105 protein-coding genes and 1 riboswitch (2 of these 106 only partly in view) are annotated in these 113794 nt (G+C 70.9%); of the genes, 27 read left to right on the top strand and 78 right to left on the bottom strand.

The features are described 5' to 3' along the window. The 4 genes from ACH4YL_RS18230 to ACH4YL_RS18215 form a co-directional block, all read right to left on the bottom strand. On the bottom strand, nt 1-627 hold the 5' portion of the coding sequence (locus ACH4YL_RS18230; RefSeq protein ID WP_398508343.1) for a hypothetical protein. It extends 4164 nt beyond the left edge of the window; only the first 627 of its 4791 coding nucleotides appear in the window; the start codon lies at nt 625-627; the stop codon falls past the left edge of the window. A 75-nt stretch (nt 628-702) separates the two neighbouring features. Beyond that, nucleotides 703-1623 carry a hypothetical protein gene (locus ACH4YL_RS18225; RefSeq protein ID WP_398508342.1) on the bottom strand — a complete coding sequence of 307 codons (921 nt, stop codon included), beginning with the start codon at nt 1621-1623 and terminating at the stop codon, nt 703-705. Between the two features lie 67 nt (nt 1624-1690). Then, nucleotides 1691-3217, bottom strand: a complete 1527-nt coding sequence (locus ACH4YL_RS18220; RefSeq protein WP_398508341.1) for a hypothetical protein — start codon at nt 3215-3217, stop codon at nt 1691-1693. 141 nt (nt 3218-3358) lie between these two features. Next, entirely contained in the window at nt 3359-4081 is a 723-nt protein-coding gene (locus ACH4YL_RS18215; RefSeq protein WP_398508340.1) for a GntR family transcriptional regulator, read from the bottom strand. A 162-nt stretch (nt 4082-4243) separates the two neighbouring features. Here ACH4YL_RS18215 and ACH4YL_RS18210 point away from each other — a divergent pair, with 162 nt between their 5' ends. From ACH4YL_RS18210 to ACH4YL_RS18195, 4 genes are read left to right on the top strand one after another with little or no spacing between them, the layout of a single operon-like run. After that, nucleotides 4244-5521 (top strand): MFS transporter, encoded by a 1278-nt coding sequence (locus ACH4YL_RS18210; RefSeq protein WP_398508339.1) that lies wholly within the window; start codon nt 4244-4246, stop codon nt 5519-5521. A gap of 29 nt (nt 5522-5550) precedes the next feature. After that, the gene (locus tag ACH4YL_RS18205) at nt 5551-6315 is read left to right on the top strand and encodes a LamB/YcsF family protein (RefSeq protein WP_398508338.1); all 765 of its coding nucleotides are present in this window, start codon (nt 5551-5553) and stop codon (nt 6313-6315) included. After that, a complete protein-coding gene (gene pxpB, locus ACH4YL_RS18200) occupies nt 6312-6929 on the top strand; it encodes a 5-oxoprolinase subunit PxpB (protein WP_398508336.1) in 618 nt (205 codons plus the stop codon). The genes ACH4YL_RS18205 and pxpB overlap by 4 nt, the downstream gene beginning before the upstream one ends. Further along, entirely contained in the window at nt 6926-7792 is an 867-nt protein-coding gene (locus ACH4YL_RS18195; RefSeq protein WP_398508335.1) for a biotin-dependent carboxyltransferase family protein, read from the top strand. The genes pxpB and ACH4YL_RS18195 overlap by 4 nt, the downstream gene beginning before the upstream one ends. Nucleotides 7793-7801: 9 nt before the next feature. Here the strand turns inward: ACH4YL_RS18195 and ACH4YL_RS18190 are convergent, their stop codons facing one another. Genes ACH4YL_RS18190 through ACH4YL_RS18175 form a run of 4 tightly spaced genes read right to left on the bottom strand, consistent with a single transcriptional unit; the run spans nt 7802 to nt 15070 of the window. Further along, nucleotides 7802-11398: a hydantoinase B/oxoprolinase family protein gene (locus tag ACH4YL_RS18190; RefSeq protein ID WP_398508333.1), complete on the bottom strand. Its 3597-nt coding sequence runs from the start codon at nt 11396-11398 to the stop codon at nt 7802-7804. Beyond that, nucleotides 11395-12792: a GDSL-type esterase/lipase family protein gene (locus ACH4YL_RS18185; RefSeq protein WP_398508332.1), complete on the bottom strand. Its 1398-nt coding sequence runs from the start codon at nt 12790-12792 to the stop codon at nt 11395-11397. The genes ACH4YL_RS18190 and ACH4YL_RS18185 overlap by 4 nt, the downstream gene beginning before the upstream one ends. After that, entirely contained in the window at nt 12789-13949 is a 1161-nt protein-coding gene (locus ACH4YL_RS18180; RefSeq protein ID WP_398508330.1) for a glycosyltransferase, read from the bottom strand. Before ACH4YL_RS18180 ends, ACH4YL_RS18185 begins: the two co-directional genes overlap by 4 nt. Further along, complete coding sequence (locus ACH4YL_RS18175) at nt 13946-15070, bottom strand: glycosyltransferase family 4 protein (protein WP_398508329.1); 1125 nt, start codon at nt 15068-15070, stop codon at nt 13946-13948. Before ACH4YL_RS18175 ends, ACH4YL_RS18180 begins: the two co-directional genes overlap by 4 nt. On the opposite strand from ACH4YL_RS18175, the gene ACH4YL_RS18170 reads away from it, so the two are divergent. Continuing rightward, complete coding sequence (locus ACH4YL_RS18170; RefSeq protein ID WP_398508387.1) at nt 14972-15190, top strand: hypothetical protein; 219 nt, start codon at nt 14972-14974, stop codon at nt 15188-15190. The two genes, ACH4YL_RS18175 and ACH4YL_RS18170, sit on opposite strands and share 99 nt — an antisense overlap. Here ACH4YL_RS18170 and ACH4YL_RS18165 read toward each other — a convergent pair. Both ACH4YL_RS18165 and ACH4YL_RS18160 read right to left on the bottom strand, forming a co-directional pair. Further along, on the bottom strand, nt 15165-16583 hold the full coding sequence (locus tag ACH4YL_RS18165) for a HEAT repeat domain-containing protein (protein ID WP_398508328.1): 1419 nt from the start codon (nt 16581-16583) through the stop codon (nt 15165-15167). The two genes, ACH4YL_RS18170 and ACH4YL_RS18165, sit on opposite strands and share 26 nt — an antisense overlap. A gap of 245 nt (nt 16584-16828) precedes the next feature. After that, nucleotides 16829-17221, bottom strand: coding sequence for an ankyrin repeat domain-containing protein (locus ACH4YL_RS18160; protein ID WP_398508326.1), 393 nt, complete (start codon nt 17219-17221; stop codon nt 16829-16831). Between the two features lie 320 nt (nt 17222-17541). Here ACH4YL_RS18160 and ACH4YL_RS18155 point away from each other — a divergent pair, with 320 nt between their 5' ends. Continuing rightward, nucleotides 17542-17736, top strand: coding sequence for a hypothetical protein (locus ACH4YL_RS18155; protein ID WP_398508325.1), 195 nt, complete (start codon nt 17542-17544; stop codon nt 17734-17736). A gap of 52 nt (nt 17737-17788) precedes the next feature. After that, nucleotides 17789-19342 carry a hypothetical protein gene (locus ACH4YL_RS18150; RefSeq protein ID WP_398508324.1) on the top strand — a complete coding sequence of 518 codons (1554 nt, stop codon included), beginning with the start codon at nt 17789-17791 and terminating at the stop codon, nt 19340-19342. Between the two features lie 24 nt (nt 19343-19366). Here the strand turns inward: ACH4YL_RS18150 and ACH4YL_RS18145 are convergent, their stop codons facing one another. Continuing rightward, nucleotides 19367-20866, bottom strand: a complete 1500-nt coding sequence (locus ACH4YL_RS18145) for a PLP-dependent aminotransferase family protein (protein ID WP_398508323.1) — start codon at nt 20864-20866, stop codon at nt 19367-19369. Nucleotides 20867-20930: 64 nt separating this feature from the next. Here ACH4YL_RS18145 and ACH4YL_RS18140 point away from each other — a divergent pair, with 64 nt between their 5' ends. The 4 genes from ACH4YL_RS18140 to ACH4YL_RS18125 all read left to right on the top strand — a co-directional run bounded on the left by ACH4YL_RS18140 (nt 20931) and on the right by ACH4YL_RS18125 (nt 24410). Continuing rightward, nucleotides 20931-21623, top strand: a complete 693-nt coding sequence (locus ACH4YL_RS18140) for a YitT family protein (RefSeq protein ID WP_398508322.1) — start codon at nt 20931-20933, stop codon at nt 21621-21623. Beyond that, the gene (locus ACH4YL_RS18135) at nt 21620-22384 is read left to right on the top strand and encodes a glycerophosphodiester phosphodiesterase (protein WP_398508321.1); all 765 of its coding nucleotides are present in this window, start codon (nt 21620-21622) and stop codon (nt 22382-22384) included. Before ACH4YL_RS18140 ends, ACH4YL_RS18135 begins: the two co-directional genes overlap by 4 nt. Before the next feature lie 38 nt (nt 22385-22422). Then, complete coding sequence (locus ACH4YL_RS18130) at nt 22423-23769, top strand: MFS transporter (protein ID WP_398508320.1); 1347 nt, start codon at nt 22423-22425, stop codon at nt 23767-23769. A gap of 266 nt (nt 23770-24035) precedes the next feature. Further along, nucleotides 24036-24410, top strand: coding sequence for an RNA polymerase-binding protein RbpA (locus ACH4YL_RS18125; RefSeq protein WP_003959706.1), 375 nt, complete (start codon nt 24036-24038; stop codon nt 24408-24410). A 181-nt stretch (nt 24411-24591) separates the two neighbouring features. Here the strand turns inward: ACH4YL_RS18125 and fxsA are convergent, their stop codons facing one another. From fxsA to ACH4YL_RS18105, 4 genes are all read right to left on the bottom strand, one after another. Then, nucleotides 24592-25170, bottom strand: a complete 579-nt coding sequence (gene fxsA, locus ACH4YL_RS18120) for an FxsA family membrane protein (protein ID WP_398508319.1) — start codon at nt 25168-25170, stop codon at nt 24592-24594. 84 nt (nt 25171-25254) lie between these two features. Beyond that, nucleotides 25255-26046 carry a polyprenol monophosphomannose synthase gene (locus ACH4YL_RS18115; protein WP_398508318.1) on the bottom strand — a complete coding sequence of 264 codons (792 nt, stop codon included), beginning with the start codon at nt 26044-26046 and terminating at the stop codon, nt 25255-25257. A gap of 532 nt (nt 26047-26578) precedes the next feature. Then, the gene (locus ACH4YL_RS18110; protein WP_398508316.1) at nt 26579-28219 is read right to left on the bottom strand and encodes an amidohydrolase; all 1641 of its coding nucleotides are present in this window, start codon (nt 28217-28219) and stop codon (nt 26579-26581) included. A gap of 10 nt (nt 28220-28229) precedes the next feature. Next, the gene (locus ACH4YL_RS18105) at nt 28230-28670 is read right to left on the bottom strand and encodes an Lrp/AsnC family transcriptional regulator (protein WP_398508315.1); all 441 of its coding nucleotides are present in this window, start codon (nt 28668-28670) and stop codon (nt 28230-28232) included. Nucleotides 28671-28874: 204 nt separating this feature from the next. On the opposite strand from ACH4YL_RS18105, the gene ACH4YL_RS18100 reads away from it, so the two are divergent. Continuing rightward, nucleotides 28875-29282, top strand: coding sequence for a hypothetical protein (locus ACH4YL_RS18100; RefSeq protein WP_398508314.1), 408 nt, complete (start codon nt 28875-28877; stop codon nt 29280-29282). On the opposite strand, the gene ACH4YL_RS18095 is transcribed toward ACH4YL_RS18100, so the two are convergent. The 3 genes from ACH4YL_RS18095 to ACH4YL_RS18085 form a co-directional block, all read right to left on the bottom strand. After that, the gene (locus ACH4YL_RS18095) at nt 29279-30385 is read right to left on the bottom strand and encodes a phosphotransferase family protein (RefSeq protein ID WP_398508312.1); all 1107 of its coding nucleotides are present in this window, start codon (nt 30383-30385) and stop codon (nt 29279-29281) included. The two genes, ACH4YL_RS18100 and ACH4YL_RS18095, sit on opposite strands and share 4 nt — an antisense overlap. A 32-nt stretch (nt 30386-30417) precedes the next feature. Then, nucleotides 30418-31542 carry a hypothetical protein gene (locus ACH4YL_RS18090; protein WP_398508311.1) on the bottom strand — a complete coding sequence of 375 codons (1125 nt, stop codon included), beginning with the start codon at nt 31540-31542 and terminating at the stop codon, nt 30418-30420. A 1055-nt stretch (nt 31543-32597) separates the two neighbouring features. Further along, a complete protein-coding gene (locus ACH4YL_RS18085; RefSeq protein ID WP_398508310.1) occupies nt 32598-33770 on the bottom strand; it encodes an acyl-CoA dehydrogenase family protein in 1173 nt (390 codons plus the stop codon). A 369-nt stretch (nt 33771-34139) separates the two neighbouring features. On the opposite strand from ACH4YL_RS18085, the gene ACH4YL_RS18080 reads away from it, so the two are divergent. Further along, nucleotides 34140-35411, top strand: a complete 1272-nt coding sequence (locus tag ACH4YL_RS18080; protein WP_398508308.1) for a glycoside hydrolase family 18 protein — start codon at nt 34140-34142, stop codon at nt 35409-35411. A gap of 66 nt (nt 35412-35477) precedes the next feature. On the opposite strand, the gene ACH4YL_RS18075 is transcribed toward ACH4YL_RS18080, so the two are convergent. Further along, on the bottom strand, nt 35478-36146 hold the full coding sequence (locus ACH4YL_RS18075; protein WP_398508307.1) for a TetR/AcrR family transcriptional regulator: 669 nt from the start codon (nt 36144-36146) through the stop codon (nt 35478-35480). A gap of 69 nt (nt 36147-36215) precedes the next feature. Between ACH4YL_RS18075 and ACH4YL_RS18070 the strand changes: the two genes are divergently transcribed. Then, complete coding sequence (locus ACH4YL_RS18070) at nt 36216-37097, top strand: GNAT family N-acetyltransferase (protein ID WP_398508306.1); 882 nt, start codon at nt 36216-36218, stop codon at nt 37095-37097. 13 nt (nt 37098-37110) lie between these two features. On the opposite strand, the gene ACH4YL_RS18065 is transcribed toward ACH4YL_RS18070, so the two are convergent. Together ACH4YL_RS18065 and ACH4YL_RS18060 are read right to left on the bottom strand one after the other, a co-directional pair. Then, nucleotides 37111-37260: an SCO1431 family membrane protein gene (locus tag ACH4YL_RS18065; protein WP_398508305.1), complete on the bottom strand. Its 150-nt coding sequence runs from the start codon at nt 37258-37260 to the stop codon at nt 37111-37113. Between the two features lie 93 nt (nt 37261-37353). Beyond that, nucleotides 37354-38733 (bottom strand): peptidase C39 family protein, encoded by a 1380-nt coding sequence (locus ACH4YL_RS18060; RefSeq protein ID WP_398508304.1) that lies wholly within the window; start codon nt 38731-38733, stop codon nt 37354-37356. A gap of 159 nt (nt 38734-38892) precedes the next feature. Between ACH4YL_RS18060 and ACH4YL_RS18055 the strand changes: the two genes are divergently transcribed. Further along, nucleotides 38893-39525, top strand: coding sequence for a uridine kinase (locus tag ACH4YL_RS18055; protein ID WP_398508303.1), 633 nt, complete (start codon nt 38893-38895; stop codon nt 39523-39525). 320 nt (nt 39526-39845) lie between these two features. Beyond that, the gene (locus tag ACH4YL_RS18050) at nt 39846-41747 is read left to right on the top strand and encodes an AAA family ATPase (protein ID WP_398508385.1); all 1902 of its coding nucleotides are present in this window, start codon (nt 39846-39848) and stop codon (nt 41745-41747) included. Between the two features lie 10 nt (nt 41748-41757). Here ACH4YL_RS18050 and ACH4YL_RS18045 read toward each other — a convergent pair whose 3' ends face one another. From ACH4YL_RS18045 to ribD, 10 genes are all read right to left on the bottom strand, one after another. After that, complete coding sequence (locus ACH4YL_RS18045) at nt 41758-42840, bottom strand: hemolysin family protein (protein ID WP_398508302.1); 1083 nt, start codon at nt 42838-42840, stop codon at nt 41758-41760. Then, a complete protein-coding gene (locus tag ACH4YL_RS18040; RefSeq protein WP_398508301.1) occupies nt 42840-44177 on the bottom strand; it encodes a hemolysin family protein in 1338 nt (445 codons plus the stop codon). Before ACH4YL_RS18040 ends, ACH4YL_RS18045 begins: the two co-directional genes overlap by 1 nt. A 198-nt stretch (nt 44178-44375) precedes the next feature. After that, a complete protein-coding gene (locus ACH4YL_RS18035) occupies nt 44376-44855 on the bottom strand; it encodes a PH domain-containing protein (RefSeq protein WP_398508300.1) in 480 nt (159 codons plus the stop codon). A gap of 3 nt (nt 44856-44858) precedes the next feature. Continuing rightward, the gene (gene hisG, locus ACH4YL_RS18030) at nt 44859-45707 is read right to left on the bottom strand and encodes an ATP phosphoribosyltransferase (RefSeq protein WP_398508299.1); all 849 of its coding nucleotides are present in this window, start codon (nt 45705-45707) and stop codon (nt 44859-44861) included. 42 nt (nt 45708-45749) lie between these two features. Next, complete coding sequence (locus tag ACH4YL_RS18025; RefSeq protein WP_030951748.1) at nt 45750-46022, bottom strand: phosphoribosyl-ATP diphosphatase; 273 nt, start codon at nt 46020-46022, stop codon at nt 45750-45752. 33 nt (nt 46023-46055) lie between these two features. Beyond that, complete coding sequence (ribH, locus tag ACH4YL_RS18020; protein ID WP_398508298.1) at nt 46056-46541, bottom strand: 6,7-dimethyl-8-ribityllumazine synthase; 486 nt, start codon at nt 46539-46541, stop codon at nt 46056-46058. A gap of 51 nt (nt 46542-46592) precedes the next feature. Beyond that, nucleotides 46593-47882, bottom strand: coding sequence for a bifunctional 3,4-dihydroxy-2-butanone-4-phosphate synthase/GTP cyclohydrolase II (locus tag ACH4YL_RS18015; protein ID WP_398508297.1), 1290 nt, complete (start codon nt 47880-47882; stop codon nt 46593-46595). After that, complete coding sequence (locus ACH4YL_RS18010) at nt 47879-48523, bottom strand: nicotinamide riboside transporter PnuC (RefSeq protein ID WP_398508296.1); 645 nt, start codon at nt 48521-48523, stop codon at nt 47879-47881. The genes ACH4YL_RS18015 and ACH4YL_RS18010 overlap by 4 nt, the downstream gene beginning before the upstream one ends. Next, complete coding sequence (locus ACH4YL_RS18005) at nt 48520-49128, bottom strand: riboflavin synthase (protein WP_398508295.1); 609 nt, start codon at nt 49126-49128, stop codon at nt 48520-48522. The genes ACH4YL_RS18010 and ACH4YL_RS18005 overlap by 4 nt, the downstream gene beginning before the upstream one ends. Before the next feature lie 2 nt (nt 49129-49130). Next, nucleotides 49131-50234 (bottom strand): bifunctional diaminohydroxyphosphoribosylaminopyrimidine deaminase/5-amino-6-(5-phosphoribosylamino)uracil reductase RibD, encoded by a 1104-nt coding sequence (gene ribD / locus ACH4YL_RS18000; protein WP_398508294.1) that lies wholly within the window; start codon nt 50232-50234, stop codon nt 49131-49133. A gap of 164 nt (nt 50235-50398) precedes the next feature. Next, nucleotides 50399-50529: riboswitch (FMN riboswitch) on the bottom strand. Nucleotides 50530-50789: 260 nt separating this feature from the next. Between ribD and ACH4YL_RS17995 the strand changes: the two genes are divergently transcribed. Continuing rightward, entirely contained in the window at nt 50790-51548 is a 759-nt protein-coding gene (locus tag ACH4YL_RS17995; RefSeq protein ID WP_398508293.1) for an SDR family oxidoreductase, read from the top strand. Here ACH4YL_RS17995 and ACH4YL_RS17990 read toward each other — a convergent pair. Further along, nucleotides 51511-52737 (bottom strand): ROK family transcriptional regulator, encoded by a 1227-nt coding sequence (locus ACH4YL_RS17990; protein ID WP_398508291.1) that lies wholly within the window; start codon nt 52735-52737, stop codon nt 51511-51513. The two genes, ACH4YL_RS17995 and ACH4YL_RS17990, sit on opposite strands and share 38 nt — an antisense overlap. Nucleotides 52738-52836: 99 nt before the next feature. Between ACH4YL_RS17990 and ACH4YL_RS17985 the strand changes: the two genes are divergently transcribed. Further along, nucleotides 52837-54048, top strand: a complete 1212-nt coding sequence (locus tag ACH4YL_RS17985) for an MFS transporter (protein WP_398508290.1) — start codon at nt 52837-52839, stop codon at nt 54046-54048. A gap of 67 nt (nt 54049-54115) precedes the next feature. Here ACH4YL_RS17985 and ACH4YL_RS17980 read toward each other — a convergent pair whose 3' ends face one another. Beyond that, entirely contained in the window at nt 54116-55399 is a 1284-nt protein-coding gene (locus ACH4YL_RS17980) for an alginate lyase family protein (protein WP_398508288.1), read from the bottom strand. A 225-nt stretch (nt 55400-55624) separates the two neighbouring features. Here ACH4YL_RS17980 and ACH4YL_RS17975 point away from each other — a divergent pair, with 225 nt between their 5' ends. Further along, nucleotides 55625-56302, top strand: a complete 678-nt coding sequence (locus tag ACH4YL_RS17975; RefSeq protein ID WP_398508287.1) for a DUF5995 family protein — start codon at nt 55625-55627, stop codon at nt 56300-56302. Nucleotides 56303-56367: 65 nt separating this feature from the next. Here ACH4YL_RS17975 and ACH4YL_RS17970 read toward each other — a convergent pair whose 3' ends face one another. Beyond that, entirely contained in the window at nt 56368-58065 is a 1698-nt protein-coding gene (locus ACH4YL_RS17970) for a flavin monoamine oxidase family protein (RefSeq protein ID WP_398508285.1), read from the bottom strand. 59 nt (nt 58066-58124) lie between these two features. Then, a complete protein-coding gene (locus tag ACH4YL_RS17965; RefSeq protein ID WP_398508284.1) occupies nt 58125-58913 on the bottom strand; it encodes a carbon-nitrogen hydrolase family protein in 789 nt (262 codons plus the stop codon). Between the two features lie 332 nt (nt 58914-59245). Between ACH4YL_RS17965 and ACH4YL_RS17960 the strand changes: the two genes are divergently transcribed. Beyond that, nucleotides 59246-59821 (top strand): Repetin, encoded by a 576-nt coding sequence (locus ACH4YL_RS17960; RefSeq protein WP_398508283.1) that lies wholly within the window; start codon nt 59246-59248, stop codon nt 59819-59821. A 111-nt stretch (nt 59822-59932) separates the two neighbouring features. On the opposite strand, the gene ACH4YL_RS17955 is transcribed toward ACH4YL_RS17960, so the two are convergent. From ACH4YL_RS17955 to ACH4YL_RS17935, 5 genes are all read right to left on the bottom strand, one after another. Next, a complete protein-coding gene (locus ACH4YL_RS17955) occupies nt 59933-60388 on the bottom strand; it encodes an Lrp/AsnC family transcriptional regulator (protein WP_398508282.1) in 456 nt (151 codons plus the stop codon). 10 nt (nt 60389-60398) lie between these two features. Further along, on the bottom strand, nt 60399-61790 hold the full coding sequence (locus tag ACH4YL_RS17950) for an amino acid permease (protein WP_398508384.1): 1392 nt from the start codon (nt 61788-61790) through the stop codon (nt 60399-60401). A gap of 345 nt (nt 61791-62135) precedes the next feature. Beyond that, a complete protein-coding gene (locus tag ACH4YL_RS17945; protein ID WP_398508281.1) occupies nt 62136-62504 on the bottom strand; it encodes a DUF742 domain-containing protein in 369 nt (122 codons plus the stop codon). Between the two features lie 4 nt (nt 62505-62508). Beyond that, nucleotides 62509-62934, bottom strand: coding sequence for a roadblock/LC7 domain-containing protein (locus ACH4YL_RS17940; RefSeq protein ID WP_398508279.1), 426 nt, complete (start codon nt 62932-62934; stop codon nt 62509-62511). After that, on the bottom strand, nt 62927-65266 hold the full coding sequence (locus ACH4YL_RS17935) for a nitrate- and nitrite sensing domain-containing protein (protein WP_398508278.1): 2340 nt from the start codon (nt 65264-65266) through the stop codon (nt 62927-62929). Before ACH4YL_RS17935 ends, ACH4YL_RS17940 begins: the two co-directional genes overlap by 8 nt. 230 nt (nt 65267-65496) lie before the next feature. Between ACH4YL_RS17935 and ACH4YL_RS17930 the strand changes: the two genes are divergently transcribed. Beyond that, complete coding sequence (locus ACH4YL_RS17930; protein ID WP_398508277.1) at nt 65497-65886, top strand: ATP-binding protein; 390 nt, start codon at nt 65497-65499, stop codon at nt 65884-65886. 59 nt (nt 65887-65945) lie between these two features. Here ACH4YL_RS17930 and ACH4YL_RS17925 read toward each other — a convergent pair whose 3' ends face one another. The 4 genes from ACH4YL_RS17925 to rpe form a co-directional block, all read right to left on the bottom strand. Further along, nucleotides 65946-66800: an RNA polymerase sigma factor SigF gene (locus ACH4YL_RS17925; RefSeq protein ID WP_398508383.1), complete on the bottom strand. Its 855-nt coding sequence runs from the start codon at nt 66798-66800 to the stop codon at nt 65946-65948. A 166-nt stretch (nt 66801-66966) separates the two neighbouring features. Next, nucleotides 66967-68409, bottom strand: a complete 1443-nt coding sequence (locus ACH4YL_RS17920) for a GuaB1 family IMP dehydrogenase-related protein (protein WP_398508276.1) — start codon at nt 68407-68409, stop codon at nt 66967-66969. 247 nt (nt 68410-68656) lie between these two features. Then, nucleotides 68657-69691, bottom strand: a complete 1035-nt coding sequence (locus ACH4YL_RS17915) for a sugar-binding transcriptional regulator (RefSeq protein WP_398508275.1) — start codon at nt 69689-69691, stop codon at nt 68657-68659. A gap of 74 nt (nt 69692-69765) precedes the next feature. Next, nucleotides 69766-70452, bottom strand: a complete 687-nt coding sequence (rpe, locus tag ACH4YL_RS17910; RefSeq protein WP_398508274.1) for a ribulose-phosphate 3-epimerase — start codon at nt 70450-70452, stop codon at nt 69766-69768. A gap of 255 nt (nt 70453-70707) precedes the next feature. On the opposite strand from rpe, the gene ACH4YL_RS17905 reads away from it, so the two are divergent. Next, nucleotides 70708-72795 (top strand): MMPL family transporter, encoded by a 2088-nt coding sequence (locus ACH4YL_RS17905; protein ID WP_398508273.1) that lies wholly within the window; start codon nt 70708-70710, stop codon nt 72793-72795. Nucleotides 72796-72826: 31 nt separating this feature from the next. Beyond that, a complete protein-coding gene (locus ACH4YL_RS17900; protein WP_398508272.1) occupies nt 72827-73729 on the top strand; it encodes a hypothetical protein in 903 nt (300 codons plus the stop codon). A gap of 111 nt (nt 73730-73840) precedes the next feature. Here ACH4YL_RS17900 and ACH4YL_RS17895 read toward each other — a convergent pair whose 3' ends face one another. Both ACH4YL_RS17895 and fmt read right to left on the bottom strand, forming a co-directional pair. Next, nucleotides 73841-75274, bottom strand: a complete 1434-nt coding sequence (locus tag ACH4YL_RS17895) for an RsmB/NOP family class I SAM-dependent RNA methyltransferase (RefSeq protein WP_398508271.1) — start codon at nt 75272-75274, stop codon at nt 73841-73843. 71 nt (nt 75275-75345) lie between these two features. Further along, on the bottom strand, nt 75346-76290 hold the full coding sequence (gene fmt, locus ACH4YL_RS17890; protein ID WP_398508270.1) for a methionyl-tRNA formyltransferase: 945 nt from the start codon (nt 76288-76290) through the stop codon (nt 75346-75348). Between the two features lie 225 nt (nt 76291-76515). Here fmt and ACH4YL_RS17885 point away from each other — a divergent pair, with 225 nt between their 5' ends. After that, nucleotides 76516-77049: a hypothetical protein gene (locus ACH4YL_RS17885; protein WP_398508269.1), complete on the top strand. Its 534-nt coding sequence runs from the start codon at nt 76516-76518 to the stop codon at nt 77047-77049. 174 nt (nt 77050-77223) lie between these two features. On the opposite strand, the gene ACH4YL_RS17880 is transcribed toward ACH4YL_RS17885, so the two are convergent. The 14 genes from ACH4YL_RS17880 to pyrR all read right to left on the bottom strand — a co-directional run bounded on the left by ACH4YL_RS17880 (nt 77224) and on the right by pyrR (nt 93808). After that, the gene (locus ACH4YL_RS17880; protein ID WP_398508268.1) at nt 77224-79371 is read right to left on the bottom strand and encodes a primosomal protein N'; all 2148 of its coding nucleotides are present in this window, start codon (nt 79369-79371) and stop codon (nt 77224-77226) included. A gap of 132 nt (nt 79372-79503) precedes the next feature. Then, nucleotides 79504-80712, bottom strand: coding sequence for a methionine adenosyltransferase (gene metK / locus ACH4YL_RS17875; protein ID WP_398508267.1), 1209 nt, complete (start codon nt 80710-80712; stop codon nt 79504-79506). 252 nt (nt 80713-80964) lie between these two features. Continuing rightward, nucleotides 80965-82167, bottom strand: coding sequence for a bifunctional phosphopantothenoylcysteine decarboxylase/phosphopantothenate--cysteine ligase CoaBC (coaBC, locus tag ACH4YL_RS17870; protein ID WP_398508266.1), 1203 nt, complete (start codon nt 82165-82167; stop codon nt 80965-80967). Nucleotides 82168-82270: 103 nt separating this feature from the next. Next, nucleotides 82271-82543 (bottom strand): DNA-directed RNA polymerase subunit omega, encoded by a 273-nt coding sequence (rpoZ, locus tag ACH4YL_RS17865; RefSeq protein WP_005319902.1) that lies wholly within the window; start codon nt 82541-82543, stop codon nt 82271-82273. Between the two features lie 40 nt (nt 82544-82583). Continuing rightward, the gene (gmk, locus tag ACH4YL_RS17860; RefSeq protein ID WP_398508265.1) at nt 82584-83147 is read right to left on the bottom strand and encodes a guanylate kinase; all 564 of its coding nucleotides are present in this window, start codon (nt 83145-83147) and stop codon (nt 82584-82586) included. Between the two features lie 38 nt (nt 83148-83185). Next, on the bottom strand, nt 83186-83509 hold the full coding sequence (locus ACH4YL_RS17855; RefSeq protein WP_005319887.1) for an integration host factor: 324 nt from the start codon (nt 83507-83509) through the stop codon (nt 83186-83188). A 281-nt stretch (nt 83510-83790) separates the two neighbouring features. Beyond that, on the bottom strand, nt 83791-84636 hold the full coding sequence (pyrF, locus tag ACH4YL_RS17850) for an orotidine-5'-phosphate decarboxylase (protein ID WP_398508264.1): 846 nt from the start codon (nt 84634-84636) through the stop codon (nt 83791-83793). 26 nt (nt 84637-84662) lie between these two features. Beyond that, entirely contained in the window at nt 84663-85775 is a 1113-nt protein-coding gene (locus ACH4YL_RS17845; protein WP_398508263.1) for a quinone-dependent dihydroorotate dehydrogenase, read from the bottom strand. A gap of 52 nt (nt 85776-85827) precedes the next feature. Next, nucleotides 85828-89136, bottom strand: coding sequence for a carbamoyl-phosphate synthase large subunit (carB, locus tag ACH4YL_RS17840; protein ID WP_398508262.1), 3309 nt, complete (start codon nt 89134-89136; stop codon nt 85828-85830). After that, on the bottom strand, nt 89129-90265 hold the full coding sequence (gene carA / locus ACH4YL_RS17835) for a glutamine-hydrolyzing carbamoyl-phosphate synthase small subunit (protein ID WP_398508261.1): 1137 nt from the start codon (nt 90263-90265) through the stop codon (nt 89129-89131). The genes carB and carA overlap by 8 nt, the downstream gene beginning before the upstream one ends. Further along, a complete protein-coding gene (locus tag ACH4YL_RS17830; protein ID WP_398508260.1) occupies nt 90262-90822 on the bottom strand; it encodes a hypothetical protein in 561 nt (186 codons plus the stop codon). The genes carA and ACH4YL_RS17830 overlap by 4 nt, the downstream gene beginning before the upstream one ends. Beyond that, nucleotides 90819-92105: a dihydroorotase gene (locus ACH4YL_RS17825; RefSeq protein ID WP_398508259.1), complete on the bottom strand. Its 1287-nt coding sequence runs from the start codon at nt 92103-92105 to the stop codon at nt 90819-90821. The genes ACH4YL_RS17830 and ACH4YL_RS17825 overlap by 4 nt, the downstream gene beginning before the upstream one ends. 2 nt (nt 92106-92107) lie before the next feature. Next, nucleotides 92108-93136, bottom strand: a complete 1029-nt coding sequence (locus tag ACH4YL_RS17820) for an aspartate carbamoyltransferase catalytic subunit (protein ID WP_398508258.1) — start codon at nt 93134-93136, stop codon at nt 92108-92110. A gap of 87 nt (nt 93137-93223) precedes the next feature. Then, nucleotides 93224-93808 carry a bifunctional pyr operon transcriptional regulator/uracil phosphoribosyltransferase PyrR gene (pyrR, locus tag ACH4YL_RS17815; RefSeq protein WP_398508257.1) on the bottom strand — a complete coding sequence of 195 codons (585 nt, stop codon included), beginning with the start codon at nt 93806-93808 and terminating at the stop codon, nt 93224-93226. A 222-nt stretch (nt 93809-94030) separates the two neighbouring features. On the opposite strand from pyrR, the gene bldD reads away from it, so the two are divergent. Then, nucleotides 94031-94531: a transcriptional regulator BldD gene (bldD, locus tag ACH4YL_RS17810; protein WP_266489365.1), complete on the top strand. Its 501-nt coding sequence runs from the start codon at nt 94031-94033 to the stop codon at nt 94529-94531. 183 nt (nt 94532-94714) lie between these two features. Here the strand turns inward: bldD and nusB are convergent, their stop codons facing one another. The 15 genes from nusB to ACH4YL_RS17735 form a co-directional block, all read right to left on the bottom strand. Further along, nucleotides 94715-95143: a transcription antitermination factor NusB gene (nusB, locus tag ACH4YL_RS17805; RefSeq protein ID WP_398508256.1), complete on the bottom strand. Its 429-nt coding sequence runs from the start codon at nt 95141-95143 to the stop codon at nt 94715-94717. A gap of 2 nt (nt 95144-95145) precedes the next feature. Next, nucleotides 95146-95712 (bottom strand): elongation factor P, encoded by a 567-nt coding sequence (efp, locus tag ACH4YL_RS17800; RefSeq protein WP_398508255.1) that lies wholly within the window; start codon nt 95710-95712, stop codon nt 95146-95148. A 60-nt stretch (nt 95713-95772) separates the two neighbouring features. Beyond that, entirely contained in the window at nt 95773-96879 is a 1107-nt protein-coding gene (locus ACH4YL_RS17795; RefSeq protein ID WP_398508254.1) for an aminopeptidase P family protein, read from the bottom strand. A 77-nt stretch (nt 96880-96956) separates the two neighbouring features. After that, on the bottom strand, nt 96957-97940 hold the full coding sequence (locus ACH4YL_RS17790; RefSeq protein ID WP_398508253.1) for an AAA family ATPase: 984 nt from the start codon (nt 97938-97940) through the stop codon (nt 96957-96959). A 159-nt stretch (nt 97941-98099) separates the two neighbouring features. After that, entirely contained in the window at nt 98100-98543 is a 444-nt protein-coding gene (aroQ, locus tag ACH4YL_RS17785; RefSeq protein WP_398508252.1) for a type II 3-dehydroquinate dehydratase, read from the bottom strand. Then, nucleotides 98540-99631 (bottom strand): 3-dehydroquinate synthase, encoded by a 1092-nt coding sequence (gene aroB, locus ACH4YL_RS17780; RefSeq protein WP_398508251.1) that lies wholly within the window; start codon nt 99629-99631, stop codon nt 98540-98542. Before aroB ends, aroQ begins: the two co-directional genes overlap by 4 nt. Further along, nucleotides 99628-100143, bottom strand: coding sequence for a shikimate kinase (locus ACH4YL_RS17775; protein WP_398508250.1), 516 nt, complete (start codon nt 100141-100143; stop codon nt 99628-99630). The genes aroB and ACH4YL_RS17775 overlap by 4 nt, the downstream gene beginning before the upstream one ends. Next, nucleotides 100140-101324, bottom strand: a complete 1185-nt coding sequence (aroC, locus tag ACH4YL_RS17770) for a chorismate synthase (protein WP_398508249.1) — start codon at nt 101322-101324, stop codon at nt 100140-100142. The genes ACH4YL_RS17775 and aroC overlap by 4 nt, the downstream gene beginning before the upstream one ends. Before the next feature lie 130 nt (nt 101325-101454). Continuing rightward, a complete protein-coding gene (locus ACH4YL_RS17765) occupies nt 101455-101727 on the bottom strand; it encodes a hypothetical protein (protein ID WP_398508248.1) in 273 nt (90 codons plus the stop codon). A gap of 43 nt (nt 101728-101770) precedes the next feature. Continuing rightward, nucleotides 101771-102601, bottom strand: a complete 831-nt coding sequence (locus tag ACH4YL_RS17760) for a shikimate dehydrogenase (RefSeq protein WP_398508247.1) — start codon at nt 102599-102601, stop codon at nt 101771-101773. Then, nucleotides 102598-104334, bottom strand: a complete 1737-nt coding sequence (mltG, locus tag ACH4YL_RS17755; protein WP_398508246.1) for an endolytic transglycosylase MltG — start codon at nt 104332-104334, stop codon at nt 102598-102600. The genes ACH4YL_RS17760 and mltG overlap by 4 nt, the downstream gene beginning before the upstream one ends. Nucleotides 104335-104438: 104 nt before the next feature. Further along, nucleotides 104439-104903, bottom strand: coding sequence for a Holliday junction resolvase RuvX (gene ruvX, locus ACH4YL_RS17750; RefSeq protein ID WP_398508382.1), 465 nt, complete (start codon nt 104901-104903; stop codon nt 104439-104441). 8 nt (nt 104904-104911) lie between these two features. After that, nucleotides 104912-107581 carry an alanine--tRNA ligase gene (alaS, locus tag ACH4YL_RS17745; RefSeq protein WP_398508245.1) on the bottom strand — a complete coding sequence of 890 codons (2670 nt, stop codon included), beginning with the start codon at nt 107579-107581 and terminating at the stop codon, nt 104912-104914. After that, on the bottom strand, nt 107581-107940 hold the full coding sequence (locus ACH4YL_RS17740; protein ID WP_398508244.1) for a DUF6167 family protein: 360 nt from the start codon (nt 107938-107940) through the stop codon (nt 107581-107583). The genes alaS and ACH4YL_RS17740 overlap by 1 nt, the downstream gene beginning before the upstream one ends. Nucleotides 107941-107945: 5 nt before the next feature. After that, nucleotides 107946-108386, bottom strand: coding sequence for a DUF948 domain-containing protein (locus ACH4YL_RS17735; RefSeq protein ID WP_398508243.1), 441 nt, complete (start codon nt 108384-108386; stop codon nt 107946-107948). A gap of 157 nt (nt 108387-108543) precedes the next feature. Here ACH4YL_RS17735 and ACH4YL_RS17730 point away from each other — a divergent pair, with 157 nt between their 5' ends. Then, entirely contained in the window at nt 108544-110754 is a 2211-nt protein-coding gene (locus tag ACH4YL_RS17730; RefSeq protein ID WP_398508242.1) for an ATP-binding protein, read from the top strand. A gap of 19 nt (nt 110755-110773) precedes the next feature. Here ACH4YL_RS17730 and rpsD read toward each other — a convergent pair whose 3' ends face one another. Next, nucleotides 110774-111388, bottom strand: a complete 615-nt coding sequence (rpsD, locus tag ACH4YL_RS17725; RefSeq protein ID WP_398508241.1) for a 30S ribosomal protein S4 — start codon at nt 111386-111388, stop codon at nt 110774-110776. Between the two features lie 188 nt (nt 111389-111576). Here rpsD and ACH4YL_RS17720 point away from each other — a divergent pair, with 188 nt between their 5' ends. Beyond that, nucleotides 111577-112269, top strand: coding sequence for a DUF2470 domain-containing protein (locus tag ACH4YL_RS17720; protein ID WP_398508240.1), 693 nt, complete (start codon nt 111577-111579; stop codon nt 112267-112269). Between the two features lie 18 nt (nt 112270-112287). Here ACH4YL_RS17720 and ACH4YL_RS17715 read toward each other — a convergent pair whose 3' ends face one another. Both ACH4YL_RS17715 and ACH4YL_RS17710 read right to left on the bottom strand, forming a co-directional pair. Beyond that, a complete protein-coding gene (locus ACH4YL_RS17715) occupies nt 112288-113652 on the bottom strand; it encodes a replication-associated recombination protein A (RefSeq protein WP_398508239.1) in 1365 nt (454 codons plus the stop codon). Nucleotides 113653-113696: 44 nt separating this feature from the next. Beyond that, nucleotides 113697-113794: the final stretch of a vitamin K epoxide reductase family protein gene (locus ACH4YL_RS17710; RefSeq protein ID WP_398508238.1), read on the bottom strand. The gene runs 538 nt beyond the window's last position; 98 of the gene's 636 nt are visible here — the last part of the coding sequence; its start codon lies beyond the right edge, outside the window; its stop codon occupies nt 113697-113699.

The raw sequence follows: 113794 nt of genomic DNA, 5'->3' as shown, positions 1-113794 counted from the left end.
GTGGATCTCCTCCCAGACGACGTCGAGATGCGGATACGCCTTGCCGGCCTCGGTGATCGCGTCGCGGAAGCCCTTCATGGTGCGGCGGCGGCCCTTCGCGCCGGACGCGCCGTCGACCGGCGGGCGTACGGCGGTGGACTCGGCGACCGGAAGCGAGTCCAGGCTGAGCCCCGGACCGGGCCGGAAGGAGTACCACGCCTCCGCGAACTTCCGAGGGTCGTTGGAGACCTGACGCCCCCGCCACTCACTCACCTTGCCGACCACGATCAGCTCGCCGGTGAGCGTGTGCTGCCACTCCAGAGCGACATGCCCGCAGTCGTCGGCGAGCAGGAACTTGCGCAGCACACCGGAGCTCGCGCCGCCGAGTGTGTTGCGGTGGCCCGGCAGCATGACGGAGAAGATCAGCTTGAGCAGTACGGACTTGCCGCCGCCGTTCTCCAGGAAGAGCACACCCGCGGGTGCGGGGCGGCGCGGCGGGCCGACCGGCTCCTCCTCGAAGAACTCCGCCTGAGTGGGGGCGGGATGCGGCACGGGCTCGCCGACTCCGCGCAGGTCCAGCACGGTGTCGGCGTAGCGCGCACCGGCCGGCCCAATGGAGTAGAGGCGGACCCGGGACAGCTCGTACATGGCGGCGGACTCTCAGTCTTCGTCAGGCAGTCAGGCAGTCAAGTGCGTCAGGCAGTCGGTCAGTCGGTCAGTCAGTTACCCGTGGAAGGGCAGGCCGGCGTCGGCGGCCACCTCCAGGTCGTCGCCGTCGGGCGGCGGCAGGAGGCTGGCGGAGCCGTCGCTCACCGGTACGACGCCGAGCTCCAGCAGCTCGGCCATGGCGGCGCTGCCCGCCATGTCGCGCACCTGCAACTGATAGCGGGCGGTGGTGCGGTACGCGCCTCCGGCGTCGTCGCCGGTCCGCTGCAGGAAGCCGGAGTCGGTGAGGAAGGCGACGGCCTTGCCGACGATGCCGGTGGTGGATCCGGCAAGTCTGCGGGCGTCCTTGGTGGCGCCGGTGGCGCTGCGCCGGGCATAGATCCGCCAGGCGGCCTCCAGGCCGGGTGCCTCGGTGGCGGGGTCGGTGTTCTCGCCCTGCTCGTCGGCGCGCTCCTCGAGGCGGCGGCAGGCCTGGCGTACGAAGGCGTCGACGCCGTTGACGGTGATGCGACCGATGTATCCGTCGTCGGCGAGGTCCTCGGGGCGCGGGAACGCCATGGCGGCGACGGCGAGATGGGCGAGGCCGTGCAGGAAGCGGTCCGCGGAGTCGGCGGATGCGCGGCGGGCGTAGTCGCCCATGCGGACGGCGAAGACGGAGTCCTCACCGGCGGCCAGGGCCATTCCGGCGCGCGTCGACACTTCGAGCACGACGAGGCCGAGGCCGGTGGCGACGGCGTCGGCGAGCCGGGCGAAGGGGGTGTCTTCGCGATAGCGGCGCAGGAGTTCGGCGTATTCGGCGTCGCGGGCCGGGAGGAGCTTGGGCTGGAGGCCGAAGGAGACGAGGCGGGAGGCGTCGGCGGCGTCGGCGGGCGTGACGGTGCTGGCGCTGGTGGTGGTGGCGGTGGTGACTGCGGGGGCCGACGCCTCAGGGACGTCGGCCTCACGCCACGCGTGCTGTTCGCCCTGGTGGTCGGTCACTGGTGCTCCTGCGGAGGTTCATGGGTGCTGGGTTGGGCGCCGGGTCGGCGCGGGACGTCGGTGGTGGTCACGCCGCCTCCGTGCGGGCCGCCGTCATACCTGCCGCGTCCAGGAGCGCCGTGCCGACGATCAGGTCCGCGCCGCCGAATTCCGGATCGTCCAGTTCCGTGCCGTCGTCGACGGCGAACAGCAGGCGCTCCTCGCCCTGGCGGTAGGCCGTGCCGACCGGTGGGCTCGCTGCGTGGACGGCCAGCAGGGCCACCAAATAGGGCAGTTCGGGGTCGCGGCGGCGGGCCTCGGCGAGCAGGCCGGAGAGACGGCGCGGGGCGTCGTGTTCCAGGTCGAGCAGCTCCATGGCGCTCGCGAGCTGTTCCTCGCTGAAGCGGCTGTCGTCGGGAGTGGCGATCAGGTCCGGCTCGGGCATCTCGGCGCCGAGGTGCTCGCGCTCCGTCGGCGGCGTCAGCAGCATGTCGACCAGGTCGCCGACCCGTACGGACGAGGGTGTGCGCAGCCCGGTGCCGCGGGCGAAGAACGCGTCCGTGACGCGGATCGCCGCCTGCAGCGGGAGCGGCAGCACGGGCGCGACCAGCTGGCCGTACAGGTCGAGTCCGGTGCGCGCGGTCGGCTGGGCGAAGGCCTGACGGTCCTGCTCGGCGCGGAACAGCGGGCCCGCCTCGAGGAGTCGGGACTGGAGCTGGGTGTGGCGGCGGATGCAGTCCTTGACGATGTCGACGAGCTCGGCGGCGCGCCGCTTGTGCTCCGGGTCCTCTGCCTCGTCCCGCGCCTTGCGGATATTCGTCAGGATCGCGTTCTCGTGGCGGTAGCGGTCGGCGACATGGTCGAGCGCCTCGGCGATCATGTCCGGCACGGCGTTGAGCCAGTCGACGGCCCGGACATTGCGCCGGGTCGCCTCCAGGGTCCTGCGCAGCGTCTCGGCGTACTGCACGGTGCGGTAGCGCGCCTGCTCGGCGGCGAGCTGTGCGTCGGCGAGCCTGCCCCGGCTGATCAGGACCTCCAGCTTCACCTCGGCCGCGATCTGCGCGCTGGTGACGTCGGTGTCGAGCGCGCCGACCAGGACGTTGACGGCTTCGTCGGTCGTACGGAGATAGACGCTGCCGCCGTAGCCCGGCACTTCCTCGATGAGCTTGAAGTCGTAGTCCCGGCGCACATACGCACCGTCCGGGCCGAAAGTGCCGTACACCGCGCGGAAGCCGCGGTCCACGCTGCCCACGTTGATCAGGTTCTCCAGCACCCAGCGAGCGACGCGCTCATGCTCGGCGACCGGGCGGCGCGGGGCCTGCGCGGCGATGCGGGGCAGCAGTCTCGCCACTATCTGGTCGTGGTCGGCGCCGGTGTCGAAGTCCATGTTCAGTGTGACGAGGTCGATGGCGGCAAGGGCCACCTCCGCCATCGCGTACACCGTGTACTCGCCCGCAAGATTGGCCTTACGGGCGTCGAGGTCGTGCAGCGGTGCGGTGCAGGCGAGCGCGCGCAGCCGCCGCGCGAGCCCTTCGTCGGCGGCCGGGCCCTGCGCGGGCCGCGGCCCCGCGCTGAGCTGGGGCGGAACGAAGTCCGTCGAGGCAGGCGAAGTCACGGTGCACAGATTAGGTCCTCGCACTGACAACGGTCGAAACGGCGCAGAAACGCCCGTCCCACCGCGCCCGTCCCACCGCGCTCGGGTCCGGGCCTCGCGTCGAGCGCCCGGTCCGAGCCCTCGCGTCCGAGCCCGCGTGTCCTAGTCCTCGTCCTCGTCCTCGTCGACGAGATGCGCGTACCTCTCCACCATCTGCGTCCGCGAGTCGTCGAGGTAGTCGGTCAGCAGCCGCTCCGCGCCCGTCCGGTCGCCTGCCCGCAGCGCCTCCAGGATCGCCCGGTTCCGTACGAGATAGGGCTGGTGCAGCCGGCGCGGGTCGTCCACCACATGGAAGGCGAGCCGAAGCTCCGCCAGGACGCTGCGCATCAGTTCGTCGGTGCGCGCGCTGCCGGCCAGCGCGACCAGTTCGCGGTGGAAGTGGATGTTCGCGGTGGAGACGCCCTTCCAGTCGCGCTCGCGCTCGGACCGCTCGCCGCCGGCCACGGCCAGGTCGAGCCGTTCGAGCGCGTACGGCGGTTCGCCGAGGCCGTGCACGACGGCGCATTCGACGAGCAGCCTGGTCCGGTAGATGTCGACGACGTCCTGGACCGCGAGCTTCCGAACGAAGACTCCGCGGTTGAGCTCGTGAACGAGCAGCCGTTCATGGGTGAGCAGCCGGAACGCCTCGCGCAGGGTGTTCCGCGAAACGCCCAGCGCCTTGCCGATGGCGTCCTCGGAAAGCCGCTCCCCCGGCGGGAAGTAGCCCTCCGCGATACGGGTGCGCAGGATGTCCGCGACCCGTTCCGCCGTGCTGGTGCGACCCAACAGCGGGCGGTCGTCCGCCAGTCCGCCGACTCCGCCGAACTCGGACTCCGTGGTGCCCACAACGCCCTCTCTCCCTCGCACCGGGCGTCCCGCCGGTGCGCGCACTCCATCGTAGAAGGAAGAACGACCCCACATGACTCTTGTCGGATCGTTCAACAATCCCCTACGGTGACGTAACCGCACAGTCGTCAGCACCCTCCCCTCCCCCTCTGCGAGGTGCAGATGAGTACGACCCAGGCACAGCCGAAGCAGGGCGAACTCCCCGAGGACACCGGCGCGTTCGCCTGGCTGCGGGCCCTCGGGCCGCGCGGCCGACGCGCCTTCGGCGGCGCGTTCGGCGGGTACGCCCTCGACTCCTACGACTACTTCACGCTGCCGCTGAGCATGGTGGCGATCTCCGCGTACTTCAGCCTCGACAACGGACAGACCGGACTTCTCACCACCGTCACGCTCGTCGTCTCCGCGGTGGGCGGCGCGCTCGCCGGCATCCTGGCCGACCGGATCGGCCGGGTGAAGGCACTGATGATCACGGTGATCACCTATGCGGTGTTCACCGTGGCCTGCGGCTTCGCCCCCAACTACGAGACGCTGCTGGTCTTCCGGGCCCTGCAGGGCCTCGGCTTCGGCGGCGAGTGGGCGGTCGGCGCGATCCTGGTCGCGGAGTACGCGAGCGCCAAACACCGCGGCCGCACCCTCGGCGCCGTACAGAGCGCATGGGCGGCCGGCTGGGCGCTGGCGGTCATCGTCTACACGCTGGTCTTCGAGTTCCTCGACCACGACACCGCCTGGCGCGTGATGTTCTGGACCGGTGCTCTTCCGGCCCTGTTGGTGATCTATGTGCGGCGCAATGTCAGCGACGCGCCCGAGGCGGCCGCTCGGCGCAGCGCCAGCACCGAGCGCGGCTCCTTCTCCACGATCTTCAAGAAGGACCTGCTGCGCACCACGTTCTTCGCGACGCTGCTCTCCACCGGCGTGCAGGGCGGGTACTACACGCTCGCCACCTGGGTGCCGACCTATCTCAAGACCGAGCGAGGGCTGACGGTTGTCGGCACCGGCGGCTATCTCGCCTTCCTGATATCCGGCGCGTTCGCCGGCTATCTCACCGGCGGATATCTCACCGACCGAATAGGCCGGAAGAAGAACATCACGCTCTTCGCCGTGCTCTCGGCCGCCGGGATCGTCGCCTATACGAACATCCCGTCGGGTGCGAACGGGCTGCTGCTGGTCCTCGGCTTCCCGCTCGGCTTCTGCATGTCGGCGATCTTCAGCGGCTTCGGTTCGTTCCTCAGCGAGCTCTATCCGACCGCCGTACGCGGCACCGGCCAGGGCTTCACGTACAACAGCGGCCGCGCGGTCGGCGCGTTCCTGCCCACCCTGGTGGGCTTCCTGTCCGACAGCTGGGGCGTGGGCGGCGCGCTCGTCCTCGGCGCCGCAGGCTACGGCCTCGCGGCGGTGGCATTGCTCGGGCTGCCCGAGACACGCGGCCGCGAACTGCTCTGACCCGGCGGGACCCAACGGGAGGTACTGCGATGACCTGGGCGTCCATCGATCTCAACGCCGACCTCGGCGAGGGCTTCGGCCGCTGGCGGCTGACCGACGACGAACAGCTGCTGTCCGTCGTCACCAGCGCCAATGTCGCCTGCGGCTTCCACGCCGGTGACGCGTCCACCATGCGCAAGGTCTGCGATCTCGCGGCCGAGCGCTCGGTGCGGATCGGCGCCCAGGTCTCCTACCGTGATCTGGCCGGCTTCGGCCGGCGCTCCATGGACGTACCGCCCGATGAGCTGGCCGCCGAAGTGGCCTACCAGATAGGCGCATTGGAGATCTTCGCGCGCGCGGCCGGATCCCGGGTCTCGTACGTGAAACCGCACGGTGCGCTCTACAACCGCGTCGTGCACGACGAGGAGCAGGCGGCCGCCGTCGTCGACGGGGTGCTGCTGTCGGGCGAGCGGCTGCCGCTGCTCGGCCTGCCCGGCTCGAAGCTGCACACCATGGCGGAGAAGGCCGGACTGCCCGCCGTCACCGAGGCGTTCGCGGACCGCGCGTACACCGCGGAGGGCACGCTGGTGCCGCGCGGTGAGGACGGCGCGGTGCTCAGCGACCCGGTCACCGTGGTCGAACGGTCCGTCAGCATGGCCAGGTTCGGCGTGGTCACCGCGCGCTGCGGACGGTCCGTTCCGGTGCGCGCCCGTTCGCTGTGTCTGCACGGCGACACCGATGGGGCCGTGTCGCTGGCCCGCCGGGTGCGCGGCGAACTGGAGCGGGCGGGCGTCCGCGTGGAGGCCTTCGTATGAGGACGCTGCCGGTCGGCGACCGGGCCCTGCTCGTCGAGCTGGCGGACGGCGACGAGGCCGGTGCGCTCCATGCCGAACTGCTGCGCCGCCGTGCCACGGGCGCGCTCCCGGCGGTGCGGGAGATAGTGCCCGCCGCACGGACGGTGCTGCTGGACGGGATCGACGATCCGGGCCGGTTCGCCCGGGAGCTGGCGGACTGGACGATTCCGGCGCTTCCGGCGCGCGTGGAGGACGCGATCGAGATTCCGGTCCGCTACGACGGGCCGGATCTGGCGGATGTCGCCGCACTGTGGCAGGTGTCGGTGGAGGAGGTCGTGGCGATCCATGCGGCGGCCGAATTCCGGGTGGCCTTCTGCGGGTTCGCGCCCGGCTTCGGCTATCTGACCGGACTGCCGGGGCAGTACGCCGTGCCGCGCCGGGCCACTCCGCGCACCTCGGTCCCGGCCGGTTCGCTCGCCCTGGCGGGCCCTTACACCGGCGTGTATCCGCGCTCCTCACCCGGCGGCTGGCAGCTCATCGGCACCACCGGTACGGAGCTGTGGGATCCGGCGCGCGAGCCCGCGGCGCTGCTCTCACCCGGGACCCGTGTGCGGTTCGTGCCGGAGCGCCGATGACCGACCGGGCCTTTTCGGTCGTACGGGCCGGGGCGCTGACCACCGTGCAGGATCTGGGACGGCCCGGTCACGCCCATCTCGGCGTGCCGCGCTCCGGCGCGCTGGACCAGCACTCCGCGGCGCTCGTCAACCGTCTGGTGGGCAACGCGGAGAGCGCGGCGGTGCTGGAGACCACGCTCAACGGCTGTGCCGTACGGCCGCGTTGTGCCGTGACGGTCGCCGTCGGCGGCGCTCCGTGCCCGGTCACCGTCGACGGCCGGCCGGCGGCCTGGGGCGCGCCGGTGCGGGTGGCGGCGGGGTCGCTGCTCGAGACGGGTCCCGCGGTGCGTGGCGTACGGACGTATCTGGGCTTCGCCGGCGGGATCGCGGTCGATCCGGTGCTCGGCAGCCGCTCCACGGATCTGCTCTCCGGGCTCGGGCCCGCGCCGCTCGCGGACGGGGCCGTGCTGCCGCTCGGCAAGCCGACGGGTCCGCCCGCGCTTCTCGACGGTGCCGTGCCGTGGCCCGCGCCGCCGACGGAACTTGTGCTGCGGGTGCGGATCGGTCCTCGGGCCGACTGGTTCACCGGTGCGGCTCTCCACACGCTGGCCGGCGGGGCCTACCGGGTCTCGGCCGCGAGCAACCGCATCGGACTGCGCATTGAGGGCCCGGCGCTCGAACGGGCGGTGACCGGCGAACTGCCCAGCGAAGGCATGGTGCTGGGCGCGGTGCAGGTGCCGCCGGACGGCTGCCCGGTGGTCTTCCTCGCCGACCATCCGACCACCGGCGGCTATCCGGTGGTGGCGGTCGTCGACGAACGCGATCTCGCGGCGGCGGCACAGTCGGTGCCCGGCACACCGGTGCGGTTCGTCCCGGTGCGGTAAGGCTCCGTCTCAGGATCCCGGTGTGCCGTAACCTCCGCCGCCCGGGGTCCTGATCACCAGGACGTCCTCCGGGCCGACGTCCACCGAGTCGACGCCGTGCAGCGGCGTCACGCTGCCGTCGGCCCGCTCCACCACGTTCTCGCCGAGCGCGCCCGGGCCACCGCCCGCCATGCCGTACGGCGGGACGCGGCGGTGGCCGGTCAGCAGCGCCACCGTCATCGGCTCCAGGAAGCGGAGTCTGCGGACGACCCCGTGGCCGCCGCGCCAACGGCCCAGGCCGGCGCTTCCGTCGCGTACGGAAAACGCGTCGACGCGCACCGGATAGCGCCACTCCAGTACTTCGGGATCGGTGAGCCGCGAGTTGGTCATATGGGTCTGCACGGCGTCGGCCCCGTCGAAGCCTTCGCCCGCGCCGGAGCCGCTGGCCACCGTCTCGTAGTACTGCACACGGTCATTGCCGAAGGTCAGGTTGTTCATCGTGCCGGAGCCTTCGGCCTGGACGCCGAGCGCGGCGTACAGCGCTCCGGTGACGGCCTGCGAGGTCTCGACATTGCCCGCGACGGTCGCCGCCGGATGGCTCGGCGCGAGCATCGATCCGTCCGGCACGCGCACCTCCAGAGGCTCCAGGCAGCCGCTGTTGAGCGGGATGTCGTCGGCGACCAGCGTCCGGAAGACATAGAGCACGGCCGCCATCACCACGGACTTGGGCGCGTTGAAGTTGCCCGGCAGCTGCGGCGAGGTGCCGGTGAAGTCGATGACCGCGCTGCGCTCACGACGGTCCACGCGCAGCGCGACCTGGATGACCGCGCCGCCGTCGGTCTCGTACCGGTACTCGCCGTCGCTGAGGCCCGCGACGATGCGCCGCACCGATTCCTCGGCGTTGTCCCGTACGTGCCGCATATAGGCCGTCACGACATCGAGTCCGAACTGGTCGACCATCCGAAGCAGTTCCGAGATCCCCTTCTCGTTGGCGGCGATCTGGGCACGCAGGTCGGCGAGATTGGTGTCGGGAGCGCGCGAGGGATACGCCGCGGTCGTCAGCAGCTCCCGGGTCTCGGCCTCGCGCAGCCGCCCGCCGCGGACGAGCAGCCAGTTGTCGAAGAGAACGCCTTCCTCGTCCACCGTGCGACTGAAGGCGGGCATGGAGCCGGGCGTGATGCCGCCGATCTCGGCGTGATGGCCGCGGGAGGCCACCAGGAATCGCAGCTCACCGTCGTCGAACACGGGCGTCACGACCGTCACATCGGGCAGATGGGTGCCGCCGTGGTACGGATCGTTGATCGCGTACACATCGCCGGGCCGCAGCGCTCCGTCGTTGCGGCGCAGCACCTCCTTGATGGACTCCCCCATCGAGCCGAGGTGCACCGGAATGTGCGGCGCGTTGGCGATCAGATTGCCGTGCGCGTCGAAGAGGGCGCAGGAGAAGTCCAGCCGCTCCTTGATGTTGACGGAATGTGCGGTGTTCTCCAGGCGCACGCCCATCTGCTCGGCGATGGCCATGAAGAGGTTGTTGAACACCTCCAGTAGCACCGGGTCGACGTCGGTGCCGACGGCGACCCGGTCGGGCCTGGGCCGTACGCGCGTCAGCAGCAGATGGCCGCCGTCCTCCGCGGCCGCGCGCCAGCCCGGGTCGACGACCGTGGTCGCGTCGGCCTCGGCGATGATCGCCGGGCCGTCGACGGCGTCGCCGGGGCGCAGATCGCCGCGCCGGTACAGGGGCACCTCGCGCCGCTCGGCCTCGACGAACATCCGCACCATGGCGCGCGGCGCGAACTCACCCGCGCCCGTGCTCTCTTCGACCACATGGTCGCCGTGTTCGCCGGCCGTCCCGACCGCCTCGACGGATACCGCCTCCACCACGATCGGCTTGTCCATGGTGAAGGCGTAGCGGGCGCGATGGGTCGACTCGAAGGCGTCCTTCATGGCGGCGACGGTGTCCAGCGGCACCGGCAGACTGGCGTCGGTGCCGCCGTAGCGGAGCAGCACCCGCGCATGCGTGGTGATCGCGGAGTCCGGCACGGCGTCGGCGATCAGCTCGGCGCGGGTGCGGGCGGCCAGGCCGTCGCAGAGTGTCCGTACGCGGGCGAGCGCCGTCTCGTCCAGTTCGGCCTCGACGGACTGCTCGCGCATCGCGGTCGCGTCGGCGAGTCCGATGCCGTACGCGGAGAGCACTCCGGCCAGCGGAGGCACGATCACGGTGTTGACGCCGAGAGCGTCGGCGACCGCGCAGGCGTGCTGGCCGCCCGCGCCGCCGAAGGAGTTGAGCGCGTAGCGGGTGATGTCGTGGCCGCGCTGCACGGAGATCTTCTTGACCGCGTTCGCCATGTTCAGCACGGCGATCTCCAGGAACCCGGCGGCGACTTCCTCGGCCGACCGCTGCTTGCCGCTCTCCTTGTGGACCCGCTCGGCGAGTTCGGCGAAGCGCTCGCGTACGGTCCCGGCGTCCAGCGGCTGGTCGCCGTCGGGCCCGAAGACCGCCGGGAAGTGGCCGGGCTGGATGCGGCCGAGCATCACATTGGCGTCGGTGACGGTGAGCGGGCCGCCACGTCGGTAGCAGGCCGGGCCTGGCACGGCGCCCGCGGAGTCCGGTCCGACGCGGTAACGCCTGCCGTCGAAGTGGAGTACGGAGCCGCCGCCGGCCGCGACGGTGTGGATGTTCATCATGGGCGCGCGCATCCGTACGCCGGCGACCTGGGTGCCGAGTTCGCGCTCGAACTCGCCGGCGTAGTGCGAGACATCGGTCGATGTGCCACCCATGTCGAAGCCGATGACGCGGCCGTATCCGGCCTGTTCGGCGGTGCGGGCCATGCCGACGACGCCGCCGGCCGGGCCGGACAGCACGGCGTCCTTGCCGCGGAAGTTGGCCGCCTCGCGCAGTCCGCCGTTGGACTGCATGAACATCAGGCGGATGCCGTCGAGTTCGGCCGCGACCTCGTCGACGTACCGGCCGAGGATCGGCGAGAGATACGCGTCCACGACCGTCGTGTCGCCGCGCGGCACCAGTTTGATCAGCGGGCTGACTTCATGCGAGCAGCTGACCTGGGTGAAGCCGAGTTCACGGGCCGCTTCGGCGATCCGGGCCTCGTGGCCGGGATGGCGGTAGCCGTGCATCAGCACGACGGCCGCACTGGTGAAGCCGTCGGAGCGGGCGGCCGTCAACTGCTCGGTGACGGCGGCGAGATCGAGCGGCCGGACGGTCGCGCCGTGCGCGTCGACGCGTTCGGGGACCTCGATGACCCGTTCGTACACCGCCTCCGGAAGCACGATCCGGCGGTCGAAGAGCCGGGGCCGGTTCTGATAGGCGATACGCAGGGCGTCCCGGAAACCCTCGGTGATGACGAGGACGGTCGGCTCGCCGCGCCGCTCCAGGAGTGCGTTGGTGGCGACGGTCGTGCCCATCTTCACGCTGTCGACGAGATCGGCGGGCACGGGCTGGTCAGGCCCGATGCCCAGCAGCAGTCTGATCCCCGCGACCGCGGCGTCCCGGTAGCGCTCCGGGTTGTGCGAGAGCAGTTTCCGGGTGACGAGCCTTCCGTCGGGACGTCGGCCCACGACGTCGGTGAAGGTGCCGCCACGGTCGATCCAGAACTCCCAGCGCCCGCTCATTCCCCCATTGTGGCAAGCGGAACCTCCAGCGACACGGCCGCGAGCGCGGACGACAGGGCGTGTTCGGCACTGCGGTCGAGCCGTTCGCTGGTGCCGCGTGCCCAGTGGCGTACCTCCGAACCCGCCAGCCGCATCAGCTGCGGCAGCAGATCGGTGCACCGCCGCGCCACCCATGCGGTGCCTGCGGTCGCGAGCCACAGCACCTTCGCGGCCTTGGTCGGCGGGGGCTGCGTGGGCTCGACGCCCGGCTCGGTGCCGAGGCGGAAGCCGCGCTCGGTGAGCAGCTCATGGAAGTGGCGGGCGATCATCCGGTGACCGCGCTCGCCCGGATGCAGCCGGTCGGCGCTCCACATGGCGCGGTCCTGGACCCAGTCGGCGTCGGCGGCGTGCAGATGTATCGCGTCGTAGCGGTCGGACAGAGCGTGGACGACGGCGTTGACCGCGCGCTGACGGCGGGCGAGCGGCCGGGCCAGCGGCAGAGGCAGTCCGAGCATGCTGCCCGGGTCGGGCAGACAGGCGGTCAGAATCACCGCACCGCGCGCGGTGAGCTGCGCGCAGACGGTGTCGAGCCGCTTGGCCATGTCCTCGATGTCGAAGGTACGGCGCAGGGTGTCGTTGACCCCGACGAGAACGGCGGCGATGTCCGCGCCGAACGCCAGCGCCTCGGGTGCCTGCCGCTCGGTGACGTCCTCGGTGAGGGCGCCGCTGACGGCAAGCTTCCGGAACTCTGCGGGCCCGTCGGCACACCCGAGCCCCTCGGCCAGCAACGCGGCCCACCCACGCCACCCGCCGGCGACCCGGTCACCGACACCTTCGGTGAGCGAGTCCCCGAGCGCGACGAACCGCAGGACCCGGGTGGTGGTCGCGGGGTGCCCGACCGCGCCGTCGTCGACGACCTCGGCGAGCTCGTGGGCCTCGACGGGCTCACCCGCGCTGTCGTACGCGCCGGTCGCGTCCTGCTCATGCAGGACCGGGCGTCCAGTCGCGTACGCGCCGGGCTCGTGGGACCTGGTCCCCTCAGCCCGGTTGTCGAGCGCGGCGCGCTCAGCCGCCCGACGGACCGACGCGCCCTCGGCAGCCGCGAGCCTGCCGACCAGGTTCGGCCCGCCGATCCAGGTCACAGCAGCGGACGTCTCGGCCGCGCCGCCGCGGGCGGAAGCCTGCGCCTCGCCGGCCCCCGGGCCCGTGTGCCCCACCGGGCCGTCAGGCTGCCCCACCGGGGCCGGCGGGTTCCCGAGCCCGAACGGCCTGGCGTCCGGGGCGGCCGACAGGTGCGCCGGGACGGGCGTGGCCGCGGGGGCCTTCACCGCCCCGGCAGGCGCGTCCCGGGCGCTTTCCGGCGGGCCCTGCGACTCCGACTCGTCTGCGACCGCGGTCGCCGGTGCGGCCGTCATGCCGCCACTTCCTTTCCGTGGACCGGCTCACGCAGCCGCGGGGCGTCGTGGGCCGCGAGGAACGCGTCCACCGACCGCTGCCAGTCGAAGAGTTCGGCCCGCGCACGGGCCGCCTCACGGCGCTCCGTCTCCGGGCGGGCGAGCAGGCCCTGCACGGCGTCGGCGAAGTCCGCCGCCGTGTCGACCGCCGCCGCTCCCGCGTCGCCGATCACCTCCGGCAGGGCCGACGACGCACTCGCGACGACCGGCGTGCCGCAGGCGAGTGCCTCCAGGGCCGAGAGACCGAAGGTCTCCGCGGGCCCCGGCGCGAGGCAGATGTCCGCCGACGCCTGCAGGTCGGCCACCGCCTCGCGGTCGCCGACGTAGCCGAGGAACTGCACCGGCAGCCGCTCGGCTCGCGCCCGGCGGATCAGCGCGGTCCGCAGCGGACCGTCGCCCGCGACGACGAGCGAGGCGCGCACACCCCGCCGGCGGAGTTCGGCGAGCGCGTCAAGGGCCATGCCCGGGCGCTTCTCCACCGACAGCCGGGAGCACAGGAGCAGCACCACTTCGGCCCCGGCGGCGTGCTTGGCGCGCAGGACGAGGCTGCGCCGGCCGGGCCGGCAGTGGTGCAGGTCAACACCGAGGGGCGCGCGCACCACATTGCGCGCCCCGATGCGGACGAACTCCCGCTCGGCCCACTCCGTCGTGCACACGATCCGCGAGTACGCCCAGGCGGTACGGCGGTTGAGCCGGTCCGCGGCCCGGGCCGCGACGGACTCGGACACTCCCCAGGTGCGCAGCACGCCGTCCGCGGTCTCGTGGGAGACCATCACGGACGGGATGCGCCGGCGGCGGGCATACTCACCGGTCCACCGCAGCGTGGTGCGGTCGGACACCTCGATCCGGTCGGGCTCGATGATGTCCAGGACGTCCCGCAGCCTGCGACGCGCGGCGAGCACGCGGTAGCCGCCGGTGCCGGGAATCTCGGGCCCGGGCAGGGTGATGACCCGGCCCTGCGGAGTCATCCGGTCGCTCTCCACGTCGCCGGGCACGATCAGCACCGGCTCATGGCCGGCCGCGAGATAGCCCTTGCCGAGTTCACGCAGCGCGGTGCGCAGGCCGCCCGACGCCGGAGTGACGAAGTTCGCCAGCCGTACGATCCGCAGCCCGCTCATGCCGCCACCGCCGTACGCGCGCCGAGCACCTCGGCGTAGTGGTCGATGAGCGCGTCGCCGATGACGGCCCAGGTGCGGCCCTCGACGGCGGCCCGGCCGGCCCGCCCGTACGCGTCCCGCAGCTGCGGGTCCGCGGCGAGCGTGGCGACCGCGGTGGTCACGGTGTCCACCTCGTTCGGGGCGACGAGCAGCCCGGTGCGTCCGTGGTCGACGAGGTCGAGCGGTCCGCCCGCGGCCGGTGCGATCACCGGCACCCCGCTGGCCATGGCCTCCTGCACGGTCTGGCAGAAGGTCTCGTACGGGCCGGTGTGCGCGAAGACGTCCAGCGAGGCGAAGATCCTGGCGAGTTCGTCGCCGGTCTTGCGGCCGAGGAAGACGGCCCCGGGCAGGGCGTTGCGCAGCGAGGGTTCGCTGGGACCGTCGCCGACGACCACGACCCGTACGCCGGGTGTGGCGCAGGCTCCGGCGAGGAGCTCGACGTGCTTCTCGGGCGCGAGGCGGCCCACGTAGCCGACGATCAGCTCGCCGTTGGGGGCGAGGCTGCGGCGCAGTTCCTCGTCGCGCAGCTCCGGGCGGAACCGCGCGGTGTCCACGCCGCGCGGCCACAGCCGCACCCGCTCGACGCCGTGCTCCTCCAGGTCCCGCAGGGCTGCGGAGGAGGGAGCGAGTGTGCGGTCGGCGGCGCTGTGCACAGTGCGGATGCGCCGCCACGCGGCGTTCTCGCCCGCGCCGACGTAGGTACGGGCGTAACCGGCGAGGTCGGTCTGGTAGACGGCGACGGCCGGGAGGCCGAGCTTCGCCGCGGCTGCCATTCCGCGTACGCCGAGGACGAACGGGCTGGCGAGGTGCACCAGCTCCGCCCGGTGAGCAGTGATCGTTGCCGCCACGCGGCGGCTGGGGAGTGCCACCCGGACTTGGGGATAGCCGGGCAGGGGGAGGGAGGGGACGCGAACCACAGGGCACGGCGCGCTCTGGTCGGCGCTGTCGGCCCCGGTTACCGCCGGAGCTATGACGAGCGGGTCATGACCGCGCGCGGCGAGATGCCGGGCGGTCTGCAGGGCGCAGTGCGCCACACCATTGACGTCTGGCGGAAAGGATTCGGTGATGATGACGACACGCATACCCGTGTTGTCGTCGTGTCCGGGGTGGCTGCGACAACGTGGATCTTTCCGCCCGTGGAACAAGCCATGAGCGTTTGTGGCCGCGACCGTTATGTCATACGGCAGGCGAATCCGGACTGATTCTGCTGCGTACGGCGGTTTGTACCTCCGCCTCTTCGGCCGGATCGGCCGCCAGCCGGCGCAGCCGTTCGGCCACCCGCGCATCACCCGTGGCGGCGTGCCGCGCGGCGATTTCCCTGGTCGTCTCCTCGCAGTCCCACAGGCATTCGACGGCGAATCCGGTGGGGAAGGAGGCATCGGTCGCGGCCAGTGCGCGGGCCGCGCGCCCGCGCAGCTGAGAGGACGCGGTCTCCCGGTACACATGACGCAGGACGGGTGCGGCGCAGTCGATGCCGAGCCGTCCCGCCCCGTCGACGAGAGTCCACAGCAGCGGCGCGTCGGGACCGTCGCCCCGTACGGTCTCGCGCAGGGCGCCGAGGACGAGCTTGGTGTCGGTGGCGGTGCCGCGGCAGGCGAGCACGCCTGCGGCGGACGCCCCGAGCGCGTCCGGCCGGTGGATCCAGCCGCGGGCGCGGTCGACGGCCTCGTCGCCGCACATCCGCTCGAACGCGGCGACAGCCGCTTCGGCGACGGTACGGGAGCCGGTGGACACCGCCGACTCGATCAGATCGAGGACCACGGGATCACGTGACTCCGCGAGATAGTGCAGCGCGGCACAGCGCGCGCCGTCGGACCCCGCTGCTGCGGCGGCAATGATGGCGGGCCGGTCGTCGGCCCCGGCGACGGCCGACAAACAGCGCGCGGCAGGAACGTGGAGGGCCGAGCCGCGCTCCATGCCTTGATCCGCCCAGTCGAAGACGGCCTGGACGCTCCATCCGGGGCGCGGCCCGGTGGGTCGCAGCTGGCGTTGCCAGCGGTCGAAGGAGCCGGCCTCCTGCGCCGCGCGCACCCGGGGCCCGACGGTCTCGCGCCGGTCCTCGGCCCACAGCCGCCACGGCCGCGGTTCGAAGGCGTCCCGTACGACGACGGCCAGTTCGGCGTCGCCCTCCGGCGTGGCCGGGAAGCGGGCGAGTACGGGAACGGCGAGCGAGCGCAGACCGGAGTCGTCGTCCCGCAGAGCGAGCTCGTCGAGTGCCCAGGCCCAGTTCGCCCCGCTCGCCGCATAGCGGCGCAGCAGCGCGAGGGCGTCGTTTCTGCCGTACGAGGCGAGATGGCCGAGTACCGCGAGCGCGAGGCCGGTCCTGGCCTCGTCGTCGTCGAGGTGGTCGTCGGCGTCGTTCAGATGCCGCTCGATCTCCTGGAGACCGCCGTGGAGATCCAGGTACAGGCGTGCGTAGTACAGGGAGCGGTTCTCGACCTGCCAGTCGTGGCGCGGGTCGTTCAGCACGCAGTGGTTCAGCGCTGCGAGCGCTTCGGCGCGTGGCGCGGCGAGCGCGTGCAGCGTGCCGTCACCGCGGCCCCTCTGCAGCAGGCCGAGCAGAGTGCCGCTCGGCGCTATGACTGGATCGAACATGTGGAGAGCCTCACATCAAGCTGTCGACGCAACCGGGGAGTGGAGAACCTAGGCCGCGCAGCAACATGTGGAAGCGCTCGTCGTCTGCCGCTTGATGTAGACCATCTTCCTGCCTTTCGTCGGTGGCCCCGGGGGGGACGCCCGGATGAAGTCCGGGGGGTAGGGCCCGTCGTCATGATGACCCACCCATTTCGCCACCGCGACCACATTTACGGCGTCCCTCTCAGCGGCCGGTCGGCGAACCCTCAACGGCCGCCGAACAGCTCCAGGAGCTCCGTCTTCCCAAACATCCGCGCCGTATCCATCGCGGACGGCGTGCCGGCGGAAGGATCGGCTCCGGCAGCGAGCAGTGCGCGGATGACGGCGTCCTCGCCCTTGAAGACGGCGCCGGCGAGCGGCGTCTGGCCGCGGTCGTTGGCCCTGTCCGGCTCCGCGCCGCGGGCGACGAGGGCCTCCACCGCGGCGGCGTGCCCGTGGTAGGCGGCAAGCATCACGAGGGTGTCACCGCGGTCGTTGGTGAGGTTGGCCGGGACACCGGCGTCGATGTACGCGGCGAGCGCCTCGGTCTCTCCGCCGCGCGCCAGGTCGAAGACCTTGGTGGCGAGTTCGATCACCTCGGGATCCGGGGCTTCGCTCATCTCGGGGACCGCCTTTCACTGTGTTGACCTGGGGCGCACGGCGGAGCGGGCCGTGCGGGTGAATCGACAGGTTACTGCCCGGCCGGCGACATGAGGCGGCCCGCCCGGCGGCAAGGATCACTGCGAGGACAGCCGAGAAGTCCCTGGTGGGAGGGCACTGTGCCGCGCGGCCGCGCAGTGTGCCCCCCGACCGGCGGCGGGACATCGACCAGTGGGGTGAAATCCCGTGTTTTTCACCCATTTGCACCTTTTATCACATAGATACTTCCTGTGATGCTGGAAGTACTCATGGTGACTGTCCCCTCAACCAGGAGAACCTCATGATCCTGTCCATCTCAGGCGTCGTTCTGCTCGGAATCATCGTCTTCCTCTTCGCGAGGAAGGACGGGCTCAAGACGTCACACGGATTCGTCTGCGCGCTCTTCGGCTTCTTCGTGGCGGGCACCGCCATCGCACCCAGCGTCAAGGCCGGCACCGCGAGCCTCGCCAGCCTCCTGGGCGGGATCAAGTTCTGACACCGCCCGTCCCCCTCCGCACCGTCAGCCTCAGCACACCCAGGAGACCGATGTGGCCCGGCGCCCACTCCCCCGCATTCTGAGCAGCGGAACCGCACAGATCGCCCGGAGCCGGGAGATCGCGCGCACGGCCGCCGACAGCGCCACGGACGTCCTCCATCCGCTGATCACGATCACCCGTGGTCTGCGGGAGCTGGCAGGCATGGCAGGACACAAGTGGGCCGGCACCCCCAAGGAGCGGCGTGGTCCCCTGCTGTTCCTGGTCGCCGGCTGCGTCCTGGTGGTCGCGCTCATCCCGTACGGGCCGCTCGTCGCCCTGATCACGGTGATGGCCGCGGCCGCCTGGAAGGGCCGCGTGCGGACGCCCGTGAAAACCGGACCCGACGACGCGGAGGCCGGGCGGCTTCAGGCTCTCTACGAAGCGCTCGTGCCGTACTTCTCGGTCCCCGAGGACCCGGCCCCGCAGTTCGCCCACGGCGGCGACTGGAACGGCCCCTTCAGCGAGTACGCCTTCGACGGCAACGCCCGGCTCACCAAGCTGCGCATCAGCTATCCCGCGTACTTCACCGACGGCGAGGCCGAGTCCCGGGCCCGCATCGAGCAGCTGCTGCACGCCAAGTCGGGGCGCGGCCGCGAGTATCTGTTCGTCTGGGACGAGGAGGCCAATCACGTCGACATGACCGTGCTGCCCGCCCTGCCCACCTCGATCGCCGCTCAGCGCTTTGTCACCATCCCCGGCGAGACCGTGCTGGGCTTCACCGACGCCGACGCGGTGCACCGCACCGTGCCGGTGACCGAGGGCGGGGAGACGCGCGACGCGCCGCCCGTCATCTGGCGCACCGGACCGCGCTCCACGGAGCCGCATCTGCTGGCGGTCGGCGAGCCCGGCAGCGGCACCACGACCCTGCTGCGCTCGATCGCGCTCCAGGCCCTGCAGAACGGCGACGTGCTGATCGTCGAGGGCAGCGGCACCGGAGAGTACGCCTGGCTGACCGGGCGCGCGGGCGTGCTGGCCGTCGAAGCCGGGCTCGCCGGAGCTCTGACGAGCCTGGAGTGGGCGGCGAACGAGACCGAACGCCGGCTGATCGCCGCGAACAAGGCCCGGCAGGCCGGACACCCCACGCCCGAGGACGTCAAGCGGCCGCTGTGGATCCTGCTGGACCGGCCGAGCATCTTCGGACATCTGGCGGCCGCCGACGGCCACACCGATCCGCAGCAGCTGCTGCAGGTGCCGCTGCGGCACGGCAGAGCCGCGCAGGTCACGGTGGTGGTGACCGAGCAGTTCGACAGCCTGGACGCGCTCACCGAGACCGTACGGACGCACACCCGCGCCCGGGTCGTCCTGGGTCCGGCCACTTTCGAGCAGGTCGAGTCGGTGCTCGGCACGCAGCCGCACACCACGCCGACGCCCGAGTTCCCGCCGGGCCGTGGCTATGCGCGGCTCGGCACGGGACCGGTCCTCAGGCTCCAGGTCCCGGCGACGCCCGACCCGTACGACGAGGCGACGAGCGAGTCGCACCGCCAGGCGGTGCTGGAACTGCTCCCGGAACGCCAGGACCAGGACCAGTCCAAGGCGACGGCGACTCCGGTCCCGGCGGAAGGCTGACGCCACCGCCGGGCTCCATGGCCGTCAGGCCACAAACGTCCTCGGCGCTTCCGTGCCCGTCGTCGCGCCCGTCTCCACCAGGCGCGCCGCGGCCGCCAGTCGGGCCGCCGCCTCGTCCGCGACCGGGCCGCCGACCGTGAACGGCAGACGGACATAGCCCTCGAACGCCCCGTCGACCCCGAAGCGCGGACCCGAAGGCACGCGCACGCCGACCCGTTCGCCGACCTCCGCGAGGCGGGAGCCGGAGAGGCCGCCGGTGCGGACCCAGAGCGTGAGGCCGCCCTGCGGCACCTCGAACTCCCAGTCCGGCAGCTCCCGGCGCACGGCGGTCACCAGCGCGTCTCGGTTGTCGCGGGCCTGGCTGCGGCGGATGGCGACGGCCTCCTCCCAACCGCCGGTCTGCATCAGCCAGTTGACGGCGAGCTGCTCGAGCACCGGCGTACCGAGGTCGGCGTAGGCGCGGGCGGCGACCAGCGAGCGGATCACATCGGGGGCCGCGCGGACCCAGCCGATGCGCATGCCCGCCCAGAAGGCCTTGCTGGCCGAGCCGACGGTGAGCACCGTGGAGCCCGCCGGGTCGAAGGCGCAGACCGGCCTCGGCATCTCGACGTCGTCGTCCAGGTGCAGCTCGGACATGGTCTCGTCGACGACGAGCACCGTGCCGGCGGACCGTGCCGCGTCGACGAGGCGGCGGCGCTGGTCCTCGTCGGCGAGCGCCCCGGTCGGGTTGTGGAAGTCCGCCACGACATAGGCGAGACGCGGCGCGGCGTCCCGCAGCACCTGCCGCCACCTGGGCAGGTCCCAGCCGGTGAGCCCTTCGGCCATGGCCACGGGCACGAGCCGCGCGCCGGCTTCCCGCATGAGCTGGAGGATGTTGGCGTACGACGGCGACTCGACGGCGATCCGCTCGCCACGCCCGGCGAACAGATGGCAGATCGCGTCGATCGCGCCCATCGCGCCGGTGGTCACCATGATCTGCTCGGGCATGGTCGGGATGCCACGCTCGGTGTAGCGGTCGGCGAGCATCTGGCGCAGCGCGGGCAGGCCGGCCGGATAGTCGCCGTGGGTGTGCGCGTACGGCGGCAGTTCCTCCAGCGCGCCCTGCACTCCGCGGGTGAGCCAGGGCTCGGGGGCCGGGAGGGCGGCGCAGCCGAGGTCGATCATCGAGCCGAGCGACTCCGGCGGGAGCGGTTCGAGTCCGCGCGCCGGGAGCGGGTTCCCGGCGGGGACGGCGGTCCAACTGCCCGCGCCTCTGCGGGATTCCAGGAAGCCCTCGCTGCGCAGCGCCTCGTAGGCGGCGGCGACGGTGGTGCGGCTCAAGGAGAGGGAGAGCGCGAGTTCTCGCTCCGCGGGCAGACGCGCCGCGACGGGAACCCGGCCTTCGAGGACGAGCAGCCGGATGCCGTCTGCCAGTGCCCGGTAGGCCGGGGGCTTGCGGGTGCCGGGGCCGGCGGGGCGGGGCTGCTGGGAGGTGAGCTGCCGGGCGAGCTGCGCCGCGCCCACCGCTGAGGTCCACTGCGTCATGGAAGTCAGTCCACCTTCCTCGAATTGGCCATGGTTGCCATTGGTTCCGTAGCCACAGAGTGTCATGAGTCAGTCCACCACCACCATAGGGGGCGTCATTGTGTCCGCGGTCTCCGCGCACCTCACTCGCAGGCTGCTGCAGCTGTACATCGGTCTCACGCTGTACGGAGTGAGCTCCGCGCTCCTGGTGCGCGGCGGTCTCGGGCTCGAACCGTGGGGCGTGCTGCACCAGGGCCTGGCCGAGAAGACCGGGCTCACGATCGGCGTGGTGTCGATCATCGTCGGCGCGGTGGTGCTGCTGCTGTGGATCCCGATCAGGCAGCGGCCGGGACTGGGCACCGTCTCCAATGTCTTTGTCATCGGCGTGGCGATGGACGGCACCCTGATGGTGGTCCCGGACGCACACGGACTCGCGGTGCAGATCCCGGTGATGATCGTGGGCATCGTGCTCAACGGCGTGGCCACCGGCCTGTACATCGCGGCGCGTTTCGGACCGGGGCCGCGCGACGGCCTGATGACCGGACTGCACCGGGTCACCGGCCGTTCGATCCGCCTGGTGCGTACGGCCATTGAAGTGGCTGTGGTGGCGACCGGCTTCGTGCTCGGCGGGTCGGTGGGCATCGGCACGGTGGCGTACGCGCTGGCGATCGGGCCGCTCGCCCAGGTGTTTCTGCGCGTCTTCGCCATCTCCGGTCAGGGCGGTGGCAGCGCGGTCGTCGCCGGCGGGACACCGGAGCAGGCCATACTGCGAAAGTGACTCGCGTACCGCATCCCTACCTGGACCATCCGTCCACGCTCGCCTTCGCCCACCGGGGCGGCGCGGCGGACGGGATCGAGAACACGGCCGCCGCGTTCCGGCGGGCGGCCGATCTCGGCTACCGCTACTTCGAGACCGATGTGCACACGACGGCGGACGGCATGCTGGTCGCGTTCCACGACACGACGCTGGACCGTGTGACGGACGCGAACGGCAAGATCTCGGCGCTGCCGTGGAACGAGGTCCAGCAGGCCAGGGTGGGCGGCAAGGAGCCGCTGGCGCTCTTCGAGCAGCTGCTCGAAGAGTTCCCGGAGGCCCGCTGGAACGTGGACATCAAGGCGGAGCCCGCGCTGGTTCCCCTCGTCGACCTCGTCCGCCGGACCGGCGCCTGGGACCGGGTGTGCGTCGGCTCGTTCTCCGAGAGCCGGGTGGCCCGCGCCAAGCGGCTGGCGGGTCCGCGCCTCGCGACGTCCTACGGCGTGCGTGGCGTGCTGGGCCTGCGGCTGAGGTCGTGGGGCATCCCGGCGGCGGTTCGGCTGGGCGCGGTGTGCGCCCAGGTCCCCGAGTCGCAGAGCGGCATCCGCGTGGTGGACCGTAAGTTCGTCGATCATGCCCACGCGCGCGGTCTTCAGGTGCATGTCTGGACGGTGAACGACGCCGATCGGATGGCGGCGCTCCTGGACCTCGGCGTGGATGGCATCATGACCGATCATCTGGAGACGCTGCGCACGGTACTGACCGACCGGGGAGTCTGGGTCTGACCCGCGCGTCTGCACCACGGGACGAGCGAGGGGGCGCGATGACGGCTGACATCGCGGAGGCGGCGACCGGGCCGAGCGAGCGCCGGCGTGAGCAACGCGGCTGGTATTTCTACGACTTCGCGTGCTCGGTCTACTCGACGAGTGTGCTGACGGTGTTCCTGGGGCCGTATCTGACGTCGGTGGCGAAGGCGGCCGCCGCCGCCGACGGTTTTGTGCATCCGCTCGGTGTGCCGGTGCGCGCCGGCTCGGTCTTCGCGTACGCGGTGTCGTTGTCGGTCGTGGTCGCCGTGCTGCTGATGCCGCTGGCGGGCGCGGTGGCGGACCGTACGGGACGCAAGAAGCCGCTGCTTGCGGTGGCGGCGTACACCGGGGCCGCCGCGACGACGGCGATGTTTCTCGTCGGTGGCGAGCGGTATCTCCTCGGCGCGTTTCTGCTGATCGTCGCGAACGCGTCGCTTTCGGTGTCGATGGTCCTCTACAACGCCTATCTGCCGCAGATCGCGGAGCCCGAGGAGCGTGACGCGGTCTCCTCGCGCGGCTGGGCGTTCGGCTATACCTCCGGCGCTCTGGTGCTGGTCCTGAACCTCGTCGTGTATTCCGGTCACGAATCGTTCGGCCTGTCGGAGTCCGCGGCGGTACGGATCTGTCTCGCGTCGGCGGGCCTGTGGTGGGGCGCGTTCACGCTGGTACCGCTGCGGCGGCTGCGGGACCGCCGACTGCCGCCGACCGGCGAGGGCGCCGTCGGCTCCGGCTGGCGTCAGCTGACTGCCACGCTCAAGGACATGCGACGGCATCCGCTGACGCTGTCGTTCCTGCTGGCCTATCTGATCTACAACGACGGCGTCCAGACGGTGATCTCGCAGGCGTCGATCTACGGCTCCGAGGAGCTGGACCTCGATCAGACGACGCTGATCACGGCGGTGCTGCTGGTGCAGGTGCTGGCGGTGGCCGGCGCGCTGGGCATGGGCCGGCTGGCGAGGACGCACGGCGCGAAGCGGACCATCCTCGGCTCGCTGGCCGTGTGGACGCTGATTCTGGCGGCCGGGTACTTCCTGCCGGCCGGGGCGCCGATGTGGTTCTTCGCGCTGGCGGGTGCGATCGGTCTGGTGCTGGGCGGCAGTCAGGCGCTGTCGAGGTCGCTCTTCTCACATCTGGTGCCGCGCGGCAAGGAGGCCGAGTACTTCTCGGCGTACGAGATGAGTGATCGCGGGCTGAGCTGGCTCGGGCCGCTGGTGTTCGGTCTCGCGTACCAGCTGACCGGCAGCTATCGGGACGCGATCATCTCCTTGGTGGTCTTTTTCGCGCTCGGTTTTGTGCTGCTGGCGCGGGTCCCGGTGCGGCGTGCGGTGGCGGCCGCGGGCAACCCGGTGCCGGAGCGGATTTAGACGTTGAAGTGAAAGGCCGGTAGTGTACGCCTTTGGCTTGCCAGGCGGACCGTTACTGCGTGCTCAAGAAGTGCAATCACTGGGTGACACTTTCTGACAGATGTGACAAACCGGGCACTGGTGGGTACCCCAACCAATGGGAAAGCAGCGGCACGACGGGCGACGCATGACCCAGAACGGGAATCTTTACCGCCGACCGGACGTTGACCGGATGACGACGACAGCGACACCTGTCCTGTGGGCGACAAGCCCGGGAGGCACGATTCATGAGTGAGCGAGCTCTCCGCGGCACGCGCCTCGTGGTTACCAGCTACGAGACGGACCGCGGCATCGATCTGGCCCCGCGCCAGGCGGTGGAGTACGCATGCCAGAACGGACATCGTTTTGAGATGCCGTTCTCGGTTGAGGCGGAAATTCCGCCGGAGTGGGAGTGCAAGGCGTGCGGCGCCCAGGCACTCCTGGTGGACGGGGACGGCCCCGAGGAGAAGAAGGGGAAGCCGGCGCGTACGCACTGGGACATGCTCATGGAGCGGCGTACCCGCGAGGAGCTGGAAGAGGTGCTGGCCGAGAGGCTGGCGGTCCTTCGTTCCGGTGCCATGAACATCGCCGTGCACCCGCGGGACAGCCGTAAGTCGGCCTGACCCGCCTGACCGCGTAACACCGCACTGATCGCACCATCTGGCGCCATCGACAACAGCATCACGCAAGACAAGAGCCGCGGGCCGTGTCACACCGAGTGTGAGTCACGGCCTGCGGCTCTGCTGTGTCCTGGGCTCCTCATGGGCTTCTCCGCCGATCAGGAAAGTCGGCGGGGCCTGGCGATCAGGAGGTCAGCGGGGGCCGGGGGCCCTTGTCCTCATGGCCGGCGTCGGACTGCGCCGCGTCCTGCCGGATGACCTCACCCTGCACGACCTTTCCGTCCGGCCGGTGAATACGGGCCTGCTGGAAGGCGTCACCGAGGCTGCCGGGGGTTGCCGCGCGCATCCGGCGCTCCAGCGACCGTTCCGCGTACCGCCCGAGCAGGGAGCGGACCGGCGGCAGCAGCAGAGCGAGGCCGATCACGTCGGAGATCAGGCCGGGCAGGATCAGCAGCAGTCCGCCGAGCATCAGGAATCCGTTGCCGCTGCTGCCGGTTGGGGTCGTCGGCATCACGCCCGACTGCGCCTGCTGCACCGTCTCGCTGAGGTTGCGGAAGGCCCGGCCGCCCGCGCGCTTGATAACGGCAGCGCCGAGGACCGCGCCGCCGAGGAGCAGGGCGAGGACGGTCAGTCCGCCCGCCGCTCCGGCGACGAGGATCAGGAGCCAGATCTCGAGGACCAGCCAGGCGGCGACGCCGAGCGGGACGAAGCTGCGGGCGCGTGAGCGCTTGGGGGCTGTCGGGGGCGGTGAGCCGGTCGTCATGCTCCCAGTGTGCCTGGACGCCCGCCGAAGCGGCGTAAGGGGACGATCAGCAAGATCACGCAGGAGGAGCCGGGACGGTGCGCCTCAGGAGGGCTTGCGGCCGAGGAGACGATTCGCCCGGTCGCCGACACCCCAGGCCGTGACCCGCCACAGCGCCTCGACCACGATGTCGCGGTTCATCTTGGAGTCGCCGTGCTCGCGTTCGACGAAGGTGATGGGCACCTCTACGACGTGGTAGCCGGCGGCCACGGCACGGCGGGCGAGGTCGACCTGGAAGCAGTAGCCCTGGGAGGCGACTTCGGTGAGCCCGAGGCCCTGGAGGGTTTCGGCGCGGAAGGCACGGAAGCCTCCGGTGACGTCCCGGATCGGCACGCCGAGGAGGATGCGGGAGTAGGTGCTGCCGCCACGGGAGAGGAACTGGCGGTGCTTGGGCCAGTTGACGACGCGTCCGCCGGGGACCCAGCGCGAGCCGAGTACCAGGTCGGCGCCCTTGAGGGCGGTCAGCAGCCGGGGCAGTTCCTCGGGCTGGTGGGAGCCGTCGGCGTCCATTTCGACGAGGACGCCGTAGCCGTGCTCCATGCCCCAGGCGAAGCCTGCGAGATAGGCCGCGCCGAGGCCCTCCTTGCCCTTGCGGTGCAGCACCTGGACCTTGTCGTCCAGGGCGGCGATCTCATCGGCGGTCTTGCCCGTGCCGTCGGGGCTGTTGTCGTCGGCGACGAGGATGTCCGCCTCGGGCACGGCTGCACGCACCCGGGAGACGATCGGCCTGATGTTCTCGGCCTCGTTGTAGGTCGGGATGATGACCAGTGCTCTGCCGAGCGGGCCGTACCGCCTCCCCTGGTCCTCGCCAGGGGAAACCCCACCACCGTTGTTCACTGCTGCCCCTTAGTCCGCGTGCACTGAGCCCCACCATAGCGAGCGCCGGGCGTGCGGCTGCGTCGGCACGGAGCTGGGGCGTCGATGCCGGCGGGGAAGGGGCTTCAGCAGGTGGATCGGGGCCGGGCGGCGGATCAGGGTCCGGCGTCCTTCGGGCCGACCTGGGACCCGCTGGCTGCGGGTCGACCGAGAGCCGTTGTCTACTGAACGCCGGACCCCATCCGGGTCACACCTGCCCGCCCGGCTGAAACCTTCCCTCGCCCCCGTGGCGCGGGCGCTGGACCTGGCTCCCAGTGGCAGTACCCCGGTGCGGCGCACTGCCCCATGACCCAGCGGCGTTCGACGACTGCGTGGAGGTTTGCCGGTCGGACGTCCTGTGGTGGACTCGGCCGAACCTACCGGCCGGTGGGCGCTTCATGTCAACAGTCGCGTGATCTGCGCGGTTTGCCCAAATCGCCAGGTCAGCGTCGAAGATCCGCAGGTCGTGGCCGAGGGTGCCGGGGAACGGTCGGCGGTACGAAATGTGCGCACGTCACTCGTTCAGCCGGTCGAAGATGGTGTGCCCGAAGACCACGGTCCGCAGACATACCGGCAGCTCGCGGCCGGGAGTGAGATCGGGCAGGCCAGGGGTGCCGGAGCGCGGGTCGGTGGACCAGCGGGCGACCCGGTCGTCGGGGGCCTGGACGACGAGTTCCTCGGTGCGCCACAGGGCGTAGTCGGCGGGTGCGCCGGGTACCAGGACACCCGCGTCGTCACGGCCGACGGCGCGCCAGCCGCCGCGAGTGTGCGCCGTGAAGGCGGCCCGCACGGAGACCCGGTGTTCCGGCGTGCGGTGGAAGGCGGCGGCCCGGACCGTGCCCCACGGGTCGAGCGGGGTCACCGGACTGTCGGAGCCGAGGGCGAGCGGGACTCCGGCGCGCAGCAGCGCGGCGTACGGGTTGAGTGTGCGGGCGCGTTCGACGCCGAGGCGCTGGGCGTACATGCCCTCGTCGCCGCCCCAGGCCGCGTCGAAGGCGGGCTGTACGGACGCGGTGAGGCCGAACTCGGCGAAGGCGGCGATGGTTTCGGGGGTGAGCATCTCGGCGTGTTCCACGCGGTGGCGCGCGGCGCGGACGCGGGCGAGACCGAGGGTGTCCGCGGTGGCCCGGACGCCGTCGACGACGGCGGTGAGTGCGGCGTCGCCGATCGCGTGGAAGCCGGCCTGGAGGCCCGCCTCGGTGCAGGCGGTCACATGGGCGGCGACGGCCGCGGCGTCGAGATGGGCCGTGCCGGTGTGGGCGGCGTCCGCGTACGGCGTGTGCAGGCAGGCGGTGTGGGAGCCGAGCGACCCGTCGACGAAGAGGTCTCCGGCCGCGCCGACGGCGCCGAGTTCGCGGATCCGCCGGGCGTCCTTGGCGCCTTCGACCTGTTCGGCCCAGTAGCCGACGACGCGCGGGCCGGGCTGCGCGTCGGCGAGCGCCAGCAGGGCGGTGAAGTCGTCCTCGTCGGAGATGTCCGGCCCTGCGCACTCGTGGACGGTGCCGATGCCGAGAGAGGCGGCGCGCGTGAGTGCCGCGCGCTGGGCCGCGGCCCGCTGCGCCGGGGTGACGGCGTCGTGCGCCGCGGCGCGCACGGCGTGGTGGGCGGCGGCGGTGAGCGGCGCGTCCGGGTGGTAACCGGCCAGCTCGGTGACTGAGGGCACGAGGTCGAGCAGGGCGGTGGTCACCACGGCCGAGTGGACGTCGATGCGCGGCAGATAGAGCGGGCGGCCGCCGGTGGCCTCGTCGAGCTCCGCGCGGGACGGCGGACGCCGCTCGGGCCAGCGCGCCGTGTCCCAGCCGTGGCCGAGGAGGACCTCGTCCCCGGCGTGTGCGGCGCTGTGCTCGCGCACGAGAGCGAGCGCGTCGGCCAGCGTGCGGGCGCCGGACAGGTCGAGGCCGGTGAGAGCGAGGCCAGTCGCCGTGGTGTGCACATGGGCGTCGGTGAACGCGGGCGTGACCAGAGCGCCTTCGAGGTCGACCACCTCGTCGACGCCGTCGGCGAAGGCGTCGGCCGCGCCTTCGGAGCCCACCCAGGCGACATGGCCACGCTCGACGACCATCGCGGTGGCGAAGGGGTCGGCAGGGCTGTGGACTTCTCCGCCGCGCAGCAGGACGGTGCGGTGTTCGCCGTGGGCGGCGGTGCTCTCGGTCATGGCCTCAAGCCTAGATACGCGGCGGGCGTGCCTCGTACGGGGTGGACAGGACGACGGTGGTGCGGGTGGAGACGCCGGAGAGCGAGCGGATCCGGGTGAGCAGGTGCTCCAGTTCGATCGGCGTCGAGACACGCACCTTGAGGATGTAGTTCTCGTCGCCGGCGACGCTGTGGCAGGCCTCGATCTCGGGCACGTCGGAGAGGCGTTCGGAGATGTCGTCCGGGGCGCTGGGGTCGAACGGCTTGACCGAGATGAACGCGGTGAGCGGCAGCCCGACCGCCTCCGGGTCGACGACGGCGGCATAGCCGCGGATGACGCCGCGCTGTTCCAGACGGCGCACGCGCTGATGCACCGCCGAGGTGGACAGGCCGGTGGCCTTGCCCAGGTCGGTGTAGCTCATCCGCCCGTCCTTGACGAGCAAATCCACGATCTGACGATCCAGCTCCTCCATGCGGATCAACTTAAGTCCCCAGGTGGCTTCCGGCACAGTCGGGTGCGACGTGCGAGGGCACCTGCAGGGGGCATGTGACGAACGCCACAGGGTCCGGGACGCCTACACCGTGACCGCACGGTTACCTCGCGGGCGCGTGGGGAAGTGCTTGCTGTGGTCGAGGCCGCAAGTGCCTGGTCGGCCCACCCGAGGGGGAGATTCTCCATGCAGAGTGTCAAGAACACTGGTCGTACCGAAATGGAGCCTGTTGATCCGGCTGAACCGGCCGAGATCGACGAGCTCGACGCTTACGACACCTTTGAGATGTACCGGGTGATCTGCCCGGACTGCGCACAGCCGATCGCACTTCTGGCGGACGAGAACGTCCTGCCCGAGCACGCGCTGTGCCCCACGCCCTGGAATCCGTTCGGGCTCACCGTGTGCGCCGGCACCGGGCGGGCCGCCTCGCAGGCGCGTCCCGCGGACGAGTCGCTCGAGGTCCAGGAACAGGACACGGCCCTGCTGCTGACGCTGCCTCAGGGCCTCGACTGGCGGATGCAGCCCTTCTCGCACGTCGGCGGCACGGGCTCGCGTCCGATGCGGATGCCGCCGATGCGTGACCAGGCGGCCTAGGCCTGGTCATCCCGGGTCGCGATTCCGGCCCAGTACGTTCCCTGCACCATGGCGGCGAGCCCGGCGTGGTGCAGGATCAGACGGTCCGGATCGTCGGGCATTCCCGTCTCACCGAAGTGGATCTGGCGGTAGGCGACCCGGAGCATCACGATCGCGTGCCGCAGCGCGGCATAGAGCGTGTAGAACTCCATGTCGCGCGGGCGGTGGCCGGTGAGGGCCGCATAGCGGTCCTCGACGGCGTCCCGGCGCAGGAAGCCGGGCAGGCCGCGCTGGCCGAAGCTCACCGTGAGGTCCTGGAAGAAGCGGTGCAGGAAGACCGTCCAGCCGAGGTCGACCTCGCGCGGCGCGAAGGCGGCCATCTCCCAGTCGATGACGGCGGCGGGCTCGAATCCGTCGTAGATGATGTTGCCGATACGGGCGTCGCCCCAGTTGAGCACGGTCTCGCCCTCGTCCGCGGGCCAGTGCGCCTCGAGCCAGTCGAAGGCGGACTCGATCAGCGGTGAGCGAGGCAGTCCGTCCACCAGCCAGGCGTAGTAGGCGCGTTGGGCCTCGACATGGCGGCGCAGCGCGCTGCCGGGCCCGGGTTCGACGGGGTACTGGTCGTGCAGCCGGGCGAGCACCGAGACGGTGGCGTGCTCGAGGCGTTCGCGTTCGGCGTCGCTCGCCCCGTGCAGCCAGTTGCCCTCGTACGTATAGGGCATGACGTCGGGCGGCACGCGGCCCTCGACGCGTTCCATCACGAAGAACGGTGCTCCGAGCGCCGCGGGGTCCTCCTCCAGCCACAGCACGCGGGGCACCGGGATGTCGGTGTGCCTGGCGACGTCGCGCATGGTGCGGTACTGCAGCGCCATGTCGTACACGGGAAAGATCGTGTACGCGGCCGGATCCGCGGCGAGCCGCAACGCGCAGGCTCTCAGCGGCGGTTGCGGGTGCTCGATGTCGAAGAGCAGCGTCTCGCTGGACATGCCGTTGGACTCCGGCACTCGTACTCCGCTGACCTCGGCACCGGGCAGCCGGGCGGCCAGCCATGCGGTGAGCCGGCGGGCGACCTCTTCGGGGTCGCGGGTGGTGGTACGGGGCCGGGGCCGTGGTGTGGTTGCCATCTGCCTGCTCCTGTCCGGACTGGCCGCGGCGTTCAGGGTGCGACGGCTGCGTAGCTGGTGAAGCCGCTCGGGTCGTGGCGGCCGAAGCTGCCGTGCTCGAAGATTCCGTGGCCGGTCCGCCCGTCGAGGGTGAAGCGGGCGGAGTGGTCGGTGACGCCGTATGCGGCCATGGGGTGGGCCGCGGGGTCGGAGAGGTCGTAGACACGGCGATCGGTCCAGCCGTGGCCCTGCCAGGTGCCGTGCTGCCAGTCGGTCGCGGGCGGGTATCCGGCGCCGAGGGCCAGCGGCGAGGAGGCGAGGATCTCGACGCCGAGTTCGAGCGGCTTGCGGTCCGGTCCGGTGAGATGGACGACGGCACTGGTGGGACGGCGGGTGCCGGAGAGATAGCTGATGTCGGTCTGGGGCCAGCCGAGTTGGACGTCACGGTGGCCGTCGCGGACGAGCACGGCCTCGCTGAGCGTGCGGTAGCCGTCGGCGTCCTCCTGGGTGATCACCATCAGGAAGCGGTCCTCGAAGCGGACGGGTATCCAGAGCCAGTGGAAGCCCTCGGGCCGCAGCTCTTCGGCGGCGCGGCCGCCTTCCTCGCCGGGGATGGGCCGCACGCCCCAACTCCGGTCACGCGTACCGGTCCACTCCCCCTCGGTGACCGCGAACTCCTCGCCAGCGACCCGGATGGTGCCGGTGCAGCTGCCCGCCTGGACGAAGCGGCGTCCTTCGAGCATGAGCCGGTCGCCACGGCGCTGGATGTGGTGCGGTTCCCAAAGGGCCGGGAACCGGGCCTGCCAGGTGATGTCGTACGAGAGGGATGCGGGGTCGTCGGGATCGGCGTCGCAGTGCAGGGTGAGGCGGCGCAGCGGTTCGTCGACGGTGATGCGCAGCGGGCCGACGCTGAGGTTCATCCGGTCGTCGCCGAGGGCGTCGGAGGCGCGCACGGCATGCAGTTCGCCGCCGATGCGGAGTGTGGCGTAGGCGTCGATGACGCCGGTGTTCGGATAGACACCGAGACCGGCGATGAGCAGTGCGCGGCCCTCGTGGTCGAAGACCTGGAAGATGCACCGGTCGTAGGCGTTGCGGTCACCGGTGACGAGATGCTTCATCGACAACGGCGCCTGGTGGACCGGGTATTCGTCGAGGGCGACGGGCCGATCGTCGGACACGGCTGGCCTCCTGTGGCGGCAAGGAAGTTGACGGTACGTCAGACAGCGCGAGCCCGCCAGATCAATGCACGCCATTCGCGCCGGGCGGCGCGGGCGTAGCGCACCGGGTCCCGCACTGCGCCCGGGGCGCGCGGACGGATGAGCGCGGCGCGCTACCGCGCTGGGTCCCGCACTGCGCTCTGGGCGCGCGGGCGCGCGGGCGTGGCGCGGTGCCGCGCCGCGCCGGAGTCCCGAGGAGTGCCGCGCCGGGCGGTACGGGCGTCGCGCACCGGGTTCTGTACTGCGCCCACGGCGCGCGCCGGATCCCGACGGCTGCCACGCCGGGCCAGCTCTGCGCTCTGGGCGCGCGGACGCATGAGTGCGGCGCGGTGCCGCGCCGGAGTCCCGACTGCCGCCGTGCCGATCCCAACCTGTTCTCGCGGCCCGCGGACGCGAGCGTGGTGCCCTGCCGCGCCGGCCGGCGCGGCAGTCCTCACGCGCCGCGTCCCGCACTGCGCTCGCGCAAGAGCGTGGCGCCCTGCCGCGCCGGAGTCCCGACGACTGCCACGCCTGCCGGCGCGCGTCGGGTCCCGCACTGCGCTCGCGCATGAGCGTGGCGCGCTACCGCGCTGGGTCCCGCACTGCGCTCGCGCGCGAGCGTGGCGCTGCCGCGTCGGAGTCCCGACGGATGCCGCGACAGGCCACGCGTTGCACCACCGCCGGCGCACCGCACACACCGGCTCGGCGGCTCCCCGCCGGAGACACGGCCCCTCCGGCCGCGGCGGCCCGGGGCCTACGGGTACGAGGGGAACTGGCGCTCGATACGTTCCGGCGGTAACCCGGCCACGGCTCGCCGCGTTGGCCATGCATGACCCTGCTGTACGCCACGAGCGGTCAGCGGCGGCGCCCCCTCGCCGCGCCCGCGCCCCCGCCAGAAGAATCGGTTCGGCAGTCGGCCGACCCGCCCATCTACCAAGAGCTGCTGCGCCTGTGGACGAGCCAGGGCCGCACCCTGCCCGGGCGCCGCGACCCCGAGTGGACCAGGCTCGCGGCGCCCCCGGCATTCGGGGCGCGGTTCAGCGGGACTCTGGCCCAGCCAGGTGACGGGCGATGACCATGCGCTGGATCTGATTGGTGCCCTCGACGATCTGGAGCACCTTGGCCTCCCGCATATAGCGCTCGACCGGGAAGTCCACGGTGTAGCCGTAGCCGCCGAGGACCTGCACCGCGTCCGTGGTGACGCTCATCGCCGTGTCCGTGCAGAACAGCTTGGCCATGGCGGCCTGCCGCGAGAACGGCCGTCCCGCGTCCCGCAGCCGCGCCGCCGCCAGATAGAGCGCACGGCCCGCCTCGATCCGCGTGGCCATGTCGGCGAGCATGAAGCGCAGGCCTTGGAAGTCGGCGATCGGCCGGCCGAACTGCTGGCGTCCGGTGGCGTACGAGACGGCCTCGTCCAGGGCCGCCTGAGCGACGCCGATCGCGCAGGCGGCGATGCCGAGCCGGCCCGAGTCAAGGGCGGAGAGCGCGATCGCGAAGCCCTGCCCCTCGTCACCGATGCGGCGGGAGTCCGGCACGCGCACGCCGTCGAAGTTCAGCTGGGCCGTGGGCGAGCCCTTCATGCCCATCTTCTTCTCGGGCGCGGCTGCGTTCAGCTTCGGCGCGTCCCCCGGGACCAGGAACGCCGTGATACCGCGGGCGCCCTCGCCGCCGGAGCGGGCCATGACCGTGTAGAAGTCGGCGATTCCGCCGTGGGTGATCCAGGACTTGGTGCCGGTGATCACCCAGTCGTCACCGTCGCGCACCGCCTTCGTACGCAGCGAGGCGGCGTCGGAGCCGGATGCGGGCTCGGACAGGCAGTACGCGCCGAGCAGTCCCCCGCCGAGCATGGCCGGCAGCTGCTCGGCCTGCTGCTCCTTGGTGCCGTAGCCGGCGAGCGCGTGGCAGGCGAGGGTGTGGACGCTGACGCCGAGGCCCACCGTGAGGCGTGCCGCGGCGAGCTCTTCCAGGACCTGGAGGTAGACCTCGTACGGCTGGTCTCCGCCGCCGTACTCCCCGTCGTAGGGAAGGCCGAGCAGTCCCGACTCGGACAGCAGGGTGAAGATCTCGCGCGGGAAGCGGCCGGATTCCTCCTCCTCGGCCGCCCGGGGAGCGATCTCCCGCTGGACGATGTCGCGCACCAGGGCGATGAGATCCCTGGATTCCTCGGTGGGCAGTTGACGATCCACCGGCTGCGGGGCGCGGTCGGGCATAGCGGCGCTCTCCTCCCTGTCGGGCGCTGCGACGGTCGCGCACGAAGGGTGTGGGCGCGCCGCCGGTCTTACTGCCAGGCCGATGCTGCCCTTCCGGATCACGAAAGCGGCTGGATAGTGGCTGTGGCGCGTCGAGTATGCCCGATCAGCGGACTTCAGTCACGGGCGGGATTTGTCCGGTGCGGTTGCCCCGAGCACCTCGGGAACTTGGTCCAAACCATTGACCGATTGGTCTAGTCCTTCTACGGTTCTCCACAACGCGCTATCGCGTTCATGTCAAGGAAGTCCACAAGAAGTCCGTACGAAGGCCCCCCACGGCCCCACGGCACACCTTCCCCACTCGCTCTCCCTCCCCCACGAGGAGACCCGATGCTCGGACTCAACCGCCCCCGCACCCGCCTGAGGGCGCTCGTCGCCGCCGCGTGTACCGCGGCCCTCGGCGCGACCCTGCTCACCGGCATCCACGCCGCCTCCGCCGGCGAGCCCAGCGCCACAACCAAGGCCGCCACCGCCAAGGCCGCCGCGGCAGCGCCGCGCGCCGGCAACAAGGTGATCGGCTACTTCACCGAATGGGGCGTCTACGACCGCAACTACCACGTCAAGAACATCCAGACCTCCGGGTCCGCGGACAAGCTGACGCACATCAACTACTCCTTCGGCAACGTCCAGGGCGGCAAGTGCACCGTCGGCGAGGCCTTCCCGGCGTACGAGAAGTCGTACACCGCCGACCAGAGCGTCGACGGCGTCGCCGACACCTGGGACCAGCCGCTGCGCGGCAACTTCAACCAGCTGCGCAAGCTGAAGAAGCTGCACCCGGACCTGAAGGTCCTCTGGTCGTTCGGCGGCTGGACCTGGTCCGGCGGCTTCGGCCAGGCCGCGGCCAACCCGGCCGCCTTCGCCGACTCCTGCTACAGCCTGGTCGAGGACCCGCGCTGGGCCGATGTCTTCGACGGCATCGACATCGACTGGGAGTACCCGAACGCCTGTGGCGCGAGCTGTGACACCAGCGGGCGCGAGTCGTTCCCGAACCTGATGTCCGCGCTGCGGACCAAGTTCGGCAGCTCGAACCTGGTGACCGCGGCGATCACCGCGGACGCCTCGTCCGGCGGCAAGATCGACGCGGCGAACTACGCGGGCGCAGCCCAGTACGTCGACTGGTACAACCCGATGACGTACGACTTCTTCGGAGCCTGGGCGGCCCAGGGCCCCACCGCCCCGCACTCGCCGCTCACCTCGTACCCCGGCATCCCGCAGGAGGGCTTCAACAGCGACGCGGCGATCCAGAAGCTCAAGGGCCTCGGTGTACCGGCCTCCAAGCTGCTGCTCGGCATCGGCTTCTACGGCCGCGGCTGGACGGGCGTGACGCAGGCCGCGCCCGGCGGCACGGCGACGGGAGCCGCGCCCGGCAAGTACGAGGCGGGCATCGACGACTACAAGGAACTGAAGACGAAGTGCCCGGCCAACGGCACCGTCGCCGGGACCGCGTACGCGCACTGCGGCAACCAGTGGTGGAGCTATGACACGCCGACCACCATCGCCGGAAAGATGAACTACAAGAACGAGCAGGGCCTGGGAGGCACCTTCTTCTGGGAGCTCAGCGGTGACACCACGGACGGGGAGCTGATCAAGGCGATCAACTAGTCGCGATCAACTCGCCGCGTAACAGGGGTCGAGGGCGGGGAGCCGGTCGGGCTCCCCGCCCTCGCGTCATGCCTCGACCGGTGCGGGCTGCGGGTAGGGCGGCGGCATCGGCTCACGCGGCGGCTGGGGGCACGCGGGCTCGAACTCCTCGATGGTGCCGAGGGTCCCCCGCAGCATCCGCATCAGCAGCGCGCAGACGGTCTCGCGGTCCAGCTCCTGGTGGCCGAGCCAGTCGAGCGTGATGCCCTCGACGCTGCTGAGCCAGCCGAGCAGCGCGAGCCTGGCGACCATGGGGATGTCCCGTCGGCCGTACGCGCCTTCGGCGATGGTGGCGATCAGCTCCTCGCGGACCGCGTGGCGTATCGACTGCACCTGGGTGTCGAAGCCGACGCCCCCGGTGACTATGGTGCGGAAGGCGGCCTCATGGTGCTGGGCATAGCGCAGATATCCGTCGACAGTGCGTTGTACGCGCTGGCCACGCGGCAGTTCGGTGTCACTGGCCGCGCCCGAGACGAGGTCGGCCACGGAGTCCTCGATGATGGCGAGGTAGTAGCCGCGTTTGCTCTTGAAGTAGTAGTAGATCAACCCCTTTGCGACCCCCGCGTGTTTGGCGATGTCGTCCATCGACAGTGCGTCGTACGAGGTGTCGGCGAACAACTTCCGCCCGGTTGCGATGAGTTCAACGCGGCGAACTTGGGATCTTTCGGTCGCGCCACGCTGTTGACTATTATTCAAATTGCGCCCTAGTCTCCAACTCCCACAGGATCTCCGCAGTATGGCAGGCAACCTCACAACGGAGACACCTTGTCGCTTCGCATCACACCGCTGACCGACCCTGATCGTTCTGCGACCTCGTACCGGCTGGCATGGCTCGCGTCGGAGGCGGACGGCCATCCCGTCGGATCCGCATTTCTGCGCCTTTTCACCGACGCCGGGCAGGAGCATCTGACCGAGCTGACCGTCGAGGTCCATCCGGCCGAGAGGCGTCGCGGGTTCGGCTCACGCCTGCTCGACGCGGCCGTGGACAGTGCCCGCAAGGACGGCAGGCGCAGCGTCGTCGCCCAGGCCGAGGCCGGCACTCCCGGCGACGCCTTTCTCGCGGCCCGGGGCTTCCGCAAGGTCCTCACGCTGACCTACGCCCGGCTGCCGCTCGCCGATGTGGACCTCGCGGCGCTCGCGAAGGACATCGAGCAGCCGCGTCCCGGATACCGGCTGCGCTCGTGGCAGGGCACCGTCCCGGACGAGTTCGCCGAGACCTTCGCCGGCTCGCGACGTGCCATGGACGACATGCCGATGGACGACACCGACTACGGCACGGTGAGCTGGGACGTGGACCGGGTGCGGGCCGCCGCGCGGGCCATCGAGGCGCGGGGCGATCTGCTGCACACCGTCGTCGCCGTCGACGAGTCGGACGGCTCGATCGCCGGATTCACGGAACTGGTCGTACCGGGCGGCGGCCGCGGCGACGGACAGCACTACGGCACCGGAGTCCTGCCGGAGCACCGGGGCCACGGCCTCGGCCGCTGGATGAAGGCCGAGTCGGTACGGCAGGCCCGGGAGCGGTATCCGGAGCTGGGCGGACTGCTCACCGACACCGCCGACAGCAACACGCACATGCGGCGGATCAACGACCGGCTCGGCTATGCGCCGACGCACACGTCGTTCGAGTACCAGCTCGATCTGTGAGCAACGACAGGCCCTAGATCAGGCCGAGCTGTGTGACGAACATGGCGAGGACGACGACCAGGGTCCAGCCGAGGACGTGCTCGAGGACATTGGAGCCGTCCTCGGGGCCGCCGGTCCGGGTGCGGGTCCCGGCGCGGTCGGCGGTGGCAGCGGTCGAGGTCATGGTGCGTCTCCTTCGGTGATCCGACCACAGTGCCAGCGGGCCGGCTCCGGGGGTAGAGACGTACGTCACTCCCCCCGGAGCGCGTCCGGCGCGTCAGCGGATGCCGAGGGCCGCGAGGGCCTTGCTCTGCGCGGCGGTCGGGCGCTCGGGCCAGTACAGGTAGCAGACGCCTCCTGTGCCGGACACCACTTTCCCGCTCGCGTTGTAGCGCTTGGTCCGGAGCCAGATCGTCTCCCACTCCGCGCGCTTGTAGACGCGGCGCACGGCCTCATTGCTCGGCGAAGCCGGATCGTTGGCGATCACGTCGCCGTCGGCCGTGAAGCCGATCACGGTCATCAGATGCCCGGAGGTGCCGTAGCCCGCGCCGGTCAGCTCCTCCTTGAGGAAGGACTGCGACGTTATGGCCGGGATGCCGGCCCGGATCAGCGATTCCAGGTCGGCGAGCGAGGAGAGCCGGGTGACGACCGCGTTCATGTCGCTATAGGTCGAGGCGTAGGCGGCGTTGAAGGGCCAGTTTCCGCAGCCGTTGTACTGGTGGTCGAAGGTGAAGCGGGCCGCGTGGCAGACCTGCGGGTCGGCGAATTCCGGATTGACCCAGGCCAGATCCTGAGCGGTGGGCCCGCGACCCCAGTACTCGACGATCATCTGCGAGGAGGTGGGGCTGCACCAGGCCTCGCCGCCGTTGTCGTACTCCGGGTACTGGCCGACATGCGTGTTCTGCGAATAGCGCGGCACCGGCAGCTCGCGAGCGAGCCCCGGCGAAGAGGCCGGCACCGTGAACCGGTCCGGGACGTCCGAGGCCATCGCGCCGATCCGCCACACGGTCGGCGTGAGGCTGGTGCCGGGCTTGCGGTACAGCGTGAGCCGCAGCTGGTACGTGCGCAGCCGCAGCCCGCTCGCCGCGTCGTCCACGGAGAAAGTGTCGGTCCAGATCGTGGCCTTGCCGTCGGTCTGGTCGTCGAGCGAGGTGCGCTTGATGTCGCCGTCGCCCGCCGCCCAGCGGCCCATCACGAACCACGGGGTCTCGGTGGCGTCGGAGTAGCGCCCGCGCAGCTCGACCTGGAGCCAGGTGCCGGCCGGGGTCTGCGCGTTCCAGGAGGCGATCACCTCGGTGGCGGGCACTCGCGCGGTGTGCACCGGTGAGGTCCAGGTGGCGTACTCCCAGGCCGCGGTCTGCCCGGTGTGCGGATCGCTGTAGTCGGTGCGGCCGGCGGGGCTCGCGATGACGACGCCGGGCCTGGGGCCGGAAACCGCGCGGACACCGGACGCCGTGCCGCAGCGCCAGTCGGTGTACGAGGTCCAGAAGTGGTTGTCCACGGTCGCGGCCGCGCTACGGCGGGCGCCCGCCGTGGCCCGGGCATCGCGGGGCGGGACGGCGGCGGCCGGTACCGCGGACGAGGAGAGTGCGCCCGCACCCGCCGCTGCCGCGATCGCGGCGCTCAGCACGGTTCTGCGCGAAGTCGGTCTGGCCATGGGACCCCCAAGTCAGGTGCGCGTCAGGCGACTGGGGCAACTATCGCGGGTTCCGGCCGGCTTCTGCCAGCGTCTTGAGCTCGCGTCGTGCCACCAATATTGGTCTTGACCACTGGCGTGACCTGCGGTGCGGCACGCGACCCTGGTTAGGGTGGCCGGATGGACGACCTCGAGCGGCCGGCTCAGGGACTGCGCGCGCTGCCGCCTTCCTGCGGTCCGGTGCGCCTGATCGCGGTGGACGGCCACGCCGGATCCGGCAAGAGCACCTTCGCCGCGCGGCTCGCGGCGGCACTCGGCGACGACGTGCCGGTGCTGCATCTCGACGATCTGGCCAGCCACGAGGAGCTCTTCGAGTGGACCGGTCGGATGCTGGCCCAGGTGATCGAACCGCTGTCGCAGGGCAGGGCCGCGCGGTACGAGCCGTACGACTGGAATCTGCGCCGCTTCACCGCGCCGCGCACGCTTGAGCCGGCCCCGGTCGTGCTCGTCGAAGGCGTGGGGTCGGGGCGCCGGGAGTTGCGTCCGTATCTGGCGTGGCTGCTGTGGATGGAGAGAGACGCCGAGGAGTCCTGGCAGCGCGGCCGCCGCCGGGACGGAACCGAGCTGTCCGCCTTCTGGGACGAATGGACGATGGCGGAGACACGCCATTTCGCTGTCGATCCCTCGCGTTCGCACGCAGATTCGCTGGTACGCGAGTTTCCACAGGGATACGAGGTGCTGCCGGGGCCTTCTGCGACAGCGCGCCAGAACCAGATCATCACAGACGGTGACCGCCTCAAACCCCCATACTGACCAGTCGGAAATCGGACTCAAGAGTGCCTCAACTCTTCTTGACCGACGGGGCGTACAGGTCTTACGTTCTCAATGTGCGGCTTTCCGAAGCCGCCGCAGACGCGAAGCCCCCGGTTGTTCCCCCGTGATCGGGGGCTTCGTTCTGTCCTCTCCCCCACTTCGCCGGCGTGCCCCGCAGCCTTCCGCTTACCCTCGGTCACGGCCACCGGATCCCTTGTTGTGCCCTTAGTCGCAACCTCTTTGCGCAGGTACGATGCACCCCTGTGGGGTCAATTCCCGTCCACGGCAAGGCGGTTCAGTGCGTTGATGTGGGGGACCTGATGGACATCGGCACGCAGGGCGCACCGGCCCCGGCCGACCTCGCCTGGGTTCGCGGCGTGGACGCATACACCATGGGGGCGTATCCGCAGGCGGAGGAGGAGTTCCGGACCGCCGTGCGACTGGACCCCGGGATGGCCGACGGCTGGCTCGGACTGCATGCGCTGCGCGTCGACACCACGACCGCGCTGCTGCGGATGTTCCGCAACCGCGAGCGCTTCGGCGAGCAGCGCGCCCGCCACCGACGCACCCTCAACTCCTGGTACTGGCTGGGCTGGTGGGTCCAGCCGGTGCTGGAAAGCCCGCGCGATCTCTTACTGGCACACGCCTCGCACTGGCTCGACGGCCGCCATGTGCCCGAGCTGGACCGAGCGCTCGCCGGACTGCCGCCGGTCGACGCCGATCCCCAGGTCCGCTTTCTGCACGCCTGCCGGGCCTATCTGGTCAAGGACTGGGAGCAGCTCGTACGGCACACCGAGCCGCTGGTGAACGATCCGCTGCTGGGCATCGAGGCCGGGCTGTTCGGCGGCATGGCCCGGGTGCGGCTCGAGATGTACGGGCAGGCCGAGCCGCTGCTCTCCGCGGCCCTGATGCGCTGCCGCAGCGAGCAGCCGCAGCGCAAGGAGCTGCGGTACTGGCTGGCCAGGGCGCACGAGGGCACCGGCCGGAGCGCGGCCGCCCTGCCGTTGTACCGCGCCGTGCACCGTATCGATCCGGCCTTCATGGACACCTCCGCACGGCTCGCGGCCATCGCGGACTACGACGGGATCGACGGGTACGACGAGTCGGGCGGTCTTGCCGCCGTCTCGCTGGCCGGATTCGGCCAGGACGTGGTGGACGCGCAGGCGGAGGGCGACGGGCTTTCGGCCGAGGCGCGCGTCGGACTCGATCCGCAGACCCAGGTCCCGGGCTCCGTGCCGAGCGGGCCGACCCTGCCGCCCGAGGGCATCCGGCAGAAGGCGGTGATACCGGCACAGCCGGCGCCGCAGCTGTTCCCGGCCGGCCCGACCGACCCGGCGCTGCTCGAGGAGGCGCTTGCCGAGCTGGAGCGGATGGTGGGCCTGGAGCCGGTGAAGCGGCAGGTCAAGGCGCTCTCGGCACAGCTGAAGATGGCCCGCCTCAGAGCCGGCAAGGGACTGCCGGTCCAGCCGCCCAAACGCCACTTCGTCTTCTCGGGCCCCTCGGGCACCGGCAAGACCACCGTCGCCCGCATCCTGGGCCGGGTCTTCTACGCACTGGGCCTGCTCGGCGGCGACCATTTGGTGGAGGCCCAACGGTCGGATCTGGTCGGCGAGTTCCTCGGCCAGACCGCGGTCAAGGCAAATGAGCTGATCGACTCGGCGCTCGGCGGTGTGCTCTTCGTCGACGAGGCGTACTCCCTCTCCAACACCGGCTACACCAAAGGCGACGCGTACGGCGACGAGGCCCTGCAGGTGCTGCTGAAGCGGGCCGAGGACAACCGCGACCATCTGGTGGTCATCCTGGCCGGCTATCCGGAGGGCATGGACCGCCTGCTGGCCACCAACCCCGGCCTCTCCTCGCGCTTCACGACCCGCGTCGACTTCCCCTCGTACCGGCCGCTCGAACTGACCGCGATCGGCGAGGTGCTGGCAGCGGAGAACGGCGATCTGTGGGACGACGAGTCCCGCGAGGAGCTGCGCTCCATCAGCGGCCATGTGGTCGACCAGAGCTGGATCGACGAACTCGGCAACGGACGCTTTCTGCGCACGCTGTACGAGAAGAGCTGCGCGTACCGCGATCTGCGGCTGTCCGGATACCCGGGCACACCGAGCCGCGAGGACCTCGCCACACTCCGGCTGCCCGATCTGATGCAGGCGTACGGCGAGGTCCTGTCGGGCCGCGGTCCGCTGGACCGCGGCCCTCAGGACCCTCCGCTCGGCTGAGAGCCGACGCTCAGCCGACGAGTGCCGTGTCGAGCGTCGTCTGCGCCGTCCGCGGCACCGTGATCCGGTGGGCCGGGTCGCGTACCTCCCCGACCAGCATCTCCAGCACGTCCTCCATGGCGACCAGCCCCAGCACCCGCCCGGAAGCGTCCGCGACCTGGGCGAGATGGGTGGCGGCGCGGCGCATCACGGTGAGGGCGTCGTCCAGCGGCAGTTCGGACCGCAGCGTGGCCATGGGCCGCCAGATCTGCTGCGGCACTGCCCGCTCACGCTCCTCCAGGTCGAGGACGTCCTTGACGTGGAGATAGCCCATGAACGGACCCGTGCCGCCCGCGCAGATGGGAAAGCGGGAGTAGCCGGTGCGTACCGTCAGCTCCTCGATCTGCCGCGGGGTGACCGACGGCGGGACCGTCACCAGGATGGAGCGCGCGATCAGCACGTCGGTGACCGGGCGGCTGCCCAGCTCGAGGGCGTCCTCCAGGCGCTCCTGCTCGGCCGGCTCCAGCAGCCCGGCCTGGCCCGAGTCCTCGACGAGCCGGTTCAGCTGCTCGCTGGTGAAGACCGCCTCCACCTCGTCCTTGGGCTCCACGCGGAAGGCCCGCAGCACCAGCCGGGCGCAGGCGCCGAGGCCCGCGGTGACCGGCCGGCACAGCCGGGCGAAGGCGACGAGTCCCGGGCTGAGCCAGAGCGATGTCTTCTCGGGTGCCGCCATGGCCAGGTTCTTCGGGAGCATCTCGCCGATCACCAGATGCAGGAAGACGACGACGGCGAGCGCGATCACATAGCCGAGCGGATGGATCAGCCCCTCGGGCACATGGGCCGCGTGGAAGACCGGCTCCAGCAGATGAGCGACGGTCGGCTCGGCGACCGCGCCGAGGGTCAGCGAGCAGATGGTGATGCCGAACTGTGCGGCCGCCATCATCTGCGGCAGATTCTCCAGGCCGTGCAGCACCTGGCGGGCCCGCGACGATCCGGCGGCCGCGAGCGGTTCGATCTGGCTGCGGCGTACGGAGACGAGCGCGAACTCGGCTCCCACGAAGAAGCCGTTCGCCAGCACCAGCAGTATCGCGAACGCGAGTTGGAGAACGCTCATCACGCGGCCTCCGTCACGGCCGGGACGTCGGCGGTGCGCACCAGGCGCACCCGCTCGGCGCGATAGCGGTCCACCTGGCGCACCGAGAGCCGCCAGCCGGGCAGTTCGGCGTGGTCGCCGGGCGCGGGAATGCGGCCCAGCAGATCGGCGACGAGTCCGGCGACCGTCTCGTACGGACCGTCGGGCACATCGAGGCCTATCCGGCGCAGGGTGAGCACGCGGCAGCTGCCGTCGGCCTCCCAGGCCGGCCTGCCGTCCTCCGCGGCGACGGACGCGAGTTCGGGCTGGGCGTCGGCCTCGGCGTCGTGCTCGTCGCGTACCTCGCCGACGAGCTCCTCGATGATGTCCTCGAGGGTGACCACTCCGGCCGTGCCGCCGTACTCGTCGACGACCACGGCGATGGGCTGCTCGCTGCGCAGCCGCTCCAGCAACTGCTGGACGGGCAGCGTCTCGGGCACCAGCAGCGGCGGGACGGCGATCTGGTCCACCGGGGTGCGCGTCCGGGCGTCGGGCGGCACCGCGAGCGCGTTCTTCAGATGCACCATGCCGACGACCTCGTCGATGCGCTCCCGGTAGACGGGAAACCGCGAGAGACCGGTGGCCCGGGTGAGGTTGAGGACGTCGGCCGCCGTGGCGTCGCTCTGCAGGGCGCTCATCTTCACGCGCGGGGTCATCACATGCTGCGCCGTGAGATGGCCGAGCGAGATCGTCCGTACGAACAGATCGGCGGTGTCCTGCTCCAGAGTCCCGGCCCGCGCCGAGTGGTGCACCAGCGAGACCAGCTCGCCCGGGGTGCGGGCGGATGCCAGCTCATCGGTCGGCTCGACTCCCAGCAGCCGTACGAGACGGTTGGCGACGGCGTTCAGCAGGGTGATGACCGGGCGGAAGACGGTGGAGAACAGATGCTGCGGTCCGGCGACGAACCGCGCGACCTGCAACGGCCGGGACACGGCCCAGTTCTTGGGGACCAGCTCGCCGATCACCATCTGGACGGCGGAGGCGAGCAGCATCCCGATGACCACCGCGACCCCGGGGACGGCCCCTTCGGGCAGTCCGGTCGCGGTCAGCGGCCCGTCGAGCAGCTGGGCGAGCGCCGGTTCGGCGAGCATGCCGACGACGAGCGAGGTGATGGTGATGCCGAGCTGGGTGCCGGACAGCTGGAAGGAGAGCTCCCGCAGCGCCTTGACCACGCGGCGGGCGCGGCGGTCGCCTTCGGCGGCCGCGCGTTCGGCTTCGGGCCGCTCCACCGTGACAAGGCCGAACTCGGCCGCCACGAAGAAGCCGTTGGCGAGGATCAGGAGGAACGCTGCGGCAAGCAGCAGCAGGGGGATGATCATGCCGCCGCCTCCTGGGAGGGGGCGGCGCAGGTACTACCGGACGATCCGTCCATTGCTGGAGGGAGTCACTCCTCGGGTCGCAGGAGCCCCGCGGGCCGCTGCGGGCCGAGAGATGCGGGACGGGGCGCACTGGGCGCCACCGTCACCAGAGTAGTCAAGACAGCGGTCCGCGTGGCAGGGGCATGGCCGCGGATGCGTTCAGCGGGCCTCTTGGCCGTCGGAGCGGGTACCGCGGCTCTCCGCGAGCGCACGCAGTGCGCGGGCGTCGCCGATCGCTTTTTCCTTGGCGATACCGGGCTGGATGCCCAGCACAGGCAGGCTGGTTCCGTCGCTCAGATCGAGGAAAACCCAGGGGTCACCCGGACGGAGGTTGACACGGACGATCTCCGCCCACTGGAGGCGACGGGTGCGGGTGAGGTTGACCACGGTGACGCCGTCCTCGTCGGCGACCACCTTCGGCCGGCTGAGCAGGGCCAGTACGCCGGAGAAGAGCAGCGCGGTGAGGATGAAACTGCTCCGCTCCCCGGCGTTCAGCTTCTCCAGCAGCAGCGCGACGGCGGTGATCACGGCGAACATCGCCGCGCCCACGGTCAGCAGGACGATCCGGGTACGGGTCGGCCTGAACGTGACGGGGAGCGCGGGGACTTGGGGCGCGGGAGCGGGCATGGTGTCGGGCATCCCTCAGAGCCTGCAGGCGTGAATGGCCGTGGTGAGGATGGCGCGGGCGCCGAGGTCGTACAGATCGTCCATGATCCGCTGCGCCTCCTTGGCGGCGACCATGGAACGGACGGCGACCCAGCCCTCGTGGTGCAGCGGGGAGATGGTCGGCGACTCGAGGCCCGGGGTGAGGGCCACGGCCTTCTCGAGGTGCTCGACCCGGCAGTCGTAATCCATCATCACGTACGAGCGCGCCACCAGGACGCCCTGGAGGCGGCGCAGGAACTGCTGGACCTTGGGGTCCTCCGCGTCCGCGCCGGTGCGGCGGATGACCACCGCCTCGGACTTCATGATCGGCTCGCCGATGACTTCGAGGCCCGCGTTGCGCAGGCTGGTGCCGGTCTCCACGACATCGGCGATGACCTGTGCGACACCGAGTTCGATGGCGGTCTCGACGGCACCGTCGAGGTGGACCACGGAGGCGTCTATGCCGTTGTCGGCGAGGTGCTTGGCGACGATGCCCTCGTAGGAGGTGGCGATCGTCATTCCGCCGAAGTCGGCGACACCGTCGGCCGTGCCGGGCTTGGTGGCGTAGCGGAAGGTGGAGCGGGCGAAGCCGAGCTGGAGGATCTCCTCGGCGTTGGCGCCCGAGTCGAGCAGCAGATCGCGGCCGGTGATGCCGATGTCGAGACGGCCGGAGCTGACATAGATCGCGATGTCGCGGGGGCGCAGGTAGAAAAACTCGACCTCGTTCTCGGGGTCGACGAGCACGAGCTCCTTGGAGTCCTTGCGCTGCTGGTAACCCGCCTCATGGAGCATCTCCCCCGCAGGTCCGGAGAGTGAACCCTTGTTGGGGACGGCGATGCGCAGCATGAGACGGGCTTCCTTTGTTCGTGCGTACTTGAGGGGCTGTGCTCAGAGGTGGGCGTAGACGTCGTCGAGCGAGATCCCGCGGGCGACCATCATCACCTGGACGTGGTACAGCAGCTGGGAGATCTCTTCCGCGGCGGCTTCCTTGCCCTCGTACTCGGCGGCCATCCACACTTCGGCGGCCTCTTCGACGACCTTCTTGCCGATGGCATGAACGCCCTTGTCCACCAGCTCGGCGGTGCGTGAGGTGGCGGGATCGCCGTTGGCGGCCTTGTGCTGGAGCTCGGTGAAGAGCTCCTCGAAAGTCTTCTTGGACATGGTGGTCCCACCCTACGCGGAAGTGGCCTCGCCTCAGCGCCAGGGTTCAGATACTGAACGCAGGATGGTCGCGGTCGCCACGGCGGCGGTGACGGCCTCGTGCCCCTTGTCCTCGTTCGAGCCCGCCAGACCGGCACGGTCGAGGGCCTGCTGCTCGGTGTCGCAGGTCAGTACGCCGAAGCCGATCGGCACGCCGCTGTCGACGGAGACCTTGGTGAGGCCCTGGGTCACGCCCTGGCACACGTACTCGAAGTGCGGAGTGCCGCCACGGATGACGACTCCGAGCGCGACGATCGCGTCATAGCCGCGGCCCGCCAGCACCTTGGCGACCACCGGAAGCTCGAAGCTGCCGGGGACGCGCAGCAGCGTCGGCTCGTCGATGCCGAGCTCGTGCAGCGCGCGCAGTGCGCCGTCCACGAGCCCGTCCATGACCTGCTCGTGCCACTGGGCCGCGATGACGGCCACCCGGAGGTCACCGCAGTTCTTCACGCTCAGTTCGGGCGCGCCCTTGCCGCTCATCTCTCTCCTTGCCGGTGTTGCGTGTGTACGAGTTGCTGAAGTGATCGGTTCTTACTGGTTGCCGCAGGCGGAGGTGCCGGCGGGGTCGAGCCACGGCAGGTCGTGGCCCATCCGGTCCCGCTTGGTGCGCAGGTACCGGAGATTGTGCTCGCCCGCCTGGACGGGCATGGCCTCGCGGCCGTGGACCGTGAGGCCGTGCCGGACGAGCGCGGTGATCTTGTCGGGGTTGTTGGTCATCAGCCGCAGGCTGCGCACGCCGAGGTCCTCGAGGATCTGCGCGCCGGCCGCGTAGTCCCGGGCGTCGGCGGGCAGGCCGAGTTCGAGGTTGGCGTCCAGGGTGTCGCGGCCGCGCTCCTGGAGTTCGTATGCGCGCAGCTTGGACAGCAGGCCGATGCCGCGGCCCTCGTGGCCGCGCAGATAGACCACGACGCCTCGGCCCTCCTCGGTGATGTGCTCCATGGACGCCTGGAGCTGCGGACCGCAGTCGCAGCGCAGCGAGTGGAAGATGTCGCCGGTCAGGCACTCGGAGTGGACACGCACGAGGACGTTCTCGCCGTCACCGATGTCGCCGTGGACGAGCGCGACATGCTCGATGCCGTCGACGGTGGAGCGGTAGCCGTACGCCGTGAACGCCCCGTGCGCGGTGGGCAGGTTGACCTCCGCCTCCCGCTTGACCGTCGGCTCGGACGAGCGGCGGTAGGCGATCAGGTCCTCGATGGAGATGATCGTCAGGCCGTGCTTGCGGGCGAACGGGATCAGCTCGGGCAGCCGCAGCATCACGCCGTCCTCGCCCGCGATCTCGACGATCGCGCCGGCCGGGCGGAGCCCGGCGAGCCGGGCGAGGTCGACGGCGGCCTCGGTGTGGCCGTTGCGCACCAGCACACCGCCGGGCTTGGCGCGCAGCGGGAAGACATGGCCCGGCCGTACGAAGTCGCCGGCCTCGGCCTTGCCGCCGGCGAGCAGTTGGAGGGTGGTGGCGCGGTCGGCGGCGGAGATGCCGGTGGTGACGCCGTATGCCGGGCCCGCGTCGACGGAGACGGTGAAGGCGGTCCGCATCGACTCGGTGTTGTGGTCGACCATCTGCGGCAGTTCGAGCCGCTCCAGCTCGTCGCCTTCCATGGGCGCGCAGATCAGTCCGCGGCACTCGCTCATCATGAAGGCGATGATCTCGGGTGTGGCCTTCTCGGCGGCGATGACGAGGTCGCCCTCGTTCTCGCGGTCCTCGTCGTCGACGACCACGACGGGCCGTCCCGCCGCGATGTCGCGGATGGCCTGTTCGACCGGGTCGAGGGCGAGGTCCTCTACGTTGTCGGTCGAGTACCAGGTGGGCAGTGCAGTCATGCTGCCGCTCCTTCCAGGGCAGGAGTACGGGATCGCAGCCACCAGTCGCGCATGCCCCACAGGACGAGCGCGCCGTAGATGACATACACGAAGCCGGAGAAGGCGAAGCCGTTGGCGAAGTTGAGCGGCACGCCGACGAGGTCGACGAGCAGCCAGGCGAACCAGAACTCGACCATGCCGCGTGCCTGTGCGTACATGGCGACGAGCGTGCCGACGAAGATGTACGCGTCGGGCCAGGGGTCCCAGGACAGGGACGGGTAGAGCGTGAAGAGGCCGCCGACGGCGAGCGTTCCGACGGCCGCGCCGGCGACGAGGAAGCCGCGCTCGCGCCAGGTGGCGAAGCGGACCGCGATGGAGCCGTCCTGAGCCTGCTGCCGGCCGCGGGTCCACTGCCAGTAGCCGAACGCGGCGACGGCCATGACCACGACCTGTTTGCCGGCGCTGCCGGTCAGATGGGCCGAGGAGAACGCGACCAGCAGGATGACGCCGGAGGCGAACTGCGCGGGCCAGGTCCAGATCGAGCGCCGCCAGCCGAGCGCGAGAGCGAGCAGGCCGATGCTGTTGCCGATCATGTCCGACCACTTGATGTGCTGGTCGAAGACCGTGAAGGCCTCGGCGTTGAGCCAGTCGACGGCGCTCACTTCGCGCTCTCCCGAGTGCTCGGGCCGAGCAGCCGCTCGACGTACTTGGCGATGACGTCGACCTCGAGGTTGACCGGGTCGCCGGGCTGCTTGATGCCGAGCGTGGTCAGGGCGAGGGTGGTGGGGATGAGGCTGATGGTGAAGTAGTCGGGGCCGGCGTCGACCACGGTGAGGCTGACGCCGTCGACGGTGATGGAGCCCTTCTCGACCACATAGCGGGTGAGGTCGGCGGGCAGCGAGACCTTCACGATCTCCCAGTTCTCGGAAGGCTTGCGCTCGACGATGGTGCCGGTGCCGTCGACGTGACCCTGGACGATGTGTCCGCCGAGCCGGTCGCCGACGGCCATCGGACGTTCCAGATTGACCCGGGATCCGGCGCCGAGCGCGCCGAGGCTGGAACGGTTGAGCGTTTCGGCCATCACATCGGCGGTGAACTCGCCGTCCTCGAGGTCGACGACGGTGAGGCAGACGCCGTTCACGGCGATGGAGTCGCCGTGCTTGGCGCCTTCGGTGACGACGGGCCCGCGCAGTCGGAACCTGGAGGAGTCGCCGAGCTCCTCCACGGCGGTGACCTCACCCAGCTCTTCGACGATTCCGGTGAACACGCTCAGCGCTCCTTTGAAGTGGCGGACGGAGGGACGGTGGGAGTGGCGGTGATACGGAGATCGGGGCCGATACGCACGGCTTCGGTCACGTCGAGGCGCAACGCCTCGGTGATGGTGGAGATTCCGGCGTCGCCGAGTGCGCTCGGACCGGCGCCGAGGAGCACGGGAGCGAGATAGCCGGTCACGGTGTCGACGGCGCCCGCGGCGACGAAGGCGCCGGCGAGCGTCGGACCGCCCTCCAGGAGTACGGAGCGCACGCCGCGCTCGTGCAGAGCGGCGAGCAGAGCCGGTACGGACAGGCCGCGCTCGGCACGCGGCAGCCGTACGACGACGGCTTCGGCGAGGTCGGTCTCGGCGTCTTCGGCGATGGCCACCAGCGTGGGCGCGGCGTCGTCGAGGACGCGGGCGCCGGGCTTGACGGCGGTGGCCTCGGTGTCGACGACGACGCGCAGCGGCTGGGGCGCGCCTTCGATGCCCCGGACGGCGAGGTGCGGGTCGTCGGCCCGCATGGTGCCGGAGCCGACCACGACGGCATCCGCCTCGGCGCGCAGCCGGTGGACGTCGGCGCGGGATTCGGCGGAGCTGATCCAGCGGCTGGTGCCGTCCCGCGCGGCGATGCGGCCGTCGAGCGTGGCGGCGTACTTCCACCGGACGTACGGCCGGCCGAGGCGTACGGAGGTGAGCCAGGCGATGTTGCCGGCCTGCGCCTCGTCGGCGAGCAGGCCCGACTCGACCTGGACGCCCGCGGCGCGCAGGGTGTCGCCGCCGCCGGTGGCCTGCGGGTTCGGGTCGCCGACCGCGTGGACGACGCGGCTGACACCGGCTTCGACGAGCGCCTGGGCGCAGGGGCCGGTGCGGCCGGTGTGGTTGCAGGGTTCGAGCGTGACGTACGCGGTGGCGCCCCGGGCGCGGTCGCCCGCGGCGCGCAGTGCGTGGACCTCGGCGTGCGGACCGCCGGCGCGCTGGTGGAAGCCTTCGCCCACCACCTGTCCGGAGGCATCGGTGATGACACATCCGACGACCGGGTTGGGGCTGGTGGAGCCGAGTCCGCGGGCGGCGAGCTCGATGGCTCGGCGCATGGCGGCGATGTCGGCTGCGGTTGCCACCGGGTCCTCCTGCCTCTTCGGGCACGGACTCCGGGGCCTGTCGATGACGACAGAGAGCGGGAACAACGCCGTACGGGAAATACCGAGGCCGACGGAACCGATCGCCGCGGATGTCCCGCGAAGGCGATCAGCCACAACGGCCGACGGCCCGCATGGGCTGCCCGCCGCGCACTGCCTCCCATCCGGACTTTAACCGTCGGTCCAGGAATTTCACCTGGTCAACCGGCCGCTGGATGCGGACGGGTCGCGGACTGTAACCGCCGGTTCGGAATTGCACCGACCCCGGAGTGCGCTGCTGCTGATACAGGGCCAGTGTGCCACGGCTCGCCGTGGGCCATGCGGGTGAATGCTGTGTGGTGACTCACAAGTATCCGAACCGGGCCTGAACCATGGCCGGTTCGGGGCCCTGAGCTGCGGCTCCTTCCGCACTATTGACGCACTGGTCTAGTCCTTTTAGTCTCTGCCGCACTCCCCCCGCGGGATGTCGACCGCCCGGCGGCGGAGTCCCGGCCCTTGCCGCCGTCGGGCTTCGGACGCCTCTGGCAGGCTGATGCCATGACATCAATCCTGGTGACGGGCGGCACGGGAACGCTGGGCAGCCTGCTGACGGACCGGCTGCGAAACAACGGGCACGAGGTCCGGGTGCTCAGCCGCCACGCACAGCCGTACGCCGTCGATCTGCGCAAAGGCATGGGCCTGGACCGGCTGGACGCGGCGGTGGAGGGCGTCGACGTGATCGTCCACTGCGCCACGTCCCCGCGCGGCGGCGACGACACGGCGGCCGGTCATCTGCTCTCGGCGGCCCAGCGGGCCCAGGTCCCCCATCTGGTCTATATCTCGATCGTCGGCGTGGACCGGGTTCCACTCGGCTACTACGGCGCCAAGCGCAGGGTCGAGCAGCTGATCGAGCGGGCCGGAGACTCGGGCGGCCCCGGCTGGACGGTACTGCGGACGACCCAGTTCCACGATCTGGTGCTGCGGCTGGTGTCGGGCGCGGCCAGGCTGCCGGTGCTGCCGCTGCCGTCCGGGGTCAGCGTTCAGCCCATCGACACGGGCGAAGTGGCGGACCGGCTGGCGGAGTTGGCGGTCGGCGCGCCGGCGTGCCGGGTCGAGGACATGGGCGGTCCGGAGGTCCGCACGCTGGACGATCTGGCAGGCGCGTATCTGCGGGCCGCGGGCCGTCGCCGCCGGATCCTGCCGGTACGGATGGCCGGCAAGGCGTACGCGGGCTTCCGGGCGGGCGGGCATCTGACGCCCGAACGGGCGGTCGGCAAGGTCACGTTCGAGCGGTTCCTGGAGCACCGGCCGAAGTGAGCCGGGGCTCCGCGGGTCGGGCATTCGGTGCGAAGAGCTCCTCCTGGGCCGCCTCGCGCGCCGTGAGCAACGCACCGTGAAGCACCGCCGAGCCGCCCAGCTCGCCCGCCCGGACCTGGGTGCGCAGCGGAGTGAGGGCGGCGAGGCGGGACTCGACCCGCGCGGCCAGATCCGTGCCGCCCGCGTGACCGACCTCGCCGCCGAGGACCACGCAGCCCGGGTCGAGTACCGAGGCGACCGCGGCCGCGCCGAGCGAGAGGCGGTGGGCGAGGGCGTCGAGGAAGTCGTCGTGGCCGGCCGCGACGGCCGTGCGCACCAGCGCCGCGGCGGCCGGACCCTGTCCGCCGCGGTCCACACGGATTCCGTGCTCCTCGGCCAGCGCACAGACCGCCGCCGACCCGGCCAGTGAGTGGAAGCCGCCGCCGCAGTCGACCGCGGACGGCAGGCCGCCCGTGCCGGGCACCGGCAGGAAGCCGATCTCGCCGGCGCCGCCCGACGCGCCGCGCCGCAGCCTGCCGTCGAGGAAGAGCGCCGCGCCGACACCGTGGCCGAGCCACAGGAAGACGAAGGTGTCGCGGTCACGGGCCGCTCCGGCGCGCTGTTCCGCGACGGCCGCCAGATTGGTCTCGTTCTCCACGACGACCCGCGCGGGCAGCCGCTGCTGAAGCTCGGCGACGAGCCGGCGGTGCCAGGCGGGCAGGCCGCTGGAGTCGCGGAGTTCGCCGCTGACGGGGTCGATCAGACCGGGCGCTCCGATGCCGACGCTGTGCAGCCGGGCCGCGCCCGCCTCCCGCGCGGTCCGCTCCAGCAGCGCGACCGCCTGTTCGACGGCGGGTTCGGTGCCGGTGTCGCTGCTGATCGGCAGCGAGGCCTCGGCCAGCGTGACGCCGAGCAGATCGGCGACGACAACGGACACACCGTGGGTGCGTACGTCGAGGGCCGCGAGGTGCGCACGGTCGGCGACGATCCCGTAGACCCGGGCGTTGGGGCCACGGCGTTCCGCTCCGGTCTCACCGACGACCTGGATCAGGCCGGAGCCCTGGAGCCGTTCCACCAGATCGGCGACGGTGGGACGGGAGAGTCCGGTCATGGTCTTCAGCTGCCCGGCCGTCAACGGGCCTTCGCGCTGGAGCAGTTGGAGTGCGAGCCGGTCGTTGATGACCCGGGCGGTGCTCGGAGATGCGGGCATGCCGGAATCCTTCCAGATCACCCTTGGCCTACTATTTATCAGGGAGGGTTCCTGATAGTTTACGCGAGGTACACGGCAGGAGACCCGGGAGGGTAGGGCATGGCGGTCGAAGTGGCCTTCGGGCAGCGGGAGTTGAAGCGCGCGCGGTACGCAGTCGCCGCGGTCTTCTGTGTGCACGGCGCGGTCACCGGCAGCTTCGCCACCCGGATCCCGTGGATCGCGGACCATGCCGCGGTCAGCGCCGGACAGCTCGGGCTCGCACTCGCCTTCCCGGCGCTCGGTGCGTCCGTGGCGATGCCGCTGGCGGGCGCGGTCAGCCATCGCTTCGGCGCACGGAACGCCCTGCGCGGCCTGCTCGCCCTGTGGACGCTCGCGCTGATCCTGCCGGCGCTCGCACCGAATCTGCTGACGCTGTGTGCGGCACTGTTCGTGTTCGGCGCATCGGCGGGCATGTCGGACGTCGCGATGAACGCGCTGGGCGTGGAGATCGAGAACCGTCTCGACCACTCGATCATGTCCTCACTGCACGGCATGTGGAGCGCCGGCGCGCTGATCGGATCGGCCGGCGGCACGCTCGCAGCGCACCTCGGCAGCGACGCACGGCTGCATCACGCGCTGGCGGCCGTGACGCTCACGGTTCTGGGGCTGGTGGCCTGTCAGGGCGTACTGGATCTGCGCAGCGCGGACGACGAGGAGCCGCCGCCACGGTTCGCGCTGCCGCCGAAGTCGGCGCTGGCCATCGGCGCGATCGGGTTCTGCGCGGTGTTCGCGGAGGGCGCGAGCCTGGACTGGTCGGCGGTGTATCTGCGGGACGTGATGGACACCTCGGCCGGTCTCGCGGCCGCGTCCACCACGGCGTTCGCGCTGACGATGGCGGTGGCGCGGCTGGCCGGCGACCGGATCGTGGACCGCTTCGGCCCGGTGCGCACGGTGCGGGCGGGCGGTGTGCTGGCGACCGCGGGCGGTCTGCTGGTGGTCCTGGCGCCGCATCCGGCGCTCGCGATGACCGGCTTCGGATGTATCGGGCTCGGCGTCGCGGTTGTCGTGCCGCTGGCCTTCGCGGCGGCCGGACGCAGTGGGCCGCGGCCCAGCCAGGCGATCGCGGGCGTCGCGACGATCACCTACACCTCGGGCCTGATCGCCCCGTCGGCGATCGGCGCGGTCGCCGACGCCTCGAGCCTGGTGGTCTCCTTCGGCCTGGTGACGGCGCTGGCGTTCGGCCTGGTCGTGGGCGCGGGTGTGCTGCGCTCGGCGGGCCGTGAGAGCGCAAAGTCCGCGCCGGCGGAGACGGTGTCGGCCCCGCGGCCCTGAACCTTCACAGGTCCAGGACCGCGTGCCGCGGTGCACGAGCGGCCCGGCAGCCACCGGGCCGCGGGTCTCAGCCCGCGATCGAGTCGAGCTGTTCGGCCGCCGGCCGCAGTGCCCAGAGGTCGCCGCCCGGCGGGGCCTGGAGCTTCGGGACCGCCGCCTTGGCCTTGCGGTCACCCGCGTCGGCCGCCGCGTGGACGACATCGGTCGCCGCGTACCGGTAGAACTCCAGCTCGGGATGCGGCCACTGGGCCGCTCCCGTCGCGGCCGGCAGCAGATAGTCGACCGCCTTGAACAGGCTCTGCCCCTGCGGGCCCTGATAGGACCACAGGTCCACGCCGACGTTCTTGCCGATCGCCGCGAGCCGGGTGTACGCGACGAGATCGAACGTGGAGTAGTGCCAGCTGCGGGTTCTGGCGAGTTCCTGAGGCTGGCTCCCGTCGGCGGCTATCTGCGGGTCGATCCGCTTGGCGCGGGCGTCCAGCACGACCTTGCGGGCCAGCGCCTTGTCTCCGGTCGCGACGGCGAGCGCGGCGACCTGCATGTCGTGGAACGTACCGTGATTGTTCTTCGCCGCGGCCTCCTCCTTGCCGAACTTGCTGTTCACCAGCCAGTCCAGGAAGGAGACGTTCCAGGCCCGCATGCCCGTCCTGTCGGCCTTGCTCCAGCCGGGCGCGCCGGTGTCGAGGATCGCGATGGCGTCCAGCACGCTGGTGTACATCTGCGAGAAGTCGATGATGCCGATGGCCCTGCCGTCGTACTTGCACGGGATGAACTGACCGTGGTTCAGGTTGGGATTCATCCGCGTCGCCGGATCCACGAACCAGGTGCGGAGCACCTTCGCCGCGTGCTCGGCGTACTGCTTCTTGCCGGTGTAGTACCAGGCGAGGCTCAGCGTGGTGGCCGAGTTGACCACCTTGCCGATGTCGGGACGGTCGGTGCCCGTGTCGACCTCGGGATTGCGCTCGCCGTCGCGCTGGATGTACGGACAACCCCAGGGATTCTCCGGGGTCTTGGGCTGCGAGGGCCACCAGTACGGCGCCTGGCTCAGATAGTCGTGGACGTCGCCGCTCGGCGCGGGCTTGGGCTTGTCGACAACGGTCCAGGGGCCCTGCCCGAGCCAGCCGTCCGCGCGTACGACCAGATCCGCGGCCGCCCTGCGCAGTGCGGGATCTCCGTCGGCGAGCCGCTGCTTGGCCTGCTGGAGCCGTTTTCCGTCGATCACCGCGGTCTTCGGCGGCTGGCGGGTCCCGGACGTGGCGGCCTGGGACGACGCGATCGGCACCAGGACGGCGACGCAGGCGGCGACCGCGGTGAGCACAACGCCCAGACGCCGTCGGGGTCTTCCGGTCATCGAACGCTCCCATCAGATATATGAACGAGATTCATGAACGGGACCGTGTGAGCGTAGGGCCGCCAGGTACGAGTGACAATGCCGCGCGCAGGATTCACGGATGGGACTCCGGACCGCCCGCACCGCCGACCGCCCGCGCCCGCAGGCGCGCCGCACCGTCCTCCGTTCCGGCGAACACCCGGCCGGTCACCGCGTCATGAGCGCACCGGCTGGGACCCTGCAGGGATGGCGCAGACGGAACAGAGCCCGGTCGACACCGTGGTGGAGCGGATGCACTCCTTCCGCGCCGACTGGCCGGCCACGGACGGAGTGGCCGTCTTCAACCGCGTCTACCTCGCCGTGACGGAGGAGATCGACCGGCGCATCGACGGCGGCGAGTTCCCGGACCGGCGCGCCGCAGTCACCCTGGACGTCCTTTTCGCCCGGCGCTATCTGACGGCGGTGGACGCGGCGGCAGCGGGCCACCGCCCGCCGGCCTGCTGGCGGCCGCTGTTCCAGTACCGCCGCCATCCGGGCGTCCGTCCCGTGCAGTTCGCGCTCGCCGGAATCAACGCGCACATCGGGCACGACCTGGCGCTCGCCGTGGTGGACAGCTGCCGGACACTGGGGTGCGAACCGGCCGATCTCGAGGGCGAGTTCGACCGCGTGGGGGACATCCTCACACTGCTGGAGGAGCGCATCCGCGAGGATCTGATGCCGGGCCCCGACCTGCTGGCGATCGCCGATCCGCTCACCCATCTGCTGGGTTCCTGGAGCCTGGACCGGGCCCGCGACGGCGCGTGGTCGGCGGCGCGGCTGCTGTGGGGCGTACGAGAACTTCCGGGCCTGGCCGAGGAGTTCACCGAGCGGCTGGACACGGGTGTCGGGCTCGTCGGGCGCTGTCTGCTCACGCCCTGGCCCTGATGCTTTGAAACCGTCCGGTGCCGGCCGGATCGCGGCCGGCACCGGACGGAAGCTCAGTGCCGGGCTCAGTCCTCCGGCAGTTCGACCGGCGCGATCTCGTCGTAGAGGTCGCCCGGGCCGGGGTTGGTCTCGTCGGTCGTGCCGCCGAGCTGGTGCATCACGCCCCACACCGCGTTCAGCGCGGTCTGCACCGCGCCTTCGGCCCAGCCCGCCGTCCAGGAGATGTCGTCGCCCGCGAGGAAGATGCCGCGCTTGTCCTCGGGCAGCCCGTCCTGCATGAAGTGGGTGAACAGCCGCCGCTGGTAGCGGTAGTGGCCGGGCAGGTTCGCCTTGAACGCGCCCATGAAGTACGGCTCGTTCTCCCAGGACACCGTCACCGGGTTGCCGATGATGTGCTTGCGGATGTCGACGTTCGGATAGATCTCGCCGAGCGACTTGAGCATGACCTCCATGCGCTCGTTCGCCGACAGCGGCAGCCACTTCAGGCTGTCGTCGCACCAGGTGTACGAGAGGCAGATGACCGCAGGCTTGTCCGGGCCGTTGTCCAGCAGGTACGTGCCGCGGGTCATCCGGTCGGTGAGCGTCATCGACATCGCGTCGCGCCCGGTGACCTCGTCCTTGTCCAGCCAGAACGGCCGGTCCACCGGGACGAAGAGCTTGGACGACTCCATGTAGTGGGTGCGCTCCATCGCCGTCCAGTGGTCGATCGGGAAGAGCGAGTCGTCGCAGGCGATCTTGGACAGCAGCAGCCAGGACTGCGCGGTGAAAATCGCCGCCCGGTACGTACGGATGTCGCCCGACGAGTCGGTGACGGTGATCCGGTTGCCGGCCGTGCGGTGCAGCCGGGTCACGGCCGGGCGCGGGTCGCCCTCATGGAGGGAGCTCAGCGACGTGCCCTGCGCCCAGTGCACGATCTTCTCCGGCTCGCGCTCCCACAGCCGCAGCGGCAGCTGCTGGCTGCCTTCGACGATGCCGCGGTGGTGGTCGTCGGCCTCGGAGTAGACGACGCGCAGGATCTCCAGGATGGAGTTGGGAAAGTCGGTGTCCCAGCCGCCGGTGCCGAAGCCGACCTGGCCGAATATCTCGCGGTGCCGGAAGGACTTGAACGCCTCCGACTCGCACAGGAAGCCGTAGAAGGTCTGGTTGTCGAGCTTCTCGACCAGCTTCGCCCAGATCTCGCGGATGCGCGGCACATCGCGCTCGCGCATGGCGCGGTTCATGTCGGAGAAGTCCGCGCCCTCCTCCAGGCAGGCGTTCCAGGCTTCCATCACATCGCGGTAGACCTGCGGAAGGTCGGCGATGGTCTCGGCGTAGTGCGACTCGCCCTTGAGGTCGACGACGGTCGACGGGGTGCAGGGCGCGAGCGGGTTGGGAAACGGCGTGGTGGTCAGGCCCACCAGGTCGATGTAGTGCTGGAGCGCGGTGGAGGACGGCGGGAAGCGCATCGCGCCCATCTCGGCGGACAGTTCGTCCGTGTCGGTGCCCTCGAAGCCGACGGTGCGCAGCCGGCCGCCGATCCGGTCCGCCTCGTAGACGACCGGCTTCAGGCCCATCTTCATCAGCTCGTACGCGGCGACGACGCCGGAGAGCCCACCGCCGATGACGGCGATCTCCGTGCCGTGCTCGGTCGCGGGTATCTGGCCGAGGCCGGCCGGGTGCGCGAGGAAATCGTCGTACGCATACGGAAAGTCCGGACCGAACATGGTGATCGGCGGCTGCTCGTCGGTGTGCTGGACAGCAGTGGTGGGCACCGTGGACGTCATGGGGTACGGACTCCTTGCGGGGAAAGCGTGTGCGGCGAGCGGGGAGACGGTCAGATCAGTCAGGCGTAGAGGCCGGGGCGGCGGTCGCGCAGATATGGATTGGCCTCGCGCGAGGCGCTGAGCAGCACCGGATCCACCTCGCCGACGACCAGTTCTTCGCCGCGGCCCGCGCGGACCCGGGTCGTACCGTCGGGCGCCGCGAGTGAGGAGAGTCCGACGAACTCGAACTCGCCTTCCGGACCTGTCCTGTTGACGTACGCGATGTACATCTGGCTCTCGAAGGCCCGCACCGGGACGACGGACTCGGCCACGAACTGGAACGGGTGCATCTGCGCCGTCGGCACCAGCAGCAGATCGGTGCCGGCCAGGGCGTGCGCCCGGACGTTCTCCGGAAACTCCACGTCGTAGCAGATCAGCATGCCGATCCGGACGCCGTCGAGCTCCGCCTGGACGACGGGCTGCTCGCCCGGCGTGAACCACTGCTGCTCGAAGCAGCCGAAGAGATGGGTCTTGCGGTAGTTCGCGAGCCGGTCGCCGCCGGGTCCGATCAGCTGCGCCGAGTTGAAGATCAGCTCGCCGTCCCGCTCGGGATAGCCGTAGCCGACCGCGATGCCGTGGCGTGCGGCGATCTCCGCGACGGCCGTCGCTCCCGGGCCGTCCGCGGGCTCGGCCAGCCGCGGCACGTCGTCGCCGATCGCGTATCCGGTCAGGAACATCTCCGGGCAGACCAGCAGCACGGCGCCGGAGGCCGCGGCACGGTGTGCGGCATCGTCGAGCACCTTCAGGTTCTCGGCGACCGAGCCCGGTCGGCCGGAACTCTGGAGCAGGGCGGTGCGCAGCGGGGGCATGGCTGACCTCGGGCGGTGTGCAGGGGTGAGGAAGACGTTTAGAACGGTACGTTCCGGGCTCGGCCCCGGACAAGGCGCGACCGTTGCGCGTCGACGGCCGATCCGTTGCGCAATCCACGGCAGGTGTGGTGATTCGTTGCGTGGTTGTGTCGTGCCAGGTCAGCAGGGTGGGTGTCAGTCCATGGTCATACGGCGCTACGGCTGTGGTCTCAGGCTCTGCGCCCGCTCCCCCGCCGTCCGGCGGAGGGACCGTCCAGTCCCTGGCGCGATGTGCCGCGCGCGCCCCGGCGGAACAGTGATGCGTGTCCGGCTCACCTGCCGAAAGGTCCGACATGCTGTCTCGCTTCCAGCCTCACATCCACCGCCGTACGAAGATCGCCGCCATCGGCGCGGCACTGCTGATCACCGCCGGAGCCGCGGGGTCCGCCGTGGCGTCCGGCGACCTTGAGGCCGCCGACGGCAAGCAGCGAGAGGCGGCGGCGCTCACCGGTTCCGCGAAGCTGTACCGGTCGCTCGGCGACGACATCACCTTCACCTTCGACGCGCATCTGGCCGCGAAGGACACCGCCGACCCGCTCAAGGCCACCGGCACGTTCCGCTTCAGCCACTATCTGAACGGCGAGGGCGCCTGGGCCGAGGCCACGGTCGACTGTCTGGTGACCGGCGGCAAGGTCGCCGTGGTGAGCGGCGTCATCACCGACTCCGACCTGGAGGGCGCGAAGGGCAAGCGGGTCGGCATCACGGTCCACGACCTGGGCGGAAAGGACCGGCTCGGCTACAGCTGGGCCTCCACGGGCAGCCCGGTGGAGACTGCGGACCTGCCGAAGTGCGTGGGCTCGGCGCCGTTCGAGAAGGTCAAGGCGGGCACGGGCGACTACAAGGTGCTGCCGTGGAACCCGAAGTTCTGACGGGCCAGGGCCTGTCGTCCGATCCGGACGACAGGCGCTAGGGAGTGTCCGCTAAGTATCGCCGTCCGCCCGGAGGGCGTCGCATGCCAGGCGAGACTTTGCGGACACGACCTAGGCGGGCGAGCCCGAGGAGTAGCGTCGCAGCAGCGGCGAAAGCACCAGTACCGACTTGGTGCGCTCCACGAACGGCTCGCCCGCGATCCGTTCGAGCACCCGCTCGAAGTGGCGCATGTCGGCCGCGAAGACCTGGACGATCGCGTCCGCGTCACCGGTGACGGTGGAGGCGGACGCGATCTCCGGATAGCGCTTCAGTCCTCGCTCGATCGCCTCGGGCGAGGTGTTGCGGCTGCAGTAGATCTCGATGAAGCCCTCGGTCTCCCAGCCGAGCGCCGCCGGGTCCACCCGTACGGTGAAGCCGGTGATCGCGCCCACCTCGCGCAGCCGGTCCACCCGCCGCTTCACGGCAGGAGCCGACAGCCCCACCATCGAGCCGATGTCGGCATAGGAGCGGCGGGCGTCCTCCGCGAGGGCGTGGACGATGCGTTCGTCGAGATCGTTGAGTCGCACTACGAGTGGATCACTTCTCTGCGGTGGCCAGTCGGGAGCGGCGCATGCCGTAACCGAAGTAGAACACGAGCCCCACCGCCATCCAGACTCCGAACACCGCCCAGGTGACGGCCGACAGGCTGAACATCATCCAGACGCAGAACGCGAAGCCGGCCGCCGGGAACAGCGGCGACAGCGGCACCCGGAACGTCCGCCGCATCTCCGGACGGGTCCGGCGCAGCACCACGACCGCCACGTTGACCAGCGCGAAGGCGAAGAGCGTGCCGATGCTGGTGGCGTCGGCGAGCTGGCCGAGCGGGATCGCGGCCGCCAGCACTCCGCAGAAGACCGAGACGATCACGGTGTTGGCGCGCGGCACACCGGACTTGGCGTCGACCTTGGAGAAGACCTTGGGCACCAGGCCGTCGCGGGACATCGCGAAGAGGATGCGCGTCTGCCCGTACAGCACCGTCAGTACGACGCTGGCGATGGCGATCACCGCGCCGGCGGCCAGCAGTACGGCCCAGAAGGTCTGGCCCGTCACGTCCTTCATGATCCCGGCGAGCGCGGCCTCGGACTCGCCGAAGGCCCCCCACGGGCGTGCGCCCACGGCGACGGCCGCGACCAGGACGTACAGCACGGTGACGATCAGCAGCGAGAGCATGATCGCGCGAGGCAGGTCGCGCTGCGGGTCCTTCGCCTCCTCGCCGGCGGTGGACGCGGCGTCGAAGCCGATGTACGAGAAGAACAGCGAGGCTCCGGCGGCGCTGACGCCGGCCATGCCGAGCGGCATGAAGTTCGCGTAGTTGCCGGTCCGCAGGCCCTGCACACCGATGGCGCAGAAGAGCACCAGCGCCGCGATCTTCACGACGACCATGACGGTGTTGGCGCGGGCGCTCTCGCGTGCCCCGCCCAGCAGGAAGACCATCGCGAGCAGCACGACGAGCAGCGCGGGCAGATTGAATATCCCGCCGTCGCCGGGCGGCGCGGAGAGCGCGGCCGGGATGGTGACGCCGATGGTGCCGTCGAGCAGTTCGTTGAGGTACTCGCCCCAGCCTACCGCGACCGCCGCGACGGAGACTCCGTACTCGAGGATCAGACACCAGCCGCAGATCCAGGCGACCAGCTCGCCCATCGTGGCGTAGGCGTACGAGTAGGAGGATCCGGCGACCGGGATGGTGCCTGCCAGTTCGGCGTAGGACAGCGCGGAGAACAGTGCGGTCAGTCCGGCGATGACAAAGGCGAGCGTGACGGCCGGTCCCGCCTTCGGGACGGCCTCGCCGAGGACGACGAAGATGCCGGTGCCCAGCGTGGCGCCGATGCTGATCATGGTCAGCTGCCACATGGAGAGCGAGCGGCGGAGCGTGCCGCCTTCGCCCTGGCCGCCCTCGGCGACCAGCCGCTCGACGGGCTTGCGCCGCATCAGCCGGGCGCCGGCGCCGGATTTCTTCGCGGGTGGCGGCTCGGTCGCGGGTGGGGCTTCGCCGTGGTCCAGCACTGCGGGCTCCTTCATGGCTGCGGGTCGGCGGCGGGTGACCGACGGCGGCCCGCGGGCATGACGGATGCGTCCGCGCATGGGGGAAGGGACCGCCGAGCAGACGGTCACCGCCACTCCAGGTACGGGGGTTGAGCCTATGAGCCGCAGCTCAGAACCCGAAATGCACTGTCGTTGCGCATTCGCGGACGATCATTGCGCGATGGCGGGGCTGGGTGGGGAAACATTGCGCCCGGCCCAATGCCCCGCCGAATGCCCGGCTGAATGCGTGCCTCACAGCTTCCGGAGCCTGGCCGCGATCTCGCGCAGCAGATCGGGGTCGTCGATGCCGGTGTGGGTGACCGGTTCGGAGACCTTGATCAACCCGGCGTCGGCCAGATCGGCGAGCAGCACCCGTACGACGGTCAGGGGCAGATCGGCGTCGGCCGCGATCTCGGCGACGGGCCGCGGCTCGCGGCGCACCAGCTCCAGCAGCGAGCTGCGGGCATGGTCGAGCCGCGGCTCGGGATCCATCAGATCCAGGGCCGTGACATGCGACATCAGATCGATGCCGTGCTCGTTGGCGGGCCGTGTACGGCCCCGGGTGACCGTGTAGGGCCGTACCAGGGGACCGCTTTCGTCCTCGTACCAGTGGTCGCTCACGGGTTTAGGTGTCGGTCGCCTCGGGGGCCGAGCGCGTGGGCACGGCCATGTGCCGTCCGACGCGCCTGACCAGCAGCGCCATTTCATGGGCCAGTTGTCCGACGTCCGTCTCGATGTCGGAGAGCACGGCGAGCCGACTGCCGTCGCCGGCCGGGGTGATGAAGAGGAACGCGTTGTCGAGCATCACCATCGTCTGCCGCACCTGGCCGGCCTCGAAGCGGTCGCCCGTCTCCTTGGCGAGGCTGTGGAATCCGGCGCAGACCGCGGAGAGATGCTCGATGTCCCGCCTGACCATGCCTCGGGACGCGCTGCTGACCAGGCCGTCCGCCGTGAGCAGCACCGCCTGGCGCACATGGTCGGTTCTGGCCACCAGATCGTCGAGCAGCCAGCCGAGGCCCGACTGGTCGCCGCTGCTGCTTTCCTCAGCCATCGTCGTGCGTCCCTTCGTCGGTCGTGCGGGGTTGCAGTGCGGTGCCGGGGGACTCGGGGCCGACGGTATCGCCCCTGCGGCCGCGGTCGAGGCCCTGTTGGAAGGCTCCGAAGATGGAGCGCATCTCCTCGGCCGACACATCTCGTTCGGGGCTCTCGGACGCGGACTTGGGCGCGTCACGCAGCGCGGGCGCGAGAGAGGCCTGGCGTACGCGGGTGGGCAGGGTCTGCGGCGGCCCGGCGCGCTCGGGCTCCGGGTCCGGGGCGCTCTCCCCGGGCGCGGTGTCCGCCGGCGGTGCGGGGTCCTGCGGCGCACGGTCGTGCACCAGCGTCTCCGCTGTGCGCGGCGGAGGTACGAACCGGGCAGCCTGCGGCTTGTCTTCGGGCTCGGTGGGCTTCGCGGGCTCGGCAGGCTCGGTGGGCTCGGTGGGCTCCGCGGGCTTCGGCGCCTGCTCGACGGTGGCGAGGATCGCGTTCGGCAGCAGCACCACGGCCGTGGTGCCGCCGTACGGAGACCTGGTGAGGGTGACCGAGATGCCGTGGCGCTCGGCGAGCCGGCCGACGACATACAGGCCCAGGCGCTCGTCCTGCGCCGGGTCGAAGTCACCGGGCCGCGCGAGGGTTTGATGCGCCTGCTGGATTTCGTCGGCGTCCATGCCGAGCCCGCGGTCGTCGATCTCCAGCGCGAACCCCTTGCCGACCCGGCCGGTCCGCAGGGTGACCTGCGTGTGCGGCGGCGAGAACAAAGCGGCGTTCTCGACGAGTTCGGCGACCAGGTGCACCACGTCGGCCACCGCGTCGGCGGTGACGCCCACCGGCGGCATCGGCGGCACCACGACACGCGTGTAGTCCTCGATCTCGCCGACCGCCGCGGAGACGATGTCGACGATCGGCACCGGCTTGCGCCATCTGCGTCCGGGCGTGGCTCCGGAGAGGATGATCAGGCCCTCCGCGTGCCGCCGCATCCGGGTGGTCAGATGGTCGATGCGGAACAGGTCCTGGAGCGTGTCCGGGTCACTGGTGCGGCGCTCCAGCGTGTCGACGAGCTTCGACTGGCGGTGCACCAGCGCCTGGTTGCGGCGGGCGATATTGAGCAGCACGGCGAAGACGCCGCGGCGCAGGGTGGCCTGTTTGACGGCCGCCTCAACGGCCGCGAGACGAGCCGTGTTCAGCGCCTGGCCGACCTGGTCGATCTCGTCGGGGCCCTGGTGCTCGCTGCCGAAGTCCAGCGGCGGTGCCGCCGCCGCGGCGTCGACCTCCTCGCCGGCGCTGAGCCGTTCCATCACATCGGGCAGCTGACGGGTGGCCAGGAGGTCGGCGGCGTCACGCAGCTCCTCGAGACGGCGCGAGATGCGCCGGCCGCTGGCCACCGAGAACCAGATGGACAGGCCGACCGCGATCAGTCCCGCGACTCCGACCACCGCGGCCTTGACCATCTCGCGATAGGCGAAGGCGCGGCCTCGGTCGGCCGCGTTGATCGCCGAGTCGGTGCAGAGCAGCATGTAGCGCTTGACCGCGCGGTCCGTGGTGTTCCGCCAGGTATCGGCGGCCATGGCCTCTCCGGCGCGGGAGGCACCGGCCCGCAGCAGGGCGTCCTCCTGCGCGGTCAGCGCCCGGTACTCCTCGCTCCGCTCGAAGGCCGTGAACAGCTGCCGGGAGTCGCCCGGCAGATCGGGCACATAGGTGCGGTGGAAGACCCGCCGGTCCTCGATGGTCGCGATGAGGGAGTCGTACTGGCTGTCGGTGAGGCTGCCCGCGGCCCGGGCGCCGGCGACGAGGGCGTCCTGGTGCGAGACGAACTCCCGTACCCGCACCAGCTCGACGACGACCTGCGCCTCGCGGGCGAGCTGGCCCGCCTGCAGCGCGGTGAGCGTGGACTGCACGTCGAAGGTGGGCTCGACCATCGTCGTGTACGCCTCGACGGCGCCGTCCCAGGTGATCGCCCGGGACATCACCTGCTCGCGCAGCGGCTCGAGTCCTTCGACGGCCTCGGCCATCGAGTCGAGTGACTGGCGCTGCCGGGCGGAGAGATCCGCGCGGCGATCGCGGTCACCGATCGCGTCGCGCATGGCGCGTACGGCCCGGTCGGTGGAGCGCTGCTGCTGCGACAGTTCGGCGACGGCGGCCGGGCTGTCCTGGCGGCCGGAGCCGAGGTACGCGGCGGAGATCCGGCGTTCGATCTGGATCTGGCCGACGGCGGTGTCGACCGGAGTGCCGAAGCTTTCGTACACGCCCTGGAGACGTATCAGCGCGCGCAGATCGCCGGTCACGGACACCATGGCGAAGGTCCACAGGGACATCAGAGCGATGACGGGTATGACCGTCAGGGTCACGATCCGTCCGCGGATCGTCGGGCGGCGCAGTCGCCGGCGCATTGGGTCCCCAGGCGATAGAAACAACTGATCAGCGGTGATTACCCCCGGGTAGGGGCGAGTCAAGTTACGCGACGTGACCCGACGGACGCAATGTTCCTCGGGGTAACGGAACCAGGGTGAGACGTGACACTCCCCTGACATGCCATCACGGGCTGATACTTGGGCGAAACGTGGGTATGCGACCGGTGATGAGCACAGAAACGCATGTGGTGATAGACCACTCACCGCACAGCGACAGCGCGCGGGCCCGCCGGGCCACCGCGGAGTTTCTGCTGCAGCACTGCCCGTGGGCCGACCCGGACGCGGTGCTCCTCGTCGTGTCCGAGCTGGTCGCCAACGCGGTCCGGCACACCACGGGCTGGTGGCGGCTGCATCTGACGGCGGGCCGGGACACGCTGGTGGTGGAGATGGACGACTCCAGCCCGCTGCCTCCGGTGCCGCGCGAGCCCGACTTCACGGGCAGCGGCGGGTTCGGCTGGCACATGGTGATGCGGCTCGCGGGTCGGGTCGAGATATGCCCTCAGCCGTACGGAAAACGGGTCCAGGCCACGTGGATGCGGCCGGGACCCGTCTGCTGACCCGTCACTGCTGACCGATCACTGCTGACCGGTCGTCACTCGACTCGTCACTCAACACGTCACTCGACCGCGAGCAGACCCTCCCGCAGCCGGGTCGTGATGCGCGTCAGCAGCCGCGACACATGCATCTGCGAGACGCCGAGCTCGGTGCCGATCTCCGACTGGGTCAGCTCCTCGCCGAACCGCATCCGCAGGATCCGCCTGTCCCGCTCGTCGAGTTCCTCGATGAGCGGCTTGAGCGCCTGGACGTTCTCGGCGATCTCCAGATCGGCGTCCGGCCCGCCGAGCCGGTCGGACAGCGGCGTCGACGCATGGTCGGACGAGTCCTCCACCGGCATGTCGATCGAACCGGCCGTATAGCCGTTGCTGGCGACCACGCCCTCGATGACCTCTTCCTCGTCGAGGCCGAGATGCCCCGCGAGTTCGGCCGTGCTCGGCGTGCGGTCCAGCTCCTGGGAGAGTTCGTCGGTCGCCTTCGCCAGATCGATCCGCAGCTCCTGAAGCCTGCGCGGCACATGGACGGCCCAGCTGGTGTCGCGGAAGAACCGCTTGATCTCGCCGACGATGTACGGGACGGCAAAGGTCGCGAACTCCACCTCGCGGCTGAGCTCGAACCGGTCGATCGCCTTGATCAGGCCGATGGTGCCGACCTGGACGATGTCCTCCATCTGTTCGGCCCGGTTGCGGAAGCGGCCCGCCGCGTACTTGACCAGGGCCAGGTTCAGCTCGATCAGCGTGTTCCGTACGTACTGGTGCTCATGCGTGCCCTCGTCCAGCGACGCCAGCCGTACGAAGAAGACCTTCGAGATCTCCCGGGCGTCTCTGGGGGCCACTTGGCCGGGGTCCGGCACCTCTGGAAGGTCCAGCTCCGCGATGTTCGGGCGCCGTGTTCCAGGCTGTGTGAGTTCGGCCATGACCGTGCTCGCCGTGGACACTTCGTCCTCCCCTGCTCGTGGTCAGTGCAGGGCGCGTCTACCCAGACTCGAACCACTCATGCCTGTGGAAGGGCGAGTTGACGTCAACGCGCCGCGTCCGGCCACGCGACGATCGCGGACCGGACGCGGCAACTCGTCACAGGCTCTAGTTCCAGCTGGCGTGCAGGGGCTTGCCCTCGGCGTAACCCGCGGCGCTCTGGACACCGACGATCGCCCGCTCGGCGAACTCTTCCAGCGATGCCGCGCCGGCGTACGTGCAGGAGGAGCGGACACCCGCGATGATCTCGTCGATCAGGTCCTCGACTCCCGGGCGGCCCGGGTCGAGGAACATCCGCGAGGTCGAAATGCCCTCCTCGAACAGCGCCTTGCGGGCCCGGTCGTACGCCGACTCCTCGCTCGTACGGTTGCGTACGGCGCGCGCGGACGCCATGCCGAACGACTCCTTGTACAGCCGCCCGTCGGCGGTCTGCTGAAGGTCGCCCGGCGACTCGTACGTGCCCGCGAACCAGGAGCCGATCATCACGTTCGACGCGCCGGCGGCGAGCGCCATGGCGACATCGCGCGGGTGCCGGACACCGCCGTCGGCCCAGACGTGCTTGCCGTACTTCTTGGCCTCGGCGGCGCACTCGAGGACGGCGGAGAACTGCGGCCGGCCCACGCCGGTCATCATGCGCGTGGTGCACATGGCGCCGGGGCCCACGCCGACCTTGATGATGTCCGCGCCGGCGTCGATCAGGTCCTTCACACCCTCGGCGGCGACGATGTTGCCCGCGACGATCGGCACCTGCGGGTCGAGTCCGCGGACCGCCTTGATCGCGGAGAGCATCGACTCCTGGTGGCCGTGCGCGGTGTCCACGACGAGCGTGTCGACGCCGGCGTCCAGGAGTTGCTTGGCCTTGCCCGCGACATCGCCGTTGATGCCGACGGCGGCGGCGATGCGCAGCCTGCCGTGCGCGTCGGTGGCCGGGGTGTAGAGCGTGGCGCGCAGGGCGCCCTTGCGGGTGAGGATGCCGGCGAGCCTGCCGTCACGGTCGACCGCCGGTGCGTACCTGCGGTTGGCGTGGTCGAGCTTGTTGAAGGCGTCGCGGGGGTCGATGTCCGCGTCGATCAGGAGCAGGTCCTTCGACATGACCTCGGACAGCTGGGTGAAGCGGTCGACCCCGGACAGGTCGGCGTCGGTGACGACACCGACCGGCCGCTGCTCGGCGTCGACGACCACACCGGCGTCGTGCGCCCGCTTCGGGAGCAGGGCGAGGGCGTCGGCGACGGTCTGGCTGGGGGCCAGCACGATCGGGGTGTCCAGCACGAGGTGGCGCGTCTTGACCCAGGAGATGACATCGGTGACGACGTCGATCGGAATGTCCTGGGGGATGACGACGAGACCGCCGCGGCGGGCGAGCGTCTCCGCCATGCGCCGGCCCGCGATGGCCGTCATGTTCGCCACGACGAGCGGGATGGTGGTGCCGCTGCCGTCCGGCGACGAGAGATCCACGGCCTGCCGCGACCCGACGGCGGAGCGGCTCGGCACCATGAAGACGTCGTCGTACGTCAGGTCGTACGGCGGCTTGATGTCATTGAGGAAACGCACGTGCAGAACATCCCAGTCGATCGGAGTTGGCCCCCGGGCATGTCAGCCGGGGAAATCGCACGTACTTCATTGTCCCATGCCGGTGGGAATGCACGCTCCGGGCGAAAACTCCAGCTCACGGACGCGTCGTCGAGCAGATCCTCCAAACGCGGCGACCCGTGCCGCCTGCGGCGCGGCCGGATCGGACCCGCCTCGGTCCGCCCGGCCCATGCCGGAAACAGCGGCCCCGATGCCGCCTGTCCGCAGGTCAGTCGTCCGGGTCCGCGCGGTCGAGCGCCGGGCGCTGGCCCGGAGGGGACGACAGCAGCTGGTCCGCCACCGCCGTGTCCGTGACCAGGCTGGTGACAAGGCCCGAGCGCAGTACCGCGCCGATCGCCGCCGCCTTGCGCTGGCCGCCCGCGATCGCCACCACCTCGGGGATCCGGCGCAGCCGGTCCGCCTCGACCGTGATGCACCGTTCGCCGAGGTCGCGGCCGACGCGGCGGCCGTCCGAGTCGAAGAGGTGGGCGGACATCTCCGCGGCGACGCCGAGCGAGGCGTAGTGCTCGCGCTCCTCGTCGGTGAGCATGTCGTGCACCGTCGAGATGCCCGGCTCCCAGGAGCCGATGGAGACGGCCGCGACAGTGACCTTGTCGAAGTACTCGAAGGCCCGGGCGATCCCGGTCTGGTTCCGCAGCGCCGCCGCCGTGGCCGCGTCCGGGAGCAGCATCGGCGCGTAGATCGGGTGGGCGTCACCGCCGGAGACCTGAGCCGCGCGGCGCACCGCCTCGACCGAGCCGCGCTCCGCCGTCCCGGCGTCGTACACGCCCGTGAGCTGCACGACCGTGCACGGCGGCAGCCGGTCGAGCGCCGCGGCCATGTGGATGGTGGACCGGCCCCACGCCAGGCCCAGTACATCGCCTTCGTTCACCAGCTCGCCGAGCAGGTCGGCGGCCACTTCGCCCAGGTTCTCCGGGTCGGGCGACTCCTCGAGCGCCTCGGCGGGAGATTCGACGACGACCGCGTGCCGCAGTCCGAAGTGGGCGCGGAGCGCGTCGGAGCGCTCGGCGTCCAGCTCTGCGGGAACGCGGATTTCGATCCGTACGAGATCACGTTCGAGGGCCGTCTCCAGGACCCGCGCGACCTTGAAGCGGCTTACGCCGAACTCCTCCGCGATCTGGATCTTGGATTTGCCCTCGAGATAGAAGCGGCGGGCCATGGCCGCCGCCTGCACCAGCTCAGCGGGTCCCATCCGCATGGCTGACCGGCCCGTCGACACGGCGATCTCCTCACTGCTGTACACACTCCGGAGCCGTAATCCTGTCAGATCCGGCGGTGTTGATCAGCCCTGATGGGCTGAGTTCACTTGCTTGTGGCTCAGTGGTCGCACGCCCAGGCCGCCGAGTCGATCGTCTGCGTCGCCTTGGCGCGCAGGGCGCGCACCGCCTGCGCCGGGTCCTGCGCCCCGTAGACCGCCGAGCCCGCGACGAACACGTCCGCGCCCGCTTCCGCGCACCGTTCGATCGTCGCGTCGGAGACACCTCCGTCCACCTGCAACCACAGCTCCAGGCCGTGCTTGGCGATCAGCTCCCGGGTGCGGCGGATCTTCGGCAGCATGATGTCGAGGAAGGCCTGGCCCCCGAAGCCGGGCTCCACGGTCATGATCAGCAGCATGTCCAGCTCGGGCAGCAGATCCTCGTACGGCTCGATCGGCGTGGCCGGCTTGAGCGCCATGGACGCGCGGGCGCCCTTGGCGCGGATCTCGCGCGCCAGCCGTACCGGCGCGGCCGCGGCCTCCACGTGGAAAGTGACGGATCCGGCCCCCGCTTCGACGTACTGCGGAGCCCATCGATCGGGGTCGTCGATCATCAGATGGCAGTCCAGCGGCGTGTCCGTCGCCCGGCTGAGAGATTCCACGACCGGCACGCCCAGGGTCAGATTGGGCACGAAGTGGTTGTCCATCACATCGACATGCAGCCAGTCGGCGCCCTCGACGGCCCTGGCCTCTTCCGCCAGGCGGGAGAAGTCGGCGGAGAGGATACTGGGGTTGATCTGTACGGCCATGGGCCAAGCCTGCCATGCTCCGGGGCCCTTCCCCTCCCAGGATGCGCTTCCGGTACGGACCAAGGGGGTCCGGGATCAGCACACACCGTGCAATCCTGGCGTTTCTGCCCACGGCCAAGGCCAATTGGGGGCGTCATGGTGGACGCGCACAAGGGACAAGAACGGCCTCCGGGCGGTGGAGCACCACCGCCCAGCGGTCGGGCACCCCGCAACGGTGTCGCCTGGCTTGTCTGCGGCCGCCGCAGCAAATGGGTCGTGGTGGTGCTGTGGCTGGCCGTGATGATGCTCGCCTTCCCCCTCGCGCAGAAACTCACCGACGCACAGGACAACGACGCCGCTTCCTGGCTGCCCGGCAGCGCCGAGTCCACTCAAGTCCTCCATGAGTCCGAGGAGTTCAGGCCCGAGGTCATCCCGGCCGTCGTCATCTACGCACGGGAGAGCGGCCTCACCACGGCCGACCGGGCGCAGATCGAGGACGATGTCGCCGCGCTCAAGCAGCTGAGCGACCACGGCATCCGCGGCGACGAGACCCGCGGTCCCGTGTTCGACCGGCCGGTCGATCCGCGGGCCGCCCAGGTCTTCGTACCGATCACCATGGACGAGAAGGGCTGGGAGCGGATCGCGCCGGCCGTCGACTCCATCCGCGCCGAGACCGGCACCGGCGGAGCGGGGCTCGCGGTGCACATCACGGGTCCGGGCGGCACTTCGGCCGACTTCTCCGAGGCCTTCGAGGGCATCGACTCAACGCTGCTGCTCGCGGCGCTCGGCGTGGTCATCGTGATGCTGCTGATCACCTACCGCAGTCCGACGCTGCTGCTGGTCCCGGTGATCGCGGTGGTCGTGGCGCTCGTGTCCGCGCAGGCGCTGATCTATCTGCTGGCGGAGCATGCCGATCTGACGGTCAACGGCCAGAGTGCGGGCATTCTGACGGTCCTCGTCTTCGGCGCGGGGACGGACTATGCCCTGTTGCTGGTCGCCCGCTACAGAGAGGAGCTGCGCCGCCACGAGGACCGGCACGAGGCCATGGCCCTGGCGCTGCACCGGGCGGGTCCCGCGGTGCTGGCCAGCGGCGCCACGGTGGTGCTCGGCATGCTGGTCCTGCTGTTCGCCGAGATGAACTCCACCAGCGGCCTCGGCCCGGTCGCCGCGATCGGCGTCACGGTCGCGCTGCTGGCCATGGTGACGCTCTTCCCGGCCATGCTGGTGATCTTCGGCCGCTGGATCTTCTGGCCCTCGATCCCGCACGAGGGCTCGGCAGAGCCGACCGAGAGCGGCTTCTGGGCCCGTACGGGACAGAGCATCTCCCGCCGTCCGCGGATGATCTGGGCGGGCACCGCACTCGCCCTGGCCGTCTGCGCGCTGGGCCTGATCCAGCTGCGCGCGGAGGGGATCAGGAACGCGGACTCGTTCACCGACAGACCGGACTCGATCGTCGGACAGACGGTCCAGGCGCAGTACTTCCCCGCGGGCAGCGGCGATCCGCTGGTCATCGTCAGCAACGTGGCCCAAGCCCGGCAGGTCGGCGAGGCCGTCGCGGCGACACCAGGTGTGGTGCCGCAGTCGCTCGGCCTGCCACCGGGGACCAAACCCGCGAACGACGGCCGGGTGCTGTTCGAGGCGACCATGACGAACGCCGCCGACAGCCAGGCCGCCAAGGACACGGTCGAGCGGGTACGGGACGCGGTGCACGCGGTCCCGGACGCCGACGCACAAGTGGGCGGCGGCACGGCCGCGCTGCTCGACATGGACAAAGCCACCACCCACGACAACCTGCTGATCATTCCGCTGGTGCTCGCGGTAGTGCTGCTCGTGCTCATCGTGCTGCTGCGGTCGCTGATCGCGCCGCTGCTGCTGATCGGGACGGTGGTGCTGTCCTTCGCCGCCGCGCTGGGCCTCAGTGCGCTCGCGTTCCGGTACATCTTCGACTACGCGGGAGAGTCGACCGACTTCCCGCTGTTCGTCTTTGTGTTCCTGGTGGCGCTCGGCATCGACTACAACATCTTCCTGTCCACCAGGATCCGCGAGGAGGCACGCCGCCAGGGCACGCGTGCGGGCGTGGTGACCGGCCTCGCGGCGACCGGCGCGGTGATCACCTCGGCGGGCCTGGTGCTGGCCGGCACGTTCGCGGCGCTCGGCACGCTGCCGATGGTCGCCTTCGCGGAAATCGGCTTCGCTGTGGCCCTGGGCGTCCTGCTGGACACCCTGATCGTCCGGTCCGTGCTGGTGACGTCGCTGTTCCTGGACGTGGGCCCGAAGGTGTGGTGGCCACACCGGCTGGCGCACGAGGAACCGACGCACAAGGAGCCGGAGCCGGTGCCGAGCGGGCGGCCGTCGTCCGACTGAACCGGTTGCTGTGGAAGGCGGCGGGTGAACGGTGGATCTGGAGAGCGTTGCGGACCAGCTGTACGGGCTCCCGCCGGGCGAGTTCATCGAGGCCCGCCGCTCGTACGTGGCCGAGGCCCGCAAGGCGAAGGACGGGGCGCTGGCTGCTCGGATCGGCAAACTGGGGCGGCCGACGCTGGCCGCCTGGGCGAGCAATCTGCTCGTACGCTCGGATCCCGATCAGGTCGCTGCGCTGCTCCGCCTCGGCGAGGGCCTGCGACAGGCCCACGAGCAGCTCGACGGCGAGCAACTGCGTGAACTCAGCCGTCGGCAGCACGCCGTCGTCGGTGCGCTCGTCCGGCAGGCCCGGCAACGTGCGGCCGAGGCGGGCCATCCCGTGACCGAGACCGTCCAGCGCGAGGTCGAGGCGACCCTGCACGCCGTGCTGGCCGACCCGCAGGCAGCGCAGGAATGGGCCGGAGGCCATCTCGTCAAGAGCCTGAGTCCGCCGGTCGGCTTCACCGCGGCCGCCGTGGCGGGCGCACCGGCGCGCGCCGCACCTCCGCCGGCGCCCGCGCCCGAACCGGTGACCCCCGTCGCAGACAAGCCGCGGGCAAGCGCCAAGGACAAGAGCCGCGAGGAGGCCCGGCGCCGGAAGCTCGCCGAAGCCCGTCGGGACGCCGAGGCCGCGGAGCAGCAGGCCCGGGAGCAGGAGGAAGAGCTCCAGGAGGCGGAGGCCCAGCGCGAACAGGCCGAGACCGTGCTCAAGGAGGCGCGGGAACGGGCGGCCGCCCTGGCCCGGGAGCTGTCTGCGGCACAAGAAGCCGAGCGCCGGACCCGCGGCGCTCTGGACGACGCCCGGCGCCAGGAAGCGGAGGCCGGCCGCCTGGCCCGCAAGGCCCGCCGCGACGCCCGGACCGCGCGCACCCGGGCCGATCGCCTGCAATCGGTGTGACGGAACGCGCCGTCATGGGCGTCGCCAGGTCAGTCTCGTGAGACGCGTCCCGGGCAGGGCCAGAGCCAGGGCCGGATCACGTCGACCGCCGTGTCCAGCAGTCGATCCGCCTCACGCCGTGCGCCGCAGCAGCGCCAGATACATCGCGTCCGTGCCGTGCAGATGCGGCCACAGCTGCACGTCCGGCCCGTCCCCCAGCGCCGGAATGCCCGGCATCAAAGGCCGCGCGTCCACCCACTCCGCCTCGGCCGGCGGGCCGCCGCGGCCCTTGAGCACGTCGTCGACGACGACCCGGGTCTCGGCGAGATGCGGCGAGCAGGTCGCGTAGCCCACCACTCCTCCGACCCGTACCGCCTTCAGCGCCTCGCGCAGCAGTCCGCGCTGCAGCGGCGCGAAGCCCTCCAGGTCCTCCGGACGGCGGCGCCAGCGCGCCTCGGGACGGCGGCGCAGTGCGCCGAGACCGGTGCACGGGACGTCGACCAGGACCCGGTCGAAGATGCCGGGCAGCCACGGCGGGCGGGTGCCGTCGGCGGCGATGACCTGGTACGGACCCGGGTTGCCCGCCAGCGAGCGCTCGACAAGACGGGCCCGGTGCGGCTGCTTCTCGGACGCGAGGAGCGACGCGCCGCGCTGTGCGGCGAGCGCGGCCAGCAGCGCGGCCTTGCCGCCGGGGCCCGCGCAGCCGTCGAGCCAGCGCGCGTCGGAGCCGTCGACGGGAGCGTTGGCCAGGGCGATCGCGACGAGCTGGCTGCCCTCGTCCTGGACTCCGGCCCGGCCCTCCCGTACGGCGTCGACCGCGCCGGGCTCGCCACCCTCGGCCAGCCGCACGGCATACGGCGACCAGCGGCCCGGCAGCCCGGACTCCTCGCCGATCGCCTCCAGCAGCTCATCGGCGGTGGAGCGTCCCGGACGGGCGACGAGGGTCACCTCGGGCCGTTCGTTGTCGGCCTCCAGCAGGTCCTCGATGCCTGCGCGCCCGCCGCCCAGCGAGTCCCAGAGCGCGGAGACGACCCAGCGCGGATGCGAGTGCACCACGGCGAGGTGATCCTCGGCATCCTCGTCGTAGGGCGGAGCGACCTGCTCCAGCCAGGCGTCGAGGTCGTGCTGCGAGATCTTGCGGAGCACCGCGTTGACGAACCTGGCCCGCCCGTCGCCCAGCACCACCCGCGCCAGCTCCACGCTCGCCGAGACCGCGGCATGCGTCGGGATACGCGTCCCGAGAAGCTGGTGCGCGCCGAGTGCGAGCACATCCAGGACCGGCGGGTCGACCTCGCGCAGCGGCCGGTCGATGCACGCCGTGATGATCGCGTCGTACGTGCCCTGGCGGCGCAGCGTGCCGTAGACCAGTTCGGTCGCGAGCGCCGCGTCACGCGCGTCGAAGTCCTCGCCCTCGCGGGCCTTCTTCAGCAGCGGCGGCAGAACGAGGTTCGCGTACGCGTCCCTCTCGTCGACGGCCCGCAGCACCTCGAAGGCCAGGATCCGCACGGGGTCCTTCTTCGGGCGCCGGTACGGCTTGTGGGGACGGCGACGTGCCTGCTCGCTCAAAAGGTGCTCCGCTTATCGAAAGGTCGTGCAAGGGCTACGAGGAGGTCGTACGAGTGCGTCGTACGGCCTCTTCAGCCTACGTCCGCGCCGCCCAGACGCTCTCCCGGGGCGATCCGCACACCCCGCGCCCAGTCGGCCGCGCGCATCGGCTTCTTGCCCTGCGGCTGGACCCACAGCAGCTCGACGGCGTGCGATCCGGTGCCGACGTACACATTGTTCTTGCCGGCGGCCAGCTCGCCGGGCCCGAGATCCGTACGGTCCGGGACCAGAGCAACGGAGACCAGTTTGAGCCGCTCGCCGCGGAACTCCGTCCACGCACCGGGGGCCGGGGTGCAGCCGCGTACGACACGGTCGACGCGCAGCGCCGGGGCGCGCCAGTCCACCCGGGCGTCCTCGACGGTGATCTTCGGCGCCATGGACACACCGTCGGCAGCCTGCGGCACGGCCCCGAGGGTGCCGTCCTCGATGCCGTCCATCGTCGCGGCGAGCAGACCGGCGCCGGCGAACGCGAGCCGGGTGAGCAGATCGCCGCTGGTGTCGGTGGGCCGGATCAGCTCGGTGATCACGCCGTACACCGGGCCCGAGTCGAGGCCCTCCTCGATCAGGAAGGTGGCCGCGCCCGTCACTTCGTCGCCGGCGAGGATCGCGTGCTGCACAGGCGCGGCACCGCGCCAGGCGGGCAGCAGCGAGAAGTGCAGATTGACCCAGCCGCGGGCGGGCACGTCGAGAGCGACCTTGGGCAGCAGCGCGCCGTACGCCACGACCGGGCAGCAATCCGGCCCGATCTCCCGCAGCCGCGCCAGGAAGTCCTCGTCGCGCGGCTTGACCGGCTTGAGCACCTCGATCCCGGCCTCCTCGGCACGCTGGGCCACCGGGCTTGCCACCAGCCGCCGACCACGGCCGGCCGGCGCGTCGGGCCGGGTGACGACCGCGGCCACCTCGTGCCGGTCGGAGGCGATCAGTGCGTCCAGGGCGGGTACGGCGACCTCGGGGGTGCCTGCGAAGACGAGCTTCATCGGTGACTGACTGCCTCTCAGGGCGGTGTTGGCGAACAGCGCACCAGTCTATGGGCCCAGGCGTCAGGGGGCGTGCGGGAGACCGTGCGCCCCGCGTATATGCGCATACGCCCCCGCAGCGTGACCACATCGCCGGGTAGAGCGTTGGTCAAGAGAGATTGACCGAAGCGGGCCGCCCCGGAAGCGGCCCGACCCCTTTTCAACGCCGGTTCGAGAGGCTTGTCAATGGCCGACCACGCAACCCACGACGCCCAAGCCCGGGCAAGTCTGCACCTGTTGGTGCGGGACATCGAGCGGGTCCGCCGGCAGGTGGACGCACTGCGCACGCTCACCGCGCAGCTGGGCAATGTCTACCGCCCGCGCCGCTCCGGCCCGTCCACGGGCTTCGTCGTCTACGGCAGGGCTCCGGCCCCGACCGTCCGCCTCGCGCAGGAGCTGAGGGACAGCGTCGAGACGCTGGTGACGGCCGCGGTGGACTTCGACCGATCACTGGGCTTCTCGTGGGACGCGGTGGGCTCGGCGCTCGGCGTCACCAAGCAGGCGGTGCACCGCCGTTACGGCGCGCGGCGGGCCTCCCAGCAGGCGGGTCCGGCGGATGTGGACCACGCCGGGGACGCCGGGGCGACGCGCACACTGCCGGGACCGGGACTTCCCGCCGTCCCCGCCGCACGCACGATGCCGCCGCAGCCGATGGCCGGCAGCCATCCCCTCCGCGAGGAGGCCCGCCCGAGCGCCTTCCCCGGCCCGCGCAACGGCTGACCTTCCGCCCGGCTGCCCCTGTCCGCGAGGGCGGGGGCAGCTTCTTGCCGCAGGGCAGGTGCGAGTGCGGGTGCGGTCAGTGCGGCCCAGCACCCGGGCCGGCCGGGCGGGGCACGTCGAACCGCGCCGCCGGGGCCGGTGAGGTGCCTCGGCCGACCGGAGCTGCGCGCCGAGTCAGCCGATGTCCGGCGGGTCGATTCTGATCCGTACCGGCTCGCCGCCCCCGCGCGCCATCCGGGCCGCCTGAGCCGTCTTCAGCGCGGCCGCCAGCGCAGAACCACTGCCCGGCGGCACCCGCAGCAGCGTCCGGTGCCAGCTCTCCCCCACCGGCGGATCGCCGGGCCTGCGCGGTCTGCCGGGGTCGGAGACCGGCAGCGGGACCGGGCCCAACACCTCCACGTCACTGGGCAGTTCGGCGGTGGCCACGAACCCGGCCACCGCGTCCGCCCGGCCCGCGACCGACGCCATCCGGGACACCGGCGGAAAGCCCAGCTCGGCCCGCTCAGCCAGTTCGCGCTGCGCATGGCCGACCGGGTCCCACCGCACCAGCGCCTGGACCGGCCGCAGGGTCGGTTCGGCGACGATCACCACCGTGCCGCCCTCGCTCTGCCCGCGCACCAGCGAGGCCGCGTCCATCCAGCGTCGTAGCGCGTCCTCACCGGCCCGCAGGTCCGGTCGCGTGAGCATGGCCCAGCCGTCGAGCAGCAGAGCCGCCGCATAGCCGCCGCCGTCGGCGACCGGCTCGGCGCCCGGCGTGCTGACCACCAGTGCGGGCCTGTCCGGCACGGTGTCGAGCACATGGTCCCGGCCCGAGGTCCGCACCGGCACCGCGGGAAAGGCGCGGCCCAGCTCCTCCGCCGTACGCCGCGCGCCGACGACGCGGGCCCGCAGCCGCGTACTGCCGCACGCGACGCAGTGCCAGTCCGCCGCTCCGCGCCCGCACCAGCGGCACGTCAGCTCGTGCTCGTCCGGCGCTTCCAGCGGTCCCGCGCAGTGCCGGCAGCGTGCGGGCGTACGGCAGCGTTCACAGGCGAGCCTCGGCACATAGCCGCGCCTCGGCACCTGGACCAGCACCGGTCCGCTTTTCAGCCCGTCCCGTACGACCTGCCAGGCGACGCTCGGCAGCCGTGCGGCCCGCGCGGCCTCGTCGCGCGCGAGGTCCTCGTCGCCGACCGTACGGACCAGGGGCGCGGCACTGCGCACCCGCTCGCGGTCGGCGATGAGGGGCAGTGCCCAGCCGCTCGCGACCAGCTGAGCGGCCTCGACCGTGCAGCTCGTGCTGCCGAGCAGGAAGCCGCACTTGTCGTGCGTGGCGCGCAGTTCAAGCACCTCGCGGACATGCGGGAACGGCGCGTTCTCGTCGCTGTGGCTGGAGTCGCCGTCGTCCCAGACGGCGACCAGGCCGAGGTCCTGCACGGGAGCGAACATCGCGGCCCTGGTCCCGACGACGGCCCGCACCGACCCGCGGCGCACGGCGAGCCACTGCCGGTACCGCTTCTCGGGCCCGGAATCGGCGGTCAGCAGGGCGTGACGACCCGCACCGAGCAAGGCGGTGAGCGCCGCGTCCACCCGCGCCGCCCGGCGTCCGTCGGGCACGACGACCAGGGCACCCCGTCCGGAGGCCAGCGTGGCGGCGACGGCCCGCGCGAGCTCTTCGGGCCACGTGGGCCCGGGCAGCGCGGTCCACACGGCCCGTGGCGCGCCGCCGCCCGCGAGCGCGTCCAGGAACGCCGCCCCGCGTCCGTACCGCTCCCAGCTCCCGGCCTCGGGCGCGGCGGGCGGCGGCAGCGGCTCGGGCGACGGTTTCGCCTCGGCCCGTCCGTTCCTCGGCGGCACGGCCAGCTGGAGGACATCCGCCAGGCTGCCCGCGTACCGATCGGCGACCGCACGCGCGAGGGCCAGCATCTCCGGGCTGAGCACCGGCTCGGGCGAGACGACGGAGGCGAGCGCGGCCAGCGCCCCTCCGTAGTCGGTGTCGGCCCGCCGCTCGACGAGAAACCCGTCGATCAGCCCGCCGCCCTCGCGCCGTCCTTCCCGCACCCGATGCGCCCCGGCCCCGAACCGCACCCGCACCCGCACTCCGGGCTGCGCGTCCGCGTCGAGCTCCTCGGGCACGGCGTAGTCGAAGTACTGATCAAGATGGAGCACGCCCTTGTTGACCAACACCCTGGCCACGGGCAGCTCCTTTGCCAGGGCGGCCCCGCGCCATGTCCGCGGCTTCGCCTTGGGGACCTTGGCCTTGCGCACGGTCTCCCGGATGAGCGCAAGCTGCTCGGGCCCACTGGCTGCGGGCTCTTCGGGCTGCTTGTCGTCGCTGCTCACAGCCAAATTCCTACCAGACGCCACCGACAGCACCACCGGCCGATCCGCGGCCCGCAACGCGACGAGGCCCGGCACCCCCTCAGGGATGCCGGGCCTCGTCGTGCAGCCGATGTCAGATCATGCGCGTTCCGCTTACAGGCCCACCGCCGCGCGCAGCGCGTCCACGCGGTCCGTGCGCTCCCACGTGAAGTCCGCCAGCTCGCGGCCGAAGTGGCCGTACGCCGCGGTCTGCGCGTAGATCGGGCGCAGCAGGTCGAGGTCGCGGATGATCGCGGCCGGGCGGAGGTCGAAGACCGCCGAGATGGCCTGCTCGATCTTGTCGACGTCGACCGTCGCCGTGCCGAAGGTCTCGACGAAGAGACCGACCGGCTCGGCCTTGCCGATCGCGTACGCGACCTGGACCTCGCAGCGCGCGGCGAGACCCGCGGCCACGACGTTCTTGGCGACCCAGCGCATCGCGTACGCGGCAGAACGGTCCACCTTGGACGGGTCCTTGCCGGAGAACGCGCCACCGCCGTGGCGCGCCATGCCGCCGTACGTGTCGATGATGATCTTGCGACCGGTGAGGCCGGCGTCGCCCATCGGGCCGCCGATCTCGAAGCGGCCGGTCGGGTTCACCAGCAGCCGGTAGCCCTCGGTGTCCAGCTTGATGCCGTCGTCGACGAGTTGCTTGAGCACGTGCTCGACGACGAACTCGCGGATGTCGGGCGCGAGCAGCGAGTCCAGGTCGATGTCCGACGCGTGCTGCGAGGAGACGACCACGGTGTCCAGGCGGACCGCCTTGTCGCCGTCGTACTCGATGGTGACCTGGGTCTTGCCGTCGGGCCGCAGGTACGGGATGGTCCCGTTCTTGCGGACCTCGGAGAGGCGTCGGGAGAGCCGGTGCGCCAGGTGGATCGGCAGCGGCATCAGCTCGGGCGTCTCGTCGCAGGCGTAGCCGAACATCAGGCCCTGGTCGCCCGCGCCCTGCTTGTCGAGCTCGTCCTCATCGCCCTCGACCCGCTTCTCGTACGCGGTGTCGACGCCCTGCGCGATGTCCGGCGACTGCGCGCCGATGGAGACCGAGACGCCGCAGGACGCGCCGTCGAAGCCCTTCTTCGAGGAGTCGTAGCCGATCTCGAGGATCTTGTCGCGCACCAGCTGTGCGATGGGCGCGTACGCCTTGGTGGTCACCTCGCCGGCGACGTGCACCAGACCGGTGGTGATCAGGGTTTCCACGGCGACCCGGGACGTCGGGTCCTCCCGCAGAAGGGCATCGAGAATGGTGTCGCTGATCTGGTCAGCGATCTTGTCGGGGTGACCCTCGGTCACGGACTCCGAGGTGAAGAGACGGCGGGACACATCGCTCCCTGGGGTTGCAGCGGCTGCTGGCTGATCATTGATGGACCGGCAGGGGGCTGCGCCCCGCGACGTTCCATGACCAGTTTATCCGTCGCACTCTCCCACCAGTCCAGCCGTCTCGCTCCGTGGGAGCGCGATCACAGCCCTGTCACCTGCGGCCGAACGGTGTAAGGGACGACCGTAGGGCCCGTTTCAGGGGCGGTACGTCGACTTTGTGTCATTTCTCCCATCTATCTGGGTGAAACCAAGAATTCATCCAAGCCTTGGGACGACGAGATCCCAGACCGTGTCCGCGAGCGACTCCTTCGGCCCGTACGGCACCGGGGTCTCACCGCCGTCCGCGGCCAGTACGACGGCCTCGTTCTCCTCCGAGCCGAAGGTCTTGCGCTCGCCGACCTCGTTGACCACCAGCAGATCGCAGCCCTTGCGGCGCAGCTTGTCGCGGCCGTTGGCGAGCACATCGTCCGTCTCGGCGGCGAAGCCGACGATCACCTGGTCGGCGCGCGCCCGGTCGGCCGAGATCTCGGCGAGGATGTCCGGGTTGCGGACCAGCGCGACCGGCGCGGGCTCCTGGCCGTCCCGCTTCTTGATCTTGCCGGTGGCGTACACGGCGGGGCGGAAGTCCGCGACCGCGGCAGCCATCACCACCACGTCGGCGTCGGCCGCCGCCTTGAGCACGGCCTCGCGCAGCTGGACCGCGGTGCCGACATGGACGACGTCGACACCCGCCGGGTCGGCGAATCCGGTGTTGGCCTCGATGAGCGTGACCCGGGCGCCGCGGGCGGCAGCCGTACGGGCCAGTGCGTACCCCTGCTTGCCGGAGGAGCGGTTGCCGAGATACCGGACGGGGTCGAGCGGTTCGCGCGTGCCGCCCGCGCTGATGACAACACGGCGACCGGCCAGGTCGGGCGCGGCGACGCCCCGGGCGAGCACCCGGCGGCAGATCTCGAAGATCTCCTCCGGCTCGGGCAGCCGGCCCTTGCCGGTGTCGACGCCGGTGAGGCGGCCGACCGCGGGCTCGATGACCACGGCCCCGCGGCGGCGCAGGGTCGCCACATTCTCCTGGGTGGCCGGGTGCTCCCACATCTCGGTGTGCATCGCCGGCGCGAAGACCACCGGACAGCGGGCGGTGAGCAGGGTGTTGGTGAGGAGGTCGTCGGCGAGGCCGTGGGCGGCCTTGGCGAGCATGTCGGCGGTGGCGGGCGCGACGACGACAAGATCGGCGCCCTGACCGATCCGGACGTGCGGCACCTCGTGGACGTCGGACCAGACCTCGGTCGACACGGGATGGCCGGAGAGCGCCGACCAGGTCGCGGCGCCGACGAAGTGCAGCGCTGATCCGGTCGGCACGACACGTACGTCATGGCCCGATTCCGTCAGCCTGCGCAGCAGCTCGCACGCCTTGTACGCGGCGATGCCTCCACTGACCCCCAGAACGACCTTCGGCTTGTCCACCGCGTCTCCCCGATCCCGAACGATTCGATGCCCCGTGCCCCTATGACACACCACAGGCCCGGCGGATGCTCCGCCGGGCCTGAAGTGAAGGAACGTACTGCGACTACTGAGCCGGGCCCTCGATGGCCTCGGAGGTCAGCAGGCCCGCGTTGATCTCGCGCAGGGCGATCGAGAGCGGCTTCTCGTGGACGTGGGTGTCCACTAGCGGACCGACGTACTCGAGCAGGCCCTCGCCGAGCTGCGAGTAGTAGGCGTTGATCTGACGCGCGCGCTTGGCGGCGTAGATCACGAGGCTGTACTTCGAGTCAGTCGCCTCGAGCAGCTCGTCGATCGGCGGGTTGATGATGCCCTCGGGCGCGGTGATGGAAGAGGACACTTCTAGCCTTCCGAAGAACGGGCAAAATGATCGGACATGATCAAACAACTGCCATCAAGGCTAGCAGCTCGCGCGCCACGTCCTCGACGGAGGTGTTGACCAGGGTGGTGTCGAACTCCGACTCGGCGGCCAGTTCCACTTTCGCGGCCGCCAGCCGGCGCTCGATCACCTCTGGGGACTCGGTGCCGCGGCCGGTCAGACGCCGGACCAGCTCGTCCCAGCTCGGCGGTGCCAGGAAGACCAGCTGCGAGTCCGACATGGACTCCTTGACCTGCCGGGCACCCTGGAGATCGATCTCCAGCAGCACTGGCTCGCCCGCTTCCAGGCGCTCCAGTACGGCACGCCGCGGCGTGCCGTAGCGGTTGCCCGCGAACTCGGCCCATTCCAGCAGCTCGCCGTTGGCGATCAGCTTGTCGAACTCCTCGTCGGTGACGAAGAAGTACTGAACGCCGTGACGCTCGCCGGGGCGCGGCTTTCTTGTGGTGGCCGACACCGAGAGCCATACCTCGGGGTGGACCTTGCGCATATGGGCGACGACCGTGCTCTTGCCGACCCCTGAAGGGCCGGAGAGCACGGTCAGCCGCGGACGTACCTCTGCTGCCATGCAGCGATTATCCAGGTTCCCGGGAGTGCCCGGGAACGTCAGGCGGCGCCGCCGCCGAACTCGCGCTCAAGAGAGGCGATCTGGTTAGAGCCGAGACCGCGCACCCGGCGGCTCTCGGAGATCCCGAGCCGTTCCATGATCTGCTTGGCGCGGACCTTGCCCACGCCCGGCAGGGACTCAAGGAGAGCGGAGACCTTCATCTTGCCGATGACGTCGTTCTCCTGTCCCTGCTTGATGACCTCGTGGAGCGAGGCGCCGGAGTGCTTGAGTCGATTCTTGACCTCGGCCCGCTCCCGGCGAGCCGCGGCGGCCTTTTCGAGCGCGGCTGCGCGCTGTTCAGGGGTAAGGGGCGGAAGAGCCACGCCTACGTCACCTCGGATGTCGAACTGTCGGATACGGACCGGTGAGGAACCTAGTCGCGCCTCACCAGGGCGAGCAACGAACAACGCACTGCACGTTCGCTCTTCGACGGAGACTAGCGGCCATGGCCGCTCCAGTCAGCGAGAACAGACGAAAAGTCCTGGTCAGCATCGGCCGACCGGTACATTTGCGACATAACGACCAGGTTTTGCGCCAATAATTTGTCAAAGGGACGAGTGCGAAGCCCCTCGAAGGGTCCGAGGTGAGCGCCTACGGCCCCGTTCTAAACCCCTGAAACCGCCGCGACGACCTCTTCGGCGAAGCGCTCGGCCGACTGGCGCAACGCCGCCACGTCCGGTCCGTGCTTCAGCACACCCCGGCTGACGCTCGGCACCACATTGCCCACGGCGGAACCGAAGACGCGCGGAAGGTCCGCGGGTGTCGCGCCCTGGGCGCCGATGCCGGGGGCCAGCAGCGGACCGTTGATGTCCAGATTCACGCCCGCGTCGCCGAGCGTCGCCCCGACCACCGCGCCGACCGAGCCGAGCGGCCGTGCGCCGGCGTTCTCGGTGGCCATGTGGTCGAGCATCAGCTGCGCCAGCGACCGCCCGTCCGCGGCAGTCGCCCGCTGCACCTCCGCGCCCTCCGGGTTCGAGGTGAGCGCCAGCACGAAGACGCCCGCGCCGGACACGGCGGCCGCGTCCAGGGCCGGACGCAGCGAGCCGAAGCCGAGATACGGCGAGACGGTCACCGCGTCCGAGAACAGCGGGGAGTCCTTGTCGAGGTAGGTCGCGGCGTACGCGGCCATCGTCGAGCCGATGTCGCCGCGCTTGGCGTCCATCAGCACCAGCGCGCCCGCCGAGCGGGCCTCCTCGACCGCCTTCTCCAGCACGGCGATGCCGCGCGAGCCGAAGCGCTCGAAGAACGCGGACTGCGGCTTGAGGACGGCGACCCGGTCGGCCAGCGCCTCCACCGTCGTACGGGTGAAGCGTTCCAGGCCCGCGATGTCGTCGTTGAGGCCCCAGGCGGACAGCAGGGAAGCGTGCGGGTCGATGCCGACGCAGAGCGGACCGCGGGTGTCCATGGCATGGCGCAGGCGCGAGCCGAACGGCTCGAGGGTGTCGGTCATGGGGTTCCTCCCGTGGCTGGTGGCGGTCACGCCGGGTTCTTCTTCGGAGCGTCGGCCCCGACCGCTTCGGCGAGCGTGGCGTACGGGCTCGTCGCCAGGCGTGCGGCCAGGCCCTTGTGGATCGCGCGGGCGTAGAACGGGCCCTCGTAGATGAAGGCGCTGTAGCCCTGGACGAGCGTCGCGCCCGCCAGGATGCGCTGCCAGGCGTCCTCGGCGTTCTCGATGCCGCCGACGCCGACCAGCGTGATGCGGTCGCCGACGCGCGCGTACAGCCGGCGCAGCACCTGGAGCGAGCGCTCCTTCAGCGGCGCTCCGGACAGTCCGCCGGTCTCCTTGACCAGCGCCGGGTCGGACTTCAGGCCGAGGCCGTCGCGGGCGATCGTGGTGTTGGTGGCGATGATGCCGTCCAGGCCGAGCTCGACGGCCAGATCGGCGACGGCGTCGACGTCCTCGTCGGCCAGATCGGGCGCGATCTTGACGAGGAGCGGGACGCGGCGGTCGGTGACCGTGCGGTCGGCGGCTTCGCGTACGGCCGTGAGCAGCGGGCGCAGCGCCTCGGTCGCCTGGAGGTTCCGCAGGCCGGGAGTGTTCGGCGAGGACACGTTCACCACGAGGTAGTCGGCGTGGCGGGCGAGCCGCTCAGTCGACTTCACATAGTCGGCCGCGGCATCGGACTCCGGCACGACCTTGGTCTTGCCGATGTTGACGCCCACGACGGTGTTGAAGACCGGCACACGCGCGTGCAGGCGCTCGGCCACCGCCGCCGAGCCCTCGTTGTTGAAGCCCATGCGGTTGATCAGCGCGCGGTCCGGTACGAGGCGGAAGAGGCGCTGCTTGGGATTGCCGGGCTGCGCCTCGCCGGTGACCGTGCCGATCTCGATGTGGTCGAAGCCGAGCATCGACATGCCGTCGATGGCGACGGCGTTCTTGTCGAAGCCCGCGGCGAGACCGAAGGGGCCGTGCATACGCAGTCCGAACGCCTCCGTGCGCAGCTCCTTGTGGCGGGGCGCGAGGGCGGCGGCGACGAAGGTGCGCAGTACGGGGACGCGGACGGCCAGCCGGATCCAGCGGAAGGCCAGATAGTGGGCCTGCTCCGGGTCCATGCGCTTGAAGACGAGATTGAAGAAGAGCTTGTACATGGTGTCCTTCGCGAAGAGGGGGACACCGTTTCCGGTGTCCCCCTCATGGGTGCTAGTCGCGGGCCGCAATCAGATGTTCGGCGTGTTCCTGGAGTGAACGCACGCCCACGTCACCGCGGTTGAGCGCGTCGATGCCCTGGACGGCGGCGGCCAGCGCCTGGACCGTCGTGAGGCACGGGACGGAGCGCGCCACCGCTGCCGTACGGATGTCATAGCCGTCGAGGCGGCCGCCGGTGCCGTACGGCGTGTTGACGATGAGGTCGACCTGGCCGTCGTGGATGAGCTGGACGATGGTCTTCTCACCGTTCGGGCCCTCGCCCTCGGACTGCTTACGCACGATCGTGGCGTTGATGCCGTTGCGCTTGAGCACCTCGGCCGTGCCGGACGTGGCCAGCAGCTCGAAGCCGTGCGCGACCAGTTCACGGGCCGGGAAGATCATCGAGCGCTTGTCCCGGTTGGCCACGGAGATGAACGCGCGGCCCTTGGTCGGCAGCGGGCCGTACGCACCGGCCTGCGACTTGGCGTACGCCGTGCCGAAGACCGTGTCGATGCCCATGACCTCGCCGGTGGAACGCATCTCCGGGCCGAGGACCGTGTCGACGCCGCGGCCGTGAATGTCGCGGAAGCGCGACCACGGCATGACGGCCTCCTTGACGGAGATCGGCGCGTCCATCGGCAGGGTGCCGCCGTCGCCGTTCGCGGGCAGCAGGCCCTCGGTGCGCAGCTCGGCGATGGTCGCGCCGAGCGAGATGCGGGCCGCCGCCTTGGCCAGAGGTACCGCGGTCGCCTTCGAGGTGAATGGAACGGTCCGCGACGCACGCGGGTTGGCTTCGAGGACGTACAGGATGTCCCCGGCCAACGCGAACTGGATGTTGATCAGGCCGCGCACCCCGACACCGCGGGCGATGGCCTCCGTCGAGGCCCGCAGCCGCTTGATGTCGAAGCCGCCGAGGGTGATCGGGGGCAGCGCGCACGCCGAGTCGCCGGAGTGGATGCCGGCCTCCTCGATGTGCTCCATGACGCCGCCGAGGTACAGCTCCTCGCCGTCGAACAGCGCGTCGACGTCGATCTCGATCGCGTCGTCGAGGAAGCGGTCGACCAGGACGGGACGGGTGGGGCTGATCTCGGTGGACTCGGCGATGTACGACTCGAGGCGGGCCTCCTCGTACACGATCTCCATGCCGCGGCCGCCGAGCACGTACGACGGCCGGACCAGGACCGGATAGCCGATCTCGTCGGCGATGGCCTTGGCCTCGGCGAACGTCGTCGCCGTGCCGTGCTTCGGAGCGGGGAGACCGGCCTCCTTGAGGACGCGGCCGAAGGCGCCGCGGTCCTCGGCCGAGTGGATGGCCTCCGGCGAGGTGCCGACGATCGGCACGCCGTTGTCCTTGAGCGCCTGCGCGAGGCCGAGCGGGGTCTGGCCGCCGAGCTGGACGATGACGCCCGCGATCGGGCCGGCCAGCGACTCGGCGTGCACGATCTCCAGGACGTCCTCCAAGGTGAGCGGCTCGAAGTAGAGCCGGTCGGAGGTGTCGTAGTCGGTGGAGACTGTCTCGGGGTTGCAGTTGACCATCACGGTCTCGTAGCCGGCGTCGCTGAGCGCGAACGAGGCGTGGACGCAGGAGTAGTCGAACTCGATGCCCTGGCCGATGCGGTTGGGACCCGAGCCGAGGATGATCACGGCGGGCTTCTCGCGGGGTGCGACCTCGCTCTCCTCGTCGTAAGAGGAGTAGAAGTAGGGCGTCCTGGCGGCGAATTCGGCGGCGCAGGTGTCGACCGTCTTGTAGACCGGCCGGATGCCGAGCGCGTGGCGGACCTCGCGTACGACGTCCTCGCGCAGTCCGCGGATCTCGGCGATCTGGGCGTCGGAGAAGCCGTGCCGCTTGGCGTCCTCGAGCAGCTCGGGGCCGAGCTTGCCGGCGACGGCGAGCTCGTCCGCGTGCTCCTTGATCAGGAACAGCTGGTCGATGAACCACGGGTCGATCTTTGTGGCCTCGAAGATCTCCTCGGGCGTCGCGCCGGCCCGGACAGCCTGCATGACGGTGTTGATCCGGCCGTCGGTGGGCACCCGGGAGATCTCGAGAAGCTCGGCCTTGTCGCCGGGCTCACCGGTGAAGGTGAACTGCGAGCCCTTCTTCTCCAGCGAGCGCAGCGCCTTCTGAAGCGCCTCGGTGAAGTTCCGGCCGATCGCCATGGCCTCGCCGACCGACTTCATGGTGGTGGTGAGGGTGGCGTCGGCGGACGGGAACTTCTCGAAGGCGAACCGCGGCACCTTGACCACGACGTAGTCGAGCGTGGGCTCGAAGGACGCCGGGGTCTTCTCGGTGATGTCGTTGGGGATCTCGTCGAGGGTGTAGCCGACGGCGAGCCGGGCGGCGATCTTGGCGATCGGGAAGCCGGTGGCCTTGGAGGCGAGCGCCGAGGACCGCGAGACACGCGGGTTCATCTCGATGACAATGATCCGGCCGTCCTCGGGATCGACGGCGAACTGGATGTTGCAGCCACCGGTGTCGACGCCGACCTCGCGGATGATCGCGATGCCGATGTCCCGCAGCCGCTGGTACTCGCGGTCGGTCAGGGTCATCGCCGGGGCGACGGTGATGGAGTCGCCGGTGTGCACGCCCATCGGGTCGAAGTTCTCGATGGAGCAGACGACCACCACGTTGTCGTGTTTGTCGCGCATCAGCTCCAGCTCGTACTCCTTCCAGCCGAGGATGGACTCCTCCAGGAGCACCTCGGTGGTCGGCGAGAGCGTGAGGCCCTGTCCGGCGATCCGGCGCAGCTCGTCCTCGTTGTGCGCGAAACCGGAGCCGGCGCCGCCCATGGTGAACGAGGGACGGACGACGACGGGGTAGCCGCCGAGCTCGTCGACGCCCTTGAGGACGTCGTCCATGGAGTGGCAGATGACGGAGCGTGCGGACTCGCCGTAGCCGATCTTGGCGTTGACGGCCTCGACGACGCCCTTGAACAGGTCGCGGTCCTCACCCTTGTTGATGGCCTCGACATTGGCGCCGATGAGCTCGACGCCGTACTTCTCCAGCACACCCTGCTCGTGCATGGAGATCGCGGTGTTGAGCGCGGTCTGGCCGCCGAGGGTCGGCAGCAGCGCGTCGGGACGCTCCTTGGCGATGATCTTCTCGACGAACTCCGGGGTGATCGGCTCGACATAGGTCGCGTCGGCGATCTCCGGGTCGGTCATGATCGTCGCCGGGTTGGAGTTCACCAGGATGACGCGCAGGCCCTCGGACTTGAGGACCCGGCAGGCCTGAGTGCCGGAGTAGTCGAACTCGGCTGCCTGGCCGATGACGATCGGGCCGGAGCCGATGACCAGGACGGACTGGATATCGGAGCGCTTAGGCACGCTGGCCCTCCATCAGGGATACGAAGCGGTCGAACAGGTACGCGGCGTCGTGCGGGCCCGCGGCCGCCTCGGGGTGGTACTGGACGCTGAAAGCCGGCTGGTCCAGCAGGTTCAGGCCCTCCACCACGTTGTCGTTGAGGCAGACGTGGGACACCTCGGCGCGGCCGTAGGGCGTGTCGGAGACCTTGTCGAGCGGGGCGTCGACGGCGAATCCGTGGTTGTGCGCGGTGACCTCGACCTTGCCGGTGGAGCGGTCCTGCACGGGCTGGTTGATGCCACGGTGGCCGTACTTGAGCTTGTACGTGCCGAAGCCGAGCGAGCGGCCGAGCAGCTGGTTGCCGAAGCAGATGCCGAAGAGCGGGGTCTTGCGCTCAAGCACGCCCTTGACCACGGTCAGGTCGGCGGTCGCCGGGTCGCCAGGGCCGTTGGAGAGGAAGACGCCGTCGGGGTCGACCGCGTACACCTCCTCGACCGTGGCGGTGGCGGGCAGGACATGCACCTCGATGCCGCGCTCGGCCATCCGGTGCGGGGTCATGCCCTTGATGCCGAGGTCTATGGCGGCGACGGTGAACTTCTTGGTCCCGATCGCGGGCACCACGTACGTCTCGGTGGTGGCCACCTCGGCGGACAGGTTCGCGCCCTTCATCTGCGGGGCTTCCTGCACGCGGGCGAGCAGCGCGGCGTCGTCGGCGAGCGACGGTCCGGAGAAGATGCCGACGCGCATCGCGCCGCGCTCGCGCAGATGGCGGGTGAGCGCGCGGGTGTCGATGCCGCTGATGCCGACGACGCCCTGGGACACCAGCTCGCTCTCCAGCGTGCGCTCGGAGCGCCAGTTGGAGGGCACGCGGGCCGGGTCGCGTACGACATAGCCGGCGACCCAGATCCGCTTCGACTCGTCGTCCTCGTCGTTGACGCCGGTGTTGCCGATGTGCGGCGCGGTCATCACGACGACCTGGCGGTGGTACGACGGGTCGGTGAGCGTCTCCTGGTAGCCGGTCATGCCGGTGTTGAACACCGCCTCGCCGAAGGTCTCCCCCACGGCCCCGTAGGCGCGGCCGCGGAAGGTGCGGCCGTCCTCCAGGACGAGTACGGCGGGAGCTTTGGCGGCTCCCCGGGTGGAGGTGGTCATCGTGCGCCTTCCGTCGTGTTGATCAGGTGCTTGAGGGTTTCGACCCACTCCGTGTGCTCGGCCGCGTGGTCGGAGCGGAAGCCGGAGTCGAGCAGCCTCTCCCCGTGCTCCCAGGTGACGACGAGCAGTCCGCCCTCGGCGAGGACCTTGCCCGCGATGCCCTTGTCGAGCCTGGCGTCGCGCAGTGCGGCCGCCGGGACGAAGAAGTCCCGGGCGCCGGGGCGTACGACATCGAGTCCCGCGTCGGTGAGCGTGAGCTCGACGCGGCTGCGGGTGCCCAGGCCATGGGCCACGATGCGGTCGAGCCACTGCCCCGCCGTGGTCGAGCCGTGGTAGCGGCCGCTCATCGAGAGCTTCGCCTCGCCGGGCTCGTCGGGCGCGGTCGCCAGGTCCGGCAGGTCGGACTGGAGGGACCCGCGCCACTTCCAGCCCTGGCGCATCAGCCAGTAGACGAAGGCGATGAAGACAAGCAGACCGACGACCCAGCCGATGCGCGCGGCCCAGTCGGTGACCTCCGCGGACTGCTGCTCGGCGGCGAGGAGGAGATGAGTGCTCACGCGAGTTTCCCGTCGACGACCGTTGCCCGGCCCCGCAGGAAGGTATGGGTGACGCGTCCCGGCAGCTCACGGCCCTCGTAGGGGGTGTTGCGGCTGCGGGATGCGAAGCCCGCGGGGTCCACGGCTCCACGGTATGCCGGATCGACCAGCGTGAGGTTCGCGGGCTCACCTGCCGAGACGGGCCGGCCGTGGCCCTCCAGGCGGCCGATCTTCGCAGGCCGGAAGGACATCCGGTCGGCGACCTGGGCCCAGTCGATGAGGCCGGTCTCGACCATCGTCTCCTGGACGACGGAGAGCGCGGTCTCCAGGCCGACCATGCCCATGGCGGCCGCGCCCCACTCGCAGTCCTTGTCCTCGTGCGGGTGCGGGGCGTGGTCGGTGGCGACGCAGTCGATGGTGCCGTCGGCGAGCGCCTCGCGCAGGGCCAGGACGTCGGCCTCGGTGCGCAGCGGCGGGTTCACCTTGTAGACGGGGTTGTAGCTGCGCACCAGTTCGTCGGTGAGCAGCAGGTGGTGCGGGGTGACCTCGGCAGTGACGTTCCAGCCCTTGGACTTGGCCCAGCGGACGATCTCGACGGATCCGGCGGTCGAGAGGTGGCAGATGTGGACGCGGGAGCCGACATGGGCCGCGAGGAGGACGTCGCGGGCGATGATCGACTCCTCGGCGACGGCGGGCCAGCCGCCGAGGCCGAGCTCGGCGGAGACGACGCCCTCGTTCATCTGCGCGCCCTCGGTCAGCCGCGGCTCCTGCGCGTGCTGGGCCACGACGCCGTCGAAAGCCTTCACGTACTCCAGCGCGCGTCGCATGATCACGGCGTCGTCGACGCACTTGCCGTCGTCGGAGAAGACCACGACGCCGGCGGCACAGTCGTGCATCGCGCCGAGCTCGGCGAGCTGCTTGCCCTCCAGGCCCACGGTGACGGCGCCGACCGGCTGTACGTCGCAGTAGCCGGACTCCTTGCCGAGCCGCCAGACCTGCTCGACGACGCCGGCGGTGTCGGCGACCGGGAAGGTGTTGGCCATGGCGTGCACGGCTGTGAAGCCGCCGACGGCCGCGGCCTTGGTGCCGGTCAGGACGGTCTCGGAGTCCTCGCGGCCGGGCTCGCGCAGATGGGTGTGCAGGTCGACGAGGCCGGGCAGCAGGATCTGCCCCTCGGCGTCGACGACGGTCGCGCCGTCGGGGTCGAGTCCCGTACCGACCTGGGCGATGGTCTCGCCGTCGATCAGGACGTCCTGCGGCTCGCCGCCCAGCACCTTCGCGCCACGGATAAGGATCTTGCTCATGGTTACTTGCTCTCCTCGGTACGCGCGGTGGTGTCGGCGGGCACGGTCACTGAATCGAACTGGGCGCCGCCCAGCAGCAGGTACAGGACGGCCATCCGGATGGAGACGCCGTTGGCGACCTGCTCGACGGCGGTGCAGCGGTCGGAGTCGGCGACCTCGGCGGTGATCTCCATGCCCCGGTTCATCGGACCCGGATGCATCACGATGGCGTGCTCGGGCATCCGCGCCATGCGGTCGCCGTGCAGGCCGTAGCGGCGCGAATACTCGCGCTCGGTGGGGAAGAAGGCGGCGTTCATCCGCTCGCGCTGCACACGCAGCATCATCACCGCGTCGGACTTCGGCAGCACCTCGTCCAGGTCGTACGAGACCTCGCACGGCCAGCTCTCGACGCCGATCGGTACCAGCGTCGGCGGGGCGACCAGGGTGACGTGGGCGCCGAGGGTGTTCAGCAGCAGGACGTTGGAGCGGGCCACCCGGCTGTGCAGGATGTCGCCGACGACGGTGATCCGGCGCCCGGCCAGGTCGCGCCCTATGCCCTCGTCACGGCCGACCAGACGCCGTCGCATGGTGAAGGCGTCCAGCAGGGCCTGGGTGGGGTGCTCGTGGGTGCCGTCACCGGCGTTGACGACGGCGCCGTCGATCCAGCCGGAGTTCGCCAGCCGGTAGGGCGCGCCGGAGGCGTGGTGGCGGATGACGACGGCGTCCGCGCCCATCGCCTCCAGGGTCAGCGCGGTGTCCTTGAGCGATTCGCCCTTGGAGACCGACGACCCCTTGGCGGAGAAGTTGATGACGTCGGCGGAGAGGCGCTTGGCGGCGGCCTCGAAGGAGATCCTGGTCCGGGTCGAGTCCTCGAAGAAGAGGTTGACGACCGTGCGGCCGCGCAGGGTCGGCAGCTTCTTGATCGGCCGGTCCGCGACGCGGGCCATCTCCTCGGCGGTGTCGAGGATCAGGACGGCGTCGTCGTGGGTGAGGTCGGCGGCCGAGACGAGGTGACCGGAGGTCCGGGGGTTCCCCCCGGGAAAACGCAGCATCTGGGTGTGCTCCGATGTGTGGCGGTTTGCGAGGTGTGCGGGCGTGCAGGCGCAGGCCCGTAAGGCTGAGGGAGCCGTACGGGGGTGCTACTGCTCGCCGGCCGGGGCGGCCTCGCGCAGACCGAGCAGCACGGTGTCGCGACCGTCCTCCTCGGCGAGCAGGACCTTGACCGTCTCCCGCAGCGACGTGGGGAGGTTCTTGCCGACGTAGTCGGCGCGGATGGGCAGTTCGCGGTGGCCGCGGTCGACGAGGACCGCGAGCTGCACGGCGCGCGGCCGGCCGATGTCGCCCATCGCGTCGAGTGCGGCGCGGATGGTGCGGCCGGAGAAGAGCACATCGTCGACGAGGACGACCAGCCGGCCGTCGACGCCGTCACCGGGGATCTCGGTACGGGCCAGCGCACGGGCGGGCCGCAGCCGCAGGTCGTCGCGGTACATGGTGATGTCGAGCGAGCCGACCGGCATCTTGCGGCCGGTGATCTCCTCGAGCTTGTCGGCGAGCCGGCGGGCGAGGAAGACTCCGCGGGTCGGGATGCCGAGAAGCACCACGTCGTCGGCGCCCTTGGCGCGTTCGACGATCTCGTGGGCGATGCGGGTCAGCACCCGCGCGATGTCGGGCGCCTCGAGGACGGGGCGTGCCACATCGGAGCTGTTCGAGCTGTTGGTGTCCATATGAAACGGACCTCCTTCTCCGCCTCACGGGACGGACCTTAAAGGACGTCGAAATTGCGCTACTCACGGTACCAGGGCCCGGTGCGGCCGCTGGTCGCGCCCCTGACAACCGTCCGGTCGGACCCATTCGGCTTGACGCATCCAAGTAACGCTGCGTAACCTCACAGTGAGTTACCAGCCGCGCGGCGGAGCCGCACGTTGTCTCAGCGTCCGGGGAGCTATATGTCCAGCGAATACGCAAAACAGCTCGGGGCCAAGCTCCGCGCCATCCGCACCCAGCAGGGGCTGTCCCTCCACGGCGTGGAAGAGAAGTCCCAGGGCCGCTGGAAGGCCGTGGTGGTCGGCTCGTACGAGCGCGGTGACCGTGCCGTGACCGTGCAGCGCCTCGCCGAGCTGGCGGACTTCTACGGCGTCCCGGTGCAGGAGCTGCTTCCCGGCACCACGCCGGGCGGGGCCGCCGAGCCGCCGCCCAAGCTCGTCCTTGACCTGGAGCGGCTGGCTCATGTGCCGCAGGAGAAGGCGGGCCCGCTGCAGCGTTACGCCGCCACGATCCAGTCCCAGCGCGGCGACTACAACGGCAAGGTGCTGTCGATCCGTCAGGACGACCTGCGCACGCTGGCCGTGATCTACGACCAGTCGCCGTCGGTCCTGACCGAGCAGCTCATCAGCTGGGGCGTACTGGACGCGGACGCGCGGCGCGCGGTCACGCACGAAGAGGGCTGACCCCACTTCAGGAGAAACGTCACGTCAGAGGGCGAATCCGCCAATGCGCGGATTCGCCCTCTGCTGCGTTGTCGCCCTCTGCCGCGCTTCCGCCCGAGCACACACGAACGCCGGGCGGGCTGAAGATTTCAGCCCGCCCGGCGTTCGGCGTTGCGGGGTCCGGGGCCGGGCCCCGGGAAGAACCTAGTCGCGACGCAGACTCGGCTTGAGGTCCTTGAAGCGGCCGAGCAGGCCGTTCACGAACGACGGCGACTCGTCGGTGGAGAACTCCTTGGCGAGCTGCACCGCCTCGTCGATCACCACCGCGTCCGGAGTCTCGTCCACCCACACCAGCTCGTACGCGCCGAGCCGGATGATGTTCCGGTCGACGACGGGCATCCGGTCGAGCGTCCAGCCGACCGCGTAGGTGGCGATGAGCTCGTCGATCCGGTCCGCGTACTGCGCGTACCCCTCGACCAGCTCCATGGTGTACTCGCCGACCGGCGGCTGCCGGTCGTCGGTCCGTGCGTGCCGGACCCAGTCCGCGAGGACCGTCTGCACGGTCGCCCCGCGCTGGTCGGCCTCGAAGAGGATCTGGAAGGCGCGCTTACGGGCCTTGTTCCGGGCAGCCACGGTTAGCTGTTCACCCGGCCGAGGTACTCGCCGGAGCGGGTGTCGACCTTGATCTTCTCACCGGTGGTGATGAAGAGCGGCACACCGATCTCGAAGCCGGTCTCCAGCGTCGCGGGCTTGGTGCCGCCGGTGGAGCGGTCGCCCTGGACGCCCGGGTCGGTGTGCTGGATCGTCAGCTCGACGGCGGCGGGCAGCTCCACGTAGAGCACCTCGCCCTCGTGCTGGGCGACGCTGGCGGTGAAGCCCTCGATCAGGAAGTTGGCGGAGTCACCGACGGCCTTGCGGTCGATGTGCAGCTGGTCGTACGTCTGCATGTCCATGAAGACGAAGTAGTCGCCGTCCATGTACGAGAACTGCATGTCACGGCGGTCGACGGTGGCCGTCTCGACCTTCACACCGGCGTTGAAGGTCTTGTCGACGACCTTGCCGGAGAGCACGTTCTTCAGCTTGGTGCGCACAAAGGCAGGGCCCTTGCCGGGCTTGACGTGCTGGAACTCGACGACGGACCAGAGCTGGCCTCCGTCGAGCTTGAGCACCATGCCGTTCTTGAGGTCGTTCGTGGAAGCCACGGTTGCGGAATCTCCTGGACTGACGCTGGTGGACGACCGAGGAAACGCGCTGCCGCGAGGCTAGAGCGCGAGCAGCTCCTTGGTCGTGATGGTGAGTAGCTCGGGTCCGCCGTCCGCCTCCTGGCGCACGACGAGCGTGTCATCGATCCGGACACCGCCCCGGCCCGGGAGGTGGACCCCCGGTTCGACGGTGACCGGCACACAAGCGTCCAGTTTACCCATGGCCGCAGGGGCCAGCTGCGGGTCCTCGTCGATTTCGAGCCCGACGCCGTGCCCGGTGAGCGGCGCGAGCCCCTCTCCATGACCCGCCGAGTCCAGGATCTGGCGGGCCGCGCGGTCCACATCGCGGAACGCTGCGCCCGGCACGAGGGTCTCGCGGGCGGCCCGCTGAGCGGCGAAGACCAGGTCGTAGAGCTCGATCTGCCAGTCCGACGGGGTGGTCCCTATGACGAACGTCCGGCCGATCTCGCAGCGATAGCCGCGGTAGTTGGCGCCGACGCAGACGGAGAGGAAATCACCCTCCTCGACCCGGCGGTCCGTGGGACGGTGGCCGCCGCGGCCCGAGTTCGGGCCGGTGGCGACGGAGGTCGCGAAGGCGGGACCGTCCGCGCCGTGGTCGACGAGCCGCCGCTCCAGCTCCAGGGCGAGATGCCGCTCGGTGCGGCCGACCAGGATCGACTCCAGCAGTTCGCCGAGCGCCTGGTCGGTGATCTCGGCCGCGATGCGCAGGCAGGCGATCTCCTCCTCGTCCTTGACGATCCGCTGCTGCTCGACGGCGAAGCCGAGGTCGGCGAGGCGCAGCCGGGGTGCGACGGAGCCGACCGCGCGGTGCCTGGCGACGGTGAGATGGTGCTCCTCGACGGCGAGCGACTCGACGCCGGCCGTGCGCGCCAGCTCGGCGGCCGCGACCGCCGGATCGCCGGCCGACGTCGGCAGCACGGTCAGCTTCAGCTGCTCGTCGGGGCGGCCTTCGGCCGGGTCGCCGGTGGGCGTGCCGGGGCAGAGCAGTGCGTCGTCGACGGGTCCGAGCAGCAGTACGGCCCCGGGCGGTGCGCCGCCCGCGAGGTAGCGCACATTGGCCGGGCGGGAGACCAGGACCCCGGCACTGCCGGTGGCCGCGCACCGGTCACGCAGCCTGTCGCGGCGGACCCCATACACCTCTGACATGCCCCGAGCGTACGAGCGCCCGAGCGCTCCGGCCTGGTCAGCGCGTCCGACCGGGGGTGGGCACGCGGATGCGCCGGTTACCAGTTCGGCGGACTGGCGATGGAGCGGGCGAGCACGTCGTCGAGGACGCGGGCGGTGGTCTCCACGTCGTACTTCGAGTTGTCGATGATCGGCAGGCCGGAGCCGTACCAGCCGGCCATCCGGCCGTGGATGCTGGCGACCTCCTCGTCCGAGAGGCGGCGGTTGCCGCTGCGCTCGGCGTTGCGCTCCAGCACGACCTCCAGGCCGGGGAGGAGGACGACGGGCAGCAGGCCGGGGCCGACATGGCGCTTCCAGCCGCCGAGCCCGACGACGGGACGGTCCGGGAAGACGGCGTCGTCGAGGATGCAGGAGATGCCGTTGGCCAGGAAGTTGCGCGCGGCGAAGCCGCAGGTGCGGCGGGCCAGGCGGTACTGCGCCTCGGAGTGGTCGTTCCAGCCGGACTGGGGGTCGGCGAATCCGGAGCAGACCCATTCGCGTACGTCGTCGAGGCTGATGTGCGCGGTCGGCACGCGGCGGCTGGTGGCCCAGTGCCGGGCGACGGTGGTCTTGCCCGCGCCGGCCGGCCCGATGAGCAGCACGGCGAGCGTGGCCGTACCGGTGCCGCTGTCGGCGGGCGGCGCGGGTATGGGAACCGGCCCGCCGGGCGGCAGCTGGATGTGCCCGCTGGTCGCGTCCCGCGAACCGGCGCTCCACCCGGGAGCAGGCTGCCCCTGCGGAGTCTGCCCGGCAGGCGGAGGACCCTGCGGCGGGGGCCCGGAAGGAGCCACCGGCGGCGGCCCTGCGGGCGCGTGGCCGTGCGGCGGAGGGCCCGCGGGAGACCCCGGCGGAGGTGGCGGCCCGGCCGGAGCCGCGGGCGGACGTCCACCGGGACCCGCGGGCGAGTGGGCCTGGGGCGGATGCGCGGGCGCGGCCGGTGGTCCGGGCGGCGGGCCCGGGTGGTGGGGGCCGGGTGTCCAGCCGGTTTGGCCTTGCCCCGGTCCGTGGGGCGGTGGCAGCGGAGCCCCCACTGCGTGCTGCATCCGGTGCCACTCCGTCTCGTACGACTGACGCTGATCAGGCGGCAACTCGGCCGCCAGTGCTACCGAACGGTACCCCGGGGCGCCGCCGGGATGCCTTCGCATCCCCGGCCGCCACTGTCAGAACGGCCGGGGATGGCCCGAAGTGCCCTGTTCAGCCTGTCAATTCGCGGCGAGTTCCTCGGCGAGAGCGCGCAGCGCGAGCCGGTAGGAGCCGATCCCGAAACCCGCGACCGTGCCGCTGGCGACCGCGGCGACCACCGAAGTGTGCCGAAATGCCTCGCGTGCGTACGGATTGGAGATGTGCACCTCGATCAGCGGCGCGGTCCGCTGCGCCGCCGCGTCCCGCATTCCGTACGAATAGTGCGTGAAAGCACCGGGGTTGAGGACGACCGGAATCGAGCCGTCCGCCGCCTCGTGCAGCCAGCGGATCATCTCGCCCTCGTCGTTCGTCTCGCGCACGTCGACATCGAAGCCGAGTTCCTTGCCGAGCGTCTGGCAGGCCTCCACCAGACCGGCGTACGAGGTCGCGCCGTAGACGTCGGGCTCGCGCGAGCCGAGCCGCCCCAGGTTCGGTCCGTTGAGCACCAGCACCCGGCGGCTCACGCGGACACCTCCCCGTACGCGGCGAGCAGCACGGCCGGGTCCGGGCCCTCCAGCACGGTCGGCTTGGCGAGTGAGTCGAGGACGATGAAGCGGAGCAGATTGCCGCGCGACTTCTTGTCGACCTTCATGGTCTCCAGCAGCTTCGGCCACTGGTCGCCGCGGTAGGTCAGCGGAAGTCCCACCGACTCCAGGACGGCGCGGTGCCGGTCGGCCGTCGCATCGTCAAGTCGCCCTGCGAGTCTGCCCAGTTCGGCGGCGAAGACCATGCCGACGGAGACCGCGGCGCCGTGCCGCCACTTGTAGCGCTCGTTCTTCTCGATGGCGTGGGCCAGCGTGTGGCCGTAGTTGAGGATCTCGCGCCGTCCGGACTCCTTGAGGTCGTTCGAGACGACCTCGGCCTTCACCCGGATCGAGCGCTCGATCAGCTCGGCGGTGTGCGGCCCCTCCGGCGTACGCGCGCCCTGCGGGTCGGCCTCGACCAGGTCGAGGATCACCGGGTCGGCGATGAAGCCCGCCTTGATGATCTCGGCCATACCGCTGACGTAGTCGTTGACCGGCAGCGAGTCGAGCGCGGCCAGGTCGCACAGCACGCCGACCGGCGGGTGGAAGGCGCCGACGAGGTTCTTGCCCTCGGCGGTGTTGATGCCCGTCTTGCCGCCGACCGCCGCGTCCACCATGCCGAGCACGGTCGTCGGCAGCGCGATCCAGCGCACTCCGCGCAGCCAGGTCGCCGCGACGAAGCCCGCGACGTCGGTGGTCGCGCCGCCGCCGACGCCGACGATGACATCGCTGCGGGTGAAGCCGGTCTGGCCGAGCGCCTTCCAGCAGTACGCCGCGACCTCGACGGTCTTGGCCTCCTCGGCGTTCGGCAGCTGGATCGCGATGGCCTCGTACCCCTGCGAAGCGAGGTCCTCGCGGATCGCCTCGCCCGTCTCGGCAAGAGCCTCGGGGTGCAGCACCGCCACCCGCTGCGCGCGCCCGATCAGCCCGGGAAGCTCGCCCAGCAACTGACGGCCGACCAGCACCTCGTACGGATCGGAGCCGTCCGTACCGCCGACCTGGATTCGGGTCACTGCCTGCTCGGTCATTCGTCCTTCAGCTCCAAAGCGTCGAGGACCGCTTGGGCGACCTCTTCGGGGGTGCGTTCGTCGGTGGCCACGACGACGCGGGCCACCTCCGTGTACAGGTGGCGGCGCGCGTCCATCAGCTCGCGCCACTGGCGGCGCGGATTGACGGCGAGCAGCGGCCGGGCCTGGTTGAGGCCGACGCGCCGGACCGCCTCTTCGACGTCGAGCGAGAGATAGACCACGGGCAGGCCGGCCAGCAGCTCGCGGGTCGAGTCGTCGAGGATCGCGCCGCCGCCGAGCGCGAGCACGCCAGGGTGCTCGGCGAGCGCGGTCCGTACGGCCGCGCGCTCCAGCTCACGGAAGTACGGCTCGCCCGCGTCGACGAAGATGTCGGAGATCTCCCGGCCCTGGGCCGCGACGATGTCGGCGTCGGTGTCCCGGTAGGCGACGCCGAGCCGGTCGGCGAGCAGCCCGCCGACGGTGGACTTGCCGGAGCCCATGGGCCCGACCAGGACGATCAGCGGGGCGCTCACCGGATGCGCAGGTTTTCGAGGTACGAGCGGACGTTGCGGCTCGTCTCCGGGACACTGTCGCCGCCGAACTTCTCGGCGACCGCGTCCGCGAGCACCAGCGCGACCATGGCCTCGGCGACGATGCCGGCGGCCGGCACGGCGCACACGTCGGAACGCTGGTGGTGCGCGGCGGTGGCCTCACCGGTGGAGACGTCGATGGTCTTCAGGGCCCGCGGCACGGTCGCGATCGGCTTCATCGCGGCACGTACGCGCAGCAGCTCACCGGTGGTGAGACCGCCTTCGGTGCCGCCGGAGTGGCCGGAGGTGCGCCTGATGCCGTCCTCGGTGGCCACGATCTCGTCGTGCGCCTGGGAGCCGGGCACGCGCGCGAGCTCGAAGCCGTCGCCGACCTCGACGCCCTTGATGGCCTGGATGCCCATGAGCGCGGCGGCGAGGCGCGCGTCCAGGCGCCGGTCCCAGTGGACGTGCGAGCCGAGCCCCACGGGCACGCCGTACGCCAGCACCTCGACGACGCCACCGAGCGTGTCGCCGTCCTTGTGGGCCTGGTCGATCTCCGCGACCATCGCCTTGCTCGCGTCCGCGTCCAGGCAGCGCACCGGGTCGGCGTCCAGCTTCTCGACGTCGGCAGGTGTCGGGTACACGCCGTACGGAGCCTTGGCCGCGGCCAGCTCCACGACATGCGAGACGATCTCGATGCCCGCCGTCTCCTTGAGGTACGAGCGGGCCACCGTGCCGAGCGCGACACGGGCGGCGGTCTCCCGGGCGCTGGCGCGCTCCAGGATCGGCCGGGCCTCGTCGAAGCCGTACTTCTGCATGCCGGCGAGGTCGGCGTGACCGGGCCGCGGCCGGGTCAGCGGGGCGTTACGAGCCAGTGCTGCGAGTTCGGCGGCGTCGACGGGGTCGGCCGCCATGACCTTCTCCCACTTCGGCCACTCCGTGTTCCCGACCATGATCGCGACCGGGGAGCCGAGGGTGAGACCGTGGCGTACGCCGCCGAGGAAGGTGACCTCGTCCTGCTCGAACTTCATCCGGGCGCCGCGGCCATAGCCGAGCCGTCGCCGGGCAAGCGCGTCCGCCACCATCTCCGTGGTGATCGGGACACCGGCGGGCAGACCCTCCAGGGTCGCCACCAGTGCGGGTCCGTGCGACTCCCCCGCCGTCAGCCAACGCAACCTGCTCAACGGTGCTCCTCCTGCTCGCGCCTGGAACTGCGACGGCGCGACCGGGTGCGCGGCCCTGGCCCGCCACCTCTGATCCTCCCACGTCCGGGACGCCGCACCTGCTCCGGTCCAGCCATCGGACGGCGGGGCGTCAGCGCGTGTCAGCGTCCTGGCGCTGCTGGGGCGCGTAGGCACCGAGGAAGTCGGCCCCGCTCGGTTCCTGCCGCCCGCTCTGTGGAGCGGCGACGGGCGCCACCGACCTCACCGCGCGCCGCTGTGCGAGCTTGCTGCGGATGGACCGGATCCAGCCCGCCACGATCGCCAGGAACAACAGGCACAGCAGCGGGATCTCGAGCCAGTCCGGCAGCAGCCCGATGATGCCGCCGACGATCTGAGACCCGGAACCCGCCTGTGGCTGACCCATGTCCATGGCACTCCCCCCGTCACCTGCACAGAACGCGGTGAGCCTAACGCTCTTCGAGAGCCCTTACGCCCGCGGCCCGCATGACGTCGAGCGGTGCCGGGGCCAGGCCGGTCATCTGCTCGACCTGGAGCACGGCCTGGTGGACGAGGAGGTCGAGGCCGCCGACGACGGCTCCGCCGCGGGCGGACCAGCCGGCAGCCAGCACTGTCGGCCACGGCTCGTACAGCACGTCGAAGAGGGTGCCGGGGCTCTCGGGCACCTCGGCCGCCAGCGCGTCGGTGGTTCCGGCCGGCGTGGTGGCGATGACGAGCGGCGCGCGCAGTGCGACGGCGGCCTCCGCCCAGTCGGCGATGTGCACCTCGACGCCGAGCCGCTCGCCCCAGCCACGCATCTCGGCGGCGCGGGCCGCGCTGCGTACATACGCGGTGACCGGTCCCGTACAGATCCGGGAGAGCGCCGCGAGCGCTGACGAGGCCGTCGCGCCGGCGCCGAGAACCGCGGCCGTTTCGACCTTGTCGACCCCGCGCTCGCGCAGTGCGGCGATCATGCCGGGGATGTCGGTGTTGTCGCCGACACGGCGGCCGTCCTCGGTGAGGACCACGGTGTTGACGGCCTCCACCGAGGCCGCGGTGTCGGTGATCGAGTCGAGCAACGGGATGATCGCCCGCTTCAGCGGCATGGTCAGCGAAAGACCCGCCCAGGAAGGGTCCAGCTCCGCCACAAAGCCGGGGAGCCCGGCCTCGTCGACTTCGAACCGGTCGTACGACCAGTGGGCGAGGCCGAGTTCCGCATAGGCCGCGCGGTGCAGCACCGGCGAGAGGGAGTGGGCGATCGGCGATCCGAGGACCGCCGCGCGCCGCCGGGTCGTGCTCACTGGCCGGACTTCTCCTGCTCCGCTTCGTACTGCTTCCGGTTCTTCTCGTGCTCTGCGTTGGTGACCGCGAAGAGCGTCTTGTCCTCGGTGATCGACACGAAGTAGAACCAGGGTCCCGGCGTCGGGCTGAGCGACGAGCTGAACGCGTCCGGTCCCGGGTTGCCGATGGGACCCGGCGGCAGACCCTTGATGTCGTACGTGTTGTACGGATCGTCGATCTTCCGCAGGTCGTCCACGGCGCCGACGTCGAGCGTGCTCTCGCTCTTGATGTAGTTGATCGTGGAGTCGAACTCGAGCCGTCCGACCGTCTCCAGGTTGTTGGGCTTGAGGCGGTTGTAGACGACCCGCGAGACCTTGTCGAAGTCGTTTTTGTACTTGCCTTCGGCCTGCACGAGGCTCGCGACGGTGAGCACCTGGAGCGGAGTCTTGAGGCCGAGCCGCTTGGCCTCGGCCTTGAGGTCCTTCTTGCCGAACTCCTGGTTGGCCTGGGCGACCATCTTCTTCAGGACGGCCTCCGGCTTCATGCCCTTGGCGACCGCATAGGTCGCCGGGTACAGGAAGCCCTCCAGCGGGTCCTTGATGTCCTTGTTGTCGTCGGCCCAGTCGGGCAGGCCGAGCGATTTCGCCTTCGCCTTCGCGACGGCCTTGGTGGTGCCTGCCTTGATCTCGAGGCGCTTGTCGATCTCCGCATAGATCTGGGAGTTGCGCCGACCGGGCACCACGATCAGGTTGTTGCGGCTGGCCGGGTCGAGCATCGCGTCCACCGCGTTCGCGCCGGACATGCCCTTGGCGAGCAGATAGACGCCCGCCTGGATGCTCTTGCCCTTGGGGTCGCTGTTGGCGGCGGAGACGAACGCGCCCGCGCTCTTCACGATCCCGGCCCGCTTGAGGATGTTGCCGATCTCCTGGAGGCCGGCTCCCTTGGGGATCTCGACCTGCGCGGAGCCGCTGCCGGCGCCGGTGTAGTCCTCGGCCGCGCCGAACTGGCCCTGCCAGAACTGGTATCCGAAGTAGGCGACTCCGCCGAGGCCGCCGACGAGTACCAGCGACACGACCAGGCACGCACAGCCGTTGCGGCTCTTCTTCTTGGTCTTGCCGCGGCGCTCGCTGCCGCCGCCACGGCGCGTCTCGCGCGGGTCGTCGTCGTACTCGCGGTCGTCGTCCCGGTCGTCGTCGCCGGTGAAGAAGGGGTGGGTCTCCTCCTGCTGCGCCTCGGCGTCCCAGTCGGTCTGCTCCGGGGCCGGCTCGGCCCGGCGGCGGCCCGGCGGCTGCGGCGGCGGGTAGGCCTCAGGGGTGGCGTAGTAGTCGGACCCCTGCTGACCGCCGTAGCCGGGCTGCTGGGCGTACGGGTCGGGCTGGCCCGCGCCGTACGGCATGGCCGGCTGCTGGCCCGTGTCCCAGCCGCCGTTGTACTGCTGCTGCGGGTTGTACTGCTGCCGGCCCTGCGGCTGCTGGGGGTACTGCTGCCGGTTCTGCGGCTGCTGCGGGTACTGCTGCGGGTTCTGCGGCTGCTGGGGGTACTGCTGGTACGGGTCCTGAGGACCGCCGTACTGCTGCGGCTGCGGCTGCGGCTGCTGCGGATACTGCTGCTGCTGGGGGTACTGCTGCTGCGGCTGGCCGCCGTAGGGCGCCTGGCCGGGCGCGGCCTGCTCTCCTCGCCATCCCTGATCGCCAAACAAAGGATCATCAGGATGCCACGGTTCGGAGCCGGGGCCCCGGCCATAATCAGTCATCGATCCCCTAGAGCCGCGAGGCGGGCGTAGGACGTTCCCGCCTCTTTTAAGTACGGCAGCTGTTCGAACACCGCCGCATCGCGCGGAACGTTACCGTATCGCGATCAGACAACCACTTCGACGCCCTCGCCCGGAGCAGCTCCAGACGCCCGTTCGGACTCCAGAGCGTTCTGAAGGATCACCACAGCGGCAGCTTGGTCGATGACGGATCGGCCCTTTTTGGACTTCACGCCCGAAGCGCGCAGCCCCTGACTGGCCGTCACTGTGGTCATCCTCTCGTCGACCAGTCGGACCGGAATCGGTGCGATGCCATTGGCGAGCACCTGTGCGAAGGCACGGATCTTGGCCGCGGCCGGGCCCTCACCGCCGCTGAGCGAGCGGGGCAGGCCGACGACCACCTCGATCGGCTCGTACTCCTCCACGAGCTGGCGCAGCCGCCGGTGGGCGGCCGGGACATCGCGTCCCGGCACGGTCTCCACCGGCGTGGCAAGGACCCCGTCGGGGTCGCACGAGGCGACCCCGATCCTGGCGTCCCCGACGTCGATCGCGAGACGACGGCCCCTGCGCATGGCTGCGGTCACGCCGTCTCGGCGACGAGGCGCTCGACGGCGGCCACGGCGTCGCCGATGGCGTCCGGGTTCTGGCCGCCGCCCTGGGCGACGTCCGGCTTGCCGCCACCGCCGCCGCCGAGGGTCTTGGCGGCGGTACGGACCAGGTCACCGGCCTTGAGTCCGCGCTCGCGGGCGGCCTCGTTGGTGGCGATGACGGTCAGCGGACGGTCATTGGCCGTGGTGAACAGGGCCACGACCGCAGGACGGTCGCCGGGAACACGGCCGCGGACGTCGAGCACCAGCCGGCGCAGGTCGTCGGCGGAGGTGCCGTCCGGCACCTGGCCGGTGACGAGCGCGACGCCGTGGACGTCCTTGGCGCCGGCGGCGAGCCCGGCGGCGGCCTGGAGCACCTTCTCGGCGCGGAACTTCTCGATCTCCTTCTCGGCGTCCTTCAGCTTGCCGAGCATGGCGGAGACCTTCTCGGGAAGCTCCTCGGGACGGCCCTTGACCAGCTCCTGGAGCTGGGCGACGACCGTGTGCTCCTTGGCCAGGAAGTTGTAGGCGTCGACGCCGACGAGGGCTTCGATACGGCGCACGCCGGAGCCGATCGAGGACTCGCCGAGCAGCTTCACCAGACCCAGCTGGGCGGTGTTGTGCACATGCGTGCCGCCGCACAGCTCCTTGGAGAAGTCGCCGATGGTCACGACGCGCACGCGCTCGCCGTACTTCTCGCCGAACTCAGCGATGGCGCCCTGCCGCTTGGCGTCGTCGATGCTCATGACCTCGGCGTGCACATCGAGCTCACGGGCCAGCACTTCGTTGATCTTCTGCTCGACATCGGTGAGGACCGTGCCGGGAACGGCCGCGGGCGAGCCGAAGTCGAAGCGGAAGCGGCCCGGCGAGTTCTCCGAACCGGCCTGGGCGGCCGTCGGGCCGAGGGCGTCGCGCAGCGCCTGGTGGGTGAGGTGGGTGGCGCTGTGGGCGCGGGCGATGGCGCGGCGGCGGCGGATGTCGATGGTGGCGTAGGCAGTGGCGCCGACCGTCACCTCGCCGACCTGGACCGCGCCCTTGTGCACGGAGACGCCGGGCACCGGCTGCTGCACATCGCGGACCTCGACGACGGCTCCGCTGTGCAGCTTGATACGGCCCTGGTCGGCGAGCTGGCCGCCGCCCTCGGCGTAGAACGGCGTGCGGTCGAGAACGACCTCGACCTCTTCGCCCTCCGAAGCCGCCGGCGAGGGGACGCCGTTGACGAGCAGACCGACGATCGTGGTCTCGCCCTCGGTGTTGGTGTAGCCGGTGAACTCGGTGGCGCCGGAGCCGTCGGCGATCTCGCGGTAGGCAGTGACATCGGCGTGGCCGGTCTTCTTGGCCTTGGCGTCGGCCTTGGCGCGGTCCCGCTGCTCCTGCATGAGGCGGCGGAAGCCGTCCTCGTCGACCGACAGGCCCTGCTCGGCGGCCATTTCGAGCGTCAGGTCGATCGGGAAGCCCCAGGTGTCGTGGAGCAGGAAGGCCTTGTCGCCGGGAAGGACCGTGGAGCCGACGGACTTGGTCTCGCTGACGGCGGCGTCGAGGATGTTGGTGCCGCCGTTGAGGGCCTTCAGGAAGGCGGCCTCCTCGGCGAGGGCCACGGTCTCGATGCGCTTGCGGTCGGTCTCCAGCTCCGGGTACTGCTCGCCCATCGTTGTGATGACCGTGTCGACGAGCTCGCCGACGACGGGTCGGGTGGCGCCGAGCAGCCGCATGTTGCGGACGGCGCGGCGCATGATGCGGCGCAGCACATAGCCGCGGCCCTCGTTGCCGGGCGTGACGCCGTCGCCGATCAGCATCACGGACGTACGCATGTGGTCGGAGACCACACGCAGCGAGACGTCCGAACCGTGCTCGGCGCCGTAGCGCACGCCGGTGAGCTCGGTGGCCTTGTCGATGACGACCTTCAGGGTGTCGGTCTCGTACATGTTCTGTACGCCCTGGAGGATCATCGCCAGGCGCTCGAGGCCGAGACCGGTGTCGATGTTCTTCGACGGCAGGTCGCCGAGGATCTCGAAGTCCTCCTTGCCGGTGCCCTCGCCGCGCTCGTACTGCATGAAGACCAGGTTCCAGATCTCCACATAGCGCTCGTCGTTGACGGCCGGGCCACCCTCTTCGCCGAACTCGGGGCCGCGGTCGTAGTTGATCTCGGAGCACGGTCCGCAGGGTCCGGGGACGCCCATCGACCAGTAGTTGTCCTTCTTGCCCAGGCGCTGGATGCGCTCGGCGGGGACGCCGACGACATCGCGCCAGATGCGCTCGGCCTCGTCGTCCTCCTTGTACACGGTGATCCAGAGCTTCTCCGGCTCGAGCCCGTAGCCGCCGTGCGCCACCGAGGTGGTCAGCAGCTCCCAGGCGAGCTTGATGGCGCCTTCCTTGAAGTAGTCGCCGAAGGAGAAGTTGCCGCACATCTGGAAGAAGGTGCCGTGCCGGGTGGTCTTGCCGACCTCTTCGATGTCCGGCGTACGCACGCACTTCTGCACGCTGGAGGCGCGCGCGAACGGCGGCTTGACCTCACCGAGGAAGTACGGCTTGAAGGGCACCATGCCCGCGTTGACCAGCAGCAGAGTCGGGTCGTCCGCGATGAGCGACGCCGAAGGGACGACGGTGTGCCCGCGCTCCTCGAAGAAGCTCAGCCAGCGGCGGCGGATTTCAGCCGACTCCATCAGTGGTCCTCATTCCGGTTGTACGAGTTGTGGTTGGACGAGTTGGACGAGTTGTAGGACTGCTTGTTGTACGGGTGCTTGGGCTGGTCGATGGCGGCGAAGCGCCGCTGCGCGGGGAGTTCGGGGTCGGGCTGCGCCTGCAGGCCGAGCCGTTCGCCCAGTTCGGCCTCGCGCTGGACCATTCCGGCCCGGACGTCGAGCGCGAACTCCTTGAGCCCTCGTCCCGCTTCGATCGCCTTGTTCGCCGCCTGCGCGGCCAGGCTCTCGGGGGTCAGCTGCTTGAGCTTGCGGTTGACCTTGGTGGTGGCCCAGACGCCGGCTGCGGCGCCGGCGGTGAACCAGAACGTACGGCGGAACATCTGGTTCAGCCTCTCCGCTTCTTGCGCCGGGGTGCCGGGACGGTGCGGCCGACGATCACCGTGCGGCGGGACTCGGCCGGCGCCACGGTGTCGGGGGCGTCGGTCTTGCGGCTCATCGCCTTGCGTACGCCGTAGCCGAAGGCCGCGACCTTCACCAGCGGGCCGCCGAAGGTCGAAGCGACCGTCGTGGAGAGCGCCGATGCGTTGGAGGTGACGTCCTGGACGTCGGTCGCGATGGCGTCGACCCGGTCGAGCTGGGTCTGTGCGGAGCGCACGGTCGCGGAGGCGTCGGCCAGCAGCGGCACCGCCTGCTCGGTCACGTCCGCGACGAGTCTGGTGGTGGCCCTCAGCGTCTGGGCCAGCCTCACCAGCACCACGGCGAGGAAGGAGACCAGGATCGCCCAGAACACGGCCACCAGGATCCCGGCAACCTCTCCACCGGTCACGCTGCACCGCTCTCTGCTCGTCCGGAAAACCTCGGAAATCGTCCTCCGACCCTATCGCGCCCCGGGTGGGACCCCATACCGCATTAGTGCCGGGCAGGACGGGAGTTGCGGAAGCTGATTGTACGGAGCGCACACGTGTATGTACGCTGCGTGTCTCATGCGGCGCTCCCCTCGGAACGGCTCCTCACCCGACGACCAGCCTCACGAGCAGTCCCCGGCACAGGGCAGTCTCCCGGCAGAACTCAACGCGTTCGTGGGCCGGGCCGAAGAACTGGCCGAACTCGGCCAACTGCTGGAGGGCTCCCGGCTGGTCACCGTCGTCGGGGCCGGCGGCGTCGGAAAGACACGGCTGGCGGTCCATGGCGCGGCCGCACTGCAGAATCGGTACGGCGACGGCGTCAGGCTCGCCGAACTCGCCGCGCTCCGCGACCCCGGGCTGGCCGCCCATGCCCTGATCGAGGCGCTCGGCATCACCGACCACACCAGCCGGCCTCCCCGCGACGTCCTGGTGGACCATCTCGCCGAACGCCAACTCCTGCTCGTCCTGGACGGTTTCGAGCAGCTCGTCGACGAGTGCGCGGCGCTGGTGCACGATCTGCTGCGGCAGGCGCCCGGTCTCCAGGTGCTGGCGGTGGGCCGCCGGCCGCTGCGGCTGGACGGCGAGCTGGTCCTCGCGCTCGCTCCGATGACGGAGTCGGACGCGGTACGGCTCTTCGCCGACCGCGCGTCCCGGGTGCAGCCGCGCTTGTGGCTGACCGACTCCAGCCACGCCCTCGTACGGGAGCTCTGCCGCCGCCTGGACGGGATCCCGCTCGCGCTGGAGCTGGCCGCGGGCCGGCTTCCGCTGCTCTCGCTCGACCAGCTGCTGCAACGGCTCGACGACCGGTTCAAGCTGCTCACCGGCGGCAGCCGGGGCGCGCTGCCGCGCCACCAGACGCTGCGTACCGCGGTGGGCTGGAGCCATGAGCTGTGCACGCCGCAGGAGCGGCTGCTGTGGGCGCGGCTGACGGTCTTCGTCGGCCCGTTCGAGCTGGAGGCCGTCGAGTACGTCTGCAGCGGGACCGATCTGGCCGCGGACGACGTGCTGGACGTGCTCGGCGAGCTGCTGGCCCAGTCCGTGATCTCCCGCGAGGAGACGCCCGCCGGCGTGCGCTACCGCATGCTGGACACGCTCCGGGCGTACGGCGGCCAGTGGCTCGATGAGCTCGGCGACACCGAACGGATGCGCAAGCGGCACCGTGACTGGTACATGGGCCTGGCCACCTGGTGCGAGCTGGACTGGTTCAGTCCGCGTCAGGTGGAGGTCGCGGCCGTCACCGACAGCGCGCTGCCCAACCTGCGGGCCGCTCTGGAGGTCTGCCTGGAGACCGCCGAGGACACGCATCTGGGCCAGTACCTGGCGGGCACGCTGTGGTTCTACTGGGCCGGCTGCGGCCGGCTCGCCGAGGGCAGGCACTGGCTGGACCGCGCGCTGGGCCAGAGCGGCGAGAACGAGGAGTCACGGCTGAAGGCGCTGTGGGTGCTCGGCTATGTGGCGATCCTGCAGGGCGACAACGCCGCGGCCGCGGGCGCGCTGCACGAGTGCCGCGAGGAGGCGGACCGTACGGACAACGCGGTGGCCGCCGCGTACGCCGTCCATCGCATGGGCTGTCTGGCCCTGCTCTCCGACGACATGCCGCGCGCCGAGCAGTTGCTGCGCTCGGCCCTGCGCTCGTACCGGGACCTCGGCGAGCTCAACAGCAATGTGCTGATGGGCCAGGTCGAGCTGGGCATGGCGCTGGTCTTCCAGAACCGGCTGGAGGCGGCGGTCGCGCAGTGCGAGGAGGTCCGGGAGATCTGCGAGGAGCGCGGCGAGCTGTGGACCCGGGCCTATGCGCTGTACGTACTGGCCTACGCGGCGTGGACGGACGGCGAGCACGCCCGGGCGCGTGCGCTGCTGGAGGAGACCATCACCATCGACCACCGGTTCAACGACCTGGTGGGCCTGGTGCTCGCGATCGAGCTGCTGGCGCTGGTGACGGCGAGCCAGGGCGACCCGGCGGAGGCCGCGGTGCTGCAAGGGGCGGCGGCTCCGGTGTGGGACTCGGTCGGCATGCCGCTGTTCGGCTCGGGCTACTTCAGTGCGCCGCGCGCGCTGTGCCAACAGCAGGCGGGCGAGGTGCTGGGGGCCGAGCGGTATGCGTCCTGCGCTCGGGAGGGGCGCGAGCTGTCGCTCGACGCGGCGGTGGAACGGGCGCTCGCCACGCCGGAGCGGCGCATTCCGAAGCCGGGACGGCCGGTGTCGGTGCGCACGGAGGGCACGGGAGTCGTGGAAACGCGAGAGCCCGCCGGCCCCCCCACCGGAAAGGGCGGGGAAGCGGCGGGCTGAAGCGTGAGCTGCGCCGTGATCAGCGGGCGTAGTACTCGACGACCAGCTGCTCGTCGCAGATGACCGGAACTTCCTTGCGCTGCGGGTCGCGGTCCAGGCGGAACGCCAGGGCCTTCAGGTTGACCTGCAGGTAGCGCGGGGTCTCACCGTCGGCGGCGAAGCCACCCTCGCGAGCGACCTGGAACAGGCTCTTCTCGCGGCTGCGCTCGCGGACCATCACGACGTCGTCGGGACGGACGCGGAAGGACGGCTTGTCGACCTTGCCGCCGTTGACCTCGATGTGGCCGTGGACGACCATCTGACGGGCCTGGTAGATGGTGCGGGCGATGCCCGAACGCAGGACCAGGGCGTCGAGGCGGCGCTCGAGCTCGATGACCAGCGCCTCGCCGGTCTTGCCCTCGGCCTTCTTGGCGCGGTCGTACGCGCGGGCCATCTGGCGCTCACTGATGTCGTACTGGGCGCGCAGGCGCTGCTTCTCGAGCAGACGGACCTTGTAGTCCGAGTTCTGCTTGCGGCCACGGCCGTGCTCGCCCGGCGGGTAGGGGCGGGCTTCGAAGTACTTGACAGCCTTCGGCGTCAGCGCGATACCGAGCGCGCGAGACTTCTTGACCTTGGGACGCGACTGGTTAGGCACGTTCTCCAGACCTCCGTTGTAGGTTAGGTTAGGCTCACCTTACTCAAGGAGATCGCATGTCTCGCCCTGGGAACACCAAGCGCATCACGGACAGCACAAAGAACGTCGACGCTTCTCAGAGCGTCGAGGCGACGGAGGTCCGATCAGCTCATGGTCAGCCGCGTCCCAGCGGGCTTGAAATCACTCGGATGCCGTCAGCAGCCGAGCGCACACGAACTCTCGTACAGAGTACATGCTCCGCGGTGCTGCTCATTCCAGGGGTGGAGACCACCCGCCCGGAACAGCTGAGCCCGCAGGCCCGTGTCGTCGGCCCCGACGGCGAGGTGTTCCTGCTCTACCCCGCCGACTCACCGGCCGTACGGGCCGCCACACACGCCCAGGACGACGAGCTGTCCGCCGTGCTGGAGATCACCGATGTCGCGCCGGTCTCGGTGCCCCATCGTATTCGCGGCCGCGCCTGGATCTCCGGCTGGCTGACCTGCGTACCGGGGCTGGCCGAGCCCGGCTTCATGATGCTGCGCCTCGAAGTGGGCGAGCTGTCCGTGGACGACCTGTGGGGCGCGGCGGAGGTCGAGCCCGAGGAGTTCGCGGGGGCCTCGGTGGATCCGGTCGTCGCCCACGAGGCGGAGCTGCTGCAGCATCTGCACTCCGCGCACGGCGAGCAGGTGCAGGGGCTGTCCGCACTGCTCGGCGACCAGCGAGGCGAGGGAGCCGGCGGCGGGCAGCAGGCGGTGCCGCTGGCGCTGGACCGGTTCGGGCTGCGGGTGCGGTTCGTCGGCGAGCGCTGCTTCGACGCGCGCTTCGACTTTCCCGCGCCCGTGCGGGACATCACCGAGCTGCGCCGTGCGATGCACACGCTCTTCGAGGCTGCGGGCCACTGAGCGCCGACAGGCAGACGCTCAGCCGCCGTCGCCACGCAGGCGTTCGCGGACCTTCTCGACCACGTCCGCGTACCGCGCCTCCGCGCCGTACCGCGTCGGTTCGTAGTAGCGCTTGCCGTGCACCGCGTCCGGCGCGTACTGCTGGGGCGCGATGGCGCCCGGCACATCGTGCGGATAGACATAGCCCTGCGCGTGGCCGAGCTTGGCCGCGCCCTTGTAGTGGCCGTCGCGCAGATGCGGCGGGACCGGTCCCGCGTGGCCGGCCCGGACATCGGCGAGCGCCGCGCCTATCGCGGTGGTGGCCGCGTTCGACTTCGGGGCGAGAGCGAGCGCGATGGTCGCGTGGCTGAGTGTGAGCGCGGCCTCCGGGAAGCCGATCATGGCGACGGCCTGGGCCGCGGCGACCGCGGTCGGCAGCGCCGTCGGATCCGCGAGACCGATGTCCTCGCTGGCCGAGATCATCAGCCTTCGGGCGATGAAGCGCGGGTCCTCGCCCGCCTCGATCATGCGGGCCAGATAGTGCAGCGCCGCGTCCACGTCGGAGCCACGGATGGACTTGATGAGCGCGCTCGCCACGTCGTAGTGCTGATCACCGTCGCGGTCGTACTTCACCGCCGCGCGGTCGACGGTCTCCTCCACCGTCTGGAGGCTGATCTGCGCCTCGCTCTTGTCGAGGGCCGCGCCGGCGGCTGCCTCCAGAGCGGTCAGCGCCCGGCGGGCGTCGCCGCCCGCGATCCGCAGCAGATGCGCCTCGGCGTCCGTCGGAAGCGTGACGGCGCTGCCCAGGCCCCGTTCCTCGGTGAGCGCCCGCTGCACCAGTCCGCGCAGGTCCTCGTCGGTGAGCGGCTCCAGCGTGAGCAGCAGTGAGCGGGACAGCAGCGGCGAGATCACCGAGAAGTACGGATTCTCGGTGGTGGCGGCGATCAGGGTCACCCAGCGGTTCTCCACGGCCGGCAGCAGCGAGTCCTGCTGGGCCTTGGAGAAGCGGTGGATCTCGTCCAGGAAGAGGACGGTCTCCTTGCCGAAGCCGCCCGCGGCCCGGCGCGCGCCGTCGATGACGGCCCGTACTTCCTTGACGCCTGCGGTGATCGCGGAGAGCTCGACAAAGCGTTTGTTCGTGGCCTTGGAGACGACATACGCGAGGGTCGTCTTGCCGGTGCCGGGCGGGCCCCACAGGATCACGGACGAGGGTCCGGCCTTGCTGGTGCCGCCCGAGGCGCCCTCGTCGACGAGCCGGCGCATCGGGGATCCCGGCTTCAGCAGATGTGCCTGGCCGACAACCTCGTCCAGGGTGCGCGGGCGCATCCGGACGGCCAGCGGGCTGCTGGACGGATCCTTCTCCTGGCGTGCTTCGGCGGCTGCGGTAAAGAGGTCGGGCTCCACGCTGTGAAGCCTATGTCAGAGGTCTGACAGTCCCGTCCGGTCCGTCAGCTGGTCCAGAAGTCCCACCAGCGGGTCAGGATCAGCATGCCGATGATCCCGATCCACAGCACCGGCGGCAGCCAGTGGAACTCCAGCAGCACCT

The sequence above is a fragment of the Streptomyces sp. NPDC020681 genome (assembly GCF_044334895.1).
GTDB lineage: Bacteria > Actinomycetota > Actinomycetes > Streptomycetales > Streptomycetaceae > Streptomyces.
This window is presented reverse-complemented; position numbering and strand designations above follow the sequence as displayed.

Bases quoted from the DNA above. Each gene is read 5' to 3' on its own strand.
- ACH4YL_RS18210 (WP_398508339.1), top strand. From the start codon at position 4,244: ATGAGTACGACCCAGGCACAGCCGAAGCAGGGCGAACTCCCCGAGGAC.
- ACH4YL_RS18205 (WP_398508338.1), top strand. From the start codon at position 5,551: ATGACCTGGGCGTCCATCGATCTCAACGCCGACCTCGGCGAGGGCTTC.
- pxpB (WP_398508336.1), top strand. From the start codon at position 6,312: ATGAGGACGCTGCCGGTCGGCGACCGGGCCCTGCTCGTCGAGCTGGCG.
- ACH4YL_RS18195 (WP_398508335.1), top strand. From the start codon at position 6,926: ATGACCGACCGGGCCTTTTCGGTCGTACGGGCCGGGGCGCTGACCACC.
- ACH4YL_RS18190 (WP_398508333.1), bottom strand. From the start codon at position 11,398: ATGAGCGGGCGCTGGGAGTTCTGGATCGACCGTGGCGGCACCTTCACC.
- ACH4YL_RS18185 (WP_398508332.1), bottom strand. From the start codon at position 12,792: ATGACGGCCGCACCGGCGACCGCGGTCGCAGACGAGTCGGAGTCGCAG.
- ACH4YL_RS18180 (WP_398508330.1), bottom strand. From the start codon at position 13,949: ATGAGCGGGCTGCGGATCGTACGGCTGGCGAACTTCGTCACTCCGGCG.
- ACH4YL_RS18170 (WP_398508387.1), top strand. From the start codon at position 14,972: ATGACCGCGCGCGGCGAGATGCCGGGCGGTCTGCAGGGCGCAGTGCGC.
- ACH4YL_RS18175 (WP_398508329.1), bottom strand. From the start codon at position 15,070: ATGCGTGTCGTCATCATCACCGAATCCTTTCCGCCAGACGTCAATGGT.
- ACH4YL_RS18165 (WP_398508328.1), bottom strand. From the start codon at position 16,583: ATGTTCGATCCAGTCATAGCGCCGAGCGGCACTCTGCTCGGCCTGCTG.
- ACH4YL_RS18160 (WP_398508326.1), bottom strand. From the start codon at position 17,221: ATGAGCGAAGCCCCGGATCCCGAGGTGATCGAACTCGCCACCAAGGTC.
- ACH4YL_RS18155 (WP_398508325.1), top strand. From the start codon at position 17,542: ATGATCCTGTCCATCTCAGGCGTCGTTCTGCTCGGAATCATCGTCTTC.
- ACH4YL_RS18145 (WP_398508323.1), bottom strand. From the start codon at position 20,866: ATGACGCAGTGGACCTCAGCGGTGGGCGCGGCGCAGCTCGCCCGGCAG.
- ACH4YL_RS18140 (WP_398508322.1), top strand. From the start codon at position 20,931: ATGAGTCAGTCCACCACCACCATAGGGGGCGTCATTGTGTCCGCGGTC.
- ACH4YL_RS18130 (WP_398508320.1), top strand. From the start codon at position 22,423: ATGACGGCTGACATCGCGGAGGCGGCGACCGGGCCGAGCGAGCGCCGG.
- ACH4YL_RS18125 (WP_003959706.1), top strand. From the start codon at position 24,036: ATGAGTGAGCGAGCTCTCCGCGGCACGCGCCTCGTGGTTACCAGCTAC.
- fxsA (WP_398508319.1), bottom strand. From the start codon at position 25,170: ATGACGACCGGCTCACCGCCCCCGACAGCCCCCAAGCGCTCACGCGCC.
- ACH4YL_RS18110 (WP_398508316.1), bottom strand. From the start codon at position 28,219: ATGACCGAGAGCACCGCCGCCCACGGCGAACACCGCACCGTCCTGCTG.
- ACH4YL_RS18105 (WP_398508315.1), bottom strand. From the start codon at position 28,670: ATGGAGGAGCTGGATCGTCAGATCGTGGATTTGCTCGTCAAGGACGGG.
- ACH4YL_RS18100 (WP_398508314.1), top strand. From the start codon at position 28,875: ATGCAGAGTGTCAAGAACACTGGTCGTACCGAAATGGAGCCTGTTGAT.
- ACH4YL_RS18095 (WP_398508312.1), bottom strand. From the start codon at position 30,385: ATGGCAACCACACCACGGCCCCGGCCCCGTACCACCACCCGCGACCCC.
- ACH4YL_RS18085 (WP_398508310.1), bottom strand. From the start codon at position 33,770: ATGCCCGACCGCGCCCCGCAGCCGGTGGATCGTCAACTGCCCACCGAG.
- ACH4YL_RS18080 (WP_398508308.1), top strand. From the start codon at position 34,140: ATGCTCGGACTCAACCGCCCCCGCACCCGCCTGAGGGCGCTCGTCGCC.
- ACH4YL_RS18065 (WP_398508305.1), bottom strand. From the start codon at position 37,260: ATGACCTCGACCGCTGCCACCGCCGACCGCGCCGGGACCCGCACCCGG.
- ACH4YL_RS18060 (WP_398508304.1), bottom strand. From the start codon at position 38,733: ATGGCCAGACCGACTTCGCGCAGAACCGTGCTGAGCGCCGCGATCGCG.
- ACH4YL_RS18055 (WP_398508303.1), top strand. From the start codon at position 38,893: ATGGACGACCTCGAGCGGCCGGCTCAGGGACTGCGCGCGCTGCCGCCT.
- ACH4YL_RS18050 (WP_398508385.1), top strand. From the start codon at position 39,846: ATGGACATCGGCACGCAGGGCGCACCGGCCCCGGCCGACCTCGCCTGG.
- ACH4YL_RS18045 (WP_398508302.1), bottom strand. From the start codon at position 42,840: ATGAGCGTTCTCCAACTCGCGTTCGCGATACTGCTGGTGCTGGCGAAC.
- ACH4YL_RS18040 (WP_398508301.1), bottom strand. From the start codon at position 44,177: ATGATCATCCCCCTGCTGCTGCTTGCCGCAGCGTTCCTCCTGATCCTC.
- ACH4YL_RS18035 (WP_398508300.1), bottom strand. From the start codon at position 44,855: ATGCCCGACACCATGCCCGCTCCCGCGCCCCAAGTCCCCGCGCTCCCC.
- hisG (WP_398508299.1), bottom strand. From the start codon at position 45,707: ATGCTGCGCATCGCCGTCCCCAACAAGGGTTCACTCTCCGGACCTGCG.
- ACH4YL_RS18025 (WP_030951748.1), bottom strand. From the start codon at position 46,022: ATGTCCAAGAAGACTTTCGAGGAGCTCTTCACCGAGCTCCAGCACAAG.
- ribH (WP_398508298.1), bottom strand. From the start codon at position 46,541: ATGAGCGGCAAGGGCGCGCCCGAACTGAGCGTGAAGAACTGCGGTGAC.
- ACH4YL_RS18015 (WP_398508297.1), bottom strand. From the start codon at position 47,882: ATGACTGCACTGCCCACCTGGTACTCGACCGACAACGTAGAGGACCTC.
- ACH4YL_RS17995 (WP_398508293.1), top strand. From the start codon at position 50,790: ATGACATCAATCCTGGTGACGGGCGGCACGGGAACGCTGGGCAGCCTG.
- ACH4YL_RS17990 (WP_398508291.1), bottom strand. From the start codon at position 52,737: ATGCCCGCATCTCCGAGCACCGCCCGGGTCATCAACGACCGGCTCGCA.
- ACH4YL_RS17985 (WP_398508290.1), top strand. From the start codon at position 52,837: ATGGCGGTCGAAGTGGCCTTCGGGCAGCGGGAGTTGAAGCGCGCGCGG.
- ACH4YL_RS17980 (WP_398508288.1), bottom strand. From the start codon at position 55,399: ATGACCGGAAGACCCCGACGGCGTCTGGGCGTTGTGCTCACCGCGGTC.
- ACH4YL_RS17975 (WP_398508287.1), top strand. From the start codon at position 55,625: ATGGCGCAGACGGAACAGAGCCCGGTCGACACCGTGGTGGAGCGGATG.
- ACH4YL_RS17970 (WP_398508285.1), bottom strand. From the start codon at position 58,065: ATGACGTCCACGGTGCCCACCACTGCTGTCCAGCACACCGACGAGCAG.
- ACH4YL_RS17965 (WP_398508284.1), bottom strand. From the start codon at position 58,913: ATGCCCCCGCTGCGCACCGCCCTGCTCCAGAGTTCCGGCCGACCGGGC.
- ACH4YL_RS17960 (WP_398508283.1), top strand. From the start codon at position 59,246: ATGCTGTCTCGCTTCCAGCCTCACATCCACCGCCGTACGAAGATCGCC.
- ACH4YL_RS17950 (WP_398508384.1), bottom strand. From the start codon at position 61,790: ATGCGGCGCAAGCCCGTCGAGCGGCTGGTCGCCGAGGGCGGCCAGGGC.
- ACH4YL_RS17940 (WP_398508279.1), bottom strand. From the start codon at position 62,934: ATGGCTGAGGAAAGCAGCAGCGGCGACCAGTCGGGCCTCGGCTGGCTG.
- ACH4YL_RS17930 (WP_398508277.1), top strand. From the start codon at position 65,497: ATGAGCACAGAAACGCATGTGGTGATAGACCACTCACCGCACAGCGAC.
- ACH4YL_RS17925 (WP_398508383.1), bottom strand. From the start codon at position 66,800: ATGGCCGAACTCACACAGCCTGGAACACGGCGCCCGAACATCGCGGAG.
- rpe (WP_398508274.1), bottom strand. From the start codon at position 70,452: ATGGCCGTACAGATCAACCCCAGTATCCTCTCCGCCGACTTCTCCCGC.
- fmt (WP_398508270.1), bottom strand. From the start codon at position 76,290: ATGAAGCTCGTCTTCGCAGGCACCCCCGAGGTCGCCGTACCCGCCCTG.
- ACH4YL_RS17885 (WP_398508269.1), top strand. From the start codon at position 76,516: ATGGCCGACCACGCAACCCACGACGCCCAAGCCCGGGCAAGTCTGCAC.
- gmk (WP_398508265.1), bottom strand. From the start codon at position 83,147: ATGGCAGCAGAGGTACGTCCGCGGCTGACCGTGCTCTCCGGCCCTTCA.
- pyrF (WP_398508264.1), bottom strand. From the start codon at position 84,636: ATGACCGACACCCTCGAGCCGTTCGGCTCGCGCCTGCGCCATGCCATG.
- ACH4YL_RS17845 (WP_398508263.1), bottom strand. From the start codon at position 85,775: ATGTACAAGCTCTTCTTCAATCTCGTCTTCAAGCGCATGGACCCGGAG.
- carA (WP_398508261.1), bottom strand. From the start codon at position 90,265: ATGACCACCTCCACCCGGGGAGCCGCCAAAGCTCCCGCCGTACTCGTC.
- ACH4YL_RS17825 (WP_398508259.1), bottom strand. From the start codon at position 92,105: ATGAGCAAGATCCTTATCCGTGGCGCGAAGGTGCTGGGCGGCGAGCCG.
- ACH4YL_RS17820 (WP_398508258.1), bottom strand. From the start codon at position 93,136: ATGCTGCGTTTTCCCGGGGGGAACCCCCGGACCTCCGGTCACCTCGTC.
- pyrR (WP_398508257.1), bottom strand. From the start codon at position 93,808: ATGGACACCAACAGCTCGAACAGCTCCGATGTGGCACGCCCCGTCCTC.
- bldD (WP_266489365.1), top strand. From the start codon at position 94,031: ATGTCCAGCGAATACGCAAAACAGCTCGGGGCCAAGCTCCGCGCCATC.
- ACH4YL_RS17795 (WP_398508254.1), bottom strand. From the start codon at position 96,879: ATGTCAGAGGTGTATGGGGTCCGCCGCGACAGGCTGCGTGACCGGTGC.
- ACH4YL_RS17790 (WP_398508253.1), bottom strand. From the start codon at position 97,940: ATGCAGCACGCAGTGGGGGCTCCGCTGCCACCGCCCCACGGACCGGGG.
- aroB (WP_398508251.1), bottom strand. From the start codon at position 99,631: ATGACCGAGCAGGCAGTGACCCGAATCCAGGTCGGCGGTACGGACGGC.
- ACH4YL_RS17765 (WP_398508248.1), bottom strand. From the start codon at position 101,727: ATGGGTCAGCCACAGGCGGGTTCCGGGTCTCAGATCGTCGGCGGCATC.
- mltG (WP_398508246.1), bottom strand. From the start codon at position 104,334: ATGACTGATTATGGCCGGGGCCCCGGCTCCGAACCGTGGCATCCTGAT.
- ruvX (WP_398508382.1), bottom strand. From the start codon at position 104,903: ATGCGCAGGGGCCGTCGTCTCGCGATCGACGTCGGGGACGCCAGGATC.
- alaS (WP_398508245.1), bottom strand. From the start codon at position 107,581: ATGGAGTCGGCTGAAATCCGCCGCCGCTGGCTGAGCTTCTTCGAGGAG.
- ACH4YL_RS17740 (WP_398508244.1), bottom strand. From the start codon at position 107,940: ATGTTCCGCCGTACGTTCTGGTTCACCGCCGGCGCCGCAGCCGGCGTC.
- ACH4YL_RS17730 (WP_398508242.1), top strand. From the start codon at position 108,544: ATGCGGCGCTCCCCTCGGAACGGCTCCTCACCCGACGACCAGCCTCAC.
- ACH4YL_RS17720 (WP_398508240.1), top strand. From the start codon at position 111,577: ATGCCGTCAGCAGCCGAGCGCACACGAACTCTCGTACAGAGTACATGC.